This window comes from Burkholderia sp. AU31652, assembly GCF_002223155.1.
GTDB lineage: Bacteria > Pseudomonadota > Gammaproteobacteria > Burkholderiales > Burkholderiaceae > Burkholderia.
In genome coordinates, this window is record NZ_NKFG01000005.1 from 2049381 (window position 1) to 2162169 (window position 112789).

Consider the following 112789-nt stretch of genomic DNA (forward strand, 5'->3'; position numbering starts at 1 on the left):
AAGAAATTCGCAGCCGTCACCGGCGCCGGCTCCGGCATCGGTCGCGCGGCGGCCATCGCGCTCGCCCAGGCCGGTTTCACCGTCGCGCTGCTCGGACGCACCGAGGCATCGTTGCGCGACACGCAGGACGCGATCCGCACCGCCGGCGGTGACGCGCCCGTGTTTCCTGCGGACGTCACCGACGAAGCCTCGGTCGACCACGCGTTCGCCCGGATCGCGCAGCAGTTCGGCCGGCTCGACGTGCTGTTCAACAACGCCGGCCGCAACGCGCCGCCGGTTTCCCTCGACGAATACGAATTCGACGTGTGGAACAGCGTCGTCGCGACCAACCTGACCGGTGTCTTCCTGTGCGCGCGGGCCGCGTGGCGCCTGATGAAAACGCAGACGCCGCAGGGCGGCCGGATCATCAACAACGGCTCGATCTCGGCCCATGCGCCGCGCCCCGACACGATCGCGTACACGGCCACCAAGCATGCGGTGACCGGGATCACCAAATCGCTGGCGCTCGACGGCCGCCGGTACAACATCGCGTGCGGCCAGATCGACATCGGCAACGCGGCGACGTCGCTCACGGACCGAATGACGCAAGGCGTCCCGCAGGCCGACGGCAGCCTCGCAGCCGAAGCGCGCATGGACGTCACGCATGTCGCGAACGCGATCGTCCAGATGGCGAACCTGCCGCTCGACACGAACATCCTGAACATGACGATCATGGCGACGGCCATGCCGTTCGTCGGACGGGGATAAGCGAAACGCACGCGACGCCCGATCCCGTCCGGCCCGCATCGCGAGACATCGCCCGCGCCATGATCGCGGACGCCGTCACGTGTTGCCGGGCGAACGCGAGTTGCACCAAGGCTCGAGCGCCACCGGCCGCACCGGTCGATTGAGCGCGCGCGAAGATCGCAGCGATGTCGGCGGGTGCACGTGCAACCGCCCCCTGCAGACCGATCTTCCGGATGCCCGCCCAGTCTTCACGCAGGAGGTCCACTCACGCCACGGTCCGGTCAGGAGCGCTGGCTGATCGACCAACGCGTCGGCGTGAACGACACCTCGAAACGGGACAGGAAAGACTGGCCGAGCAAGCCGTCGATGCCGTCGCCGTATGGCGACTTGCCGCCCGCATCGACCGATACCGGCACGTCCGACGCTTCGACCGCACCGACCTTGACCGCGCGGGCCTGGGCCAGCAGTCCGTCACGGGCACCATTGGCTGTCTGCAGACGAATCCGCTTGGCTTGCTCCGTCGGAACCTGCGCGCGCCGGGCAAACGCTTCGCTTAGCGAAACATAGCTCGCGCCCGTGTCGACGATGAACACACCCTCGATGCCGTTGACCTTCGCCTTCACGCGAATCGTATTGCCCGATTGCCTGGCAAAACTCTCCTGTCCGGCCGCATACGTCGACGGGCAACTCGCATGCGACGCGTACTGCGCGATCATCCCCTTCGCCTGCGTGTTGTCCGCACGCTCCGGATCGGCCGACACCCACATCCGGATCGCACTGACCGAATCGCAGTAGCGGCCAGCCTTCGCATGCAGGTCGGCGATCCGGATGAACAGGTTGCTGGTGACTGTCGCCAGGTTCGTCGACAAAGCCAGCGCCTGCATGTAGTCCGACAATGCCGCATCGTCGCGCTGCCAGCCTTCGTTTGCGCGCCCGCGATCGAAGTAATACTGCGGTTCCGACGGGTTGTTTGCGATCAGCCGGTCGGAAACCTCCACGGCGCCCTTGAAATCGCTCACGGCCATCAGGTCGTTCGCGGCAGCACTCAGGAAACCGTCCGCGCGCCCGCATCGATCGACGAACCCGATCAGCGCGGACGCGCTTTCGCGACGGTAGCCGAGCGCGTCGATCTGCGCGGCCATTCGGCCCATCGCGTCCCGATTGCAAGCCTCCCGGCTCAGTTGAACCAGCGCCCGCCGGATGTCGGGCTTCGTCATGTCGGAAACGGACATGCCGGAAAGCTTGTACGTGTCGACAGCAGGCTTGATGTCGTCGGGTACCGCGATGCCGACCTGGTCGCAGGCGGTCATGGCGACCAGCACCGCGAGCCCTGTGCCCACCTTGACGGCGCGTCGAACCGACCGGCTCATGCGCCCCTTCGAAAACGCGTGCGGCCCATCTGCGTCATGCGGGTTCCTTGTCGCCCCGCTTTCTCTCTCGATCATTCTTTTCATTGCCCCGTTTAATTCTGATTTCGCGGCCCGTTCGCGCGGGCCGATCCCTCGCGTGCGCCGGACCGGCGCCGCCTCCCTGCATCAGCGGCAACCGGTCGGCCATGTTGCCATACGAGCCGTCAAACATCCGGATCCGGAATCCGCGCCGACTGAATCACGACCAGCGTATCCCCTTTCTCGATCCGGCACGGCGGGTCTTCATAGAACGAAAAAATCTTCCCGCATCGATCGAGCCCGACGACGATCGCGCCCGGCACGACGTTCGTCATGCAGCCGACCTCCTGCGGCATCGCCTCGCGCTCGAGCAGCGTCGCGCGGCCGCGCGTCGACAGCATGTCGTTCACGAACGGCACGATATAGCGGCTATGCACGGCATCCGCGAGCAGCAGCGCGCCGATCTTCGTCGACGACACGATCACGTCGGCGCCCGCCTGCCGCAGTTGCCGCTGATACAGGTTCTCCTGGATCCGCACGACGATCTTCGTATCGGGCGCGATGCTGCGCACCGACAACGTGAGCAGGATCGCGGTCGGATCATCGGTCACCGAAATGATCACGGCCTTCGCTTCGCGCACCTGTGCCTGCTGCAGCAGATCCTCATGCGCGGGATCGCCGAGCAATCCCGCCACGCCGAGCGACGTCGCGGCCTCGATCGCCTGCTGCTGCGAGTCGATCACGATGAGCGTCGCCGGATCGACGCCGCTCTCGAGCAGTTCGCGCACCGCGATCGAGCCGGACAGGCCATAACCGCAGACGACGATGTGATCGGACAATTGCTTCTGCAGGCGTTTCATGCGGAATTCCTCGATGACGCGCTGGATCACGAACTGATACGCCGTGCCCAGGAAAATGAACCAGATGACGATGCGGATCGGCACGATGAAGAACGCATCAATCAGACGCGCCCGCGCGGTGACGGGCACGATGTCGCCATAGCCGACCGTCGCGACCGTGACCATCGTGAAGTACACGAGATCGGCGACGGTCATCGGCGTGCTCTTGGTCGAATCGCGCAACCCGTCGCGATCGAGATACAGCACGAGGAACGCGAGCGTGCACAGCAGCACGACCGCGCCGATCCGGAACAGCAGTGTGCGCCGCGGCGACGTCGCGGGACGCGTGAACAGCGTGCGCGCACGCGGCGCCTGCCACGGGTTGCGGGCGCGACGCAGGCGTGAGCGCAACGAGCGGCGCTGGGCGGAGGGCGAAGCCAACGGGGAATCTCCTGAAGGATGCGGGCTCGATTCTACGATGGGTCGGCCGCGGCCGGCCGACGTCATCGCGTCGATGCGTCCGTTACAGCATGCTGCGCGGCCGCACCATCGTGCCGTCGACGAAGCGCTGCGCACGAAACGCCGACAGGTCGAGCGACGGCGCACCCGTGTCGATCCATTCGGCCAGCAGCCGCCCGACGATCGGCCCCATCGCGAAACCGTGGCCGCAGAACCCCGTCGCGATCGCGAGCCCGGACGGCGCGCCCGGCGCATCGATCACCGGAATGCCGTCGGGCAGCACGTCGATCAGGCCGGCCCAGGCCTCGACGATCTGCGCGTCCTTCAGCGCGGGAAAGATCGCCTTGAGCTTCGCGAGCGCGCGCGGCGCATGCGCGCGATTCGGCTGCGGCTGCGGATCGCGCGGCTCGATCGGCCCGGTCGCCCCGTTGATGCGGGCCAGCACGTCGCGCCACGCGGCCCCGTTCACGTGCAGCCGGAATTTGTCGCGCTGCGACCAGAACTCCGGCCAGAACAGGCTCAACCCACGCAGGTGGCCGAGCGTCAGGTCGACGTCGACCTGCATGTCGTCGGCAAGATTGATCGCGCCGTTCTTGCGCTGCCGGATACCGAGGCCGTGGCCCCACACCGTCGACGCCGACACCGGCGGCACCACGTTGGTGCGCATGCAGGTGCCGCGCACGGCCTGTTGCGGGAGCCGGATGCCGACGCCATCGAGCAGCCGGAAGCTGGTCGCACCGGCCGCGCAGATCACGCGCCGCGTGCGGATCGTGCCGCGCTCGGTCACGACACCGACCACCGCACCGCCGGCCGTCTCGATCGCAGTCACGCCGCAGCCTTCGAAGAAGCGCGCGCCCGCCTCCGCGGCACGCGCGGCGAATGCGGCGGCCGCGCGACGCGGCTCGGCCTGCCCGTCGGTCGCGGTGTACAGCCCGCCGAGCGTGCGCGCCTGCGGCGAAAGGCCGCTGACGCGCTCGTCGATCTGCGCGCGCGTCAGCGTGCGTGTATCGAGCCCGTGGTCGCGCGCGACGGCGAGCCACGCGTTGAATGACGCCCAGTCCGTTTCGTTGTCCGCAATATAAAGACAGCCGCCCTGCCACCATTCGAGATCGAAACCGAGGGTTTCCTCTAACCCCTCCCAGATCTTGATGCCGGCCATCATCAGCGGCACCTCGGCCGCTTCGCGCCCCTGCTGCCGCACGAAGCCCCATGCACGGGTCGACTGCTGTCCGGCGATGCGCGACTTGTCGAGCACGACGGCCTTCAGGCCGCGCAGGCCCAGGTAATACGCGGCTGCGCAGCCCATGATGCCGGCGCCGGCGATCACGACGTCGGCTTCGTGCGGGAATGGCGTGTCGGCGACGGTCAGGGCATCATGCAGCGGATAGGTTGTCGTCATTGTTTCCTGTCAGGCGTTAATGCATCCGAATGTGGGCGGCGGTGGTAACGTCGTGACACACCTTTCACACAAACGCACCTTTCGCCACGCTGAATAACGACCATTTTGCGGTAAAGTTATCTTTTCCGCGCGTGGCCGGTCGGCTCGCCCCTGGACGTCATGAAGACTGTCCGTCGAGACTGCCGCAAGGCGTCGTTCTGAACGTCACGATCCGTTCCCGTAGCATGACCACTGAAGCAATCACCACGGATTCCCTCGCGGTTGCCGAGCGCGTGCGCGAGCTGATGACCCGCAACGGCATCGGCAAGCGCCAGCAGACCACCGAGCTGTGCCGCATCCTCGACCTGAGTTTCTCGCAAGGCCACCGCAAACTGCGCGGCAGCAGCCCCTGGACGCTCGCGCAGATCAAGAAAGTCGCCGAAGCGTACGGCGAACCCGCCGCGCAACTGTTCGGCGCGCAAACGCTCGACCCCGGCATGGTCGGCGCCTATTCGCAGGAGGCCGTCCTTTACGCGGGCGTCGCCGAGATTCCGTGCACCGCCTGGATCGGTGCGCCGCTCGAAGCCGGCGCGCGCCCCGAATTCGTCGCGTACGAACAAAACGGCCGCTGGCGCGTGCTGCGCCACACCGGCGTGCTGTACCAGAACGCGTACGACGTGCACAAGATCGAGATCTATCCGCGCCGCGCGGAGAGCGACAAGCTCGTCGTCGCGGTGATCGACCCCGATCGCGTCAGCGCGACCGAACTGTGCCGCTATCTCGAACGCCAGGGTTTCGCGACCGCCGCATTCGACGGCCTCGCGCCGTTCGTCGACGCGCTGCAAGGCCAGGCGTTCGACGCGGTGCTGACCGAATGGCTGTTCGACGACAGCACGGCCGCCACCGCGATCAAGGCCGTGCGCACATCCGACAACCCGGGCGCACCGATCTTCGTGCTGACCGGCGACCTGCTCACCGGCCGCGCGAGCGAGGCCGACATCAGCGAAGTGATCCGCGCGTTCGACGTCGTCTGCTACGAAAAGCCCGCGCGCATGGCAATTCTCAGCGCCGATCTCGCGAAACGGCTCGCCCGCGGGTAACGTCCCCGGGCCGTTCTTCCTCCTGACGGCCAGCGTCCGCGCGGCACGGCGGTCGTGAACCGGTGCATAGCTCAGTACAATAGCCGCACCCGTTCACGCCCACGCCGGCTTCCGCCGCCCGACGCCATGGCCCGCCTCATCCCCGACGACTGGAAAAGCCTCGCCGCGACCGGCGCGGCCGAACGCGAGCGCGAAACGCTCGCCGCGCTCGAACACGCGCTGCCCGACAGCTACACCGTGTATCACGGCGTGCACTGGACCCGCGCCGACCAGGCGTTCTCGGTGTTCGGCGAGGCCGCGTTCGTCGTCGTGAGCCCGGCCGGCCGCGTGCTGCTGATCGAGCAGAAAGCCGGCTTCCTGCGCGAAACGCCGAAGGGGCTCGTGAAGGTCTATCTGCAGAAGGAACGCAATGTCCCGATCCAGCTCGCGCGCACGCAGGAAACGCTGCACCGGCGCCTGACGGCCGCGCTCGGCGCGGGTGTCTACGGCGTCGAGGCGCTGCTGTACTGCCCCGACTACTCGATCCGCGACGCGTCGATCGCCGGCGTCGCGGCCGACCGCATCGTCGATGCATCGCGCAAGGCGCAGCTCGCGCAGGTGATCCTGCAGATCCTGCCGGAGGACGACGAACACTTTCCGAACGCGCCGAAGCTCCACCACTTCCTCGCGGACGAGCTCGCGCTCACGCCCGACACGAGCGCGCTCGTCGGCCAGGCCGGCACGCTCGTCACGCGGCTGTCGGGCGGGCTCGCCGCGTGGGCGCGCCAGCTCGAATTCGCGCCGTTCCGGCTGCGCGTCACCGGCACGGCCGGCTCGGGCAAGACGCAGCTCGCGGTGCAGGCGATGCGCGATGCGGTCGCGGCCGGCAAGCGCGTGCTCTACGTGTGTTTCAACCGGCCGCTCGCCGACTACATCGCGCGCATCGCGCCGCCCGGCGCGAAAATCGCGAACTACCACCAGCTGTGCGACTGGGTCGCGCGCGACGGCGGCTATACGCCCGACTTCCAGGTACCCGGCGAATTCGAGCGGCTCGAGGCGCGCTTCGCGGCAACGCCGATTCCCGAGCGCTGGCGCTTCGACGTGCTGGTCGTCGATGAAGGACAGGATTTCCATGCGCCGTGGGCGGCCGCCCTGGCGCGCTTGCTGGCGCCGGAAGGCGCATGGTGGTGGCTGGAAGATCCGCTGCAGAACCTGTACATGCGCGAGCCCGTCGCGCTGCCGGGCTGGGTCACGCTGAAGGCGCTCACGAACTACCGCAGCCCGCGCGACCTGCTCGAATTCGTGCGCGACATCGTCGGCCGGGTCGAGCCGCTGGCGGCCGAGCTGCGCTCGGGCAGCCCGTTCGACGGTTCGGATCCGTCGGTGTCGTCGTACGGGGAAGAAGGCGCGTCGGCAGACGCACTGGCCGACGCCTGCATCGACGCGACCAAGCGGGCGATCACGCATGCGCTGTCGCTCGGCTTTCGCAAGCAGGACATCGCGGTGCTGTCGTATCGCGGCCGCGAAGGCTCGGTGCTCGCGCCGCTCGACCAGCTCGGCCCGCACCGGCTCAAGAGCTTCACCGGCAAGTACGACCTGTTCGGCAACCCGGAGTATCGCGAAGGCGACGTGCTGCTCGATTCGATCTACCGCTTCAAGGGCCAGTCGGCGCCGTGCGTGATCCTCACCGAGGTCGACTTCGACACGCTCGACGCGCGTGCCGCGCGCAAGCTGTTCGTCGGCGCGACGCGTGCGACGATGAAGCTGCTGATCGTCGCGTCGTCGCGCGCGGCCGCGCAACTCGCGGCCGTCTGATGTAACGGGCGGACGGCAGGCGGGCAAGCGCCCGCCCCGTCGCCGCCCGCGGTCGATCAGGCGACGCGGAACGCGCCGACCGCGCGGCGCAGCCCGTCGGCCTGCTCTTCCAGCGACGCGGCAGCCGCCGCAGCCTGCTCGACGAGCGCCGCGTTCTGCTGCGACACTTGATCCATCTGCGACACCGCGCGGTTCACCTGCTCGATCCCGTCGCGCTGCTCGTTCGACGCAGCCGCGATCTCGGTCATGATGCCCGTCACGCGGCCGATCGCCTGCTGGATGTCCTGCATCGTCGCGCCGGCCGTGCCGACGAGCCGCGAGCCGGTCGCGACGCGCTCCACCGATTCGCCGATCAGCGTGCGGATTTCCTTCGCCGCCGACGCCGAGCGTTGCGCGAGCGTGCGCACCTCGCCCGCGACCACCGCGAAGCCGCGGCCCTGCTCGCCCGCGCGCGCGGCTTCGACTGCCGCATTCAGCGCGAGGATGTTGGTCTGGAACGCGATGCCCTCGATCGTGCCGATGATGTCGGCGACCTTCTGCGAGCTCTGGTCGATCTCGTTCATCGTGCCGATCACTTCGCCGACCACCGTCGCGCCGCGCGTGGCGATCTCGCTCGCGGTATCCGCGCAGGCCTGCGCCTGCATCGCATTGTCCGCGTTCTGCTTCACGGTCGCGGTGAGCTGCTCCATGCTCGCGGCCGTTTCCTGCAGCGCGGACGCCTGTTCCTCGGTGCGCTGCGACAGGTCGGTGTTGCCGGCCGCGATCTGGTGCGTCGCCGTCGAGATCGCTTCGGAACCCTGGCTGACCTGGCGGACCGTATCCGCGAGGCTGCGCTGCATGCCGGTCACGCCCTTGACCAGTTCGGCCATCTCGTCACGCGACGACCAGCGCACCTCCGACGTCAGGTCGCCTTCCGACAGGCGGCGGAAATGCGACAGCAGCCGGTTCACCGGCTGGGTGATCGCGTAATGCAGGCCGATCGCGCAACCGAGGCACGCGGCCAGGCCGAACGCGATACCGGCGATCGCGCCCGCGCGCATCCAGCCGTAATAGGTCTGCGCGGTGTCGTACACGTCCTTGCCGCGTGCGACCTGGTACGCATCGAGCGCATCGGTCGCCTGCGTGAGCGCGACCGACAGCGGCGGCGCAACCGACATCAGCAGCCGGTCGGCCTCGTCGCGACGGCCGTCGCGGACCGCGTCGATCATCGGCTTCAGCGCCTGCCCGATCAGCGCCTGGCGCGCGGCGTCGAGGCGGCTCGCGAGCGGGCCTTCGTCGCCGTCGTGCGGCATCGACGCGTAGCCGCGCCAGGCGGTGTCGGCCTTCGCGAGATAGCTCTCGGCCTTCTTGACGAGATCGGGCACCTCCGGCGCTTCCGGATGCAGCATCGCGCGGTCGAGCGTCGTGCGCACGATCGTCAGGTTCAGGCTGGCCGCCGACAGCGCGGTCTTCGCAGCCAGTTGCTGCGTATAGGCCTCGTCGAGCGCGCGGTTCGAGCTCTGCATGCCGGCGAGGCCGATCAGCCCCGATACGACGAGCAGCGCGGCAACGAGGCCGAGCGTGGAGAAAATCCGCGTACGGATCGAGAAACGGGAAAACAGGGCGTTCAGGTTCATGACGGGACGAGAGCGATGAAAAGTGCCGCGGCAATCGGTCCGCAGCACTCTGGATTACGGTTTGCCTGCAAAAAACTTGAGTCCGTCCCCGCTTTCCCGTGATCCCGGTCAATTTTCCGGGCCGGCAATCTCCTGTTACGGTTGCAACACATCGAGGCTGGGCAGAAATTGACCAGTCAACTATCAATGGCTATATTCGACACAATTCCCTGCCATGGCAGATATCTCGATGACAACCGACACCCTCCTCACTCCGCCGGCCGCCGAAACGGCCCGCCGCGACGCGCCGACCGGGCTGATCGTCGCCGCGCTGCTGCTCGTCATGCTGCTGTCCGCACTCGACCAGACGATCGTGTCGACCGCGCTGCCGACGATCGTCGGCGAGCTCGGCGGGCTCGACCAGTTGTCGTGGGTCGTCACCGCGTACCTGCTCTCCTCCACCGTCGTGCTGCCGTTGTACGGCAAGCTCGGTGACCTGTACGGCCGCAAGATCGTGCTGCAGGCCGCGATCGTGCTGTTCCTCGCGGGCTCCGCGCTGTGCGGCGTCGCGCAGGACATGACGCAGCTGATCGTGCTGCGCGCGGTGCAGGGGCTGGGCGGCGGCGGCCTGATGGTCGTCACGATGGCCGCGATCGGCGATCTGGTGCCGCCCGATCGCCGCGCGCGCTACCAGGGGATGTTCGGCGGCGTGTACGGCCTCGCGACGATCATCGGCCCGTTGCTCGGCGGCTTCCTGGTCGAGCACCTGTCGTGGCGCTGGATCTTCACGATCAACCTGCCGCTCGGCTTTCTCGCGCTCGCGGTGATCGGCGTCGCGTTCCGGCCGCACACCGCGCACGTGAAGCACCGGATCGACTACATGGGCGCCGCGTTCCTCGCCACCGCCCTCACCTGCGTGATCCTGTTCACGAGCGAAGGCGGCTCGCTGCTGCCGTGGACGTCGCCGCAGCTGTGGATGACGCTCGTGCTCGGCATCGTCGCGATCGGCGGCTTCATTTACGAAGAGCGGCTCGCGGCCGAGCCGATCATGCCGCTCGAACTGTTCCGCCATCGCACCTTCGTGCTGGTCAGCCTGATCGGCTTCGTCGTCGGCATCGCGCTGTTCGGCTCGGTCACGTTCATTCCGCTCTACCTGCAGGTCGTGAAGGGCTCGACGCCGTCGCAGGCCGGGATGCAGCTGCTGCCGATGATGGGCGGGATGCTCGTGACGTCGATCGTCAGCGGCCGGCTGATCTCGCGGCTCGGCTCGTACCGGATGTTCCCGATCCTGGGCACGCTGACCGGCGGCATCGCGATGGCGCTGCTGTCGACGCTGACGCTCGATACGCCGCTGCACACGATGTACACGTACATGGCGCTGCTCGGGATCGGCCTCGGCATGGTGATGCCCGTGCTGACGCTCGCCGTGCAGAACACGGTCGAATTCCGGCACATGGGCGTCGCGACGTCGGGTGCAACGCTGTTCCGCTCGATCGGCGGCTCGCTCGGTGTCGCGGCGTTCGGCGCGCTGTTCTCGCACGGGCTGCAGTCGCGGGTGATGGCTGCGCTGCCGGCCGGCACGGCGCTGCCGCCCGCGCTCGGCCCGGCTGCCGTGCACCAGTTGCCGGATGCCGTGCGCGACGCGTACCTGCATGCGTTCGCCGGTTCGCTGCATGTCGTGTATCTGGCTGCGGCGACGGTCATCGCGATCGCGTTCGTGCTCGCGTGGTTCGTCGAGGATACGCCGCTGCGCAAGCACCACTGAGCCTCCCGTGGATCGCGATGCGAGCATCGACCCGCATCGCGATCCCCATCCCCCCGCCATCACGGCACCAGCACGACCCCACCCGTCGTCGCGCGCGACTCCAGCAACCGGTGCGCATCGGCCGCCTGTTCGAGCGGCAGCCGCGCGCCGATCTCCACGTGCGTCCCGCCCGCCAGCCGTTCGAGCGTCGCGCGCGCAGCCTCGCGATATCCGTCGACGTCACGCGCGATGAAGCCGAGCACGCTCGGCCGTGCGAGCGCGATCGACCGCGCCGGCCCCAGTTCGTCGAGATCGAACGTCTGCCGCGCACCGATCGCGGCCACCTGCCCGATGCTCGCGACCATCCCGAACGGACGGACCGCGCCGAGCGTGCGCGTCAGCACGTCGCCGCCGATCCCGTCGATCGCATAATCGACTCCCGCGCCGCCGCCGAACGCGCGGGCCGCCGCGACGAAATCCTCCTCGCGGTAATCGACGACCGCGTCGGCGCCATGCTTGCGCACGAGCGCGGCTTTCGCGGCCGACCCGACCGTGCCGATCACCCGCGCGCCGAGCGCACGCGCCCATTGCGTCGCCAGCAGCCCGACGCCGCCGGCCGCCGCATGCACGAGCACCGTGTCGCCGGCGCCGACATGACGGACGCGATGCAGCAGCATGTAAACGGTGATCCCTTTCAGCAGCCCGGCCGCGGCGGCTTCGTCGCTCAGGCCGTCGGGAATCGGCAGCACACGCTCGGCCGGCATCGTGCGCAGGCTCGCATAGCTGCCGGTCGGCATGCCCGCATACGCGACGCGCTGGCCAGGGACGAGCTCCATCACGCCCGGCCCGACCGCATCGATCACGCCGGCCGCTTCGACACCGAGCGCATCCGGCAGCGCCGGCAACGCGTGTGCGCCCGACCTGAAATAGATGTCGACGAAATTCACGCCGATCGCGGTCTGGCGAATCCGCACTTCGCCGGCACCGGGCGGCGCGACGGGCGCATCGACGCGGCGCAGCACGCCGGCGTCGCCGTAACGGTCGATCCCGATCCGGATGGCGGTGGCAGTCTGGGTCATGACGTTCCTCGTAATCGAATGAAGTGACACGATCATCCCATCGTGCATAATCGAACGGAATTCCCGCCAACCGCCCACCTACTGTGCAAAATTCGACCGATCAGGATCCCGTTTCCGCATCCGCATTGCCGATGAGCTGGGACGACGTCCGTTATTTCCTCGCGGTGATGCGCGGCGGCAGCCTGTCGGCCGCCGCGCGGGCGCTCCAGGTTCAGCACTCGACGGTCGCGCGGCGCATCGACGCGCTGGAGTCCGCACTCGGCATCCGGCTGTTCGACCGGCTGCCGCGCGGCTGGCCGCCGACCGACGAAGGGCTGCACCTTGCCGAGCACGCGGCACGCATCGAAACCGACGCGCATGCGTTCGCGCGCGCCGCCCAGGGCGCGGCGGCGCTCGACGGCGTGGTGCGCGTATCGGCGTCGCCGGTGTTCGCCAGCCACTTCCTCGCGCCGCGGCTCGCCCACGCGCAGCGCGCATGGCCGGCGCTGCGGATCGACCTGCTGGGCGAGATGCACGCGGCGAACCTGTACGCACGCGAAGCCGATCTCGCGGTGCGGCTGTCGCGGCCGACCGAGCCGGGGCTCGCCGCGCGCCGGCTCGGCACGATGCGCTTCGCGCTGTGCGCGTCGCCGGAATGGGCGGACGCACCGCCCGACACCTGGCCGTTCGTCGGCTACGACGACGCGCTCGCTCAGACGCCGCAGCATCAGTGGCTCGCCCGCTTCGCGGCCGGGCGCCGTTTCGCGTTCGTCACCAACGACCTGGCCGCGCAGCATCGCGCGTGCGCGGCCGGCGCCGGCGTCGCGCTGCTGCCACGGTTTCTCGTCGACGATCCGGCCGCGCATGCCGGCGCGCCGCTCGTCGAGCTGACGGCCGCACCGCGTTGCGACATCGAGCGCGAGATCTGGCTCGTCGTCCACCCGGACGTGCGCCGGTCGCCGCGCGTGCAGCGCGTCGCCGACGCGATCGCCGAAGCCGTTCACGCGGCGGACGGACGGCTGTAGGCAGCTGCCTCCGCACACGGCTTTGCCATGCGCGCCAGCGGCCGGCATAGTAGCGGTCTCCATTCCGAATGCACCGGACCCGCCGCCATGCCCACCGCTCCCGCCTGCGTCGTTCGCGACGCGACCGACGCCGACCTCGATGCGATCCACGCGATCTATGCGCACCACGTGCACCACAGCGTCGCGTCGTTCGAGGAAACGCCGCCCGACGTCGCCGAACTGCGCGCGCGCCGCGACGCGGTGCTGCGCGACGGGCTGCCATACCTCGTCGCCGAATGCGACGGCCGCGTGGCCGGCTACGCGTACGCGACGCCGTACCGCACGCGCAGCGCGTACCGCTTCACGATCGAGGATTCGATCTACATCGACGATGCGCAGCGCGGGCGCGGGATCGGCCGCGCGCTGCTCGCCGCGCTGATCGAACGTTGCGAGGCCGGCCCGTGGCGGCAGATGATCGCGGTGATCGCCGACGGCGGCACCGGGGGCTCGACGTCGCTGCATCGCGCGTTCGGCTTCGAGCCGGCCGGCATGCTGAAGGCGGTCGGTTTCAAGCACGGCCGCTGGATCGATACGGCGCTGCTGCAGCGCCCGCTCGGTGACGGCGCGCGCACGCTTCCCGTCTCGCCGGAGCCTCCCACGTCGCGCTAGAATGGCCGCATGTCAAAACAGACTCATTCCACACCCGACGAGGCGGCGCCGGACTCCCGCAACGAGTACACGGTCGACGAACTTGCACGCGTGTCCGACACGACCGTGCGCAATGTCCGTGCGTACCAGGATCGCGGTTTGCTCGCGCCGCCGGAAAAGCGCGGCCGCGTCGGCATCTACGACGACACGCACGTCGCACGGCTGAAGCTGATCAACCACCTGCTCGCGCGCGGCTACACGCTGTCGAACATCCAGGACCTGATCAAGGCGATCGACGAAGGCCACGACCTGCGCTCGATCCTCGGTCTCGAAAACGCGATCGGCGGCCGCTGGTCGCACGAACTGCCGAAGACCTATTCGCTTGCCGCGCTCGCGCAGATGTTCGGCCCGCAGGCCACCACGCAGCTGTCGCGCGTGACCGAACTCGGCCTGCTCGAACGGCGCGGCCTGTCGTTCGTCGCCAAGAGCCCCGCGCTGCTCGAAGCGGCCGCCGCGATGACCAAGGAAGGCATTCCGCCGCGCGAGCTGCTCGACGTGATCAGCCTCGCACGGCCGCATTTCGACGCGATCGCGCGGCTGCTCGTTGATCTCGTCGTGAAGCGGCTCGACCGCTACGACGCGGGCACGCTGCCGCCCGCCACCGACGTGCCCGAACTGGTCGATGCGATCTGGCGCCTGCGCCCGCTCGCGGCCGTGTTCGTCGAAGGCGAGACGAACCGCGCACTGGAAACCGCGGCGAGCGCGTATCTCGGCGGCCGCGTCGCGACGATCCTCGACAAGAAGCTCAGCGACGAGGCCGCGCGGCAGTCCGGCACACCTTCACCGGAAAACGGCGGCGACGAAGCATAGGCGCGCCGCAGTCATATTGATATCGGCAATGCTTCGTTTGCGGGCGTGATTGCCCATGCGACGATTCTTCCAACCGAGCGGCACCGCCGCTCGCCCGAAGACGTTTTGCATGGAGTCCGTTCGATGATTCGTTTCACCCGCTGGATCGCCCGCACCGCCGCCGTCACCACGCTCGTCGCGCTGTCCGCCGCGTCGGCTTTCGCGCAAGGCGGCGCCGACAAGGTCGTGCGCATCGGCTACCAGAAGGCCGGCCTGCTGTCGGTCATCAAGGCGCAAGGTTCGCTCGAAGCGCGGCTCAAGCCGCTCGGCTATGGCGTGCAGTGGTTCGAATTCCCGGCCGGCCCGCAACTGCTCGAAGCGCTGAACGCGAACAGCATCGACTTCGGCTACACGGGCGCGCCGCCGCCCGTGTTCGCACAGGCGGCCGGCGTGCACTTCGTCTATGTCGGCGCGGAACCGCCGGCGCCGCACAACGAGGCCGTGATCGTGAAGGCCGATTCGCCGATCGGTTCGGTCACCGGCCTGCGCGGCAAGAAGATCGCGCTGCAGAAGGGCTCGAGCGCGAACTACCTGCTGCTCGAAGCACTGAAGCAGGCCGGCGTGCGCTACGACGAAATCCGCCCCGTGTATCTTCCGCCAGCCGACGCGCGCGCCGCATTCGAGAGCGGTAACGTCGATGCGTGGGTCGTCTGGGATCCGTACTACGCGGCCGCGCAGAATGCGCTGAAGGTGCGCACGCTGTCCGACTACACGGGCCTCGCGGCGACCAACAACTTCTACGAAGCGACGCGGGATTTCGCGCAGCAGCATCCGGACGTGGTCGGCGCGATCCTGAAGCAGGCGCGCGAGACGGGCCAGTGGGTCAACACGCATCCGGCCGACACGGCGGCGCTGATCGCACCGAAGGTCGGCCTGCCGCAACCGATTGTCGAGACGTGGATCAAGCGTGTCCCGTTTGGCGCGGTGCCGCTCGACGAAAAGATCGTCGCGGCCCAGCAACGCGTCGCCGATGCGTTTTATGCGGCGAAGCTGATTCCGCAGAAGCTGAACGTGGCCGACAACGCATGGGTCGACCAAAACGCGCAGCGTGCGCTCGCGGCAAAGTAGCGGGAACCCAGCGCGCAACGTGCCGAAACGGCCGCCGGGCACACGACTCGTCGGCCTTTCTTGTTCTTGTCGAATTTTCGGGAAATGCGGGACGCACTGTCGGCGTAAGCGCCAGCGCGCGAGTCTCGCGTTTGCGTTTATCGTGGACGCCCCTGCACGCCATGCCGCGCAGCACGCTCCGCTACGCAGGGCCACATCGCTTCGTCCGCAAACAGGCCGCGCGGTGAAACAGTTACAAGTTAATGATTGACGCCACCGCCGCCCAGCGGTTAATGTCTTGGTCGAAGTTCAAGAAGTCCGATTGCTGTTCATCAATTGATCGCTCCTCAGCGGTATTCGTTGTCCTCTCCCTCCTTGACGCTTCCAGCGCTCTTTCCAGAGCAAATCTTCATATTTTTTTCTCAAGGAATCTTCATGGATACCGGTATCGTCAAGTGGTTCAACGACAGCAAAGGCTTTGGCTTCATCACGCCCGACAACGGCGGCGACGACCTCTTCGCTCACTTCTCCGAAATTCGCGCCGACGGCTTCAAGACGCTGGCTGAAAACCAGAAAGTGAGCTTCGAAACGAAGCAAGGCCCGAAGGGTCTGCAAGCGGCCAACATCAAGCCGCTGTAAAGTTTGAAGGACCCGGCGCCCCGTAACGGGCGCCGGGTTGCAGCGACATCCTCGCGGAGCCTGGTCTCCCAAAGTTGGCGCGATTGCTCTTGGCTGCATCGGTTCATTCCGCAGCTCGCCGCGCGCCACACGCCTCGTTGCACTTCATTCCCCCTCTGGCTGCCAAGCCCTTTTTCGCTTTACGACTGCGTCAGATTCAGCTCGCAATGGCTTTGAATCGGCATACCCGTGCACATCCGCACGGCACGCGCGCACTCGAACATCATTAAAATTAAAATGCATAACGAACAAATTCATCAATACAACGGCTATGCCGTCCAACCCTCGGCGCATCGTTTGCCCGACGGTAGTTTTTCGTCCAACCTGCTGCTTGAACGCGCCGGTAGCCCACGCACCGAAGGCCGCTACCAGTTCTATTCGCTCGATTACTTCACGAGCGAAGAGCAGGCGTTGCAGCATTCGGCCCGCTGGGCACGCAACTGGGTCGACACGCGCGGTTAAACACAACGCCCGGCCGTCGATCCAGCGACGCGCAGCGCGCCGGCGGTCTTCGCCGGCCGACTTGCTTCACTAGGCCGCCCCCTCTCCGCCGAACGCGTTCCGTCTGCTCAGGCACATCCTGATCGGCGGCCAAGGTGCGGTGGGGGGACATCCGTAAACACGCCGCCGATCGCTTCGGTCACGTGTTCCAGCACGTTCGCGGGCTGCCCGATGATGACGACCTGCGCATTGCGCTGAGCAACATTCATCGCCGTGGCCACGTCGTTTCCCGTCCCGTCGCCACTCACCGACACCAACCGACTCATCGCATCGCGTCACAGATCGTCGTTCGACGACAACCATTCGGGCTCGTACGCACCCAGCGCGCGCGCCGGATAAAACCATCGCAGCGGCGCACCGTCGATCCGTACGGGCGGCAGGAGCCGGGATGCCGGCCCCCACGACGTCGGTTCGACGTGTTCCGCACGATCACGTTGATCGTCGGCAACCAGCTCAATCACCTCGCTCATCGGCTCCGACCGCAACTGCAACTCAGCCGCCGTGCGCGCCAGCGAAGTGCGCACCTCGGTACCGACGCCCTCTTTCATTCGCGTCGTCAGCCCGCGGATCGCGGCGGTCGCCATCAGGTAACCCGTCGCATGGTCGATCGCCTGGACAGGCAAGTTCACCGGCTCATCACTGCCCGTCACGCGCATACCCGCGTCGGCGATTCCCGTGCTCATTTGAATGAGGCTGTCGAAGCCGCGCCGGTAACGCCATTCACCACTCCAGCCATAAGCGTCGAGCGACACGTCGATGAGCGCAGGATTCAGCTCGCGCCGATGCGCGGCATCGAGCCCGAGGCGCGCGAGCGCGTCCGACCGGTAACCGTGCACGACGATATCCGCGCTGCGCAGCAACTGCTTGAGCGTATCGAGATCCGCCGCATCCTTCAGGTTCAGCCGCGCACACCGCTTGCCGTGGACGACTTCGGGCACCGTGCCCGGCTCTTCCCAGCCGTACGGATCGATGCGCAGCACGTCGGCGCCCAGGCCCGCAAGAAACCGTGTCGCCACGGGGCCGGCGAGAATGCGCGTCAGGTCGAGCACGCGAATGCCGCGCAACGGCCGGTCTTTCGAAGGCCGCCAATCATGCGCGACGGCATCGGTCGCGGCACGGACATGCAGCAACGGCTCGGTTGCGACTGCGTTGCCCTGCGGATGCCCGGCCCACTCCTGCGCCGAGTACATCGCCGCGGCACAACCGCCGCGCTCGACGATCGCCTCTTCGAGCGCGCCGGCATCCCAGCGATTCACCGCTTGTGCGACCGACTGCGCATCGGCGGCGCAGCCGAGCACCGACAACGCGGCCAGCCGATGATGCGGCGCGTTCGTGTGCAAGCGGATCCAGCGATCGCGCGCCCGATAGTTGGCGGCCACCGGATCCCATTGCGGCGGCATCGACCAGCCTTGCGGACGCAGCGACGTGCCGAACCATAGCGACGCCATGCGCCGGTCGACCCGAACCGCCGGCAACGTCCCGGTCGCTGCATGCAGCAATTCGGCAACGGACGCCGCGGCCGCACCGATCGCCGCCGTGGCCATGTCGGTGACGCGAAATGCCGAAACCAGTTCGCCCGCCCCGCTGAAGCTGCACGACTCGAGAAAAGCCTGAGACCCACCCGCCGCGCGCCAGAACGCCCGTAGCTGACGCGACACCCGCTCGTCATCGGCCGGAGCCCGTTCCCTCGACATTTGATCGACACCCATGTTCGCCTCGCATGAATCAGGTGACGCAAAGATCGTCCCGCTCGCATTTGCTGTCAACGTTGATTATCCTGATCAACCTGTCGAACGATTCCCCCTGCGCACGATGTCGAACTACCTGAATTCGACCGCAGCCGCGGCAAGGCTCGGTGTCTCGCGGCAAACCCTCTATGCGTACGTCAGCCGCGGCCTGCTTCGCGCGGAGCCGGGCGGCAGCCACCGTGAAAGCCGCTACCTCGCGGCCGATGTCGAGCGCCTCGCGGATCAACGCGCACGCGGCCGCAAGCCGAAGGAAGTGGCGAAGGCCGCGCTGAACTGGGGGGCGCCCGTGCTCGAATCGAGCATCACGTTGATCGATGGCGGCCGGCTCTTCTATCGCGGCGTGGATGCACTCGATCTCGCTGCCCGCGCGAGTCTCGAGGAAGTCGCGGCGCTGCTGTGGCGATGCGACGAGCAGACCGCTTTCGGCCGTCACGTCCCCGCTACGCCGTCGGTACTGCGAACGCTCTTCAGGCACTACGCCGGTCAACGCACCGAGCAAGCGCTGCTGCCGCTCTTCACCGTCGCGAGCGAGGACGCGCCGACGGCGATCTGGCATCAGTCGGCCGATCGTCAGGCGCAGGGCTGCGGCGATCTCGTGCGAATTCTGGCGGCATGCCTGCTGCGCACCCGGATCGATACCGCCCCCATCCACGCGCAATGCGCGCGGGCATGGGGCGTCGGGCCGGCGGGCGCCGAGCTGATCAGGATGGCGCTCGTGCTGTGCGCGGATCACGAACTGAACGCGTCGAGCTTCACGGGGCGGTGCATCGCGTCGACGAACGCGAGCTTGCGCGCCGTCGTGGTCGGCGGCCTGGCCGGCTTGTCGGGCGAGCGGCATGGCGCCACCACCGCGCGCGGCGAAGCACTGTGGGACGAACTGGGCAAAAAGGACGTCGAGCAAAAAATGGTCGCGCGTCTCGCCCGGGGTGACGGCTTGCCGGGCTTCGGACATGCGCTCTATCCCGATGGCGACGTGCGTGCGACGTATCTGTTGTCGCGGATCCTGCCGCGTCATCCTCAATGGAAACGGATGATCGATACCGGGAGCACGCTCGTCGGCCAGAAGCCCTCGCTCGATCTCGCGCTGGTGGCGTTACGCAGACATTTGCGGCTTCCCGTCGGCGCGGCATTCGGCCTGTTCGCGCTCGGCCGCTCGATCGGCTGGATCGCGCACGGGCTGGAGCAGCGCGAGCAATCCGATCTCATCCGGCCGCGTGCGGTTTATACGGGGGCCTGGCCAGACGGTGCCGGAGCGGATCATTCTCGATCTCGCGGACGGGCGGGAAAGCAGCAAACAACGCAACCGGCAGCGCCGAAAGACGACATGCTTGCGGCTTTCTTCAGGAGTAGATAGGTTTTTGCTTGATGAAGTCGCGGCACGTCATCGGTGACATGTCAGCGCGTCGTTGACGTACGGAAGCAGCCAACCACTGACGTTTCGCGGATTTCGCCAACGGGTCGGCAACGCCCCTCCACGGGAATCCGCAAAGACTTTTCTCCCGATTCACGGGATACGAACAGCACACGGCACCTCGATCCGGCAATGCGCGCACCGCGCCAGCGGCACGCGCATGCCCGGCATGCCGACTTACTTCAGCGCTCCCGCCACCTTCTTCTGCCGCCACAGACACAGCAAGTCACACGCGACATGCGCGGCCGCGATCGCCGTGATGTCCGCGTGGTCGTACGCGGGCGCGACCTCGACCACATCCGCACCGACCAGGTTCACCGCGCCGAGCGCACGCACGATCGCGAGCGCCTGCGCCGACGACAGCCCGCCCGCGACCGGCGTGCCGGTGCCGGGCGCGAACGCCGGATCGAGACAATCGATATCGAACGTCAGGTACGCCGGCCGCGCGCCGACGATAGCGACGATCCGCTCGACCGCCGCACGCGCGCCGTGGTCATGCACCCACGCCGCATCGAGCCGCTCGATCCCGAGAAAGTCGTCGTTCCACGTGCGAATCCCGACCTGCACCGACGTCGCCGGATCGATCAGCCCTTCCTTCACGGCCTTGTAGAACATCGTCCCGTGATTGAGGCTGTCCGGATCGTCGTCGGCCCACGTATCGCAGTGCGCGTCGAAATGGATCAGCGACAGCGGCTTGCCGTAGCGCTCCGCATGCGCGACCAGCAGCGGGTACGTGATGTAGTGGTCGCCGCCGAGCGTCAGCATCTTCGCGCCGGAACCGAGGATCGTGCGCGCATGCTCGACGATCGCGGGCTTGATCGACAGCGGGTTGTGCGCGTCGAACCAGCAATCGCCGTAGTCGACGGCCGCGAGATCGTCGAACGGGTTGAAGCCCCACGGATACGGATGAAGCTCCGCGAGCTGCACGCTCGCCGCGCGGATCGCGGCCGGCCCGAGCCGCGCGCCGGAGCGGTAGGTCGTCGCGAGGTCGAGCGGCACGCCGGAGATCGCGACGTCGACGCCGTCGAGCGCGCGCGAATAGTTGCGGCGCATGAACGACAGCACGCCCGCATAAGTGTTTTCGATCGACGAGCCGTACGGCGTCGTGCGACGGATCGCGCCGTCGCCGTGGAGAAGTTCGGTCATGGTCGGACCTGTTTTCGTGGGGAAGGCCAGCCCGCCCGGTTCGCCTGAGCGCACGGGCCGGGCACGGCATGGATTCATCGGGCCCGCATCGGCTTGCGCATCCAGTCGCGCGGCCGGGCGGAACAACGACAACGACAGCAACAACCACATCGACAACGGCAATACCGCGGCGATCATAGCAAGCCGAATTGCAATCGTTGCCCCGGTTCAACCGGGGCAACGCGCGGAGAAAATCCGGCGGCGGCACCCACGCATCGGAGCTCGACATCGCCGGATTGCCGCGCCGGCGGGCAATCCTCGTGCATGGCGATCCCGGTCGCTTCCTAGAAGGATTCGCCGGTTTTGGCACGTCCTTTCTTCCGGATAATGGCCGACAGCCGCGCCCTCGACCGCGCGCCGTCCACCGCAGACGACAACAAACCGGAGACACCCGCCTTGATCGCCACGCTTCCCGCCACCTACCGCCGGCTCTGGCCGCTCGCCGTCGTCGCCGCGCTGCTATACGGACTGTCGCTCGCCGCGGCGCCCTATCCCGGCCAGGCCGTCGCGAAAGCCGCGATGGGCATCCTGCTGCTCGCGGCGGGCAGCACCTGCGCCGCACCGCGTGAACGCGCGTGGCTGTGCGCGGCGCTCGTGACGGCCGTGCTCGGCGACGTGCTGCTCGCGCTGCCCGACTGGCCGCTGTCGTTCGTCCTCGGCCTCGGCGCGTTCCTGCTCACGCACCTGGGCTACTGCGCGATCTTCATGCGCTGGCGCGCGCGGCCGCACGGCTGGCGCATCGTCGCGCTCGTCGGGCTGTGGATCGCCGCGCCGGCGTTCTACGTGGCGTTCTTCCCGCACCTCGGCGAGTTGCTGGCACCGGTCGCCGTCTACATGCTCGTGCTGTGCGCGATGGCGAGCTTCGCGCTCGCCGCCCGCACGCGCGGCCCGCTGGTGGCCATCGGCAGCCTGATCTTCGTCGGCTCCGATACGCTGATCGGCGTCGGCCGCTTCCTCGGCGGTTTTCCGGGCATCGATTACCTGATCTGGGGCCTCTACGCGCTCGCGCAGGTCACGATCGTGGCCGGGGTTTTCCATGAGACAGCCGGTCGACCGATCCGTCCCTGATACCGTTTCAAACAGCCCGCCGCGCGCCGGCGGTCTCGCCCGCACCCTCTCTCGCCCTGGCGACGGCCCTTCCCGCGCATCCCGCGATGCGGAAACCGGCCCGTTCCAAACCCCGCTCAGCCTTTTCCCGCCTGGCTTCCGGCCCTTAGAGCGCCGCTTCTAGCCTCTTGCGGTTTCCGGGTTCACCCACTATCGTTACATCAAACAATGTAACATTCCAAAATGAGCCAAATCGGAGACACCCGGATGAATGCTCGCACGTTGCCTTTCGGTCCGCCCGGCCACGACGGCCTGGACGAAACCATCGACATCGCCATCATCGGCACCGGCTTCGCCGGCCTCGGGATGGCGATCCGCCTGCGTCAAACAGGCGTGACCGACTTCGTCGTCCTCGAGAAGGCCGCGTCGGTCGGCGGCACGTGGCGCGACAATCATTACCCCGGGTGTGCATGCGACGTGCAATCGCACGTCTATTCGTTCTCGTTCGCGCCGAACCCGCGCTGGACGCGCATGTTCGCGCCGCAGCCGGAAATCCGCGCCTATCTGGAAGACTGCGTGCAGCGCTTCGGCGTCGGCCCGCACCTGCGCCTGAACCATGAACTGCAACGCGCCGAATACGACGAAGCCGCGCAACGCTGGCGCCTCACGTTCGCGAACGGCAAGCGGTTGTCCGCGCGCGTGCTGGTGTCGGGGATGGGCGGGCTGTCGCGCGCCGCGCTGCCGTCGATTCCCGGCGTCGAGAACTTCAAGGGCCGCGCGTTCCACTCGCAGCAGTGGGATCACGACTATGCGCTCGAAGGCAAGCGCGTCGCGGTAATCGGCACCGGCGCGAGTGCGATCCAGTTCGTGCCGCAGATCGCGCCGCGCGTGAAGGCGCTCGCGCTGTTCCAGCGCACGCCGCCGTGGATCATGCCGAAGCCCGACCGCAACCTGACCGGGTTCGAGAAGTGGCTGTTCCGCACGCTGCCGTTCACGCAGAAGGCCGTGCGCAGCAGCATCTACTGGATGCTCGAATCGCGCGTGCTCGGCTTCGCGATCCATCCGTCGCTGATGAAGAACGTGCAGAAGCTCGCGCTGCGCCACATCCGCAAGCAGATTCCCGATCCGGAGCTGCGCAAGATCGTCACGCCGAACTACACGCTCGGCTGCAAGCGCGTGCTGATCTCGAACGACTACTACCCGGCGCTGTCGCGCAAGAACGTCGACGTGATCACGACCGGCATCGACCACATCGAAGCCGACGCGGTCGTGACGACCGACGGCAAGCGTCATGAAGTCGACTGCCTGATCTACGGCACCGGCTTCCAGGTGGCCGATCCGTATCCGCGCGGCGCGATCATCGGCCGCGGTGGGCTCGACATCGTCGACGCATGGCGCGACGGCGCGCACGCGTATCTCGGCTCGACGCTGCCGGGCTACCCGAACTTCTTCATGATCGTCGGCCCGAACACGGGCCTCGGCCACAACTCGATGGTGTTCATGATCGAGTCGCAGATCGAGTACATCCTCGGCGCACTGCAGGCGATGCGCCGCGAACGGGCGGACGCGATCGAGGTGCGCCCGCTCGTCGAGGCGCAGTTCAACAGCGACCTGCAAGGCAAGCTCAAGAAGGCGATCTGGTCGACGGGCGGCTGCAAGAGCTGGTACCTCGATCCGCGCACCGGCAAGAACACGACGCTGTGGCCCGGCTTCACGTGGCGCTTCCGCCAGGCAACCGCGCACTTCTCGATCGCCGACTACCACGCGTATCGCGCGCCGCAACACGACACCACTGCGCGGCCTGCCGCCGCGCCCGCCGCTTCCGCTTCGACTTCCCCGTCCGCCGAAGCGGCCTGAGCCAGACAAGGAGCCACCGACATGAGAGATTTCGCCAACAAGGTCGCCGCCATCACGGGTGCCGGCTCGGGCATGGGCCGCTCGCTCGCGATCCAGCTCGCGCAGGCCGGCTGCCACGTCGCGCTCGCCGACAAGAACGGCGTCGGCCTCGCCGAAACCGAACGGATCGTCCGCGCGATCGCGCCGAACGTGCGCGTGTCGACGCGCGTGCTGGACGTCGGCGATCGCGACGCGATGTTCGCGTGGGCCGACGACACCGCGAAGGAACACGGCAAGGTCAACCTGATCTTCAACAACGCGGGCGTCGCGCTGTCGAGCACGATCGAAGGGATGGAATACAGCGATCTCGAGTGGATCGTGAACATCAACTTCTGGGGCGTCGTGCACGGCACGAAGGCGTTCCTGCCGCACCTGAAGGCCTCGGGTGACGGCCACGTGATCAACACGTCGAGCATCTTCGGGATCTTCGCGCAGCCGGGCATGAGCGGCTACAACGCGACCAAGTTCGCGGTGCGCGGCTTCACCGAATCGCTGCGCCAGGAACTCGACATGATGAAGTGCGGCGTGTCGGCGACCTGCGTGCATCCGGGCGGCATCCGCACGAACATCGCGCAATCGAGCCGCGTCGCGAAGAACATGGTCGGCTTCATCGTCGAGAGCGAACAGCAAGGCAAGGACAGCTTCGAGAAATTCTTCATCACGACCGCCGACGACGCCGCGCGCACGATCCTCGCCGGCGTGCGCAAGAACAAGCGCCGCGTGCTGATCGGCCGCGACGCGAAGGGCGCGGACTGGATGGCGCGCATCCTGCCCGCCGCGTACCAGGCGCTCGTCGTGCTCGCGACGCGCCGCGAGGCCGCGAAAGCCCGCCGCGCCGCGCGCGGCACGCCGGCGCCCGCGCCGCTGCACGCCACCTACAACAATGCAGGCAACCAGGGAGGAGAACAATCATGACGACCCCGAACATGATGCCCGTGCGGCGCGACATCCGTTTCGCGCTGCCCCCCGAACGCGCGCGCGACTGGCACGTGCAGGGTGTACCGGTCACGCACTTCATGAACGCGCTGTCGCTGCTGTTCCCGGCCGGCGAACGCTTTTTCATGGATTCGGTGCGCAACTACCGCGACCAGATCGAGGATCCCGAACTGAAGAAGCAGGTGCTCGGGTTCATCGGCCAGGAAGCGATGCACACGCGCGAGCACATCGAATACAACGACCTGCTGCAGGCGTCCGGCCTGCCCGCGCACAAGCTCGACAAGCGCCTGTGGACGATCCTCGGCTGGTTCAAGAAGGTGCTGCCGCATTCGATGCAGCTCGCGATCACGATCGCGCTCGAGCACTACACGGCGATCCTCGCGAACCAGCTGCTGTCGGGCCACGAGCACCGCATCGACGGCTCGGTCGAAGGCTACCAGCAGATGTGGATGTGGCACGCGATGGAGGAAACCGAGCACAAGGCGGTGTCGTACGACGTGTGGCGCACCGTGATGAAGCCGGGCCTCGGCAGCTACCTGCTGCGCACCGGCACGATGCTGACGACGACCGTGTTCTTCTGGGCCATCGTGTTCGACTTCCACGTGCGGCTGATGCGCGCGCACCGTCGCGAGCACGGCAAGTTCGGCGGCATCTGGCGCCTCGTGAAGTACCTGTACGGCCCCAAGCACGGCGTGTTCCCGAGCATCGCGCGCGAATGGCTCGACTACTTCCGCCCGGGCTTCCACCCGTGGGACCACGACAACCATCAGTACCTGCAGGAGCTCGACACGCTGCTCGAGAACATCGACGCGACCAACGCGCGCTACGCCGCGCAAGCCGCCCCGCGCCGCGTGCCGCTGCACCCGGTTCCGCAGGCATGACGCCATGGCGCGCGCCCACGAGATGCTGACCGTCCAGTCCGGCGACGTGAAACTCGCCGTCTACGTAAGCGGGTCGCGTCGCGCCCCGCCGCTGATCCTCGTGCACGGCTACCCCGATTCGGCGGCCGTGTGGGCGCCGATCCGGGCGCGGCTCGCGAAGCGCTACCGCGTGATCGCGTACGACGTGCGCGGCGCCGGTGCGTCCGATGCGCCGCGCCGCCGTGCCGACTACACGCTCGAGCGGCTCGCCGCCGACCTGAAGGCGGTGGCCGACGCGACCTGCGGCGGCCGGCCGTTCCATCTCGTCGGCCACGACTGGGGGTCAATCCAGTGCTGGGAGGCCGTGACCGACCCCGCGTTCCGCGGCCGAATCGCGTCGTACACGTCGATCTCGGGCCCGTGTCTCGATCACGTGTTCCGCGCGAAGATGCGGCTCAAGCAAAGCCTGAAGTCGTGGTACATCGCGTTCTTCCACCTGCCGCTCGTGCCGTCGCTGGTGTGGCGGCTCGGCGGCGCGGCACTGTGGCCGCGCTGGCTGCAGCTCACCGAGCGCGTGCGTGCGGAGCGCGATCCCGTGCAACTGAAGAACGCGCTGAACGGGCTGCAGCTGTACCGCGCGAACTTCATCGCACGGGCCCGCAAGCCGCGCGAGCGGTACGCGCAGGCGCCCGTGCAGATCCTGGTGCCGGTGCGCGACCGCTACGTGACGCCCGAGATGTCGGTCGACCTCGACCGCTGGCTCGGCGACCACGTGCGCGAGGAAATCGACGGCACGCACTGGATCGTGCTGCGCCACCCCGACATGATCGCGTCGCGGATCGACCGCTTCGCGTCCGCGCAGGAGCGGCCGGCACTCGCCCCGGTCGCGGCCCGGGTTCAGCGCACCGCAGGCGCCGGCGCCGGCAGGCGCCTGAACAGCGTCTCGTAATCGATGACGAGCCCGTCGTCGTCGATCTCCATCTCGGCCGTGAAGTCGCGGAAGATTCCTTCGTAGCGATAGCGCCGGCCCGGCTCGAGGCACGCATAGGCCTGCTTGACCGGCGTGACCTTCAGGTCCGGCGTCGAGATGTACGCGACGTCGATCGGCCGCCGCTCACCGCGCGCGAGCCCGAGGCGGCCGATCGGCAGCGAATTCGTGAACGGCGTCGCCGCGATGTCGATGTCGATGCAACCGTCGAGTTCCGGCAGTGCGCGGCCCGAGCCGTCGCGCCAGTGGCCGGCGCCGTCGCCGCGCAATTCGAGCGTGCCGCCGCCCATCACCTTGAGCACCGCATGGGTCACGCGCCAGTGCGCGTCGCACTCGACGCGATACGCGAGCCCGTACGCACGGCCGTACCGCTGGCCGACCACCGCGCTTTCGACGACGATCCCGCCGCCGCTCCGGTCGAACGTCAGATGTTCGACCCCGTCGCCTTCGAGCGACGCCCAACGCACTTCGCGCATCTTTCCACCTCCCGGTATTCCCGATGCGAGGCATCGTCGCACGAATCGCCCGACGAAAATGCCGGCCATCACCAGGATTCGAGTCCCGAGCGGGACAGCCCGCCGAAAGCGCCAACGGCGCGACGTTCGGGCACGAATCGACCTCCGGATTCACCGTTTCGGGGCATCGACCACAAATCCTGACTATCCAGAATTCCCTATTCCAGTGCATCGGATTGTGTCCTATGCTCGCGGCTCGTCCTGTTCCGCCGCCATCATGCCTACCGCCCGCCCCGTCCCGCCGTCGATCGACCTGCGTATCCTGCTGCGCGGCATCGGGCAGATCGTGCTGCAGGCGAATGCGCTCACCGGCGCGCTGCTGCTCGCCGCGCTGGCGCTGACCGACCTGCGGCTCGCGAGCGCGGCGCTGGTCGGCTCGGCCGCTGCCAGCATGACGGCGGTGCTGACGGGCGCCGAGCGCCGCGACGTCGAACAGGGGCTGCACGGCTTCAACGGCGCGCTCGCCGCGCTGATCGCCGTGCTGTTCGCGCCCCATCAACTCGCGGCCATCGTGCTGGTGCCGCTGGCCTCGATCGGCGCGGCGCTCGTGCAGCGCGCGATGCGCGTGCCGCTCGCGCGCTGGCGGCAGTGCCCGTATTCGAGCCCGTGCCTCGCCGTTACCGCGCTATGGTTTCCGTTTGTCGCATTGCAGCAGGCAGGCGGCGCGACGGCCGGCCCGGCGCTGACGTTTTCAGCCGCGGCCGACGCGCTGCTCTCGGGCGTCGCGCAGACCACTTTCGCGCAAGGCGCATGGGCCGGCGCGCTGATCGCCACCGGCCTTGCCGTCGCGTCCCGCCGCGCGGCCGCATTCGCACTCGGCGGCGCGCTGGTGTCGACCGTACTGCTGGTCGCGCTCGGCGCGAGCGGCGCATCGTTCGGCGACGGCCTGCTCGGCTTCAACGGCGCGCTCGCCGCACTCGCGCTGATGCCGCGCGGCCCGCGCGCGGCGCTCGCGGCCGCCGCACTCGCCGCGCTGATCCAGTGGCTCGCGACGCGCGCCGGCATTCCCGCGTTCACGGCCCCGTTTGCGCTCGCGTCGTGGGTCACGGTGATCGTCGCGCGCCGCCTCACTCTCGGAGAACCCGATGTCGTCATTCGCACACCGTCCTGATGCCGTGAAACCCGGCGGCCCGATCTCGGACGCCGAACGCCGGATGCGCGTCGACCTCGCCGCCGCGTACCGGCTCGTCGCGCTGAACGGCTGGGACGACCTGATCTACACGCACCTGTCCGCGACCGTGCCCGGCGAGCCCGGCCACTTCCTGATCAACCCGTTCGGCCTCACGTTCGACGAAGTCCGCGCGTCGAATCTCGTGAAGATCGACCTGGCCGGCAACCGGATCGGCGACAGCGAGCATGCGGTCAACGTGACGGGCTTCGCGCTGCACGCGGCCGTGCATGCCGCGCGCGCCGACGCCGTGTGCGTGATGCATCTGCACAATACGGCCGGCATCGCCGTGTCGATCCAGCGCGACGGGCTGCTGCCCGCGTCGCAGCACGCGCTGCGGTTTCATGGCGACCTCGCGTACCACGACTACGAAGCGCTCGCGTTCTCGCCGGCCGAAGGCACGCGGCTGACCGCGAGCCTCGGCGCGAAATCCGCGATGCTGCTGCGCAACCACGGCACGCTGACGGTCGGCCGCACCGTGGCCGAAGCCTATGTGCTGATGGATACGCTGATCAAGGCGTGCGATATCCAGGTGCGCGCGCAGGCCGGCGGCGGGCCGCTCGTGCTGCCCGCCCCGGCCGTTGCCGACCGAACCGCCGAACAGCTGCGCGACGGCGGCGCGATCGAAGGCGAACTGGAATGGCCGGCGCTGCTGCGCCGGCTCGACCGGATCGATCCGACGTATCGCGACTGACGACGCCGGCTCCCAACGCATCATTCATCCCAACCAATCGGAGCACTCCGTCATGCCGACTTTCAATATCCAGCTCTTCGAAGGCCGCACCGTCGACCAGAAGCGCGCATTCGTCGAAGCCATCACGCGCGTCACGTGCGAGACGCTCGGCTGCGAACCGGGCTCGGTCGACATCATTCTCACCGACGTGAAGAAGGAGAACTGGGCGACGGCAGGGAAGCTGTGGAGCGACGAGCGCTGAGCATCAAAGGCGGCGTCGCTTCGACGCGGCCTGCCCCACACTAATCGACACGCTGCAGCGCCCGCGACGGGCGCTGCACGCGGCCTTCTCCAGCCGCCTCTCGTTGTGCGCCCGCACATCGCTTTGTCACGCAATCGGCGCATAATGCCGGACAGACGCAGCAGCCGATGGCCACCCGACGAGGAGACCGCCATGGAAGCGAAGAACGAGGAAGTCGTCGCACACCTGCTCTCGGACGTCGTCGAATTCGCGCGCGGGCGCCTGCCCGAAGCCACGTTCCGGATCGTCGAACCCTTCCTGCGTCACTACTACGATTTCGTCGACGCCGATGATCTGCAAAGCCGCAGCATCGCCGATCTCTACGGCGCCGCGATGGCGCACTGGCAGACCGCCCAGAAATTCGTGCCCGGCAGCGAGCGGCTGCGCGTGTACAACCCGATCCTCGAACAGCACGGCTGGCATTCCGATCACACGGTCATCGAGATCGTCAACGACGACATGCCGTTCCTCGTCGATTCGGTGTCGATGGCCGTCAACCGCCTCGGGCTCGCGCTGCATTCGGCGCTGCACCCGGTATTCCGCATCTGGCGCGGTCGCGACGGCGGCATCGAGCGCGTCGACGCGGGCGGCGCGACGCCCGGCGACGGCCAGTCGCAGCTCGCGTCGTTCATCCATTTCGAAGTCGACCGCTGCGGCGATGCCGCGCTGCTCAACACGTTGCGCAACGACATCGCGCACGTGCTCGGCGACGTGCGCGCGTCGGTGGAAGACTGGCCGAAGATCGTCGAGATCGCGCGCGCGACGATCAAGGAAATGAAGGCACGCGAATCGACCGCGGAAGACATCGAGGCGCGCGCGTTCCTCGAATGGATGGCCGCCGATCACTTCACGTTCCTCGGCCAGCGCGACTACGCGCTGGTATCGGACGGCACGGGCTTCGGGCTGCGCGGCATCGAAGGCACCGGCTTCGGCATCCTGCGCGAATCGCTGCGCACGTCGGGCGCGCCCGACGTGACGCCGCTGCCGCAGGCCGCCGCCGACATCATCACCGGCTCCTGGCCGATCTTCCTGACCAAGGCGAATTCGCGCGCGACCGTGCACCGGCCCGGCTATCTCGACTACGTCGGCGTGAAGCTCGTCGGCCCCGACGGCAAGGTCGCGGGCGAGCGCCGCTTCATCGGGCTCTACACGTCGACCGCGTACATGGTGTCGAGCGCCGAGATCCCGATCGTGCGCCGCAAGTGCGCGAACATCGTGCGGCGCGCGGGCTTCCTGCCGAAGGGGCACCTCGGCAAGTCGCTCGTGACGGTGCTCGAAACCTACCCGCGCGACGAGCTGTTCCAGGCCGACGAAGACCAGCTCTACGACATCGCGCTCGGCATCCTGCGGCTGCAGGAACATCAGCGCACGCGCCTGTTCGTGCGGCGCGACCGCTTCGACCGCTTCGTGTCGTGCCTCGTGTTCGTGCCGCGCGACAAGTACAACACCGACCTGCGCCGGCGCATCGCGAAGCTGCTCATCGACGCGTACAACGGCGTGAACGTCGAGTTCACGCCGCTGCTGTCGGAATCGGCGATCGCGCGCATTCATTTCGTCGTGCACGCGGAACCGGGCACGATGCCCGACGTCGACACGCGCGAGCTCGAAACGCGGCTCGTGCAGGTCACGCGCCGCTGGCAGGACGATCTCGCCGACGCGCTGCTCGACGCCTTCGGCGAAGAGCAAGGCAACCGCCTGCTGCAGCGCTATGCCGATTCGTTCCCGGCCGGCTATCGCGACGACTATCCGGCGCGCACGGCCGTGCGCGACATCGAGCTGATCGAGCGCGTGAAGGATTCGGGGCAGCTCGCGATGAACCTGTACCGGCCGATCGAGGCCGACGCGCGCGCGTTCCGCTTCAAGGTCTATCGCGCGGGCGACCCGATCGCGCTGTCGCGCAGCCTGCCGATGCTCGAGCATCTCGGCGTGCGCGTCGACGAGGAGCGGCCGTACCGGATCCAGACGCAGGACGCCGCGCATGCGTGGGTACACGACTTCGGCCTCGAGCTCGCCGACGACACCGAATTCGACATCGAGCGCGTGAAGGGCCTGTTCGAAGATGCGTTCGACCAGATCTGGAGCGGCCGGATCGAGAACGACGATTTCAACCGCCTCGTGCTGCGCGCCCACCTGAGCGCACGCGAAGTGACGATCCTGCGCGCGTATGCGAAGTACCTGCGGCAAGTCGGCTCGACCTTCAGCGACGCGTATATCGAGCGCGCGCTGACCGGCAACCCGGCGATCGCGCGGCAGCTCGTCGAACTGTTCCTGCTGCGCTTCGACCCGGCCACCGGCGACACGCGCGACGTGCAGGCCGAGCGGCGGCTGAAGGCGATCGAAGGCGCGCTCGACCAGGTGCCGAACCTCGACGAGGACCGCATCCTGCGCCAGTTCCTCGGCGTGATCAATGCGACCGAGCGCACGAACTACTTCCTCGCCGATGCGAACGGCGAATCGAAACCGTACCTGTCGTTCAAGTTCAATCCGGCGAAGGTGCCGGGCCTGCCCGAACCGAAGCCGATGTTCGAGATCTGGGTGTATTCGCCGCGTGTCGAAGGCGTGCATCTGCGCGGCGGGCGCGTCGCGCGCGGCGGCCTGCGCTGGTCGGATCGCCGCGAGGATTTCCGCACCGAAGTGCTCGGGCTGATGAAGGCGCAGATGGTGAAGAACGTCGTGATCGTGCCGGTCGGCTCGAAAGGCGGCTTCGTCGTGAAGAACCCGCCGCCGCCGAGCGATCGCGAAGCGTGGATGCGCGAAGGCATCGCGTGCTACCAGACCTTCCTGCGCGGCCTGCTCGACCTGACCGACAACCTCGTCGGCAACGCGATCGTGCCGCCGCCCGACGTCGTGCGTCACGATCCGGATGACCCGTATCTGGTCGTCGCCGCCGACAAGGGCACGGCCACCTTCTCCGACTACGCGAACGCGATCTCGCATGAATACGGCTTCTGGCTCGACGACGCGTTCGCATCGGGCGGCTCGGTCGGCTACGACCACAAGAAGATGGCGATCACCGCGCGCGGCGCGTGGGAGTCGGTGAAGCGGCACTTCCGCGAGATGGGCATCGATACGCAGACGACCGATTTCACGGTGGTCGGCGTCGGCGACATGTCCGGCGACGTGTTCGGCAACGGGATGCTGCTGTCGCCGCATATCCGGCTGGTCGCCGCGTTCGATCACCGGCACGTGTTCCTCGATCCGAACCCCGATCCCGCGACGAGCTTCGCCGAGCGCGCGCGCATGTTCGCGCTCGAACGCTCGAGCTGGGCCGACTACGATCCGGCCGCGATTTCGGCGGGCGGCGGCGTCTACCCGCGCACCGCGAAGACGATCCCGCTGTCGCCGGCCGTGCAGGCCGCGCTCGGCATCGACGCGCATGCGCTGCCGCCGGCCGAGCTGATCCGCGCGATCCTGCAGGCGCCGGTCGACCTGCTGTACAACGGCGGCATCGGCACCTATGTGAAGGCGGCGCGCGAGACCCACCTGCAGGTCGGCGACCGTGCGAACGACGCGGTGCGCGTGAACGGCGCGGACCTGCGCTGCAAGGTGGTCGGCGAAGGCGGCAACCTCGGCTGCACGCAGTTCGGCCGGATCGAGTTCGCGCAGCGCGGCGGCCGCATCAACACCGATGCGATCGACAATTCGGCCGGCGTCGATTGTTCGGATCACGAAGTCAACATCAAGATCCTGCTCGGGCTCGTCGTGTCCGACGGCGAGATGACCGAGAAGCAGCGCAACGCGCTGCTCGCGGAGATGACCGACGAAGTCGGGCTGCTCGTGCTGCGCGACAACTATTACCAGACGCAGGCGCTGTCGATCGCCGGCCGCTATGCGGTCGAGCTGCTCGATGCCGAAGCGCGCCTGATGCGCTGGCTCGAACGCGCGGGCCGCCTGAACCGCGTGATCGAATTCCTGCCGACCGACGACGAAGTGGCCGAACGGCAGGCCGCGAAGCTCGGCCTCACGTCGCCGGAACGCGCGGTGCTGCTCGCGTACAGCAAGATGTGGCTGTACGACGCGCTGCTCGAATCCGACGTGCCCGAGGATCCGCTGGTGGCAGCGATGCTCGTCGACTACTTCCCGAAGCCGCTGCAGCAGCGCTTCAGCGAACCGATGCGCCGCCATCCGCTGCGCCGCGAGATCCTCGCGACGCACCTGACCAACGCGCTCGTGAACCGCGTCGGCTGCGCGTTCGTGCACCGGCTGATGGAGGAGACCGACGCGAAGCCCGGCGACATCGTGCGGGCGTGCATCATGGCGCGCGACGTGTTCGACCTCGATGCGGTGTGGCGCGATATCGACGCGCTCGACAACCGCGTCGCCGACGACGTGCAGGCGCGCATGTTCGTCGACGTCGCGCGGCTGCTGGAACGCGCGGCGCTGTGGTTCCTGCGGCATCTGCAGTCCGGCGCGGTGGCCGATGGTGGCGTCTCCGAGCTGATCGCGCGCTGCCGCGACGCGGCGGAGCGGCTTGCACCGCAATTGCCGTCGCTGCTGCCGGCCGCCGATCTCGAAGCGCTGTCCGAACGGCAGCGCGTGCTGGTTGAAGCCGGTGTCGACAGCGCGCTCGCGGTGCGCGTCGCGAGCGGCGACATCTCGGCCGCGCTGCTCGACATCGCCGAAGTGGCCGCGACCAGCAACCGCAGCCTCGAACTCGTCGCGGGGGTCTATTTCTCGCTCGGCACGCTGCTTAACTACAGCTGGATCGGCGAGCGCGCGGCGACGCTGCCGACGCCGACGCACTGGGACATGCTGGCGCGCGCGGCCGCGCTCGCGGAAGTCGCGCGCCTCAAGCGCACGCTGGCATCGAGCGCACTCGCGGAATCACCGGATTCGACCACACCGGAGACGATCGTCGGCGCATGGCGCGCGCGCCGCGAAGCCGCGCTCGTGCGCTACGAGCACCTGCTCGCGGACTTGCGCGCATCGGGCGGCGCGAGCCTCGCGGTGCTGCTCGTGGTCGTGCGGGAAATGGCCGTGCTCGAACGGGCGTAATGGTCGCTGTGGTTGCCGTGGTCGCTATGGTCGCAACACCTCAGACCGTCGCGACCAGCAGCTCTTCCGCGTTGTTCGGCGGCCGCAGGCCGTCGGTGCGATCGGCGAAGTAACGGCGCGTCAGTTCGGCGGCCGATACGTGCGCGGCCTCTGCGAAACCGGCCTCACGCGCGAGCGCCTGGATCTGCGCCGGCATGAAGAAGCTGATGAACGGCGTGCCGCTGGCGCGCGCGCCCTTCGCGGCCATTTCCAGCCCGGGGCGCACGTCCGGATCCGCATGCTCCAGCGGCAACAGGAACGTCATCGCGAGCGTCGAGCCCGGCGCGAGCGACGCGACTTCGCGCAATGCGGCCGCATTTGCTTCGTGCGTCAGGTACATGCTGACGCCGGTCGACACCACGACCGCCGGCTTGCCGGCATCGAAGCCCGCGCCGACCAGCGCAGCACGCCACGACTGTTTCGCCTCGAAATCGACCGGCACGAATCGCAACCAGTCGGGCACGCCGAAACCCAGCTCGACCAGGCGGCGCTGCTTCCAGGCCTGCGGCGCGGGCGGGTCGACTTCGAACACGGTCACGCGCGACGCCATCTCCGGCCGACGCTGCACGAAGCTGTCGAGGCCCGCGCCGAGGATCACGTACTGGCTCACGCCGCGCGCGGCCTGTTCGACTACGAGATCCTCGATGAAGCGCGCCCGCGCGACGATCGACGCGCGGAACGGCCGCGTGAATTGCGGATCCATGTCGCCGCGCTGCTGCCAGCCGGGTTCCGGCGCGAGCAATTGCAGCCCGACTTCATCGGCGAGCACGTGCGGTGGCGCATCGAGTTCGACGTGCAGTGCGCGCCACAGTGCGACGCGTGCGGCGGTGCTGTCGGGAGCGCTTTCTCGGGGTTCGTTCATGGCCGCCTCACGCGCCCTGCTTGCCCGGCGCCTGCAGGCGCCATACGCGGCCGTCCGGATCGCGCACGGTCATGTCGCGCGTGCCCCAGTGGGTATCTTCGAACGGCGTGACGACGTCGACGATCGGCTGCGGCTGCACCGCCTGCTCATCCGCCACCTTGAGCACGACCTGCATGCCCGGTTTCTCGCCCGGCGGCACTTCGGCAATGAACAGAAAGGGGCCGTCGCCGCTGCGCAGCTGGCCAGAGTGGTGATCGGTTTCGAACTCCAGCTTGAAGCCCAGCGCCTGGAAGAACTTCGCCGACTTGCCCCAGTTGTGCGTCGTCAGGTACACGGCTTCGATTCGCTCGGATGACATGTCACTCCTCCTTGGTGGACGGCCCCTCGCCCGGCGGCGGCGCGGCCAGGTACGCGCGCAATGCGTCGGCCACCAGCGCGGACAGCGATTGCTCCGTTTCGATGGCGCGATGCTTGACCTGCCGGATCAGGCTGAGCGGCAGGTACACGTTGAACTGCTTCACTTCTTCATCGGTCATGGTTACTAGTATGCTAGCAATCTAGTAAAAGTCAATCGCAAGCGCGACCCGTGGGTGCGGGCCGCCGTTGGAGATCGGTCGTGAATCCGGGTTACGCGGCGGCGCGCGCCGCCAGTCGCACAAACAGCGCGTCGAGATCGAATCCCGTCGTGTCGATGCCGATCGTGTCGCGCAGGCACGCGCCCCAAGCGGCCGCATCGTCGAACGTGACGGTGCGCCCGACGCCCGCCGCGTCACGGATCGTCAGCGTGGTGTTGCGCAGCGCGGCACGGCCGTCCGGCAGCACGCGGCAGGCGATCAGGTTATGCAGGAAGATCGATTCGGGATACGTCGACGTGAACCAGTTCGCGGCCTCGTAATCGATCCACTCGACCCGCTTCGGCTGGAAGCGGTAGGTGGTCTGCCAGCCGTCGGGCGTCTCGATCTGCATGTCGAATTCACCGTCGACCGGCGCGGCGACGACGCGGAACGCGCCGTGCGGCGTCAGCTGCCGCTCGTCCGGCACGAAACGCAGCGGCGCGGTGAGCGTCGCGCTGCCGAAGCCGATGTCCGCGAGCCAGGCCGCGCCGTCGAGATCGATGCGCAGCAGCATGTGCGTATGCGCGGTGGCGACTTCCGGCGGCAGCATCCAGCGCACGCGCGCGATCATCGGCGTCACGCGAAAGCCGATCGCCGTGAGCGCGGTGTAGAACAGCTTGTTGAGTTCGAAGCAGTAGCCGCCGCGGCGATGCGCGAGCACCTTGTCGACGATCGACGGCAGGTCGAGCGCGACGCGCGCGCCGGTCAGCGGATTGAGGTTTTCGAACGGAATCGCCTGCGGGTGCAGCAGATGCAGCCGGCGCAGCACGTCGAGCGTCGGCTCGACCGGGCCGTCGTAGCCGATGCGGGAGAAATAGCGCGAGAGGTCAAACGAGTCTGTCATGAACCTGCACCGAAAAAAGGGACACGCCACGATAGCATCGTGCGCAATCCCCATGTTGGGCGGGGTCATCTTCGTGTCGCGCGCGATGCCGGCACCGCATCGCGCTCGGCCCCGCGCAACGTTACGGCAGCAGCTTCAGCGCGGACGATGCGACCGACGGCACCGAAATGCCCTGGCTCGTCGCGAACTGCACCGCCTGGCTGAGCGTCGTCGCGAGCGACTGCAACTGGCCCGGCGCGCTTTGCGCGATATACGACGCAGCCTGCATGTTCTGCGGATTCAGGCCCGACTGCAACAGCGACGCCGCGCTCGTCGAACCGAGATTGCCGAGCCCCGACTGCAGTTGCGAATACTGCGTGAGCCCCTGCCCGAGCGACGCGAGGCCGTTGCTGAATGCCTGCTTGTCGATCGGGCCGTGCGTCGCACCGCCGCTCGCGAAGGCCTGGCCGAGCGCCTGCGATACCGATTGCTGCGCGCCGCCCATCTGCGACAGCGCGGCCGGCGTCAGCGCATTGCCGCCGGCGAGCTGGCTCGCGGCCTGCTGCGCCTGCCCGGCAGCACCGGTCAGGCCCATCGCCGACGCGAGCGACGACTGGCCGGTCAGCACCTGCTGGTTCGCACCGACATAGGCCTGCAGCAATTGCGCGACGCCGCCCTGCGTGGGCGCCGCCTGCTGCTGCCCGCCGCCGAGCAGCGACGCGCCGATCGACTGCAGGTCGAGCTGCGCGTGCGCGGTGCCGCTTGCGAGAATGCCGAACGCGATGCATGCCGAGGCCAGGTGCCGGCCCGTCGCGCGAATCTGCTTCATGTGTTGTCCTCGTGCCCGAATGGTTGAGCCCGATATTGTCGAAGCGCGCCGCGCGCGGCCGCAACGACTGAAACACATCGAAACGAAATCACGCCGCGCGGCCGCTTGCAATTGCGCGTGTCACGTACGTGCTCGAGGGAATTCTTCCGCGATTGTGTGCGATTTCGCGCGGGAGCTGGAATTCGTTCGCGTGCCGCATGAATGGCGATGGCGGCAGAGAGGTTGGCAAAGTGAGGCGGCCGGTGGTCGGCCACCCGCTTTCGGCTTTCGGCCAGCGCGGCGCTACGCCGCCATCCACGCCGGCAACCGCCCGCCGACCCAGTCAGCCGCCTGCTCGTAGCCGCGCGCCAACTGCAACACGGCGAGATCGGCGCGCGGACGCCCGATCAGCTGCATCCCCATCGGCAGCCCCGCGTCGTTGAAGCCGACCGGCACGCTGATCACCGGGCAGCCGGCCAGCGTCCACGGCACGACCGTTTCCATCCAGCGGTGGTAGGTATCCATCGCACGGCCCGCGATCTCCTTCGGCCAGCGCTGGTCGACGTCGAACGGGAACACCTGCGCGGTCGGCGCCGCAATGAAGTCGTAGCGGTCGAAGAAGCTGAGCACGGCCTGATGCCACGCGGTGCGCTCGACGCTCGCGTCGAACACCGCTGCGCCCTGCATCGCGAGCAGCCCCTCGACCTCGTAGATCGCCTCGGGCTTCAGCAGCGCGCGCCGCGCCGGGTCTCGATAGTGCGCAAGCAGCCCGCCGCCGGACAGCAGGTGCCGGTGCGCGAGCCACAGGCGCCAGATCCGGTCGGGCGCGAACGCCGGCAACGCGGCATCGACGTCGCAGCCGATCTCGCGCAGCGTCGCCAGCCCCTGCTCGCACAGCGCGAGCACGCCCGCCTCGGTCGCGAGATAGCCGTTCCAGTCGCCGACCCATGCAATGCGCTTGCCGCGCAGGTCGGCGTCGAGCGGCTGCGCGAACACGGCCGGATCGTCTGCGAGCGACAGCGGATCGTTGCGGTCGTAGCCCGCCTGGATCGCGAGCAGTTGCGCGACGTCGCCGACCGTACGGCCCATCGGCCCTTCGATGCCGAGCTGCTGCACGAACACGTCGACGCCCGGCCAGCGCGGCACGCGGCCCTGCGACGGGCGGAAGCCATAGATATTGCAGAACGCGGCCGGATTGCGCAGCGAGCCGCCGAAATCGCTGCCGTCCGCCACCGGCAGCATCCGCGACGCGAGCGCCGCCGCCGTGCCGCCGCTGCTGCCGCCCGCACTCTTGGTCAGGTCGTACGGATTGCGCGTCGCGCCGTAGACCTCGTTGAACGTGTGCGAGCCGAGCCCGAATTCGGGCGTGTTGGTCTTGCCGATGAAGATCGCGCCGGCCGCACGCATCCGCGCGACGCCCACGGAATCGATCTGCGGCACGTTCTCGCGGAAGATCGGCGAGCCGTAGGTCGTCCGCAGCCCCTTCGTCATCGCCAGATCCTTCGGCGCCTGCGGCATCCCGTGCATCCAGCCGTGGTACTCGCCGCGCGCCAGTGCGGCATCCTTTTCCGCGGCTTCGGCGAGCAGTGCATCGCGATCGCGCAGCGCGACGATCGCGTTGATCGCGCCGTTCACGCGCTCGACGTGATCGAGGTACGCACGCATCGTCTCGACGCACGACACGGCCTTGCCGCGGATCGCCGACGCGAGCTCGCCCGCCGACAGGCGCACGATCGGGTCGACGGGGATGGAAGCGGGAGCGAGAAGCTGCGGGGCGCCGTGCGGCATGCGGAGTCTCCTGGAATCGGAATGGAATGGCGGGCCGCATGGCGGCGGTCGCGCCCGAACCGGCCGGGAGCGGCCGCGCCGCGGCCGATGCACTACTCTACGCGACGCCGGATCGGCGACCTCCGATATTTTCCGCCGCGATTCATTGCGGTTCCGACTGAATCGGGGCGGCGGGCCACGCTTCGCGCGCGCTGCTCAGGTCGATGAAATCGTTTATGCGCATAAACTTAAATTTCTTATATTTCTATTAGGCGCAGCACGACGCGGCACGTGTTGACGACATTTTTACGCGGTCGGCCATTCTCTTTAGATCGTTCGGTCCGGCGGCACGCTACGCTGGAATCATCTCGTTTCCTGGACAACGTCCATGCTCAAGCTGCTGGTTCCGGTCGGCCACTCTCCCCGCTCGCTTCAGGCGGTTCGCCACGCGACGTTCCTGTATCGCGAACGATGCGCGTCGGAAATCGTGCTGATCAACGTCCAGGCGCCGCTCGAATCGACGCGGCTCGAGGCCTACTATCCGCTGTCGCGGCTGCGTTCGATCGAGGAGAAGTTCGCGTCCGACGATCTGGCCATGGCCGAGCGGATCCTGCGGGAAGCCGGCGTCAAGTACAGCGTCGTGATGAAGGTGGGCCCGGTGGCCGATACGATCGCGTCCGTGGCAGCCGAGATGGGTTGCGACGAGATCGTGGTCGTCGCGCCGCGGCACGATCCGTTGCATGCGCTGATGTCGGTGTTCCGCCGCAGCGTGATGAGCCGGCTGGTGCGGATTTCGAATGTGCCGGTGACGGCCGTGCAATGACGGGATGACGCGCGGCGACGCGTCGAAGGTCCGTTCGCTGACGGGCCCCGGGTTTGCAACGAGCGATGCAACACGTGTGCGCGTTACCGCTCACCCGTGTTGCATCGGCGTTCATGCAGCGCTTAGTCGATGACCTTGCGCCAAAACACGAAATAGGCAGCGGCCGAAGACGCAACGAGCAGGATGGCCCACAGCGGGGCGAGGCTGATCAGGACGGAAGAGACGTTAAGCATTTGGATTCCTCACTAATTCGATAGCGATGTTCAACACGCACCTGCTTGCCGGAACCGATGCATGCGTCCGCGATCGCGTTCCGTCAAATCATGCATTCATGCTATCGCTTTGAACGGCTGCGCGACCGCCCCCTCCCGTCCGTACCCTGACATTCGTCAAACTCCCGTGAATCGCGCGCCTGTCGCGCAGAAAACCGTCGCACGCATGTGTCGTCGCGCGTCCGGTTGCGCCTGCCACGCGCATTGAAACCGCGCCTTCCCTCCTCCCGCAAACCACGAAAACGGGACAGGATCACCCGCCGCGCCGTTATTTCAGCAGACGTTTACCGGGGGAACCCCCAAGTGCTTCGTCGAACGGGTCCGCGTTACGCTTGAGCCACGAGGAGACGAACCATGAGACGAGCCGTACATATCGCTGTTTTCGCGCTGCTGGCGTATCTCATTGGCGATCGCGCGATCCTGCACGCACAGGGCCGCGACACCAGTCCGCTCGCGTGCGAACAAGGCGCCGCGCAAGTGAAGGTCGACGCGCTCGGCCGTGGCTTCGGCGAAGCCGCTGCCAGCAGCCAGAGCGAAGCATTCATGTCGGGCTGCCTGGTGACGGGGCGCGGCAACCAGGATGTCGCGCTGGCGAACCGCTGATGGGCGTCCGATGACGCGCAGGCCGCGTTCGGGTCACGACAGCCGAGGCAGAGCCACACACGCCCGCATCCATTCCCGCTTTTCGATCGATGTCGCGACGCATGTCACGGCTGGGACGGTGGTCACACCGAACGTCTGGGCGTAACCTGCATCGCGGCGGGGAAGATGCGTCGACATCGAGTCGATCGGAGCGTCCTTGCCGTATGGCACTCACCAGACGTTCAACCGGCCGCATTCCCGGCCGCCGCGTCGAGCCCCCGCTTCATCTCCAACGACACCCCACCCAACGATGAGCCACGCACACACCGAGTTGATCCAGCGCTTCTACACGGCGTTCCAGCAGCGCGACATCGACGGGATGCTCGCCTGCTATGCCGATGACATCGTGTTCAGCGATCCCGCATTCGGCGAGTTGCGCGGCGACCTCGCACGCGACATGTGGCGCATGCTGGTCGCGCGGGCGCAGGACTTTTCATTGACGTTCGGCGAAGTCGCCGCGGATCAACAGGCCGGGCGCGCCGAGTGGATCGCCCAGTACCGCTTCACCGCGACCGGCCGGATGGTGGTCAACCGGATCGACGCGCGGTTCCGGTTTCGCGACGGACGCATCGTCGAGCATCGCGACAGCTTCGACCTGTGGCGCTGGGCGCGTCAGGCGCTTGGGCTGAAAGGCGCCCTGCTCGGCTGGACGCCTTTCGTGCAACGCGCGATCCGCGCGCAGGCGCGGAAGAACCTCGACGCGTATCGCGCCAGGCGGAAATAGCACCCACCGTCATGGCTTCATCGTCGCGTTGATCAGGTCGTGAGCCATGTCCGGCCGAACGCCGTCCGGATTCTTCAGGCCGTTCTGGCGATACCAGCTTTCGTCGGCTTCGGGATGCGGGCCGACGAGCCCGACGCGCCCCTTGCCGTAGCGATAGGTCGCCGCCGCGATGTCGCGGTTCGGATAAGTCGCCAGCACGACCGCGCCGGGGGCGGCCGGGAGCATCGCGCCGTCCTGGAAATAGATCCAGCGTTTTTTCCCGCGCCAGACCACTGGCGTCACCGTGTCCGCGATCCCGTGCAGCGTCGAGCCCGGCCGGTCGACCTCGGAGTCGAACTCGCCGGAGACCAGCCCGAAACCCGGGTCGCCTGCGAGGTAGGCGCCCATGCAGATGCCCAAATAGCGCCCGCCGTTCGATACGTAATGCCGCACGGCCTTGAGCGATTTTTTCCCGATGCTGGCCGCCGCGCCGGGAATGTCCTGCCCGCCGCCCGGCTGGACATAGAGCGCGGCGCCGGCCAGGACAGCGGGCGTGATCTTGAGTTTCTCCGCGGGCCCGACGTAGATCACCCGGAACTGGTGGTCCGATTCCCGCAGGCGCTGCGCAATCGTCTCCGGGCAGCCATCGCACGCGGCCGGGCCGCGATAGACCAGGGCGACGGGACGGCTGGCGGCGCCACGCGCGCCGTCGTCGGTCGCCGCCGCATGAGCGACCGACGCTGCGACGAGGGACAACACGAAGAAAATCGAATCTCTGGAGCGCATGTTCGTGAGCGACAGGATTTGAGGACTCGCGACCGTCCGGATCATTCCAGGACAGGGCGACCGGCACGCACCGACGCCCGCCCCCACCTATTGAAACCCGATTGAAAGTCGCGTGAAATGAAGCGTAGGCGCGCGAAAGCAGCCTGTGTGTAACATTTCTTGCGTGCTTGTCCAGATATATGCACCACCGGCAACCGGGTTCCTGGCGCGCTTCGTTACCGGTAGCGCACCTCTCCGGTCGTGGCCTCGAGCGGTTCGCGCCGGTTCACATGACTGCAGCCAAAGCCGGCGACGGAAGCACCTGATGCGAACGGACGATCCCGGGGCGCAGTCGGGCCCACCACCGCCCCACCACCCTCCACGCGTCCCGGCGGCAACCGGAACCACCCGCGACACCTGGCCCGCACGCACGCCCATCCGCGCCTCCGCCACACGTCCGAAACGACCGACTCCCCGCGCCGCCTCGCGTCCCCGCGCGCCAACCTCAACTCTTATATAAGACATAAGACATTTGACGTTAAAGGTCATTGAGATTAGAATCCCGCTGCAAAGCAGTGTCTGGAACAGCCCCGGAGTGCCGGCAAGGCCTTCCCCTCAAACGCAATATCAGCAGGTCTCCCCATGCTTGAAAACTTTCGTGCTCACGTGGCCGCCCGCGCCGCGCTCGGTATTCCTCCCCTGCCGCTGACGGCTCAGCAGACCGCCGAACTGGTGGAACTGCTGACGAACCCGCCCGCCGGCGAAGAGCAGACGCTGCTCGACCTGATCACCCATCGCGTGCCTGCCGGCGTCGACGAAGCCGCCCGCGTGAAGGCCGGCTTCCTGGCCGCCGTGGCCAAGGGCGAGACCGCCTGCCCGCTGATCTCGCGCGAACGCGCGACCGAACTGCTCGGCACGATGCTGGGCGGCTACAACATCCAGCCGCTGATCGAGCTGCTGTCCGATGAAGCCGTCGCTGCCGTGGCCGCTGACGCACTGAAGAAAACCCTGCTGATGTTCGACCAGTTCCATGACGTCAAGGAACTCGCCGACAAGGGCAACGCGCACGCGAAGGCCGTGCTGCAGAGCTGGGCCGACGCCGAATGGTTCACGAGCCGTCCGGAAGTGCCGCAAAGCCTGACCATCACCGTGTTCAAGGTGACGGGCGAAACCAACACCGACGACCTGTCGCCGGCCCCGGACGCCACCACCCGCCCGGACATCCCGATGCACGCGCTGGCGATGCTGAAGAACGCACGCCCGGGCATCACGCCGGAAGAAGACGGCAAGCGCGGCCCGGTCAAGTTCATCGAATCGCTGAAGGAAAAGGGTCACCTGGTCGCCTACGTGGGTGACGTGGTCGGCACCGGCTCCTCGCGCAAGTCGGCCACCAACTCGGTGCTGTGGTTCACCGGCGAAGACATCCCGTTCGTCCCGAACAAGCGCTTCGGCGGCGTGTGCCTCGGCGGCAAGATCGCCCCGATCTTCTACAACACGATGGAAGACGCCGGCGCGCTGCCGATCGAGCTCGACGTGTCGCAGATGGAAATGGGCGACGTGGTCGAACTGCGCCCGTACGAAGGCAAGGCGCTGAAGGACGGCAAGGTCATCGCCGAATTCCAGGTCAAGTCCGACGTGCTGTTCGACGAAGTGCGCGCCGGCGGCCGCATTCCGCTGATCATCGGCCGCGGCCTGACCGCGAAGGCACGTGAAGCGCTCGGCCTCGCGCCGTCGACGCTGTTCCGCCTGCCGCACCAGCCGGCCGACAGCGGCACGGGCTTCTCGCTCGCGCAGAAGATGGTCGGCCGCGCCTGCGGCCTGCCGGAAGGCCAGGGCGTGCGCCCGGGCACGTACTGCGAACCGAAGATGACCTCGGTCGGCTCGCAGGACACCACGGGCCCGATGACCCGCGACGAACTGAAGGATCTCGCGTGCCTCGGCTTCTCGGCCGACCTCGTGATGCAGTCGTTCTGCCACACCGCCGCTTATCCGAAGCCGGTCGACGTGAAGACGCACCAGACGCTGCCGAACTTCATCAGCACGCGCGGCGGTATCGCGCTGCGCCCGGGCGACGGCGTGATCCACTCGTGGCTGAACCGCATGCTGCTGCCCGACACCGTCGGCACCGGCGGCGATTCGCACACGCGCTTCCCGATCGGCATCAGCTTCCCGGCAGGTTCGGGCCTGGTCGCGTTCGCGGCCGCCACCGGCACGATGCCGCTGGACATGCCGGAATCGGTGCTGGTCCGCTTCAAGGGCAAGATGCAGCCGGGCGTCACGCTGCGTGACCTCGTCAACGCGATTCCGCTGTACGCGATCAAGCAAGGCATGCTGACGGTCGCCAAGCAAGGCAAGAAGAACATCTTCTCGGGCCGTATCCTCGAAATCGAAGGCCTGCCCGACCTGAAGGTCGAGCAAGCGTTCGAGCTGTCGGATGCGTCGGCCGAGCGTTCGGCAGCCGGTTGCTCGGTGCATCTGAACAAGGAACCGATCATCGAGTACCTGAACAGCAACATCACGCTGCTGAAGTGGATGATCGCGCAGGGCTACCAGGATCCGCGCAGCCTGCAGCGCCGTATCCAGGCGATGGAGCAGTGGCTGGCCGACCCGCAACTGCTGTCGCCGGATGCCGACGCGGAGTACGCGGCCGTCATCGAGATCGACCTCGCCGACATCCACGAGCCGATCGTCGCATGCCCGAACGACCCGGACGACGTGAAGACGCTGTCGGACGTCGCAGGAGCCAAGATCGACGAAGTGTTCATCGGCTCGTGCATGACCAACATCGGTCACTTCCGTGCCGCGTCGAAGCTGCTCGAAGGCAAGCGCGACATCCCGGTCAAGCTGTGGGTCGCGCCGCCGACCAAGATGGACCAGAAGCAACTGACCGAAGAAGGCCACTACGGCGTGTTCGGCACGGCCGGTGCGCGTACCGAAATGCCGGGCTGCTCGCTGTGCATGGGTAACCAGGCTCAGGTGCGCGAAGGCGCGACGGTCATGTCGACGTCGACCCGCAACTTCCCGAACCGTCTCGGCAAGAACACGAACGTGTATCTCGGCTCGGCGGAACTGGCGGCGATCTGCTCGCGTCTGGGCAAGATCCCGACCAAGGAAGAGTACATGGCCGACATGGGCGTGCTCAACGCGAACGGCGACCAGATCTACAAGTACATGAACTTCGACCAGATCGAAGACTTCAAGGAAGTGGCCGACACCGTGCAGATGTAAGCACGCGGAGCGGGCTGCGACGGGTGGTTGACGTCGCAGCCCGCCGCGCAATGGCGTCGCAGGCTGAATGCCCGCGGCGCCATTTTTTTTTGCGGTTTCGAAACAAGCCTCTCCGGAGATAGCGGGAAAGCCGCGATGACCGGCGTTTCTGCCGCTGCGTCGCGACGCTCACGCGTCCTCGCCACCCGGTTCGCGGCGGATCACCAGTTCGTTGAAGCCGGTGTGCGGATCGGGTTCGCGCGCAAAGCGATGCCCGGGCAGCACGGCCAGCAGGATCTCGGCGGTCGTGCGCACCACGCAGCCGCTGGCCACATGGCCACCCGACACGCGGCCGACCCCATCGGAAACGGCCATGTGCAAGTGGGCACCGTCCGGTGATACCGAGCCGGCCAGCGTCAGGATTTCGAGGTCACCGCGCAACTCGGTCGGCACGTCGGCCCCGGCAAAGCGCAGCTGCGCGACGCTCAGGCTGCCGATGCCCTGGATCACGAATGCCGCGTGCGCGTCGTGCTGACGCAATGCATGCTCGATCGACGCGCGCAGGTCGTCGCCGGGGGAAAGACGCAGAGGGTGGGCTTGCATGGTCGAGCACCTGCCGATGGAGGATGGTGTCGACCAAGGGTACGTTCGCGCCGTGAATCCGGCAAGTCACCCGCGCCGATCGCTCGCCAGCAACCCGTACAGCGCGCTGTCCGACACTTCGTCGCCGACGATCCAGCGTTCGCGCAGCAGCCCTTCCCGCGCGAAGCCCAGCCGTTCGAGCAGCCCCGCAGACGCGACGTTGCGCGGATCGATATCGGCTTCGAGCCGGTTCAGTCGCAGCGTGCCGAACGCGTGATCGATCACGGCCAACGCCGCTTCGCGCATGTATCCGCCGCGCCAGAACGCGCGCCGCAGGCTGAAGCCGATCTCGGCGCGCCGGCATTGCTCGTTCGCGTGGAACAGCACGCATTCGCCGAGCGCTTCGCCGGTTTCCCGCAGTTCGAGCACGCAGGTCAGGCTCTCCCCGCTCGCGGACGTCTGCACGTTGCGCGCGACGCGCGCTTCGGCCTGCTCGATCTGCGTCATCGGCGAGAACGAGAAATAGCGCATCGCTTCCGCATCGGACCAGATCTCGAAGAAAGTTGGCGCGTCGGCGTCGCGAAGCGGCCGCAGGATGAGGCGGGAGGTATTCAGCGTGACGGGTTCGAACAAAGACATGGCGACGGTCGGTCGAAAAACGGGATCGTGAATTAGAACACGCGAGCCGCAAGTCGGCCATTGCACGCGTTCACACGCCCCGCCCCGGCGCGGCGCGGCGCGGCGCCCCGATCGCCGCCAGACAAAAAGGCCCGGGCATCGCCCGGGCCTCCTCACCTCATCCGTTACCGCCGCCAGCGCTTACGCTTCGAGCGCTTCGAGCACCTTACCCTTCGTCTCGATCCCGACGAAGTGCACGGTCACCGCCGCGATCAACGGAACGACGCCGATCAGGTAGAACGCCGGCGCGAGGTTGCCGCCGATGATCGCGTGCGGCACCACCATCGGCGCGACGAACGACGCGATCTTCAGCCATGCGCTGCCGAGCCCGCAGCCCGACGCGCGGATGCTCGTCGGATACTGCTCCGGCGTATAGACGTACGCGGTAATGAACCCCGACGCCATCAACCCGAGCGACAGCGAGCAGAAGATCGACACGACATACACCGACGACGCGTGATAGAAGCCCGCGAACGCCAGCGACAGCGCGCACAGCACGAACGACCACACGATCACCGGCTTGCGGCCGAGCTTGTCGACGAGCAGCGCCGACGCCAGCGACCCGAGCACGCCCATCACCGAGCCGATCACCGCGAGGTTCAGCGCGAGCTGCAGCGGCGCGTGATAGAAGTTCTTGTAAATCGTCGGCAGCCACGTCGACAGCCCGTACTGGATGAACCCGCAGGTCGCCCACAACGTCGCCACCGCGAGCGTGCGCTTGCGATACGCGGCGCTGAACAGGTCGCTCATCTTGCGCTTCGGATGCTGGCGCACCATCTCGTCGAACGCCGCCGCCTGCGTGACCGGCGGCAGTTCGCCGCGCACCGACGCTTCGAACACGCCGACCGCCCGCCCGGCTTCCGGGAGCCGCCCGCGCGACGCGAGCCAGCGCGGCGATTCCGGCACGAGGCGCGTGAGCACCAGCGACAGGATCAGCGGCAACCCGCCGACGAAGTACATGATTTCCCAGCCGAAGCGCGGCACCAGCCACGCACCGAGCGCCATCGACACGAGCAGGCCGATCGGGAACACGATCTCGTACAGCAGCACGAAGCGGCCGCGGCCATGGGCGCGCGTGATCTCGTTGATGTACGTCGCGGCAACCGGCAACTCGCCGCCGAGACCCAGGCCCTGCAAAATCCGCAGCAGCACGAAGATCTCGAAGGTCGGCGCGAAACCGCACGCGATGCTCGTGATGCCGATCACCGCCGAGCTCCACGCGATCGCCTTCACGCGGCCGTGCTTCTCCGCCAGCGCGGGAAACAGGAACGCGCCGATCAGCTGGCCGATCGCGCCGGACGCGATCAGCATGCCGATCTGTGTCGGCGACAGCCCCCATTTGTGAATCAGCAGCGGCAGCGTCGCCGCGATCGTGATCACGTCGAAGCCGTCGAAGAACGTCGCGGTGCCGATCAGCACGCGCGCGCGGATCTGCATCGCGTTGGCGGGAAGCCGCTCGAGCCGCGCGATGATCGCGCCGGGCGTGGAGGCGGCAGCTTCCATCGTGGCGCGACCGGCCACGACGTTGTCGAAAGTGCTCATGCGGGGAGTCTCCTGTGTCTCGTCGCCCGGTCAGGCCAGTGTCCTGCTCGTGTCTGCCAGGGCTTCCGTATCCACTGCCCGGCCCTGGTTCATCCACTTGCGCGCGAGCTTCAGCTCACGTGCGTTGTTGACGGCGATGACACCTCTCACATGTCCTTCGCCCACGAAAAACAGCGTCGCGCGGCGCGCGGCAAGATCGCCGCGCACGACGAGCTGCGCATCGGCCGGCAGATCACCGAGGATCTGCAGGTTCACGTCGTACTGATCGGACCAGAACCACGGAATCTCCGCGTACGGGGCGCGCACGCCGAGCACGGCCTTCGCCGCCGCGATCGCCTGGTTCTGCGCGTTGGCCCACGATTCGAGCCGCACGCGCCGCTTCAGCCAGCCGTTGTGATGGTTCGCGACGTCGCCGCACGCGAAGATCGCCGGGTCGCTGGTCGCGCCGAATTCGTCGACGACGATGCCGTCGTCGATCGCCAGCCCCGCGTCGCTCGCGAGCGACGCGTTCAGCGCGAGGCCGATGCCGGCCACCGCGAAATCGGCGTCGATCGTCGTGCCGTCGGCGAGCGTCGCGCGCACCTTCGACGCGTCGTCCGGCTGCGCGTCGAGCGACGCAAGTGCCGCGCCGAGGCGGACGTCGACACCGTTCGCGCGGTGCAGGTCGAGCAGGAAATCCGACACGATCTGCGGCACCGAGCGGCCGCACAGCCGCGGCGCGCCTTCGACGACCACCGCGTCGACGCCGAGCTTGCGCGCGGTCGCCGCGACTTCGAGGCCGATCCAGCCGCCGCCGATCACGAGCACGCGCCGGCTCGCACGCAGCTTCTCGCCGAGCGCGGCCGCTTCGTCGAGCGTACGCAGGTAATGCAGGTTCGGGGTCCTCACGAGTGCGTCCGGCAAGCGGCGCGACGTGCCGCCGGTCGCGATCACGAGGCGGTCGTACTCGATCTCGCGGCCGCTTTCGGTTGTCACGACGCGGCGTGTGCGGTCGATCGATGCGGCGCGCTCCGGCTGCCATGCTTCCACGTTCAGCGCGTCGAATTCGTCCGGACGGACGACGCGCACGGTTTCGATGTCGGCGTCGCCGGCCAGCACGGCCTTCGACAACGGCGGCCGCTCGTACGGCAGATGCGGTTCATCCGCGATCATCACGAGACGGCCCGCAAAGCCTTCCGCGCGCAGCGTCTTCAACACCCAGCCGGCAGCGTGGCCACCGCCGATCACGACGACCGTGCCGGGCGCGGCCTGTTCCGGTGTGTTCTCTTCGCTCATGATTTGCGCTCCGTCATGAACTTCCCTTCCGGCGCCTTCGCGTTCTTCTGCCGGCGCGTGTTGCCGTCGAGGCCGCCGTCGACCGCCCATTCGGCGAACACGGTCGGGCCCGGCTCGAACTCGCGCGGCTGCCACTCGGGCGTCAGCACGTCTTCATCCGCGTAGTACTCGATCAACGCGCCGGCCGGGTTCTGGAAGTACCAGAAGTACGCGGACGACACCGGGTGGCGGCCCGGGCCGAGTTGCGTTTCCCAGCCGCAGCGGTCGATGTGCATGCCGCCGCCGAACACCTCGTGGATGTCGCGCACGGTGAAGGCGACGTGGTTCAGGCCACGTTTGCCGTTCGGCAGCGCGAGCAGGAACAGGTCGTGGTGGCCGCCGTGCGGCGCGCAGCGCATGAACGCGCCGCGCCCCGGATAACGGTCGGACGTCTCGAAGCCCAGCAGCTCGTGATAGAACTTTTCCTGCGCGTCGAGGCAGTTCGTGAAGAACACCACGTGCCCGACCTCGACCGGCTCCGCGCGCGCATAGATCGGGCTCGGCTGGTCGACGCGCAGCGTCTGGCCCCACACGTTCGACGGCGAGCCCGTGATGTCGAGTGCGCGCTTGCGCGTGACTTCGATGCGAATCGCAATCCCGTTCGGGTCGATGCAGCCGACCGCATCGTCCTGCGCGTAGTAACCGGGCTGGCCGGCGAGCTTCGTGCGCAGCGCGTCGAGTTCCTGCCGCGTCGCGACGCCCCACGTGACTTCCCGCAGCGTCGGCCCCGCTTCGAACGCGGGCGGCAGCGACGGATCGTCGGCCTTGACGGCCAGCACGGTGCAGCCGTTCAGCGTCTCGAAGCGTGCGCGCGTGTCGTCGTGCGAGACTTCCTTCATCCCCCAGTCGGCGAAAAAGCGCCGGCAGGTCGCGAGGTCGTCGACGCCGTACGTGATCTGCTCGATTCCCAAAATGCTCATTGCGTCATTCCCCTTCGCTCAGTTCGCCCACGGCAGCGGCGCGTCGTTCAAGCCCCAGTAGAGGCTCTTCTGCTGCATGTACTCGCGGATGCCGAGACGCCCCTTCTCGCGCCCCATCCCGCTCTCCTTCCAGCCCGAGAATGGCGTGGAGATCGAAAACAGCTTGTACGTGTTGATCCAGACGGTGCCCGTCTCCAGCGCACGTGCGATGCGCCATGCGCGCTTGTAGTCGCGCGTCCAGATGCCGGCCGCCAGGCCGAACACGCTGTCGTTCGCCTGCGCGATCAGCGACGCCTCGTCGTCGAACGGCATCGCGACGAGCACCGGGCCGAAGATTTCTTCCTGGCAGATGCGCGCGCTGTTCGGCAGCCCTTCGAGAATCGTCGGCTGATAGAAGAAGCCGTCCTCGCGCCCGTCGCCCGCAGGCCGCTCGCCGCCGCACAGCAGGCGGCCGCCTTCCTCGAGACCGAGCGCCACGTAGCGCTCCACCGATTCGCGATGCTTCGCGGTGATCAACGGCCCCATCTGCGTGTCGGGGCGCGTCGGATCGCCCACGCGCAGCTTGCGTGCGCCGGCCACCAAACGCTTCATGAATTCGTCGTACACCGAACGTTGCACGAACAACCGCGAGCCCGCGATGCACGCTTCGCCCGACGAGCTGAAGATGCCGTACAGCACGCCGTTGACCGCGTGGTCGAGATCGGCGTCGTCGCACACGATGGTCGGCGACTTGCCGCCGAGTTCGAGCGACACGGGCATCAGCTTCTCGGCCGCGATGCGCGCGATGCCGCGGCCCACTTCGGTGCCGCCGGTGAACGACACCTTCTTCACCAGCGGATGACGCACGAGCACGTCGCCGATCACCGAACCCTTGCCCGGCAACACGCTCAGCACGCCCTTCGGCACGCCCGCTTCCTCGCAGATGCGCGCCAGCGCGAGCGACACGAGCGGCGTGACTTCGGCCGGCTTCAGCACCACCGCGTTGCCGCCCGCCAGCGCCGGCGCGAGCTTCTGCGCATCGGACGCGATCGGCGAATTCCACGGCGTGATCGCCGCGATCACGCCGATCGGCTCGTACACGCTCATCGTCAGGTAATCGCCGCGCGACGGCGTCAGTTCCTCGTCGAGCGTTTCAAGGCACGCCGCGAAATAGCGGAACGTGTTCGCGGCGCTCGCCACCAGAACGCGCGTCTCGCCGATCGGCTTGCCGTTGTCGCGGCGCTGCAGGTTCGCCAGCGCCTCGTGGCGCTGCATGATCAGATCGGCGATGCGGTACAGCACCTGCGCGCGCTGGTGCGGCTTCAGCCCGGCCCAGTCGGCGCGGCGCCATGCGGCATCGGCGGCCACGACGGCTTCGGCCGCGTCGTCCGCATTCGCGGTCGACACTTCCATGTTCAGCGACTGGTCGGCCGGATAGATGCTCGCGTAAGGCGCGCCACGGCCGCGCCGCCATTCGCCGCCGATCAGGATGTTGCCGTCGGGTACGAGGCTCGTATCGAAAGGAGTCATGTCACAAGTCCCACAAATCTGTCTCTGCACGTCCGCCCTCGCCGTGGCGCGGGCGGGCCTTCAATGGCCCGGTCAGATCACGCAGCGGGCCGCGCGGTTGCGCAGCGCGCGGATCGCGCTGTACGCCGTCAGCGCGGACGTCTTCGGGTTGTCGGGCAACGGCTTGCCGCTCATTTCCAGCGACATCTCGCCGAATGCGCCGCGCGCGGTGATGCGGTGCACGTTGCGCTCGACCGCCGGATCGGCGATCAGGCGCACGTGCGTCGCGTCGAGGCCGAGGCCCGCGAGCGCGACGGTGGCCGCGACGTTCGCGTTCTTCGGATACAGGCGCGCTGCGTCGCGCGCGCTGCCTTCGAAAATCACCTTCTCCGCGGTCATCGCGCGCAGGTCGCACAGCTCCTCGGCGGGCGTGCCGAGCCAGCCGAGCGGCGGCTTGCGGCCCACGTACAGCACTTCGTCGAGGCCGCCCTGCTTCGCGGACGCCAGCGCGTCGATCCCGCCGATCGCGCCGGACAGCAGCGTGACCGTCGCGTCGCCCTCGTCGGCCGCCTGTGCGAGCACGTCGAGCAGCGCGAGATCGGACAGCGCGCCGATCGACGCGACCGCGCAATCGGTGCCGGCCTTCAGCAGCGGCACGACGTGATCGACGAGCGCGCTGTGGCCCGCGCATTCGAGCGCGAACTCAGGGCGGCGGGCCAGTGCGTCGACCGACGACACGACCTCCACCGCGCCGCCCAGCACGCCCTGCACCGCCGCGCGCTGGTGTTCCGGCACGATCACGTGCGCGACGCGCAGCGACGCATCGTGCTCGACCGCGTGGTACACGGCCGCGCCGATCGCACCGAAGCCGATCATCGCGACGTCGACGGGTGCGTGAGCCCGCTTGTGCCCGTTAAGCATATTGGCGCTCCGACGGCTCTTCCTTCTTGACCGGCGGGCCTGCGAAGTTCGATGCGAACGCGCCGACCGACAGCATGTCGACCTCGACCATCACCGGGCCTGCCTTCGCCATCCCTTCGCGCACGATCGCTTCCGCGTCGTCGAGCGACGTGATCCGGTAGTGCGTGAGGCCGAAGCTCGCACAGAACTGCGCGAAATCGGGCTGGTGCAGTTGCACGAAGCAGCGGCGGCCACCGTAGTGCGCGTCCTGGATGTTGCGGATCACGCCGTAGCACTGGTCGTTCATCAGCACGATCATCACGTTCGCGTTTTCCTGCACGGCCGTGACGAGCTCGCCGACGTTGACCATCAGCCCGCCGTCGCCGACGAGGCAGACCGTCTTCGCCGCCGCATCCGCCAGCGCCGCGCCGATGCCCATCTGGATGCCCTGGCCGATGCCGCCGCCGAGCGCATGCACGCCCGAGCGCGGCTCGAAGATCTTCAGCAGGCGGTTGCCCCACGTGCTGTTCGAGATCGTCACGTCGCGCACCCAGTTGTAGTCGCGACCGACCGCGCCCTGCAGCGTATCGACGAGCTGCTTGTACGGCCCGAGGCCCTTCGACACGTCGGCCACCGCCTGCTCGCGGGCGGCCGCGAGATCGGCCGCGAACTGCGGATCGACCGACAGGCGGCCTTCGAGCTGGTCGGCCAGCTCGGCCAGCACGCGCTTCGAATCGCCGTGCACGAACAACTCGTTGCGATAGCCGCGGTTGTCGGCGAGCGCGTCGGCGTCGACACGGAACAGCGGCTGCGGCAGCGCGAGCTTGTACTTCAGCGTTTCGTTGCCGCGCAGGCGCGAGCCGACCACGACGAGCGCATCGCAGGTCTTGTAGAACGCTTCGACGGACGCGTGCACGTTGAACGCGCCGAGCGTCGCCGGGTGATCTTCGGGCAGCACGCCGCGGCCCTGCACGCTCGTCACGACGCCGAAGCCGAGCTTCACGAGGCGTTCGACTTCCGCGCGTGCATGGCGCGCGCCGCCGCCGAGCCACAGCAGCGGGCGGCGCTTGGCCGCGAGGGCATCGGCCAGCTTCGCGACGCGGGCGGTGTCGTGCTCGCGCACCGCGACGTGTGCCGGCGCGAGGTCTTCCGGCCATTCGATTTCAGCGGCCTGGATGTCGATCGGAATCTCGACCGACACGGGGCCCGTCGGCGCGGTCTGCGCGATGCGCACGGCTTCGCGGATCGTCGGCAGCACGGTTTCGACGGTACGCACGCGGAACGCGGCCTTCGAGATCGAATGCAGCATCGACAGCTGGTCCGGCGCTTCGTGGATGTACGCGAGATCCTGGTCGAGGTACGGTGTCTCGATCTGCCCCGTGACGTGCAGCAGCGCGGTGCCGGCCGTCAGCGCCTCGACCATCGCGCCGGCCGCGTTGCCCGCCGCCGTGCCCGTGCTCGTGAACGCGACGCCGAGGCCGCCCGACACGCGGGCCAGGCCGTCGGCCATGTTCAAGGCGCCGGCTTCGCCACGTGCACCGACATACCGGATGTTGCCGCGCGAGTTGATCGCGTCGAGGATCGGCATGTTGTGGATCGAGATGACACCGAATGCGGTCTTCACGCCGCACTGCTCGAGAAAGGCGGCAATCAGCTCGCCAACCGTGGTTTTTTTAGACATGGCGTGCAAAGCCTCCAGAAACGTCGATATGGCTGCCCGTCGTATAGGACGACAGATGCGTTGCGAGATAAAAGAGTGCCCAGGCGGCCTCGTCAGGCTTGCCGAAGCGGTTCAGCGGAATGTTCTTCGTGCGGGCGATCGCGCCCGTCCAGTCCTCCCAGCTCTCGCCGGACTGCGCCTGCGTTTCGTACCGGCGGCGCCACTGGCCCGACTCGACGATGCCGATCAGGATCGAGTTCACGCGGATGCGCTGCGGCGCGAGTTCGGTCGCGAGCGACTTCACGAGGCTCAGCACGCCCGCGCGCGCCGACGACGTCGCGACCATGTGCGGCTCCGGCTGCAGCGCGAGCAGCGAGTTCACGCAGGTGATCGTCGGCGCCTGCGCGTCGCGCAGCAGCGGCAGGAATGCGCGCGTCGGGCGGATGATGCTGAAATACTTCAGCTCGAGTTCTTCGCGCCATGCGTCGTCGGTCGTGTCGGCGAAGGTCGACACGCGGCCCTGGCCGGCGTTGTTGACCAGCATGTCGGCACGGCCGAAGCGCGCCGATACGGCTTGCGCAAAAGCAGCCACGTCGGCTTCGTCGAGCACGTTGCAGCGCGCGGCGAGCAGTTGCGCGCCCGGATACTTTTCGACGAGCATCGCTTCGGCGCGTGCGAGGCGCTCGCTGTCGCGGCCGCAAATCGCGACCGACGCGCCCGCCTGCAGGAACCGTTCGGCGGTCGCCAGGCCGATGCCGGACGAACCGCCCGTCACCACCGCCACCTGCCCGGTCAGATCGATCTGAATCATCGGAGTCCTAATGCCTTGAGAAACGTGTGCTCGTCATCCGAGCGGTAATTGAGCCGTCGCGACAGTTCCGCCGCCGCGCGCTGCACCTTGTCGATCAGGCCGTCCGCGATCAGCGCCGCGTCGATTTCCGGCCTCGGCACCGTCACGGTGATGCACGCGACGATCTTCTGCGTCTCGTTGCGCACCGGCGCGGTGACCACCGAGATGCCGCGCTCGAACGACGAATTGCTGACGCCGTAGCCGCGCAGCGCATCCTCGCGGATCACTTCGTACAGCGCGTCGACCGTTTCCGGCGTCGCGTTCGTCATCCGGTTCAGCGCGCCTTCCGGATACAGCGCATGCAGCTCCTTCAGCGACAGGTCGCCCATCAGCACGTGGCCGTGCGTCGTCGCATGCGCGGGCAAGCGCGTGCCGACGTTCACGCGGATCGAGCTGAACACCGGCGCCTGGCTCTGCGCCTTCGCGACGAACACCACGTCACGGCCATCGCGGATCACGATGTGCGTCGTGAAGCCGGTCGCATCGCGCAGGCTTTCGATCACGGGCAGGCCGAGATCGGTCAGCTCCAGCGAGCTCAGGTATTCGAAGCCAAGCCGCAGCACGGCGATGCCGAGCTTGTAGTTGCGATCCTTGTCCGCGCGCTCGAGGAAGCCGAGCGATTCGAGCGTCTGCAGCAGACGGAATACCGTCGTGCGCGGAATGCCGAGCCGCTTCGACAATTCGGGCGCGCCGAGCACGGGCTCGCGCGGCGAGAATTCGGCGAGAATCCGCAGCCCGCGTTCAAGGCCGGGGACCACGTAGCTGGCTTCGGCCTTGCCGCTTTCGAGTTCGGGTTGTTGCAGCGGTTCGTTCATGCCAGTCCCCGCTGTTGGTCGCACTGACGGCAGAACGTGTCGATCAGTGCGGAATAGACGGCCGGTGCTTCCACGTAGCCGGCATGGCCTGCTTGCGGAATCACCTGCAGCCCGACGTGCGCGGCCGCGGCGATCCGCTCGCACGCGGCGGGCGGCGTGATCGCGTCGTTCGCGCCGACGGCCACGGCCGTGCGGCCGCGAAAGCCGGCGAGATCGGTGGCGAGATCGGCGTTCGCAAGCAGATGCGTGGCCTGCGCGTAGCCGGCCGGCACGATGCGCGCCATGTTCCAGCGCACCCACGCACGCGCATCCTCGTTCGCGAAACCGGACAGCATGTTGCCGCTGCGCTGCTCGGCGAGCCCGGCCGGGCCGAGTTCGGCGAGCATCGCGAGCCGCGCGTCGCGGCGCGATTCGCGCGTTTCAGCCGGTGCGCTGCCGTAGCCGCCCGCGGGCGACACCAGCAGCAGGCCGGCGATCCGCGCGGGCATCACGCGGACGAGACCGCCCGCGATGATCGCGCCGAGCGAATGACCGACCAGCACGCAGCGTTCGATGCCGAGTGCCTCGAGCCACGCGTTCAGCGATGCCGCGTAATCGGCGGCTGCCGGCGACGCGCCGTGCACCGGCGTCGACACGCCGTAACCGGGCGCATCCCACGCGAGCACGCGCCGCGATGCGCCGAGCGTGTCGAGCTGGCGGACCCACGATGCGGCGCCCGAGCCGATGCCGTGCAGCAGCACGACGGGCAGCGCACGGCCTGCATGCTGCGCGCCGGCCTCGCGATAACCGATCGTGCCCGCCGCGCCGGCCGCGCAACGCTGTTCCGGAAACTGCCCGAGCAGCGCGGCGAACGCCACGGTGCGGTCGCGTTCACGTTTGTCGATGACACTCATTGCTTCACCCGCTCCGTCTCAGCGCTTGATCTTCGCGAGCGGCGAATCGGGCGGATACGTCGGCGTGACCGGCTTCGGCGAACCGAGCATCACGCACATCAGCGCGTCTTCCTCGCCGATGTTGATTTCCGTGCGATACACGCCAGGCGGCACCGAGATCAGGTCGCGCTCGCCGAGGATCGCTTCCCACGTCTCGCCGTCACGCTCGCAGATCACCTTCATCTTGCCGCGCAGCACGAAGAAGATTTCCTCGACGTCCATGTGGATGTGGCTCGGGCCGATGTTGCCGGCCGGGATGACCATCGTCGAGAACGTGAAGCCGCCGGCCGGCACCGTGTTGACGTCCTTCGCGACGCCCGTGCCGCCCGTGCCGACGTAGCGCATCTGCGCACGGCGGTACTTCGGGTCGTAGTCGGCCTGGAACTTCAGTGCGTCCCAGTCGTAGCGACGGGTTGCGTAGCGCGCCACGCGCCCTTCCATCCAGTCGTTGAAGCTTGCGCCTTCCGGCTGGTCCCACGACTTGCGTTCGAGATCGGCGTCCGCCATCGTCCTCTCCTTCATCAGAGTGAAAACTTCAATTCAATCAATTCATCACGAAGCCGCCGTTCACCGGCAGCAGTTGACCCGTCACGAAGCGCGCGCCGTCCGACAGCAGGAACAGCACGGGGCCCGTCACGTCGTCGGGCACCTGCGCACGCGTCAGCGCGCGGCCCTGCAGGTAGAACGCGTGGCGCTCGGCCGGCACGTAGGCGGTCGCCTCGACTTCGGTCAGCCCCGGCGCGATCGCATTGACCGTCACGCCGTGCGCGCCGAACTCGCGTGCCTGCGCATGCGTCATCGCGATCACCGCGCCCTTGCTCGCGACGTACGCGAGCAGCTTCGGCGCGCCCCACAGTGCGGTATCCGACGCGAGGTTCACGATCGCGCCGCGGCCCGACTGCGCGAGATACGGCAGCGCCGCATTGCTGACGAGCCACACGCCGCGAACGTTTACGTTCATCACGGCGTCCCAGGTCGACACGTCGAGCTCGGTCGACAGCTTGCCGCCCGAGTTCGTGATCGCCGCGTTGTTGATCAGCGCGTCGATGCCGCCGAGCGCCGCCGCGCCCTGCGCGACGAACGCGGTGACGCTCGCCGGATCGGCGAGATCGAGCGCGAAGCAATGCACGACATGGCCGGCTTCGGCGAGTTGCGCGGCCAGCGCGCGGCCTTCGTCGGCCAGCACGTCGCCGAACGCGACCTGCGCGCCCGCTTCGACGAGCGCCTTCACGAACGCCGCGCCGAGCCCGCGCGCGCCACCCGTCACGAGCACGCGGCGCCCCGTGAGCGACACGACCGGAGCGCGCTCAGCCATTTGCCGGCTCCGAGGCGACCTGCGCCTGCGCCGCGCGATGCGCGTCCAGCACCGCAAGATGCTCCTGCGCACGGGTGCGCAGCATCCGGCGCACGCGCGTCATGCCGACGTCGTGCTGGTACAGGTATTCGTGATCGCGCGCATTCGGCGCGAGGCTTTCGAGGACGTAGCGGTCCTGCTCGAGCACGTCCCAGTGCAGGCCCTCGAGGCGGTTGCGGTACATGAAGCGCCACACGTCGCGCTGCCAGCCGCTGACCTTGCGGGTGCGCCAGAAGTAGACCTGGCAGTTGTCGCCGTCGACCGGCGTCGCGAAGCCGATGATCCCGAAGTTGCCGCCCGGGCCGAACTTCTGCTTGTACGGGATCGCGAGGCGCATCCACAGGCAGCCCGTTTCGCCAAGCTCGACCCAGTCGAAGTTCACGTCGCGCTGGCCGATCTTCTCGAACATCAGGCCCGTTTCCGTCTTGCGCACGCGCATGTCGGCCTGCTTGTCGCCTTCGGCCATCGAGTGCGAGGTGGCATGCAGGTACGCGCCGTGCATCGGGTCCATCACGTTGTCGATCGCGTACTGGTAATTGCACTTCCAGTTCGACACGCACAGGAAGTGGCCGTACGCGTCGTCGACCAGTTCCTCGGGCAGGTTCAGCGGCGCCGGCTCGCCGTGCGCTTCGTCACCGAACCACAGGAAGATCGCGCCGGCCTTCTCCTCGACCGGATACGACTTCACGCACTTCGTGCCTTCGAGCGGACAGTTCGATACGGCCGGCACGCGGTTGACCGTGCCGCCGCCGTCGACTTCGATGCCGTGATACCAGCACGCGATGTTGCCGCCGAGGTTCCAGCCGAGCGACAGGCGTGCGCCGCGGTGCGGGCAGCGATCCTCGAGCGCGTGGACCTTGCCGTCGTGATCGCGCCACAGCACGATCTGCTCGGACAGGCGCGTGAGGCCGACCGGTGCATTCGACACCTGCCAGCTCGGCGCGACGGGATACCAGTAGTTCTTGATGCCCCGGTCGAGATAGGCACGGACCGGGTCGTGTTGTGCTGCGTGTTGTTCGGGGGACGTCATCAGTGTGCTCCGGATGCGGTTGTCGTCGGGTCGGCGGTCGGCGCTTACGCGGTCATTCCGCGAGCGAGGCCATTTCGGCGCGGAAGCGCTCAGGTGTCCAAACCGTGCCGTCCGGCGCGCGGAAGCCGATGCGGTTCAGGCCCGCGACGACCTCGTCCAGCTCGGTCGCGCCGGCTTCGAACACGCGTTCGAGCGCATCGCCGAGGTCGTTTTCGTACTGGGTCGGTGCGGCCTTGCGGTTCTGCCAGACCTGGTTCTCGACCTGGCCGGGGATCTCGATCTGCCCCTTGCCCGCGACGTTGTTCGGCTGCGGCGCCACCCACGGCTTCAGGAAGGGATTGAAATTCACGGTCGCTTCTTTCATGTCACTCCACCTTTATCTGGATTTCCTCGCCGGCGAGCCGCACCGCGTACTGCTTCAGTGCGCGTCCGCCCGGACCCTTCAGGCATTCGCCCGTCTTGATGTCGAACACGGCCTCGTGCAGCGGGCATTCGACCGTGCCTTCGTCGACGAACCCCTGCGTCAGCAGCGCGTACGCATGCGGGCACACGTTCTCGAGCGCATACACGTCGTCGCCGACGCGGTAGATCCCGATTTCGACGCCGTCGGTCCGCTTGAACTCGATCGGCGTGTCTTCCGACAGCGCGCCGGCGTGCCCGGCGCAAACCCATTGTTCAGACATCTCACACCCTTCCTTCTGATCGACTCTCGGTTTGTTCCGATTTGTTCCATATCCGGAACAGCAGTTTATGGATGGTGATTATAGGAGCGACTTTCCACGAGTAAAACAAAAAGCTGCACGCCCTAGGGAAAACACTGACCGCCGGGTCGGCAATCGCATTCGCCACCCTCATCAAATGAAATTTTTTGTTGTATGACGGGGATTTACCGGGTTTACGCGGGTTTCATGCACCGACACCGGGCGGCGGCCGAAAACCCATCCGTCCCGGAAAAATTATTTTTGATACGGTGCGAGACGCCCCTATACTCCATTCCATCAGAGGCACATCGTTCCTTATATGGAACATACGAATGCCCACCCGATGGCGAACACGCGCGACGGCCGGCCGTTCCTGCGCATGCCGCCACGGCACGTATTCATCAGGTTGGAGATTCAGGAGATCAAATGGTCAAGCATGCGGTAGCAGCAGCAGTGATCGGAGTGGGCGCCGTGTCGGGCGCGTGGGCGCAGAGCAGCGTGACGCTGTACGGCAGCATGGATGCGGGCGTCGCGTACGTGAACAACGTCGGCGGCCATGCGAAGTGGGCGATGATCCAGGGCAATACGCAGCCCGACCGATGGGGCCTGAAGGGCAAGGAAGACCTCGGTGACGGCCTGTCGGCGATCTTCCAGCTCGAAAACGGCTTCTATACGAACAACGGCCAGTTCGCGACCGCGAACACGATCTGGAACCGCGCGGCCTTCGTCGGCCTCGGCTCGGAGCGCTACGGCACGCTGACGCTCGGCCGCCAGACGCCGCTGTCGTTCGACTATCTCGATCCGCTCAGCACGGCCTACCTCGCGATGAGCTGGTACGCGTTCCACCCCGGCAACATCGACGGGCTCGCCGCGACCGGCAACGTGCCGTACAACAACTCGGTCAAGTACCGCTCACCGACCTTCGCGGGCTTCTCGGCCGCGGCGACGATGGCGCTCGGCAACACGACGAACTTCTCGACCGGCAAGTCGGTCGGCGTCGCGCTGAACTATGCGAACGGGCCATTCAAGGCGTCGGCCGTGTACTCGAACGAGCACGACCGCGCGATCCTGATCAGCACGACCGGCATCACGTCGTTCCAGGGGCAGAACACCGCGAACGGCTACACCGCGAGCAAGGTCGAGAACATCGGCGCGGGCGCGTCCTACCAGTTCGGCGACTTCCTCGTGCACGGCCTGTACACGCGCACGAAGATGCAGTCGAACGGCTTTTCGGACACGTTCCAGAGCTACGACGCGGGGGTGAACTACCGCAGCAGCGCGTTCAACACGATCGCGGGCGGCGCGGCGACTACGACGCTGGCCGGCCGCCGCTGGACGCAGGTCGAGCTCGGCGACATCTATGCGCTGTCGAAGCGCACGCAGCTTTACGCGAACGTGTTGTACGAGCACGGTTCGGGCGGTGCAAAGGCCGCGTTCTTCACGGCGGGTGTATCGAGCACGGCGAACCAGGTGATCGTGCTCACCGGGATCCACCACTCGTTCTGAACGATGTCGGGCGTGCGTCGCCTGAAACGACAAAAGCGGCCCGCAGGCCGCTTTTGTCATTCGCGTATTGCATTTGCACGACCGCCGGCCGCGCATCGGAACACTCAGAACATCGCGACCTTGTGGCGCGCGTGCGCGAAGGTCGGATCGCTTTCGAGCGGACGATAGTTCAGCCGCTGTGACAGGTCGACCGCCGCGCCGCACACGGCCTCGACGAGCCGCTCCTTCTCGCGGGCCTCGCCGATCTCCGAGCGCGGCACGGTCGCGGTGATCGCCGCGACGATCGAGCCCGAATGATCGCGTACGGGCGCGGTCACGGCCGAGATGCCGCTCTCGAACGCCGCCTCGCTCACCGCGTAGCCTAGCCGCGCGTAATGGCGCACGCGCTCGTAAAGTTCGTCGACGGTGCCCGGCGTGCGCTCGGTGAACTGCTCGAGCCGCTTTTCCGGATACAGCTGGCGCAGTGCGTCGCGCGTCAGGTCGCCCATCAGCACGTGGCCATGCACGGTCGCATGCGCGGGCAGGCGCGTGCCGACGTGCACCTTCACCGAACCGAACATCGACGTGTTGCTCTGCGCCTTCGCGACGAACACGACGTCGCGCTGGTCGCGGATCAGCAGATGCGTCGACAGGCTGGTCGCGTCGCGCAGCCGTTCGAGCACGGGCGCGCCGAGATCGGTCAGTTCGAGCGAATTCAGGTATTCGAAGCCGAGCCGCAGCACGCCGACGCCGAGCCGGAAATAGCGGTCGCCGTTCACGCGCTCGAGGAAACCGAGCGCTTCGAGCGTCTGCAGCAGGCGGAACGTGGTCGTGCGCGGAATGCCGATGCGCTTCGACAACTCGGGCGCGCCGAGCACCGGCTCGCGCGCGGAGAATTCGGCGAGGATCCGCAGCCCGCGTTCGAGCCCCGGCACCAGATAGGACGACGCGCCGCCGGACGCTTCGTCGTCGCCGGTCGCCGCGGTTTCAGGTGCGTCGCTCATGGTTGTCTTGACCATGTGGACATGGACGGTAGGAAATCAGTCACGTAACAGGTCACGGATCGTCGTGGATATTCAGTCATGCTACCTCAGCGCGCACGGGGTTCACACCGCGTGCATCGCCGCACCGCAGCATGCGGATCGTGACGCCGTGGGGAGTCAATCACGGTCGAGAGGATAGCAGCGATGGACAGCGCGACGCCATGCCGGAATGGCCGGCAGCGCGGGAAGGCAGCCGCGTGCGCGGCGGCCGGCCAACGCATGGCGGCCGGCGCGGCAGGCAAGGCCGCGCGGCCTACAGGCGCGACAGGTGAACCCGGATGTTTGCGCGATCGTACGTGAAGCCGCCGGCCGCATCCGGCTCGAGCACGCGCGCCAGGTCGACCGCATACATCCATCCGCTGCCCAGGCGGCCCCCGTTGATCGCCCGGATCCGGCTGCCGCCGACGGCGATCGCCGCATGAAAGACCGTGCCGCCGCGCGAGAAGCCAACCGCGGTTCCCGCCGGAATGCTCGCGCGCCCGTCCCATTCACCGCCGGTCTCGAAGTTGAAACGGGTTCGCCAGTGCTGGCCGATCGTGTCGAGCAGCGCGCCGGGTGCGATCATCGCATCGCTGCGCAGCAGGTACCGGACATAAGCCGCGGCGTCGTAGCAGACGCCGCCGGAAACATACTCGTTGATGTCGGCCATGCCGAACATCAGCGCCTGGGCGTGCTTCTGCCGTTCGGCGAAACCGGACTGGGCGACATGCCCGCCGAGCTGGGAGAGTTGCATGGGTGGCTCCTGGTGAAGAAGCAGGACATCATCGTCCCGCCAACGCAATAACGTCATATGTTATTACGATATCGCGCCACTTCCGGGCACGGCCCCGTGCGTCACGGCATGCGCGCCGCCGACGCCGGCACGCGGCGGCCGCATCAGGATTCGGCGCGAGCCGCAGGCGCACGCGCAACGGCTGCAGCATATCGGGCGGCGGCGGCTCGCCGACGATCGCACCCGAGATCCGACAGCGCGTGCACGTCCGGCGCCAATCGCGCGCATCACGGCGCCCAGCGCCACGGCGACGATCGCCAGCGCGATCAGCACCTCGATCAGCGTGAATCCCCGTTCCGGCGCCCGCGCCGTGCGCGAGCCGCCGCGCGCATGGCGGTTGTAGTCGGTTCTGTCGTCGCACATGGCCTGCGTTCTTGTCGATGGGTCGGCGTCCGGCACTCCAATCGCAGCGCGAAGCCGCATCGCCGGCGCGACGGACCCTGTGCAGGGACGTTAAGCGCGGCGTATGGCACACACGTGTCGAATGGTACGAACTATTTGGCGCGGCGAGCTCGGGCGGACGGGCGCGCAAGCGCGCCGCACGCGCTGTCGCGCAGAGCGCGACAGGCGACGGAAAACTGAAAACGATCGGGAAAAGCCACCCGGCGGCGGGCGGCAAGCGATGAAGACGATCCTGGGGCGGCGGGATCGACGCGACGGCGTCAGGCCGTCACGGCGGCGTCATACGCGGCGCGGGCAAGCTGGCCGGCGGCGTAGGCCTCGGCTTCGCCGCGAAAGCCGTCCCGGCTGAACGCAACGACTTTCACGCCAACGCCGGTCGCCCGCTTCACCGTCAGCGCCCATTGCCATCCGCCGTCTTGTTCGAAGACGTGCAGCGAGGGTTCGAAGGAAGGGTCGAATACGGTCACGCGGTTTGCTCCTGCCCCCTTGCGCACCGCATCGGCAACGCTTGGGGCATGTCGAAAGGATCGCGCCGGGATGCGACGCGCTTTTGCCATTCGACAGTCTAGTCAAGGATTGTTGCGACGCACCATCAGAGGTTTCACTCATCTATCGGAACCGGGCGGTCGATCAAATTTCCTGAAACCCCATATGGCACGGGCCTCAGCGGCGTTTCAGCGCGCATGGTTCAGCAGTCGTGCGGCAACGTGCCGCACACGCGACCGCTTGCCTGTATCGATCGCCCATGAATCGCAAAAACGGGGCGCGCATTGCCCGGCGATCCAGTCACGTCGGTGATGGGCGGGGTTACCGGCCCGTACCCGCCGGCATCACGCGCCGAAACGTCAGGTTCACGCGCTCGCCCTGCACGCCCGGCGCCTTCGGCACGCGATGCTGCCATTCGGCCTGTGTGCGGCCTCGCATCACGAGCAGGCTACCGTGCCCGAGGCGATACGCATGCGTGACACCGGTCTTGCGATGCCGAAGGTCGAACACGCGCATCGCCCCGAGGCTCACCGATGCGATCACCGGCGCATCGCCCAGCTCGGGCTCGTTGTCCGCATGCCAGCCGAGGCTGTCCTGCCCGTTACGGTAGCGATTGAGCAGCACGCTGTTGAAACTCGCGCCGCACGTCGCCTCGACCGCGCGCTTCAGGTCGAGCACGGCCGGCGTCCACGGCGCCGGCACGTTGCGGATCCCCGAATACACGTAGACGGCGTCCGGCTCGCCCTGCCATGCGGTCAGCCGCGGCAACGGAATGCGCCCGCGCGGCGTGCGGATCGTGTCCTGCTGCCACGCGACCTCGTTGATCAACACGGCCAGCGCGCGATCGGCATCGGACGGCGCCAGCCAGTCCGGGTCCCAGTCCACATCGGGTGCGGGCGTGTCAGCGAAGAAATCGGGTGTCGACATGTCGGGAGAAACGGGCGAAGAACCGAGCGAACGGTGCATGCCTGCATACTAGCCAACGGCGTCGCACACTGCCATGCGCTGTCATTCGCGGATACAAGGTGGCCGCGCGCGCACTCGGCGTCGACGCAGGCCCGATCTCCGGCTTCGACGGCGCGAAAGTCGATGCCGCGTGCTTCGCGGGCACCGCGATCAAACGCAACTTCCTAGTGAATCTCGGCTATGGCGATCCGGCCGGCTTGTTCCCGCGCAGCCCGCGCTTCGATTTCGACGACATTGCCCGCATCGAGTGAAAGCCGCTAGCCAGGGCTGGTGCCGCTGGTGACGGGCCGGCGCCGGCCTTTTCCAAACGAGGAAACGTGCCCTACCCGCCGCGCGTCAGCCGGATCAGCGTGATCTCGGACGGCACGCCGAAACGATTCGGCGGCCCCCAGTATCCGGTGCCGCGGCTCGTATAGAGCCACAGATCGCCGAAGCGGCTCAGCCCGCCGATCACCGGCTGCTGCAGCCGCACGAACGGTGGCCATGGCAGAAACTGGCCGCCGTGCGTATGCCCCGACAACTGCACGGTAAAGCCGGCCCGGTTCGCCGCTTCCGCGCTGCGCGGCTGGTGCGCGAGCAGGATCTTCGTGCCGACGTCGCGCGGCGCCCCCGCCAGCGCCTGCACGGGGTCGCTGCGATGAGCGGGATCGAACCCGCCCGCCGTGAAATCGGTGACGCCCGCGAGCACTGCGTGCGCACCGTCATGTTCAATCAGCACGTGCTCGTTGAGCAGCACCGTGATCCCGATGCGGCGGAACTCGTCGATCCACGCATGCGCGCCCGCGTAATACTCGTGGTTGCCCGTCACCAGGAAGCTGCCGTGCCGCGACTGCATGAGGCCGAGCGGCGCCGTGTGGTCGCGCAGGCGCTTGACCGAGCCGTCGACCACGTCGCCCGTCACGACGACGAGGTCGGCATCGAGCGCGTTGACCGCGCGCACGATCCGTTCGACGTAGGGCCGCTTGATCGTCGGCCCGACGTGAATATCGGACAGCTGCACGATCGTCAGCCCGTCGAGCCCGGCCGGCAGCCCTGCGACCGGGATCGACACGCGCTTGACCGCCGCCGTGCGGCGCGCACCGACGAACCCGATCACGGTGACGAACACCGCACCGGCCAGCACGCCGATCGCCGTGTCGGTCGCCGCGCCGGGCCACGCGCCGTCGTGCCCGAGATGCCGCCATCCGGACACGCCGAGCAGCACGAATTCGCGAAGGAACGTCAGCAGGAGCAGCGACGAGAAGAAGCCCATCACGAGCGAGCCGGCCCAGCCGGCCAGCGTCGCGGCCCAACCTTCGTCGAAGCGGCGCGAGAACATGCCGACCGGGATCAGCACGACGAAGCTCGCCAGCACGAGCGCCGCGATCGTGCGCGCGACCGGCGACGTGAATGCATCGGGAATGATCCGAATCCCGACGTAGAGATGGAACAGCATGCCGATTGCAATGAACCGGACAAAGAAACTTCGCATGGAACACTCACCTTCGTTGCGATACCGATACCGCTTCCGCGTTGCGTGTTGCACGAGGCCGTGAGGCTCCGTGCCGCGCGTCGCGCCATACGTACGATGGTACACAGATCGCGGCTGTGACGACCGGTCGCCGGCCGGGCTTCGACGCCGCCCGGCGCACCGCTCGACCGCGACTTCATCGGCCCGCCCGACGCGAGCGACGTTGACGCTTTCCCGAAGCCCGTCGTTACCGACATGCAGCGCACGCTGCGCTTGTCCATCCCGGTCAGCCACTTCGAGAACGGCGGCCGGATGATCGATGCGAACTTCCGCGTCTTGCCCGAAGGCACTGCGCGTCGTCGCTCTCGCGGGCGAGCAAACGAGCAGACCGCTCAGGCCGAACGCCTGCCGCAGATCTGCGTCACCGATCGCGACACGCTGCCGCGCTTCACACGCAATCCGGTCGACCCACTCGTCAACATCGCCCCCCGATCCGCCGAATCGGCCACATTCCCCAGCGTTCGAACGGCAATCGGCCGTTTCCGCCCCGATTCCGCGCTGTCGACAGGACAAATCGGCCGCGCTTCGTTCGTCTGACGATCCTTTACAGTCCGTTAGCAACCCTACGCGAGCTTGCGCTGGCAGAATCGCGACGGTCCGACCATCATTGCAGAAACGCGGTGCCGAACGGGCGGACACGCCCCCCGACCGGTAATACCCCCCACGGTGCACGGGGCGGGTGGCTGGCGGTCCGCATCGCGCTGATTTATTATCGGCTCCGTATCCCGGAATCGTCGTCGCGGCGGCGATTCGCATTGCGCCGCGCCCGGCATCCACCCCCAACGTCGAGCTCGTCACACCATGAGAAAAACAACGCCGCGCGCGCCCTTGCGCGTCGCCGCCGTCCTGGCGCCAGCCCTGCCGCTCGCGGGCTGCGCATCGCGCGGCGCACCGTCGTACGTCCTGTTCGGCGCGTATTTCCCGCTTTGGCTCGTCAGCGCGATCGTCGGCGTCATCGGCGCGATCGTCGCGCACCGCGTATTCGTCGCGACCGGCTGGGCCGCGACGGTGCCCTACCAGCTGGCCGTCTGCACCGCGATCGGGCTCGTGGTCGCGGTGATCGTGTGGCTCACCGGCACGGGGCCGTTCGCATGAAGGCCGCCGGTATTGCTCGCCCCTCCGTCAAAGGCCGCGTGATCGCCCTGGCGATCGTCGCGCTCGGCATCGCGGCACTCGTGTACGCGTACTACCGCACGACGGCCTACCCGTCCACCGACGACGCATCGATCGACGCGGACGTCGTGCACGTTGCGTCGCCGGTCGGCGGCCGCATCGTGCAACTCGCGGTACATGAAAACCAGCGCGTCGCGAAAGGCGACCTGCTGTACGTCATCGATCCCGTGCCGTACCGGCTGACGGTTGCGCAGGCGCAGGCCGACCTCGAACTCGCGCGCGCATCGCTCGACACGCGCCGCCGTTCGCTGATCGGCGAGCGCTCGAACGCGGCCGTGGCCACCGAGCAGGTCAAGCGCGCGACCCAGAACAACGACCTTGCCACGCGCGACGTGAACCGGCTCGCGCCGCTCGCCGCCCAGGGCTACGTCAGCGCGCAGCAGTTCGACCAGGCGAAGGTCCGCCAGCGCGACGCGGCCGTGTCGCTCGCGCAGGCGCAGGAACAGCAGCGCGCGTCGTCACAGACGATCGGCGACGACGCCGACGCGATCGCGACGCTGCATGCGCGCGAGGCCGCGCTCGCCCGCGCGCAGCATGCGCTCGAAGACACCGTCGTGCGCGCGCCGCACGATGGGCTCGTCACGGGCCTGAGCGTGCTCGCCGGCGAAACCCTTGCGCCGAACCAGTCGATCTTCACGCTGATCGACGCGAGCGAATGGTTCGCCGTCGGCAACTTCCGCGAGACGTCGCTGAGCCGCATCGAGGTCGGCGACTGCGCAACCGTCTATTCGATGATCGACCGCAGCCGCCCGCTGACCGGCAAGGTCGTCGGCGTCGGCGCAGGCATTGCCGACAGCGCCCGCATCAACCTGCCGCGCACGCTGCCGATCGTGCAGAACTCGGTGAACTGGGTGCACGTCGCGCAGCGCTTCCCCGTGCGCGTGAAGCTCGACGAACCCGACGGCAAGCTCGTGCGCGTCGGCGCCAGCGCGATCGTCGAGGTCCGGCATGGCACTGCCTGCCGCTGAGGTTCGGTCGCCGGGCCCGCGCGAAGTCCTGCGACTGCTCGCGCCGTTTCCCGGGCGTACGTCGATTGCCGTGCGGGTTGCGCTGATCTGCGCGCTGACCGCGCTCGTGACGGCCGCCTACGGCACGCCCGAAGCCGCGCTGTCTGCGTACGTCGTGTTCTTCATGATCCGGGCCGACCGCGTGACGAGCGTCGTGCTCGCGGCCGCGCTGCTGGTGATCGTCACGATCGTGATCGGGCTCGTGCTCGGCATCGCGATCTTCAGCATCGACTATTCGATCCTGCGGGTCGCGTGCATGGCCGTGCTGTCGGTCGGCCTCCTCTATCTGACGTCGGCCAGCAAGCTGCGCCCGGTTGGCGCGATCCTCGCGATGATCGTCGGCTTCGGGCTCGACCAGCTCGGCCTTGCGCCGTTCGGTGAAGCTGCAACGCGCGCGCTGCTGTACATCTGGCTGACGATCGCGATCCCGGTGGGAGTCGCGATCGTCGTCAACCTGCTGATCGCGCCGTCGCCGCGCAAGCTCGCGCACGCGCAACTCGCGAAGCGCTTGCGGCTCGCCGCGCAGCGGCTGCGCGGTGACGATGCCGCGCGCGACGCATTCAATGCCAGCCTGCACGAAGGCGACAAGCAGCTGCTCACGTGGCTCAAGCTGTCGAAACTCGAAGGCTCGTCGTCCGCCGCCGACTTCGCGGCGTTGCGGCAGGCCGTGACATCGAGCACCGCGCTGCTCGTCGGCGTCGCGCTGGCCGATCGCGAACCGGATGCACGGCTGCCCGACGCATACGCCACCCCGATCGCCGCGACGCTCGACGAGATGGCCGACATCCTCGACCAGGGCGGCTACCCGGTCGACGTGACGCTCGCGCTGCCGCCGACCGACACGCTGCCGCCGCTCGCACGTGTTGCTGCGACGGATCTCCATGCGGCGATCACGCATTTCGCGGAACCGGCCGCAACGACCGATGTCGCTTCGACGGCTTCGACGGCTTCGGCAACTGCCCCCGACGCCCCCGCAGCCGCCCCGCGCAGCGGCTTCTTCCTGCCCGACGCGCGCACCAATCCCGACCACATCCGCTACGCGCTGAAGACGACCGCCGCGGCGATCTTCTGCTACCTGCTGTATTCACAGCTCGACTGGTCGGGCATCCATACCTGCGTCGTCACCTGCTACATCGTGTCGCTCGGTTCGACGGCCGAAACGGTCGAGAAGCTCACGCTGCGGATCTTCGGCTGCATCGTCGGCGCGCTGCTCGGCACGGCGGCACTCGTCTTCGTCGTGCCGTCGCTATCGTCGGTCGGCCACCTGATGGCGCTGGTGTTCGCCGGCGGGTGGCTCGCCGCGTGGGTCGCGTTCGGCTCGCCGCGCATCGCGTATGCCGGCTTCCAGATCGCGTTCGCGTTTTTCCTGTGCGTGATCCAGGGCGCCGGCCCCGGCTTCGACCTGACGATCGCGCGCGATCGCACGATCGGCATCCTGCTCGGCAACGTCGTCGTGTATCTCGTGTTCACGCGCATCTGGCCTGTCAGCATCGGCAAGCAGATCGACGCCGGGCTCACCGCGCTGATCGAACAGTGGCGGCGCCTCGTGCAGGTCGCGCAGCCGGCCGAGCGGCGCGCGCTCGCGGCCGAGGCGTTCGCCCGCCACGGCGCGATCACGCAGGAGCTCGGGCTGGTCCACTACGAACCGTCGTGGGTACGGCCGGCCGCGTCGTGGCTCGCCATGCGACGCCGCGCGCTCGCGGAGCTCGGTGCGCTCGAAGGGCCGCTGTTCCTGCTCGCCGAACGCAAGCCCGGCGACGCGGCGATCGGCGCGCAGCTCGCCCGCGTGACCGAACCGCGCGACGACGCCGCCGCGCCCGATCAAGAACCCTCCACGCCGCCGGCCATGCCTCCGCGCGCAGCCCCCACCGACCCCGCACGCGACGCGCTGCTGAACCTGATCGACGCGCGGCTCGCGCACATCGCCGATGCCGCCCGTCAAGCCACACCGAAGGAGTCTGCCCCCCATGCGCCTACCTGAACCGCCGGCCGCCTCGATCGCCGCCGCCGCCCTCGCGACCGCCGTCGCGCTGGCCGGCTGCGCGACGTCGTCGATCGATCTGGCGCCGGAGGCGTCCGACCGCCCGTGGCAGCCGCAAACGTCCGCCGCAGGCGACATCGTGCCGGGCCCGCCGCGCACGTCCGCGCCAGGTTCGCACGACTACACGCTGCCCGCGTCGCCGGCGCTCGCGTCGGTCTCGCCGCCGGCCGCGCTCGATGCCGCGCACGCGTACACGCTGCCCGAGCTGATCGATCTCGCCGAATCGGCGAACCCGTTGACCCGTATCGCATGGAACGACGCGCGCAACGCCGCGCTCGCGGTCGGCCTGGCCAAGACCGCCTACCTGCCGAAGCTGTCCGCGACGGCCATGGGCGGGTACCAGGCAAACCACGGGTCGACGTCGTCGTTCCTCGGCGACTCGTCGAGCAACTCCACCGTGCACGGCACCATCTCGGCGCTGTCGCTGCAATGGCTGCTGTTCGATTTCGGCGGCCGCGCGGCACGCGTCGAAGCGGCCGAACAGGCGTCGATCGCGTCGAACGTCGCGTTCACGGCCGTTCACCAGCAGGTGATCCACGACGTGACCGTCGCGTACTACCGCTACGAAGCCGCACGCTCGCGCGCGCTCAGCGCCCAGCAGGGCCTCGCGAACGCGGACGCGATCCTCGCGGCCTCCCGCGCGCGGCTCAAGCACGGCGTCGGCACGGTCGTCGAACTCGCACAGGCGACGCAGAACCGCGCACAGGCCAACCTCGCGCTCGTGCAGGCCAACGGCACGGAGAGCGACGGCTACCTCGCCCTCGTCTCCGCGCTCGGCATCTCGCCGCTGTCGAAGCCAACCGTCGCCGCGCTGCCGAAGCGGCCGCTGCCGCCCTCGCTCGGCTCGTCGGTCGACGCGATCGTGTCGGATGCGATCGCGCGCCGCCCCGACCTGCAGGGCGCGTTCGCGCTCGAAAAGGCCAATCGCGCGAAGATCAAGGCCGCGGAAGCCGCGTTCATGCCGAAGATCTTCCTGTCCGCGTCGACGTCGTACGCGAGCGGCGGCACGTCCATCTCCGCGCTGCCCGCGATCGGCGACCAGGCGCCGACCGTCAACCTGAACGGCAGCCGCTACGGCGGCGGCGTGTTCCTCGGCGTGACGATTCCGCTGTACGACGGCGGGCTGCGCTCGGCGGTGCTGATGCAGGCGCGCAACGACGCGGAAAGCGCCTCCGCGCGCCTCACGCGGACCAAGGAGGAAGCGGTCCGCCAGGTGGTCGCCGCGCAGAACGCAGTACAGACGAGCCTGGCGTCGCACGACGCCGCGAAGGCGCTCGTCGACGCCGCGCAGACGAGTTACGACGCGGCGCTGACCGCGTACCGGAACGGCGTCGGTTCGGTCACCGATGCGACGATCGCGCAAAGCCAGTTGCTCGCCGCCCGCAACGCGGAGGTCGACAGCTATGCCGGTGCACTGTCGGCCGCTGCCGCGCTCGCACTTGCGACGGGAACGATCGGCTCGGCGCAGTAGCGCAGCCGCCGCGAGGCGGTTGACGCCTGCGCTCGCCGCCCACTAGAATGCCGCCCATTCTTCCTTCAGGAACCATCGTGGACAGTTGCAGCACTCCGTTGCGTGCGCCGCTTGCCGCCTGAACGCCTGTCCGACGCAGTTCTCCTGCCCGGCTCGCGTTCCGCGAGCCGCACGCCTCCCGTTTCACACTGAATGACGCATTCGCGCGGTACAGTACCGCGCGATGACGGCTATCTTCGTGCCGCCTTCGGCCTTGCGCCGCAGCGACGCGAAACGGCACGCGCTTCTTGCACGGCAGGACAACCATGACTTTCGATTTCGCACTTCGTCTTTTCACCGCGTTCGCCTGCGGCGTCGCCATCGGCCTCGAACGCCAGATGCGCCAGCGCACGGCCGGCCTGCGCACGATCACGCTCGTCGCAAGCGGCGCGTGCCTGTTCGTCACGCTCGGCGTGCTGACCGGCAACGGCGTCGCGGGCGTCACGCAGATCGCCGCCTACGTCGTGTCGGGCGTCGGCTTCCTCGGCGGCGGCGTGATCATGCGCGACAAGGGCTCGATCCAGGGCATCAACACCGCCGCGACGCTGTGGTGCTCGGCCGCCGTCGGCGTGCTGTCCGGCTCCGGTCATTACGTGCCGGCGCTCGCCGGCACCGGCGTCGTGCTGGTCACCAATACGCTGTTGCGCAGCGTCAGCCAGGCGATCAACGCGACGCCGGTATCGAACGCCGATCTCGTGCGCGAATACCAGATCACCGTGATCTGCCTGGCCTCCGACGAAGTGCACATCCGCACGCTGCTGTCGAACTCGATGTATGCGAAGCCGCTGTCGTTCCAGAGCCTCACGAGCGAGGACGTGCCCGACCAGCCGGACCGGCTGAAGGTGACTGCGACACTGAAGCTGCATCCGAAGGATCAGCAGAAGCTCGAGCAGATCGCGAGCCGGATGAGCATGGAGAAGAGCATTTCCAGCGTGAGCTGGACCGCGAAGGAAGCGGAGCCGATGATGGAATGAGCGGCCCGGCGGCAGCTGCATATTGCGCTGCCGCCTTCACGCCCTGTCAGGGCGTCTCGATCAGCCCGGCCGAGATGGCCTTGACGACCGCCTGGACCTTGTTCGTCGCGCCCAGCTTCTCGAGGATGTTGTTGACGTGGAAGTTGACCGTCCGCTCCGAGATGCTGAGGATCTGGCCGATTTCGCACGCGGTCTTGCCCTCGGCCGTCCAGCACAGCACCTCGCGCTCGCGCGCGGTCAGCGTGACGGCCGCCGCAGGCGCCAGCTTCGGCACCATGAAGCGGCTCATCAGCGAATGCGACAGGTTCGCGAGCCAGTTGGTCTGCAACGTCAGCATGTTGATCTCGGCCGGCGTCAGCCGGTCGGCATGGCGGGCGATGCTCAGCAGGCCGAACGCACCGCGGGGAGCCCAGCTCGACTGCGCGACACCCACCGACAACCCGAAATCACGTGCGTCCTGCCACAGCGGACATGGTTCGATCCGGTCGACATCCGGCCAGACGATCATGTTGGTGCTGAGCGCGCCGTCGCGAACCGTCGAGTCGATCTCGATGTAGTTCTGCGCCTGGTAGTGCGCCATCCAGCCGTCCGGATAGGTATCGAAGATCGCGACCGCGGGCTTCGAAACGGGCAGCGGGACGCGAATGCCGTAACAGCAGTATTCGAACCCCAGCCGCTTGGAATAGGCGGCGATCCGCTGGAAGAGCTGCTGCTCGTCTTCCGCGGCGCTGAATTGTTGATAGGCATCCTGCCAGCGCAGTTCCATTCATTCTCCGACAACGTCACGCTGTCATACTTGTCAGGTTCCAGACCCGTTCGAGGCTGATACATTCCGCGCATGACTTCACCTTTGCTGCACTCGGTCCCCGGCCCGTCCCCGGACGGCTACGTACGCCTGTCAGAAAGCGCACTGGCCGTGCTTGCGCTCGACCATGTCGCAAGCGGCCTCGACGCATCGCTGCTCGAGGAATTGCGCGACAGCGCCATCGACGCGCGCCTCGCCGGCTACACCGAATGGCACCGCCCGGCCAGCGCCGGTGTCGCATACGTAACGATCGGCTGGGACTGGTACCTCGAACGCGCGACGGGCGCGTTCGTGATCGCGGGCGGCGACGTCCGCAGCAACGTGATGGTCACCGACGCCACGGGCGCCGACATCGGCATGGTCCGCACGGCCGCCGCGCTCGCCGCACGGCTCGCGTGCATCGACTGGCCCGCCGCGGTCGCGTCGGCCCTGCTCGGGCACAACGACGCCTATCATGCCGGTCCGACGCTCCAGTGACAACTGGCTGCGCCTCTATTCCTCTGACAATTTCCGCCATGCTGGCGCTCTTTATAAGCAAAAGCGCCACGGTTTTCAATCCCGTTGATCAAGAAACCGTTACCACGTCCTAAACAGCGTCTTTCCGACGCGATCCTGTAAGAGTTACCAGTTACAGCCCCCTCGTGCTGCGCGATGTAATGCATGCATACAAAAGCACAGATCCGAGGACACCATGCGGACCTTCGTTCACGAGGAAGGGCGGTTGCCACACGAACTTGCGGCGGATCTCGGGCGCTACCGGCGCCGTGTGTTCGTCGAGCAGCTCGGCTGGGCACTCCCGTCGGCGAACGAAAGCTTCGAGCGCGACCAGTTCGATCGCGACGATACCGTGTACGTGTTCGCGCGGAACGCCGGCGGCGACATGTGCGGATGTGCGCGCCTGCTGCCGACGACGCGCCCGTATCTGCTGAAGTCGCTGTTCGCCGACCTGATCGCCGAAGACATGCCGCTGCCGCAATCGGCCGCCGTCTGGGAGTTGTCCCGGTTTGCGGCAACCGACGACGAAGGCGGGCCGGGCAATGCCGAATGGGCCGTGCGCCCGATGCTCGCAGCCGTCGTCGAATGCGCGGCGCAGCTTGGCGCGCGGCAGTTGATCGGCGTGACGTTCGCGAGCATGGAACGGCTGTTCCGCCGGATCGGCATACACGCGCACCGCGCAGGCCCGCCGAAGCAGGTTGACGGACGTCTGGTGGTCGCGTGTTGGATCGACATCGATCCGCAAACGTTTGCCGCACTAGGAATCGAGCCGGGGCAAGCCGCCCGGCAAGCCATCGCCGCCTGAACCGGAACGCGCGTTTCTGTCCGGGCGGTATCGTAACGAAGGAGAATCAACGTGGACCAGTCTCAGGTCTTTCGCGCGATGATGCCCGGGTTGACGAGCGCCAACGGCGCCCGCATCGCGGTCGCCTACCCGTCGTTTCCCCGGCCGCTGCCGCTCGTGCGGCTCGACCGCCGCGGGCTCGTGTTCCGTGCTGCCGGCGCCGCGCCGCTCGTCTGCGGGTTGCCGCGCGCGGCGACGCTGCTGGTCGCGGACGAGCCGCTCTGCTCGCTGCGCCTCGTGATCCGCGACATCGCGCCGGCCGGCGAAGGCCGGCATGACCTGACGATGCAGCCATCCGGCGCCGCCGGCGACGAATTGCTGTGGCACGCGTTGCGTGATCGCGAGCCCTACCGCCAGATTCAGCAGCCGCTTGCGCCCGTCGACGCGTCCATCGCCACTGACGGCGACCCGCACGCGTCGGCCGGCGAAGCCGCGCCGCGCCCGTCGCGCAGCGCGGCCTTCCGGCTGCCGTGCCACAGCGACGCGCTGTTCTTTGCCGACTGGCTCGAATATCACTTCGACGAACTCCGTGCGCTGTCGCAACAGCATGGGCCGCAACTGCAGCTCAACCAGCTCGAGCGGCAGGTGGCCGACGACGAGGTCGGCGTGCGCTTCGTCTACGACATCGATGGCCATGCGACGCGGCATGCGCTGACCGACTGCGCGCGCGAGGCCTGCGCATGGATTGAGACGGAGATGCGCGACAAGTACGCGTTACCGGTCGCGCAGGAGCGTTTCAGCGCGTTTGCGGCGCACGCCCGGGCAGGCGGCATGTAAGTGCGGTGCAACAAGAAGTTGTATCGATACAACTAGGGCTTGCCATGCCTCGGGTTTTCCCTTAAATTTACGTCTGTCTCCTCCATGTCTCCAAACATGGATTCAGCCCGCTCAATGTAGCGGGCTTTTTCTTGCCTGCGCGAATTACGGGGACAGATCTCCTTCCGCCCCACCTAACCTGCCGGGCGCACACCAGACGGCCACGGCCAGTAGTGGTGCACCGCAAATATCAGCGCCACCACCCCGATCACGACCAGCAGCAGGTAGAACCAGCCCCTTTTGGTCGTTGGCAGATCCACCAGCGCACTCACGTCGCCCGTCAGGGCCGCCAGCGCGACCATGCCGAGTCCGACCAGCACCATCGTTCCCTTGGCCACCCATCCAAAGGCAACCTCCAACGCGCCCGCCCATCGCGACTGGCGATAAGGGCCGGTAACCGGCCGACGGAGATCGGGCTTACTCATTTACGCGCACTCGCCCGGGATCGGCACGTCGGCTCATCGATCGACAGACTGACCCGAAAACAGGACGTCGAAGGTTGTCCTGACAAGCACCGGCTGCAAAGGGGTGCGCGCATTTGATCGGAAGCGTCATGTTTTTTCTTTCACGAGACGAGGTTCGGCGGTTCGATTCGTTTGGCCGCAAGGAGCTCATATCGTTCGATACGATGGGCCTGCGCCGAAGCGCGCTCCGTTCGTCACACGCAATCCGGATGGGCCGGCTTATCATTGACCGGCCCGCCACTCGCCCCCGAGGCCATCTTGCACGCCCATCTGCGCATTGCCCGCCCGGTCAGCAACCTCGCCCGCACCGAGCGCATGTATCGCGACGCCCTCGAGTTGTCCGTTCTCGCGCGCTTTGAAGATCACGACGGGTTTTCCGGCGTGATGCTCGGGCGCGACTGCCTCGACTATCACTTCGAATTCACGCATTGCCCCGACCATCCGATCGCGCCGTCACCGACGCCCGAAGACCTGATCGTGTTCTACCTGCCCGATCGGCCGGAATGGGAGGCGGCATGCGCGCGCGCGACGGAACATGGCTTCATGCCGGTGACGTCGTTCAATCCGTACTGGGAAATATCCGGCCAGACCTTCGAGGATGCCGACGGCTACCGGATCGTGCTGCAGAACGGCACATGGCGCTGACAGGCGAACACGCGTGAACCGTTACGCGCCGGCCAGGCCGGCGGCGCGAGCGGCATACACGACGTGCCGACGCAGCGCGTGCCCGTCCGGCAACGCAGGATGGTCGAAATCACGCGCGGGCCGATGCTGCATGCCGAGCCGCTGCATCACGTGCCGTGATCGCAGGTTGGTGTTGGCCGTCCACGCGAAGATCTCGCCGAGCCCGATCCGGTCGAACCCGTCGGCCAATGCGGCGGCGGCCGCTTCGACAACGTAGCCATGCCCCCAGGCGTGACGCGCCTGCCGCCACATGATCTCGACGCACGGCGCCATCGGATGCGTTGCACGCGCTTCGTGCGACAGGCCGCACACCCCGATCAGCATCGCGTCGGCACGGCGCTCGATGGCCCACGGGCCGAAACCGTATGCCTCGAAATGCGCGTCGAATCGCGCGATGACGTCGCTCGCCTCGTCAACGGACATCGGGCCGCGCGCGAGCCATGCGGTCACGTCTGGATCCTCATGCATCGCCGACAGCGCGCCCGCATCCGTCGGCCGCCAGCGACGCAGCGTCAAGCGCTCGGTTTCGATCTTCGACGGTGTTGACATGGGAGATGGATCGTTCAGGTGGCATAACGCGAGCGCCGTCACAAACCTGAAAGCGGAACGGATGGAGGGAAATGAAAATCGTCGCCTTTGCCGGCGACGATCCAGGGAACAGATGACGAGAAACGGGCGCCGGTGCGCCCGCGGCGGTTACTCGTTTTCTTCGAAGTAGTGCCCAAACTTCGTCTGCTTCGTACGGATATAACGCTCGTTTTCCTCGCGCACGGGCACCGCAAGCGCCACGCGTTCGCAAACCGGAATACCGTGCTTCGCGAGCGTATCGAACTTCGCCGGGTTGTTGCTCATGAGCCGCACCGACGTCACGCCGAGGATCCGGAGAATCGCGGCGGCCGAGTCGTATTCGCGGGCGTCGTCAGGCAGGCCGAGGTCGAGGTTCGCCTCGACGGTGTCGCGCCCCTGCTCCTGCAGCGCGTAAGCGCGGATCTTGTTGCTCAGGCCGATCCCGCGCCCTTCGTGGCCGCGCAGATACAGCAGCACGCCGCGGTCTTCCGCCGCGATGTAACGCAATGCGAGATCGAGCTGCTCGCCGCAGTCGCAGCGGTACGAGCCGAATACATCGCCGGTCAGGCACTCGGAATGAAGGCGCGTCAGTACGGACTGCTCGCCGGCGACGTCGCCCATCACGAGCGCGAGATGTTCGGCATCGCTGCCCGATACGCGGAAAGCGTACGACGTGAACGTACCGTAACGCGTGGGCAGCGACGCGGTAGCGACGAGCGTCACGCACTCGTCGGCCTGGCCATTGCCCGGCGTGGGCGATTGGGGACGCGAAGACATCATGAATTCAATCGAAACGTTCAGGAATGTAGGAGTTGTGTGGATAGTGCGTGACCGGAGTTTACCGCTAATCTGGAATCGTCACGCGACTGCCGCCACCTGCGCGGCTATACTGGGCTCATCGGGTGACAAGCATCACACCCTGCCTGCCCAGCATCGACCTGCACACGGAGAAAGCGAATGAGTACGACTGTCGCGCAACTTCTCAAGGCCAAGCCGGATTCGGGCCGCACCATCTACACCGTCACGAAGAGCGACCTCGTCTACGACGCCATCAAGCTGATGGCCGAAAAAGGCATCGGCGCGCTACTGGTCGTGGACGGCGACGACATCGCGGGCATCGTCACCGAGCGCGACTACGCGCGCAAGGTGGTCCTGCAGGATCGCTCGTCGAAAGCCACCCGCGTCGAGGAAATCATGACGGCGAAGGTGCGCTACGTCGAACCGTCGCAATCCACCGACGAGTGCATGGCGCTGATGACCGAGCACCGGATGCGCCACCTGCCCGTCCTCGACGGCGGCAAGCTGGTCGGCCTCATCTCGATCGGCGACCTCGTCAAGAGCGTGATTGCCGATCAGCAGTTCACGATCAGCCAGCTCGAACACTATATCCACGGCACGCCCGCGGTCACGTCCGCCTGACCCGCCCAGCAAAAAAGGCCCAAACGCGCGAGCGTCTGGGCGGAAAGCCGCCGGAATGCGGCGACGGAGGTTCTGCTCCTGCGGGCGAATGACGCGCACAACGGGTGCGCGTCTCGTCGATTAAGCGGTGCGCTCGGGCAGACCCGGGGACGTTCAGTTGCCGAAATAGACCGAGTTCACGGGATTCGGTGCTTCGCGCGTCATGCGACGGCCGGCTTGGGCCGCACCCGTCGCCACGGCACCGTAGCCGCTCGTATCGGCTTGCGCGAGCATCGGCTGGTTCGGTTGAATGCGTTGTTCCGCGGCCTGGATGTTGTCCGGATACTGCGAATCGCTCGCCAGCGGCTTGTAGCCGTTCTGTTCGAGTTGCACAAGCTCGGCCTTGACCTGGTCGCGCGTCAGCCCCTGCTCGGACTGTGCAAACGATGCGATCGGGGCGGCAAGGACGGATGCGGCGATAGCTGCGTAGATGACCGACTTCATGATTTACCTCCGGTATATGTTCTCTTTTGGCGTCGCCTCGGCAGGGACTGTCTGAAGCGATTGAATGCAGTGTAGTTCTCGCCAACCCAAGGGGAAACCCTTAGTTTGAACATACAGCGTTGCGATTTTGACAAAAATCGCGGGCACATCACGGACGATATCGCAGCAACTTGCTTCACTCACACAACAATCGCTGACAAAATGCCGACAGCCGAATCACATATCCCGAAGGTTGTGTTGTAGAATCGTAAGGTTATATTCGTCAGTCGATCTTCCATCCACCATGTACGCGCTCACGCCCCTTTCGGTTTCGCCGTCCGGCCCGGCCGGCGTGCGCGCGCGCGCCGGTTATCCGGCGCATCCCCTCGCTCGACGCACGGCCCAGGCGCCGCTCGCCCCTGCCCGGCGCCTGATCTGACGGCTCGGTCTCCTCCCGGAGCCAGGTCAGACAGGCTCCGGGCGATCCCCATAGGCACGCCACGCCTGCCCTTGCCGATCATTTGGAGAACTGCCATGAAACAACGCCTTTACCAGTTGACCGAACTCGACGTTGCTCGCCTCGAGAAGCACGCCGAACACAACCCGCGCTTTCAGACGATGCTCGATACGCTTCTTGAGCGCGCCGACATCGTCCAGCCCGACGCCATCAAGGCGAACGTCGTCACGATGAACTCGCAGATCACGCTGCTCGACGAGGCGACCCAGGAACAGGCCACCTGGACGATTGTTTATCCGGACGCCGCCAATCTCGAGCTCGGCCGCCTGAACGTCTTCTCACCCGTCGGCATGGCATTGCTGGGCACCCAGCGCGGCCAGATGGTCAAGGTGACGCAGCCGAGCGGCGCCGAAAAGCAGATGAAGGTCGCCGCGATCGTGTTCCAGCCGGAAGCCAACGGCGAATACACGCGCTGAGCCGCTGCCGCAGGTACCGCGCCGCAGCGGCACACAGCGAAAAAGCGAGGCACTGGCCTCGCTTTTTTGCATCCGGACGACGCGAATCGCCGACATCACATTCCGCAGACGAAAAAAAAGGCGCCCGAAGGCGCCTTTTTCGATGCTGCGTAGCGGGTTACCCCGCCGTCACGCTTAGAAGCGGTGACGCAGACCAACCGTTGCTGCGGTTTGGTTGATCGACGAGCTCGGCAGGTTGTCGCTGAAGTTGCTGCCGTTGTAGATCGACGCGCCGATGCCGTTCTTCGCTGCACGCTGGTACACAGCTTGTGCGTAGACGTCCGTGCGCTTCGACAGAGCGTAGTCAGCTTGCAGGCCGAACTGGTTCCAGTGCGTGCTGCCGTTGTTGATCTTCGCGTTCGTGTACGTGTAAGCAGCGCCCAGGCCGAGAGCCGGCGTCAGGTTGTACTTTGCGTTGACTTCGTAGTTGTCGGTGCGCAGCGTGCCCAGACCGACTGCGTTGTTGTCGAGGCGAGCTTGCGTCCATGCAGCGCCGACTTGTGCCGGGCCGAATGCGTAGCCAGCAGCAGCACCGTACGTGCGGACGCGGCCTTGGCTAGCGATGCCACCGATTGCCGACGACGTTGCGCCGTTTGCGTTCGTACCGTCACCCAGGTTCGCTTGCGAGTATGCACCCGCCAGCTTCAGGCCTTGGAACTGGTATGCAACGCCTGCGCTGTACGCACGGTTGTTACCGAAGTTCGTGTTGTTCGAGAACGAGTACGTGCCGCCGAATTGCAGGCCAGCGTAGTTCGCGCTCGTGAACTTGATCGTGTTGTTCTGAGCGACATCACCGTTCGTGCTCAGACGGTCGAGGTTCAGCGGGTGCGCGAAGTACGTGCCGCCCCACGAGCCCGTTGCCGTCAGCGGCGCCAGGTAGTCTTGCGTTGCGTCATACTGCTTACCCAGCGTGACCGTGCCGTACTGGCTCGACAGGCCGACGAAAGCTTGGCGGTTGAACATGCCGTTGCTGTTCGCGAACTTGCCGTTACCGATGTTGAAGCCGCTTTCCAACGTGAAGATTGCCTTCAGGCCGCCACCCAGGTCTTCCGAGCCACGCAGGCCGAAACGGCTCTGGTCAATGCCCGAACCCATCGCCCAACGCGACTTGCCAGCTTGGCCGAGTGCCGGCTGGACGTTGCTCGTGTAGGTGATGCCTGCGTCCAGCACGCCGTACAGCGTGACGCTGCTTTGTGCGTGAGCGACGGTAGCAAACGATGCTGCAGCTGCTGCAACGATCAGAGTCTTGTTCATTCGTGGAGCTCCCTTCTAAAAAGAGGCAGGTCTCGCGACCTTGTTCATAAACGGTCTGCAACCGCCCGGGAGCGCCATCGATCCTGCTGGCCGCGCCCGGATAGTTGCCCGTTTGGGAACCGTGAGTTTAGGGGTGTACCCTAGGGGAGCGATCCGCAAATAAAGAAATAAGCTTTTCCAGAACTAGAAATAATGAAAGTGGGGACGAGTTATAAGTATTTGTTTTGACGTTTGTTTTTGACTTCTTGACGGGGGCTTTTTGGAGCCTTTCATCGCACCATTCTTACATGTCATCGTCTTGACGGTTGCATAGAAACAACAAACGGATTCGGCGCGACACCCCGGAATCGGCAAATTTTACCCAACTTGATCTCGAATTTCTGGGCTCGGACACCTAAAACGCATCCGTCGGCCAGTAAACAGGGCTCGACAGTCGTTCAGCGGGTCACCCCCCCGGCAGCCATCCATATAGAAAGGCCAGCACCCACCTGCCGTGACACACGGTAACAGCGTTAACCGCTCGCGTAACCCGGCCGGCCGACTGGCAGGCTAATGTAAGGCAGCCTCGAATACAGAACAGGACACGCCATGAGTCGACGCTCGTTGTTACGCGCCATCGGATTGACCGCCGCCTTCGTCGGCACCGGCGGCTGGCTCCGCGCCGCCTCGGCCCAGCCCGCGCCGCCCGTGTACCGGCCGTCCGGCCCGAATCGCGTGCCCGGCGGCCCGCCCTATCCGGACCGCCCGGGCTTCGCACCGCCGGCCGCCCGGCACGACCGCCGTCCGCCGCCGCCACGGCCGCATGGCTATATATGGACCGACGGCTACTGGCGCTGGCAGCGTGGCCGCTATATATGGGTGCCGGGGCGCTGGGTCGCACGGCGCCCCGGGCGTCGGTGGGTGCCCGGCTACTGGCGACGCCAGGGACAGGTGTGGATCTACGTCGACGGTACGTGGCGATAGGCAGCCACCGGGCGCCTGACCAGTAGCAGGCTCGGGGCGGGCGGCGCGAGCGAACCCGTGCCGCTCCGCCCCGACATCAACATCATGATGCCCGGCAGGCGCCCCAACGAATCCTGCCCCCGGCCCGATGCCGGCGCGCTAACCGGGGGAATGCTTCCGGTCACGCAACCTCGCCCATCGACGTGCTCGCCGGTCTACGGCGCACCATCCCGCCTCGACCGGGCCCTGCCGCACCCTTCGTACGCGATGCGGGGAAAGGCCACCGTCTCGATCGCCCCGGACCTGCCCTTGTAAGCGGAGCACCGCCAGCGCATTGCCGCATTCGGGCCGAATGGAACACACCGCTGCATCAGCGCCCTCGCTCAACTCGACGAAATCATTCGGATAACGAACTCATGCAATGGCGATGCACCGGCAACCACGCTACGCCTCGTCGCATCGCACCCGAACGCAGCACAACGCCCAGCGACAAGGCGGCGCAAGCGCCCCGCTCAGCGCCCGCCGCCTTCCATTTCCCGCGCACGACGTCGCGCAACGCAGATCGCGCGATGATGTTCGTCGGCCCACCGGATCATCGCCTGCATCGGCGTCAGGAACGAACGCCCGAGGTCGGTCAGCGCATATTCGACACGCGGCGGCACTTCTGCGTACAGCGCGCGACTGACGAAGCCGTCCTGCTCGAGCCGCTTGAGCGTGCGCGACAGCATCTGGTTCGACACATCGCCGATCGTCCGGCCGAGTTCGTTGAAACGCATCGTCCCGCCGGACAACGCTTCGAGCACGAGCAGGCTCCACTGGTCGCCGATGCGGTCGAGCACATCGCGAATGGGGCATGGCTGATCGAGTTCGACGGATTCGTCGGCGGGCGAAAACGGCATGACTGGATTCTCTTTAACGGACAACGCATGGTCAGCGCGGTGTGACCTGTTCACACCGCGCTGACTTCTTGTGACGGGTTCGCGGCAACTGTACCATTCGATCGGCCCGACAGCCGCGCGGATTCGCCAGTTCAACGAAGCATGACGACGGCGCGCGGCCGTTACCGGCCCGTGTCGTCACGATACGGGCCGGTCGGAAAACCCCTCGCGGCGCCAAGGCGCGTGTATCCGCAACCCTGCACCGCCGCCCGCCGATCGCCGCGGCAGGCTCGACCCGCCGTCGCCCATCGCGCACCCACCCACGCTTCGTCAGACAAGGAACCCGCTACATGTCATCGCTCCGCTCCCCCGTTCGCGCCGTTGCCGCGCTCGTCCTGCTGGCCGCATCGACGGCCGCGCTGGCCGCCGGCCCGGCCACGCGCGACCTGGCCGCCGAGGAAACCAACCGCCAGCTCGTGCTGACGTTCTACGACCGCTTCTTCAACAAGCACGAAGCCGTCGAGGCCGCCGCCGTCGTCGCGGACGACTACAAGCAGCACAACCCGCACGTGCCGAACGGCAAGAAGCCGTTCGTGTCGTACTTCGTCGGCGCGTTCCAGAAGAACCCGGCATCGCGCGCGCGCATCGTGCGCAGCGCAACCGACGGCGACCTCGTCTACCTGCACGTGCATGCGACCGAGCGTCCGGGCGACCGCGGCGAAGCGGTCGTCGACATCTTCCGCGTGAAAGACGGCAAGATCGTCGAACACTGGGACGTGATCCAGTCGGTACCGGAAAAGTCCGCGAACGCGAACACGATGTTCTGACGCGCGGGGCCGGCACGTGGTGCGCCACGATGCGCACCACCCGTCCAAGGGAGATCGGCCGCCCGCCGGGCAAGCGAGAATGCCCCGCGGCGGCGAACTCCCCTACAATCGAGCTTCGCCGCCGCGCCGGCCCCCGTTCCGCATGACCGCACCGCCAGCCGCCGCGCCGCCGGCGCGCCGTCGCAAGCGAAGCACGGCCGGCCCGGGCGGCCGTTCGCGAAGACGGTGTCAACGATGAGCCCCGCCCATATTTCCCTCAGCAATGCCGGCGACCTGGTCGCCAGCCTCGGCAGTCCGCAGTTTCCCGCCCGGCTCTGGGCGTGGCTGCGCGAAACCGTCGACCCGCAGTCCCACTACAGCGTCGCGACGCGCTACCGCCGCGATACGCCGTCGCAGTCGGTCGACAGTGTCGACGTGCTGTTCTTCGCGGGCGGCGACGATCCCGACGGCACTCGCCACGCGCTCGATCTGTATACCCAGGGCGACTGGCGCACCGACACGCTGCTCCCGCATATCGAGCGCGCCACCGATTCGCAGCTCGTGTTCTCGTGCAACGAGGACATCGATACGGCAACCGAATACGGCCGCCATTTCGCGCTCGGCGAACTCGGCGAAGACTGCACGCTGCTCGGCAGCGAGCGCGACTATGTCTATGCGTTCTCGTTGTTCCGCCGGCGCGGCCAGCCGTCCTATACGCTGGCCGAACTGGCGCTGCTGCGGCAGCTCGGCGATTTCGTGCTGCCGCTCCTGATCCAGCATGCACGGCTCGCCCGCCTGACGCCGCGTTCGGACGACGGCGCGTTGCTGCAGCGGTTCGAACAGCGCCTGGCGGCCAGCGGCGCGGCGCTGTCGCAGCGCGAACGGCTCGTATGCCGCGCGGTGTTGCAAGGCCAGCCTGTCCCGCAGATCGCCGACACCCTCGCACTCAAGCCCAGCAGCGTGCGCACCTATCTCGGGCGCGCGCTCGCGAAGCTCGGCGTGGCGAACCGGGCCGGGCTGTTCGCGTGGTGCGTGACCGAGGAAGAACCACCGGGGGACCGCGGTCAATAGCTGACACCTCCGCATCGCTGCACGCCCACTCGCCCCCGCCTTCTTTGTCGCGTCTTGTCCTCAAAACGATGACAGACAGCCGGCCGCCCCGCTCCTAGTATCTGACTCACCCGACGACCGGAACGCGTCGGATATCACGGAGACACGGCATGCCGAATACCGGATGGACGCCGGCCCGCACGGCCGCGCGCGCGTCGCCCATCGATTCGCCGATCCAGACCTGGCGGCGCGATCGGCGTGACGCTCCGGCGGCGGCCGGCCTTCACCACGGCGCATCGCCGCGCCTGCCACGCAACACCGGCACCTAGCCGCCCCGCATCTCATTCCAACCCGACCGGGTTCACGCGACCGGGCGAGCCACACGGCCCGCCCGCAGGACACGTGCGCCCGTCGAACCTTCCCTCATCCGGAGGAGACACATGCAACACGCCGATACCGTCTATCTGAACGGCCTGCTTTACACGGGCGATGCGCAGCGCCGCTTCGCTCAGGCGTTGGCCACCCAGGGCGGCAAGATCATCGCCGTCGGCCGCGACGACGACATCCGCCCGCTGGCCGGCCCCGCGACGCGCATCGTCGACCTGGCCGGCAGGCTGATGCTGCCGGGCCTCATCGACGGCCACGTGCACCCGCTCGAAGGCCACCAGATCCTCGGTGACTTCGACCTGTCCGGCATCAACGATCCCGACACGATCCTGCAGCGCATTCGCGCATGCGCCGATGCGACGCCGAACGAACCGTGGGTCTATCTCGGCGGCGCCAACCTGGCCGCATTCGGCGCGTATCCGACCCGCGAGCTGCTCGACCGGATCGTGCCCGACCGGCCACTGCTCGTGGTCGGCTTCGACGTGCACAGCGGCTGCCTCAACACGAAAGGGCTAGAAGCGGCCGGCATCCACGCTGACATGCCCGACCCGGCCGGCGGCGTGTACGAGCGCGATGCGTCCGGCGCGCCGAATGGCGTCGTGCACGAAGCGGCGTTCTACCGCGTGTGCCCGATCATTCCGCAACTGAGCCCGGCCGGCTACCCGAAGTCGCTCGCGAAAGCGCACGCGATGGCGCACGGTTACGGTCTCACCGGCTGGTTCGACGCGCGCGTCGAGGAGGCCGAACTCAAGGCTTACGCCGACGCGCAGCGCGCGGGCACGCTGAAGGTGTACATGAGCGCAGGCCTCTATGCGAACCCGCGCCGCGATCCGCGCGAGCAGATCGAGCGCTTCGCCAGATGGCGTCGCGAATACGAATGCGACAACCTGCGCCTGCATACGGTGAAGATCTTCGTCGACGGCGTGCCCGAATCGAAAACCGCCGCGCTGCTCGAGCCGTACGCCGGCACCGACGACTGCGGCCTCGCGCTGTGGAGCCAGGACGCGCTGAACGAGATCTGCCTGCTCGCGGATACGGCCGGCTTCGACTTGCACTTCCACACGCTCGCCGACCGCGCGGTGCGCATGACGCTCGACGCGCTCGAATACGTCCAGATCCGCAACGGCATGCGCGACCGGCGCGCGCAGCTCGCGCACCTGCAGCTCGTCGATCCGGCCGACATGAGCCGCTTCAACCGGCTCGGCGCGATCGCCAGCGTGCAGACGCTGTGGACGGCCGCGCGCGAGGAACAGCAGCAGCTCTATCGCGACCTGCTCGGCGCGGAACGCACCGCGCGCAATTATCCGTTCCGCAGCCTGCGCAATGCGGGTGCGATGCTCGCGGCCGGCTCCGACTGGTCGGTCAGCACGATGGACCCGATGCAGATCATCCAGACGGGCGTCACGCACCTGCTGATCGACCAGTCCGACAGCCCGCCGTGGAATCCGCACGAACGCCTCGACCTGCTCACGATGCTCGAGGCCTATACGGTGAACACCGCGTATGCGCTGCGCTTCGACGACTGTACAGGTTCGCTCGAAGCGGGCAAGGACGCGAGCTTCGCGATCCTCGACCGCAATCCGTTCGCACACCCGGTCGAGACGTTCGCGCAAACCCGTGTGATCGAGACGTGCTTCCGCGGCGAAGTCGTATACGCCGCGCCGGGCTGGGCGGGCTGAAGCACGCATCCGGCGGCGTGCCGTCAGGCGACGGCCAGCGCCAGCACCTGCTCGGTCGTCAGCACGTCGCCGAACGTGTCCGACAGTGCGGCCAGCGTCGCGCGGTGGAGGTCGCGGTGCGATACCGTGCCGCCATCCGCGAGATCGAGGTCGCGCGTCGCGCATGCGTCGTCGACGACGATCACCGCGTAGCCGAGCGGCACCGCATCGCGTGCCGCGCCGGCGACGCATGCATGCGTCATCAGGCCCGTGACGATCAGCGTGTCGACACCGGCCGCCTTCAGGCGCGCATCGATGTCCGTCGTCGGGAACACGCTCACCGACGTCTTCTTCACGACCGTGTGATGCGGCGCCGGCTGCAGGTCCGCGTGAAAGCGGAAGCCGTCGCTGCCGTCGGCGAAGATCGGGCCGTCGGCCGCATCGACGTGCTGGACGTGAAACACCGGCATGCCCTCGCGGTAGGCGAACGCGATCACGCGCTGCGCGTTGCCCAGCGCGCGCGGCCCCTCCGGAATCGGCAGGCGGCCGCTGAAGTATTCATTCTGGAAATCGATCACCAGCAGCGCGGTGCGGGCGGCGGCGATCGATGTCGGCGCGCTCGCACCCGCCAGGGTACGGATGGTCGGATGTTGCATGGATCGCTCTCTCGGTTGGCATGTCGAAGGAACGGCGCGCCGGGCCAGCCGGCGCCGCCGGACGCGGCCCGGATGTTCCCGGGACGCGAGGCGCCAGTGTCAGGCCGCGCGGCCACGCGCGACAGCGGTGCGCGGGACAACGTCCGACAGAATCGGGCCAACGTGCAAACCGCCTACGACAGCGCGGCTGTTCGCGCACCCGGCTGCGTACGGCCATACACAACCATCATCGCGAAGCTGAGCAGGAAGCCCGCGCCACCGATCAGCAGCAGGCCGATCTCGCCGAACACCGGCAGCAGGTTCGTGAGCGCGCCCGTCACGACCCACGCGACGGCCATCACCGAGCCCGCGACGCCGAGCGCCCAGCCTTGCCGGTCCTCGCTGACCGCGTCGGAGAACGCCGTATACATCGTCGTGTACGCGACCATGTCGAAGCAGCCGACGACCATCGCGAGCGCCCACAGCATCGGCTCGTGCGGGAACAGCGCGGACAGGACCTGGCCGACGCCCGCGACGAGCAGGCCGGTCTTCGCGATGTCGACCACGCGCCACACGCGCAGCATCCGCCGCACGACGAACAGCAGCCCGAACACGAAGCAGAGCCCGATCACGCCGCTGAACAGCCCGAGCCGCGCGCTCGTGTAGCCGAATCTCGCCTGCAGCAGCAGCATGATGGTCTGCAGGTAGAGCCCATAGCCGACCTGCATCAGGAAGAACACCACCGACAGGAACGCGACGTTGCGCTGGCGCGCGGCCTCCCCGATGATCCGCAGCGGTAGCAGCGGATCGATGCGCGTGTCGCCGCGCGGTGCGGCAGAGTCGCGATACGACGCCCAGGTCCAGCACGCGCAGGCCAGCGACAGCGCAGCGACCAGCACGAACGGCGTGCCGTAGTCGAACAGCGGCGAAATCGTGCGATCGGACGTCACGCCGCCGAGCACAGGGCCGACGATCACGCCCGCGCTGAACGCGAGCGACATGATGCTCATGTTGTACGCCTTGTTCTCCGGCGTGCTCAGGTCGGTGATCGCCGCCTGCGCGATGCCCTGGCAGCCGGCCAGCAGCCCGGTGAGCCCGCGGCCCGCCAGCAGCAGCGCGACGCTCGCGTGCCACGCGCCGGCCGCCATCATCCCGTAGCCGGCCGCGAGGCCGAGCACGCACAGCAGCAGGATCCTGCGGCGGCCGTAGCGATCGGACAGGTCGCCCATCAGCGACGAGCCGAAGAACATGCACAACGGGTAGATCCCGTAGCCGAGACCGAGGTAGAAATTGCGCGCATGCGCGCCGGCGTCGGCCGGCAGGATGCCCGCGTGCGGATCGCTGAAGATCGCGGACATCATCGGATAGACGAGCCCGAAGCCCATCGCGTCGATCGCGATGGCGAGCAGGCAGGGGCCGAGCAGCGTGTAGTCGAGTCGGGACATGGCGACCTTCCGGACAGAGTGGATGATCGCCCAAGCGTAACGATGGGGCGGCGGCCGCGGTAGGCCGCCGCCCGTGATGCTAAGCATCGGCAGGACCGCTACCCTGCCTGCCGCCTGCGCCGATGGCTCGCCGGCGCGGGCGGCAGGCCACGGCCGCTACTTGGCGCTCAACGGCTCGCCCTGAAACCGCCGGCGCGCGAGCACGCACGGCGCGCCGTCGTGCATGAACACGCTCGCAAGCAGCCCGAACGACGCCGCGAAGAGCACGTACCATGCGGGCGCGACAGACGACCCGCTCGCGTGCGTCAGCCACGTGACGATGAACGGCGCGAAGCCGCCGAACACCATCACCGCGACGTTGTACGCGAGCGCGATGCCCGTGGAGCGCGAACGCGTCGCGAACTGCTCGGCGAGCGTGGTCGGCGCGGGCCCGTAGCAGATGCCGATGATCGTGCAGATCACGAGCTGCATCACGAGCAGGCGCCCGATGCCCGGCGCGGCGGCCAGCCACGTGAACAGCGGATACGTGACCGTCAGCAGCGCCAGCGAACCGGCGATCAGCACGGGACGCCGGCCGATGCGGTCGGACACGAGCGCCGCGAACGGGATCGTCACCGTCAGCAGCGCAACCGCCGCCATCTGCACCTTGAAGACCTGGTCGAGCGGCAGCCCGAAGGTCTTGTGCACGAACGTCGGCATGTTGACGAGCATCACGTAGAACACGGCCGTGCCGGTGATCGTCTGCCCCATCGACACGAGCACGCCGCGCAGGTTGTCGCGCAGCACGCCCGACACGCTCGCCGGCGGCTCGACGGTCGACTTGCTCGCGGCGACGAACGCCTCGGTCTCCTCCATGTGCCGGCGGATCCACAGGCCGACCGGCCCGATCAGCAGCCCGAGCGCGAACGGCACGCGCCAGCCCCAGCTATGCAGCGCCGCGTCCGACAGCGATTGCGTGGCCCACGCGCCCATCGCGGCGCCCGAGAACACCGCGAGACACTGGCCGATCAGTTGCCACGATCCGTACAGCCCGCGCCGGTTCTCCGGCGCGCTTTCCACGAGAAACGCGGTCGCGCTCGCGTATTCGCCGCCCGTCGCGAAACCCTGCAGCAACCGCGCGACGACGATCAGGATGGGCGCCGCCGGGCCGATCACGGCGTACGACGGCGCGAACGTGATCAGCGCGATCGACAGCGTCATCAGGAAGATGATGAGCTGCATCGCGGCCTTGCGGCCCTTGCGGTCCGCATAGAGCCCGAGCAGGATGCCGCCCACCGGGCGCATGAAGAAGCCGACGCCGAAGGTCGCGAGCGACATCAGCAGCGACGCGTACTGGCTCTCGGCGGGAAAGAATAGCCGCGCGATGATCCCGGAGAAGAAACCGTAAACGATGAAGTCGTACCACTCGAGGGTATTGCCGACGACAGCGGCAACCACCTGCCGATGCCGCGAGTTCCGACGTGAGTCGCGCATGCTTTTCTCTCCTGCAGTCTCATGGCGCCGCGCCCATGCGTGCCGTGTTGCGTGGCACGCATGGGCGAACCGGCTGTTCGTATCGCCGGCAGGAAAGGTGCTGGCGCGGGCACAGGCCCGCGCCATCGGAACCTCACGGCCTGCCCGTACGACCAGCGTGCAACGATCATAGGGACGCCGAAAACCCGCATCAATTAATACCCGCGGCAGATGATTAGCCGGAGATTAAATGTTGCCCCGCCGGGCGCCGCCCTGCGAAAACCCCGGAAATCCGCGCATTGTTGCAGCCCCGGTTCTGCGGCAGAATCGTCGGCCGCCCTTCCCGTCGCCCGCACCATGCGCAACCGCATCAACGAAGAGATCACGTTCCGCAAGCTCGAGGTGCTGCTCGCCTTCATGGAAGCGGGCAGCCTCGCGAAGGCCGCCGAGGCGCTGGGCGTCAGCACGGTCAGCGTGCACCGGGCGCTGCACACGCTCGAGGAAGGGATGCACTGCGCGCTGTTTCGCCACGAGGGGCGGAACCTCATTCCAACCGACGCCGCGCAGGTGCTCGCCGAAGTCGCGGGCGAAGTGCTCAAGACGATGACGGACGGAATCCGCTCGACGCGCGAGGCGGCCGGCTACGGCGCCGGCCAGTTGAAGATCGGTTCGCTCTACTCGCTAACGATCCGCACCGTGCCCGAAGTCGTGATCGCGTTGAAGGAGCGCCGCCCCGAGCTGCAGGCCGAGCTCGTGCTCGGCTCGAACGCCGACCTGCTCGACAAGCTGCGGCAAGGCGCGATCGACGCGACGCTGATGGCGCTGCCCGAACCGGATGCCGAGATCGAATCGATCGCGCTGTTCGAGGACGAGATGTTCTTCGCCGCGCCGATCGACTCGCCGTACGCGCGGCACGATGCCATCGATCTGTGCTCGTGCGGCGACGCGCCGTTCGTGTCGCTCGGCGAAGGCTTCGCGACGCATCACGGCTTCACGGAAGCGTTTCGTTCGGCCGGCGTCACACCGAACGTCGTGATGCGGGTGGGCGACATCTTCTCGCTGATCAACTTCGTGTCGGGCGGCGTCGGTTGCTCGCTGCTGCCCGGGCGCGTGCGCGACCTGTTCGCGCACAAGATCGCGCTCGTGCCGCTCGCCGGGCCGACGATCCGCCAGACGATCGGCCTGAGCTTCCTGCACCGGCGCGAACGCGACCCGAACCTGCTTGCGTTGGCAACCGTGTGCCGGCTGACGGTCAAGGGGCCGAACGCGCGGTAACGCGCGGATCGCCCGGCCGGAAGCGCGTCTTCTCCGTTCCGCTTCGCATTCCGGCATCGTCGCGCCCCGGCGCACCCACTCGCCCGCCACGCCACGACGAAGCGTGCGAGGTCATCCGTTTGGACGGCACGCCGCGCGCGCTTTGTTGCGATCATGACCGTCAATCATCGCGCGGCACGCCCACGTGTGTCCGCCAAGGAGACGCCATGAACGATCCCATGCTCGGCCCCATCGACCAGATCGGCTACGTGGTCGCGGATCTCGACCGCAGTATCGCGCGCTGGCGTAAACGCCATGACGTCGGGCCGTGGACCGTATTCCGCAACGTGCGCCTTGACGGCTTCCATCTCGGCGAACCCGTCACGGTCGCGATGGACGTCGGGCTCGCGTATCGCGGCGATCTGCAGATCGAACTGATTCACGTGACGAACGAGGCGCGCTCGCCGTACCGCGATACGCACGGGCAGCCGCTCGTCGGGCTGCATCACGTCGCGTGGGTCGTCGACGATCTCGATGCCGCGCTCGCACGGCTCACATCCCGCGGCCTGCGTGTCGTGTTCGACGCACGCAACCCGGCCACGCGCGTCGCCTATCTCGACGACACCGACGATCCCGGCGTGCGCGTCGAAGTGATCGAAGGCGCCGGCATGCGCGACATGATCGCACGCGGCATCGCCGAGGCCCGCGCATGGGACGGCGCCGATCCGGTTCGCATCGTCGACGCGGCGGCCGCCTCCGCGTAAGCGGTCCCGCGCGTCCCTCTCACTCACAGGAGCAAGCAATTTGAAACGACTCGAAGGCAAGGTGGCGCTGGTCACGGGCGGTGCCCGCGGCCAGGGCGAAGCGGAAGCGCGCAGGTTCGTCGCCGAAGGCGCACGCGTGGTGATCGCCGACGTGCTGGACGAAGCCGGCCGGCGCGTCGCGGCCGAACTCGGCGACGCCGCACGTTTCCAGCATCTCGACGTGACGAACGAAGCCGACTGGCAGGCTGCCGTCGATGCGACGCTCGCGCAGTTCGGCCGGCTCGACATCCTCGTGAACAACGCGGCGATCCTGAAGCTCGTGCCGATCGAAGCGTGCTCGCTCGACGACTATCGCAAGGTGATCGACGTGAACCAGGTCGGCTGCTGGCTCGGCATGAAATCGGCGCTGGGCGCGCTGAAGGCGGCGGGTGGCGGCTCGATCGTCAATGTATCGTCGACGGCCGGGATGGAAGGCGTCGCGGGCGGCAGCGCATACGTATCGAGCAAGTTCGCGGTGCGCGGAATGACGAAGGCCGCCGCGCTCGAATTCGGCCGCTACGGCATTCGCGTGAACTCGGTGCACCCCGGTGGCATCGATACGGTGATGGCGCGCCCGCCCGAGTTCGCGGACTTCGATCCGTCGTCGATCTACAGCGGCCTGCCGATCGCGCGCATCGGCAAGCCCGATGAGGTGGCCAATCTCGTGCTGTTCCTCGCATCCGACGAATCCGCGTATTGCACCGGGTCGGAATTCATCGTCGACGGCGGGATGCTCGCGGGCAGTTCGTTCCACTGAACCGCATCCAGGTCGATGCGCGCCCACGAACCTGGTGGGCGTTTTCGTTTGCACTTTCGAGGCACTGCGTGGAGCGTAAAGCCGCCCCTCTGGCAACCACCCGCCCAAAAACGACGATGCCGCCGGCAGCTCTCCCGCGCGGCGGCATCGTCATTTGCGGCGCAACACACCACGCGCCGCGCTTACCCCTTCGGCTGGATCACCGGCGCGCCATTACCGCGCGCCGACCGCCCACCGCCCCGCACGAAGCGTCGCCCGTGCGGACCGTACACGCCATCCGGTTCCGGATACAGCATCAGCAGCACGAAATACAGCACGCCGCCCACCACCAGCGACACCGGCACGCTCAGATCGAGCCCGCCCGCGAGGTTGCCGAGCGGCCCGACGAACTGCCCCGGCAGGTTCACGAACGACAACCCGACGAACGCGGCCGGCAGCCACGCGCCCATCGCGCGCACGTTCCACCCATGCGTGAACCAGTAATGGCCGCCGCGCAGCCCGCGGTTGAACACCTGCAGGTCGTCCGCGAGATAGTAGCCGCGCCGCGTCACGTAGCCGATCACCATGATCGCCATCCATGGGCAACTGAACGTATCGATCAGCGTCGAGAACGTCGCGACGCTTTCGACGAGGTTGAACCAGAAGCGGCCGACGAAGATGAACGCGATCGCGATCGTGCCGATCAGCAGCGTCGCACGCACGCGGTTCAGCAGGCGCGGGAACATGCTCGACACGTCGAGGCCGGTGCCGTACAGCGCGGTCGTGCCGGTCGACATCCCGCCGATGATCGCGATCAGGCACATCGGCAGCAGGAACCAGCGCGGCGAGATCGCGAGCAGCCCACCGACGTAGTCGTTCGACGCGATGAACGCGGGTGCCTTCGTCGCGATGATCGTCGCGGTCGCGAGGCCGAAGAAGAACGGCACGAAGGTCGCGATCTGCGCGGCGAACACGGCCCCCATCACGCGATGCTTCGGCGTGCGCTGCGGGATGTAGCGCGCCCAGTCGCCGAGCGTCGACGCGAACGATACCGGGTTGCTCAGCGCCACCAGCACCGCGCCGACGAACGCGGCCCAGAAGCCCGCGCTGCCCTGCTGCACCGTGCCGGCATAGCTCACGTCGAACAGGCCGGCGAACGCGAACAGGCCCGCGACGAACAGCACGCTCGCGGCCCACACGGCGATCTTGTTGACCCACAGCATGAAGCGGAAGCCGTAGATGCAGACGATCAGCACGAGCACCGCGAACACCATGTACGCCGCGCCGAGCGTGAAGCCGTTGACCGGCACGCCGACCATGTTGTGCGCGCCGCCGACGAGCGCGTCGCCCGAGCTCCACACCGCGAGCGAGAAGAACGCGATCGACGTGAGCAGCGCGAGGAACGAGCCGACGATCCGGCCGTGGATGCCGAAATGCGCGCCGGACGACACCGGGTCGCTCGTCCCGTTGCGCGGGCCGAACAGGCTCATCGGCGCGAGGATGCAGGTGCCGGCGAGTACGCCGAGCACGATCGCGCAGACACCCGCCTTGAACGACAGCCCGACCAGCACGGGAAAACTGCCGAGCACCGACGTGGAAAAGGTATTGCAGCCGCCGAACAGCAACCTGAACAGATCGATCGGCCGCGCATAGCGCGATGCATCGGGAATGCGCTCGAAACCGAACGACTCGACCTGCGTAATCCTGCCTTCACTCATTTGTCTCCTGCTCCTCTGGTGCGTCTGTAGCGCCCGCAACTGCGGCGATACGACACATCGTCATCGATTCGCGGCCACTCTAAACCGGATCGCGCGGCGCAAATATCACGCATTCGAGACGTTTACGACGAAGGAGAACAATGTTTCCCGGCAGGCCGGCAACCGGCGCCCGCGCCATCCGTCCGGCGCGGGCGATGCGAGGTCAGTGCGCGCCCTCCTCCGCCGGCGCGCGGCATGCGATCAGGCCCCGCTGAACGGCTTGCCGCGCCTCGATGCCGGCGAGCCACCGCTCGACGTGCGGGTAGTCGGCCAGATCGAGATCGAGTTCGGGCGCCGTGCGCAGCCACGGAAACGCGGCGATGTCGGCGATCGAGTAGCGCGGCGACGCGAGATACGCCGATTCCGCCAAGCGGCCGTTCACGACCCCATAGAGACGCCGCGCCTCGTTCCGGTAGCGCTCGAGCGCTTGCGCATTGACCGTCTTCGATGCATGCAGGAACCACCAGAGCTGGCCGAGCATCGGCCCGATTCCGCCGATCTGGAAGTGCAGCCATTGCTGGACGGCCGTGCGCTCGGCCAGCGTGTCGGGATGCCGAACGCCCGTCTTCGCGGCGAGATAGCTGAGGATCGCGCCGGATTCGAACACGGTCAGCCCGGCGTCGTGGTCGACGATGGCCGGGATCTTGCCGTTCGGGTTGATCGCGAGAAACGCCGGGCTACGCTGCTCGCCGGCGGACAGGTTCACGTGCACGCGGTCGTAGGCGAGCCCGGCCTCTTCCAGGTAAATGGCGACCTTGTGCCCGTTCGGCGTGTTGGCCGTATAAAACGTGAGGGGATGCGTCGAGATCATGGTGGTCCTTGTCTTCCGGTTGTCGTTGCAACTACAATCGTTGCAATTGCAATCCTATGCCGGAACCGATAGCCCCGGCGACATGCCAGTACTCGAAGGAGGGACATGCAGACTGCGCGATCCGGTCCGCCCGTGCGGACACCCGACACCCGCCGCGCCGCGGCGGCCTGCCTCGACAGGCTGATCACGCAGCGGCTCGCGCCGCGTGGCCGTGCGGTGTCGCCGCTCGGCGCGATGCGCGCGGCCGCCGATTGCCTCGAACGCGATGCGGCGACAGCGGAACGCGTCTGGGTCGTCCGAGCCGATGCGCGGGAGCCGTCCGCAGATGCGGGAGCGCATCGCCGCATCAGTGCATGGCCGCTACGGTTTCTCGATGCGCGCAAGCGGTTCGAGAAGCCGCTGCTGTACCTGCTGCATGCGCGCGCGACCGACCGGCTGCGGCTGGCGTCGATCGAAACCATCGATCGCGGGATCTTCGTCAACGATGCCGAAACGGTCGCGTCGTCCTGGCCGAAAGGCGTGACGCCCGATGTCCCGCACTGGCTGGCCGCGAACCCCGCGTGCACGCCGTACGACCCGGCGTCGGGCCATGAGGCGATCGCGATCCTGCGCCACGCGCTGCGCACGCTCTATGTCGCCGGCCAGCCGGGATTCTGTTACCTCGCGAGCCACGACGACCTCGTACCCGATGCGAAACCGCTGTCGGCCACCGCGGCCCGCGATGCGTTCAGCGGCATGGTGCGGGCCGGCCGGCGCACGGCGGCCGGCGCGGCTGCGCAGATCCGGCTGTGCGGCGCGGGCAGCGCGCTCGCGCAGGTGCTGGAGGCGGCCGACCTGCTGCACGACGAATGGCGCATCGATTCGACGATCTGGAGCTGCCCGAGCTACACGCAACTCGCCCGCGACGGTCATGCAGCCGACCGGTGGAACCTGCTGCATCCGCACGACGAACCGCGGATCGCACATGTGCGCCGATGCATCGGCGACAGCCGCACGCCGGTGCTTGCGGTGACAGGCTACGCGGGGCACGTCGCCGCGCAGATCGGGGCGTTCGTCCCGGCCCGCTTCGCGGCGCTCGGCGCGGATCTGGCCGGCCCGGGCCCCGGCGCGCGCGCGCCGAATGCACGCTGGATCGCCGCGGTCGCGCTTCGGCTGCTGGCCGACGACGGCCGCGTGCCGGCCGACTGGGCCGCGCAAGCGATGCGCCGCTATGCGAGCGGCTGACGTGCGTGCCGGCTGACGCTACTTCGCGTCGGCTCCCGCGTCGCGCGCCGCGGCGGTCGCACGGTCGAGCGCGGCGGCCATCGCCGCCTGCTCCTTGCCGCCGAACTGATCGAGAAAGAGTTCCGAGACCGTCGACTGGTACACCTTCCACATCTTCTTGCGCAGCGTCCGCCCCTTGTCGGTGATGCTCGCATACGCGGCGCGGCCATCGTCCGCCGAACGGGCGCGCGTGACGAGCCCCTCCTGTTCGAGCCGGTCGACGAGCCGCGTGAGGTTGTAGCGCTCGATCGCGAGCACGTCGGCCAGCTCGTGCATGCGACGCGTGCCGTCGGGCCCGCTTTCGAGCCCCCACAACGCGTCGTACCACGCATAGGCCGGCAGGCCGGCCGCCGCAAGGCGGCGCTCGATCTCGCGAATCATCGTCCGGTGTGCGCGGACGAACGAGAACCACAGATCGGGTTCGGGTGCGCTCATGTCAGGTCGTTCCTCTCGTTGAATTGCAGTTGCAATTAAATTTTACCTCGATAACAATTGCCCTCATACGATTGCAATTGCAACCATCTGCCCGCCGATCGGCGGGCGCTCCGTCCCGCGTCGCGGCGCCACGACCGTCGCGCCGCGCAGCCTTATGCTTCTGGAGACATTGCATGACCGCACCTCTCGCGCTACCCGACATCGACCCGCAGGAAACCCGCGAATGGCTCGATGCGCTCGAATCCGTGATCGCGCTCGAAGGCCGCCCGCGCGCGCACTACCTGCTCGACCAGCTTTCCGATCTCGACGCGGCACGCCATGGCGACCTGCACGGCCGCGTGACGACCGCGTACGTGAACACGGTGCCGCGTGAACGGCAGCCGGCCTACCCGGGCGATCTCGCGCTCGAACGGCGCCTGAACGCGATGATCCGCTGGAACGCGATGGTGATGGTGTTGCGCGCCGGCCGGCTTTCGAACGTCGGCGGGCACATCGCGACCTACCAGTCGGCCGCGGTGCTGTACGACGTCGGCTTCGATCACTTCTTCCGCGGCCGCACCGATACCTTCGACGGCGACATGGTCTACATCCAGGGCCATTCGGCGCCCGGCATCTATGGCCGCGCGTACCTGGAAGGCCGCATCACGGACGCGCAACTCGACAACTTCCGCCGCGAGACCGGCCGCGAAGCGGGACGCGACGGGCTGTCGTCGTATCCGCATCCGCGGCTGATGCCGGATTTCTGGCAGTTCCCCACCGTGTCGATGGGGCTCGGGCCGCTCACCGCCGCGTATCAGGCGCGCTTCATGCGCTACCTCGAATATCGCGGGCTGAAAGCGCATCAGGGCCGCAAGGTCTGGGCCTTCCTCGGCGACGGTGAAATGGATCAGCCGGAATCGCTCGCCGCGATCTCGCTCGCCGGGCGCGAACGGCTCGACAACCTGATCTTCGTCGTCAACTGCAACCTGCAGCGCCTTGACGGCCCCGTGCGCGGCAACGGCAAGGTCATCCAGGAACTCGAAGGCACGTTCCGCGCGGCGGGCTGGAACGTCATCAAGGTGATCTGGGGCGCCGGGTGGGATCGCCTGCTCGAACGCGACACGACGGGCCTGCTGCGCCAGCGCATGATGGAATGCGTCGACGGCGACTACCAGACCTTCAAGTCGCAGAGCGGCGCGTACGTGCGCGAGCATTTCTTCGGCAAGTATCCGGAACTGCTTGAGCTCGTCGCGGACCTGTCCGACGACGACATCTGGAAACTGGCACGCGGCGGCCACGATCCGGAAAAGGTGCATGCGGCCTATGCGCAGGCGATGCGCGCGGACGGCCGGCCGACCGTCGTGCTCGCGAAGACGGTCAAGGGCTTCGGGATGGGCGAAGCCGGCGAAGGCCAGAACGTGAACCACCAGTTGAAGAAGATGAGCGCGGATGCCGTACGCGCGTTTCGCGACCGCTTCGCGTTGCCGGTGAGCGATGCGCAGCTCGACGAACTGCCCTATCTGAAGCCGGAGCCGGGCAGCGCCGAGGCACGCTACTTCTCCGAACGCCGTGCCGCACTCGGCGGCCACGTGCCGGCCCGCTTCAGCAGCGTGGCGCCGCTGCCGGTGCCGCCGCTCGCCGCGTTCGACGGTCAGCTCAAGGACAGCGGCGAGCGCGGACTGTCGACCACGATGGCGTTCGTGCGCATCCTCGGCACGCTGCTGAAGGATCCGGCACTCGGCAAGCTCGTCGTGCCGATCGTGCCGGACGAATCGCGCACGTTCGGGATGGAGGGCCTGTTCCGCCAGATCGGCATCCACTCGCATCTCGGCCAGCTCTATACGCCGCAGGACGCCGGCCAGCTCAGCTACTACAAGGAAGCGAAGGACGGGCAGATCCTGCAGGAAGGCATCAACGAATCGGGCGCGATCGCGTCGTGGATCGCGGCCGGCACCGCGTACAGCAACCACGGCCTGCCGGCGATCCCGTTCTACATCTTCTATTCGATGTTCGGGCTGCAACGCGTCGGCGACCTCGCGTGGGCAGCCGGCGATGCACGTACGCGCGGCTTCCTGCTCGGCGCGACGTCGGGCCGCACGACGCTGATGGGCGAAGGGTTGCAGCACGACGACGGGCACAGCCACGTGCTGTCGTCGGTGATTCCGAACTGCGTGTCGTATGACCCGACCTATGCGTACGAACTCGCGGTGATCGTGCGCGACGGCCTGCGGCGGATGTTCGCGGAACAGGAGGATGTGTACTACTACATCACGCTGCTCAACGAGAACTATCCGCACCCGGCACTGCCGGACGGCGCGGAAGCCGGCATTCTCAAGGGGCTTTACCTGCTGCGCGAAGGCACGTCGCACACGGTCGAAGCGCCGCATGTGCAGTTGATGGGCAGCGGTGCGATCCTGCGCGAAGTGATCGCCGCGAGCGACCTGCTCGCGCAGGACTTCGGCGTGTCGAGCGACGTGTGGAGCGCGACGAGCCTGAACGAGTTGCGCCGCGACGGGCTTGCCGCGGAACGCTGGAACCTGCTGCATCCCGAGCAGGCGCCGCGCGTGCCGTACGTGCAGCAATGCCTCGACGGCCGCACGGGGCCGGTGGTGGTGGCGACCGACTACATGAAGATCGTCGGCGACCAGATCCGCGGGTTCGTCGACGGCCGGCGCTTCGTGTCGCTCGGCACCGACGGCTTCGGCCGCTCGGATACGCGCGACGCGCTGCGCACGTTCTTCGAGGTCGACCGGCACTTCATCGTGATCGCAGCGTTGAAGGCGCTCGCCGACGACGGCGCGATTCCGCGTGCACGCGTCGGCGAAGCCATCCGGCGCTACGGCATCGACATCGACAAGGTCGATCCGGCCAGCGTGTAATCAAGCGGCGGCGCGGCAGGCGGGATTGCCCGGCCTGCCGCGCCGCCGCCCTGTCCACGCTACTGCGCTGACTGCTCCGCCTGCGCGAGCGGGCCTTGCTGCGGGCCCTGCCCCGTTCCCTGCGGCCAGCCGCCCGCCAGCGCCTTGTACAACGCCACCGTCGACGCCGCGCTGCGCATCTGCCCGTCGGCCGCCGCATCCTGCGCCTGCAGCAGCGTGCGTTGCGCGTCGAGCACTTCGTAGTAGTCGATCGCGCCCGCCGAAAACCGCGCCTGCGCCAACTGTGCGGCGCGCGCGCTGTCGGTCGCGGCCCGTACGAGATGATTCGTCTCGTCACGCGTGCGGGCGGTGCGCAGCAGCGCGTTCTCCGTTTCCTCCAGCGCCCCGAGCACGGTCTGCCGGTACTGCGCGAGCTGCCCGGCCGCTTCCGCGTCGCTCGCGGCGATCCGCGCACGCACGCGGCCGACGTCGAGGAACGACCAGTCGATGCCGAGCGCGATCAGGTTCGTGTCGCTGCCCGCGCGGAAGAACCCGTAGCTGCTCGTCGCACTGCCGAGCAGCCCCGACAGCGTGAAGCGCGGAAACAGGTCGGCCGTCGCGACGCCGACGCGTGCGGTCGCCGCGTGCAGCCGTGCCTCGGCGGCCGCGACGTCGGGCCGCCGCCGCAGCAGGTCGCCCGGCGTGCCGGGATCGATGTCGGCGGCCAGCGCCGGCAGCGGCACGGGCGTGCCCGCCGACGCGGCTGCCTTCGGGAGATCGAAGCGGCCGATCAGCGCGTCCGGCGTCTGTCCGGTCAGCACCGCGAGCCGGTGCTCGTCGACGCCGATCGCCGCTTCGTACACGGCGATCCGCGACGTCGTCGATTCGTATTGCGCGCGCGCCCGCGCCGCATCGAGTTCAGAGCCTCTCCCCGCGCCGACGCGCGCATTGATCAGCGCGAGCGTCTGCTTCTGGTTGTCGGCGTTCTCGCGTGCAATCCGCAGCCGCTCCTGCGAGCCGCGCAGATCGACGTATGTGCTCGCCACCTCGCCGGCGATCGCGACGCGCACCGCACGCACGTCCGCCGCGCTGGCGGCCGTTTCCGCACGCTGCGACTCGATCGAACGACGCACGCGGCCGAACAGGTCGAGCTCCCACGCCGCATTGATCCCGACGCTGGACGTCGGCGTATCGCGCTGGCTACGCGGCGCGCCGAATGCCTGGTCCTTGCTCATCAGCTGATGGCCGATCTGCCCGCTCGCGGTGATCGTCGGGTAACGATCGAACGTCGCCTGTGACAGCAGCGCATTCGATGCGTCGTAGCGCGACACGGCGACCTGCAGGTCCTGGTTAGCCGCGAGCGCCGTGTCGATCAGCTGCGTCAGCACCGGATCGCCGAAGCCCCGCCAGAACGCGGCATCGGCATCGGCCGATGCGTCGGGCGGCATCTCCGGCGTCGTACCGGACGGCGCCGCCGGATGCGCATCGCGCGCGAATCGCGCGGCCGTGGCCGTGTCGGGCCGCTTGAAATCGGGGCCGACCGCGCACGCGGCGAGCGTCACCGACATCGCGAGCGCGGAAAGACGGAAAGCGGCGCTCATCGGTTTTCTCCTTCGAGGGTGCCGTGGTGTTCGCTCCACACGGCCGGCGTGCCGCCCGCGAGCTTGCGGATCGCCACATAGAACACTGGCGTCAGGAACAGCCCGAACAGCGTGACGCCCAGCATCCCCGCAAACACGGTGATGCCGGTGGCCGCGCGCACTTCGCTGCCCGCGCCGCCGCCGATCAGCAGCGGCACCGAGCCCGCGATGAACGCGACCGACGTCATCACGATCGGGCGCAGCCGCAGCTTGCACGCTTCGAGCGCGGCGTCGATCACGCCCTTGCCCTGGATTTCGAGCTCGCGCGCGAACTCGACGATCAGGATCGCGTTCTTGCACGCCAGCCCCATCAGCACGACGAGACCGACCTGCACGAACACGTTGTTGTCGCCCCCCGACAGCCACACGCCGAACAGCGCGGCGCAGATGCACACGGGCACGATCAGGATCACCGCGAGCGGCAGCGTCCAGCTCTCGTACAGCGACGCGAGCACGAGGAACACGAGCATCACCGCAAGCGGGAACACGACGATCGCAGCGTTGCTCTGCGTGACCTGCTGATAGCTGAGGTCGGTCCATTCGAGCGTGATGCCCGGCGGCAGCACGTCCTTCGCGATCTGCTGCAGCTTCTCGATCGCCTGCGACGACGACATCACCTTCGGATCGGCATCGCCGATCAGGTTCGCGGCCGGATAGCCGTTGTAGCGAACGACCGGGTCGGGCCCATACGCGGGCGCCACCGTCACCATCGAGCCGATCGGCACCATCTCGCCCTTCGCGTTGCGCGTGCGCAGGTTCGCGATGTCGGCGGCCGTCTGCCGGTGCCCGGCATCCGCCTGCGCCATCACGCGGTACACGCGGCCGAACAGGTTGAAGTCGTTCACGTACATCGAGCCGAGATAGACCTGCAGCGTGCTGAACAGGTCGGTCAACGCGACGCCCTGCGCCTTCGCCTTCAACCGGTCGACCTTCACCTCGAGCTGCGGGATGTTCGCCTGGTACGAACTGACCGGATAGCTCATCCCTGGCGTCTTCGCGACCGCGCCCTGGAACGCGTTGAGCGCGTTCTGCAAGGCCCCGTAGCCGAGCCCGCCGCGATCCTCCAGGTACAGCGAATAGCCCGAGCCGTTCCCGAGGCCCTGGATCGGCGGCGGCATCAGCGCGTAGGTAATACCACCGCCGATGGCCGCGAAGCGCGCGTTCAGGTCCGCGTTGATCTGCGCGGCGCTGCGGTGGCGCTGGTCGAACGGCTTCAGGATCACGTACGAGTTCGTGATGTTCGGCGTGTTCACGCCCTGCAGCGCATTCAGCCCGGCAAACGCCGGCATCATCTCGACACCGTCGGTGCCGAGCGCGATCTTCGTCATCTGCTCGGTCACCTCGCTGGTGCGCGCGAGCGACGCGCCTTCCGGCAGCTTCGCGCCCGCGAACAGGTACAGCTTGTCCTGCACCGGGATGAAGCCGCCCGGCACCGCGTTGAGCAGCAGCGCGGTGGCCGCGAGCAGCGCCGCATAGACCGCGAACACCACGCCGCGCCGCTTCAGCGTGCGGCCGACGAAGCCGTGATAGCGATCGGAGCTGCGGTCGAAGAAGCGGTTGAACGGCTGGAACAGCCAGCCGAACGCGCGGTCGAGCCCGCGCGTGAGCGCATCCTTCGGCGCATCGTGCGGACGCAGCAGCTTCGCGGCGAGCGCGGGCGACAGCGTCAGCGAGTTGATCGCGGAGATCACCGTCGAGATCGCGATCGTCACCGCGAACTGCCGGTAGAACTGGCCCGTGACGCCGGACATGAACGCCATCGGCACGAACACCGCGCACAGCACGAGCGCGATCGCGACGATCGGCCCCGACACCTCGCGCATCGCCTGGTGCGCGGCGTCGCGCGGGCTCAGGCCCTGCGCGATGTTGCGCTCGACGTTCTCGACGACCACGATCGCATCGTCGACGACGATCCCGATCGCCAGTACCAGCCCGAACAGCGTCAGCGTGTTGATCGAATAACCGAGCAGATAGAGCCACGCGAACGTGCCGACCACCGACACGGGCACCGCGACGAGCGGGATGATCGACGCGCGCCACGTCTGCAGGAACAGGATCACGACGAGCACGACCAGCACCACGGCCTCGATCAGCGTGTGCTGCACCGCGCGGATCGATTCGCGCACGAACACCGTCGGATCCCACACGGGCCGGTACGCGACGCCGGGCGGGAAGCGCTTAGACAGTTCGTCGAACTTCGCATACACGGCCTTCGCGACCTCGAGCGCGTTCGCACCCGGCGACAGGAAGATGCCGACCACCGCCGATGGCTTGTCGTTGAAATACGAGCGCAGCGTGTAGTCGCCCGCGCCGAGTTCGACGCGCGCGACGTCGGACAGCTTCACGACCTGCCCGTCGTCGCCGGTGCGCAGCACGATGTCGCCGAACTCCTGCACCGTGCGCAGCCGGCCGCGCACGTTGATCGACAGCAGGAAGTCGTTCTTCTTCGGCGACGGCTCCGCGCCGAGCTGGCCGGCCGACACCTGCACGTTCTGCTCGCGCACGGCGGCAATCACGTCGCTCGCGGTCAGCCCGCGCGACGCGAGCCGGTTCGGGTCGAGCCACAGCCGCATCGCGTAGTCGCCGGAACCGGACAGGCCGACGTCGCCGACACCCGTGAGCCGCGACAGCTCGTCCTTCACGTGCAGCGTCAGGTAGTTGCGCAGGTACAGCGAATCGCGGCTGTTGTCCGGCGAATAGAGGCTCACGTACATCAGCGGCGTGGGCGACTGCTTCTGCGTGGTCACGCCGTACTGGCGCACCTCGTCGGGCAGGCGCGACAGCGCCTGGCTCACGCGGTTCTGCACGCGCACGGCGGCCGTGTCGGGATCGACGCCCTGCAGGAACGTGACGACCACCTGCAGGCTGCCGTCGGAACCGGCGACCGACTTCATGTACATGATGCCTTCGACACCGTTGATCGCCTCTTCCAGCGGTTCGGCAACCGATTCGGCGATTTCCTTCGGGTTCGCGCCCGGGTACGTCGCGCGCACGACGACGCTCGGCGGCACGACTTCCGGGTATTCGCCGGCGGGCAGCATCGGGATCGAGATCAGGCCGATCGCGAAGATGACGATCGACAGCACGACCGCGAAGATCGGCCGGTCGATGAAGAATCGGGAGAAATCCATTGGCTGTCTCCCGTTACTGCGCGGCCGGCGCGCCGGCATCGGCGACGGCCTGCGTGCCGTTGACCGGCCCGTTGCCCGCGCCATTGCCTGCACCGGCATCGGCGCGTGCGGGCAGCGTCTTCGGCTTCACCTGCGCGCCCGGATAGTAGATCCGCTGCATGCCGTCGACAACCACGCGGTCGCCCGCCTGGATCCCCTTCTCGATGATCCGCTCGCCCTCCACCCCGCGGCCGATCGTCACGTCGCGGCGCAGCGCCTTGTCGCCGGGCCCGATCACATACACGTACTTGCGATCCTGGTCGGTGAGCACGGCCTTGTCGTCGACGAGCAGCGCATCCTGGTCGCGGCCGCTGACGAGCTGCACGCGCGCATACAGGCCCGGCGTAAACGTATGGTCCTCATTCGGCAGCCGCACGCGCGCGCGGATCGTGCCCGTTTGCGGGTCGAGCCGGTTGTCGAGGAAGTCGACGGTGCCCGCATGCGGGAAGCCCGTCTCGTTCGCGAGGCCCACGCGCACCGGATCGGCGCCGATCGCGCGATGTTTCGGATCGGCGCGCCGCGCGTTGTAGCGCAGGTAGCTCTGTTCGTCGCAGTCGAAATACACGTAGACGGGGTTCTGCGACACGACGGTCGTCAGCAGCGTGTCGTCCGCGCGCGCCAGGTTGCCGACGGTGGCGACTGCGCGGCCGACGCGGCCCGCGATCGGCGCACGCACTTCGGTGAAACCGAGATTGAGCTTCGCATCCGCGACGGCCGCGTCGGCCGCCTGCAGGTCCGCACGCGCCTGCTCGGCCGTGGCGCGCGCGTTGTCGAGTTCTTCCTGCGACGTCGCATGCGCATCGATCAGCGTCTGCACGCGCTTGAGCTGCACGTTCGCGAGGCTCGCGGCCGCACGGGCCCGCTGCAGCTGCGCATTGGCGCGATCGAGCGCGATCCGGTAAGGGCGCGGGTCGATCTCGAACAGCAGCGCGCCCTGCGCGACCAGGTCGCCTTCCTTGTAAGCGACGCGCTGCAGATAGCCGCTTACGCGCGGCCGCAGTTCGACCGCGTCGACCGCTTCGACGCGTCCGTTGAATTCGTCCGCGAGGCGGATCGTGCGGGGTGCGATGGTGGCGACGCCGACTTCGGGAAGGGATTGGGCCGACGATGCGCCTTTGCCGTCGTGACAGCCCGACAACGCCAGCAGCAGTGCACAGGCCGCGCCCAAAGGCGACGTCCTGCGTAGGGATAAGGAGAGCATGATGCCTCGCGACGGGTTAAACTGCCGCGTAGCATAAAAGTTGAAGTTAACTTCAAGTCAAGTTTTCCCGGAGGGGCAACATGGGTATCCAGGAAACACCGCAATGGCCGCTGATGTCGATCCGCGAAGTGGCCGCGCGCAGCGGCGTGCCGGCGTCGACACTACGGTTCTACGAGACGCGCGGGCTCATCAAGTCGCATCGCAACGGCTCGAGCCATCGCCACTATTCGCGCGCGGTGCTGCGGCTGATCGCGTTCATCGTGTTCGCGCAGAAGATCGGCTATTCGCTCGACGAGATCGCCGAGCAGCTCGTCAGCCTCCCCGAGGACACCGCGCCGAGCAACAAGGACTGGCAGCGGCTGTCGCGCGGCTGGAAGCAGCGCGTCGCGAGCCGGATCGAGGAGTTGCAGCGCCTGTACATCAACCTCGACGAATGCATCGGCTGCGGCTGCCTGTCGCTGAAGCGTTGCAAGCTGACGAACCCGGAAGACCGCGCGGGCCGCAACGGGCCCGGCGCGCGGCGCTGGCTCGGCGACAAGCCGCCCACGGATATCGCATGACCGGCGGGCCGGATGTGGCGCGCGATGCCGCCGCATCCGGCCACCTGGGTAGATTGCGTCACCCGACCCGCCAGCCGCCGTTCACCGCGATCGTCGCACCGGTGACGAACGACGCACGCGGCCCGGCGAGCCACGCAACCGCGTCCGCGATATCGTCCGGATGCCCGGCGCGGCCAGCCGGCGTCTGTTCGCGGATCGTCGCCGCAATGGCCGGCGCGACGCCGCTTTCGCCGAAGAAGCGCGTGTCGGCGATATAGCCGGGCGCGACCGTATTGACCGTGGCGCCGCGCGGCCCGAGTTCGCGCGCGAGCGCGACGGTGAACCCTTCGACGCCGGCCTTCGCCGCCGCGTACGCCAGGCCACCCGGCAGCAGGCTGCCGGCGCGCGCCGCGATCGAACCGATGTTGACGATCCTCGCGGCGCGCTCGGCCAGGTGCGGCAGCACCGCCATGGTCGTCACGAACAGGCTTTTCAGGTTCGCGTCGAGCACGGCGTCCCACACGCGCTCGGCCTCGCCTGCCTCCGTATCCGCGCCGACGCGGCCGGTCGCCCCCGCGTTGTTGACCAGTACGTCGATGCAACGGCACTGCGCGACGATCGCGGCAACCGCCGCCTCCGCTTCGCACCGCACGCTCAGATCGGCCGCCCGCCCGATCGCCATGCCGCCGAGACGCGCAACTGCCGCTTCCAGCCGCGCCGCGTCGCGCCCGACGATCGCGACCCGATACCCGTCCTCCACCAGCCGGCGCGCGATTGCGAAGCCGATCCCGCTCGACCCGCCCGTGACGATTGCCGTTCGCTGCTGTTCGATCCCTGTCATGACCTGCCCTCCCGAATGTCGACCGTTGATGACAAGGCCATTCTGGGCAGCACAGTGTGATAGGTAAAATACGAATTCGATGATCCACTGATACGCAAAAGGTATCGCATGATCGATCTACGCCAGTTCAGGCAATTCATCGCGGTCGCCGAGACGCTCAGTTTCCGGCGTGCGGCCGAGCGGCTGCACATGGCGCAACCGCCGCTCAGCGCGGCGATCCGCAAGCTCGAGGACGAGCTGGGCGTCGTGCTGTTCGAGCGCGACAACCGCGGCACGGCGCTCACGCCGGCCGGCGACGCGTTCCTGCTCGAAGCACGGCGCGCGCTCGAACAGGTCGAGCGCGCGGTGGCCGTGGCCCGCCGCGCGGGCGCCGGCCTCGGCGGCACGCTACGGTTGCGTTTCGTCGACAGCACGGTCAACGCGCTGCTGCCGCTGATCCTCCGCGCGTTCCAGGAGCGCCATCCGGACGTCGATTTCCAGCTCGAGGAAGGCACGACCGCCGAGCAGGTGCTCGCGCTGCGCCAGGACCGCACGGACGTCGGCCTCGTCGTGCTGCCGGTAGCCGATGCGGGCGACGTGCGCGTCGAGCCGCTGCTGCGCGACCGGATGGTCGCCGCGCTGCCCGACGGTCACCGGCTCGCACACCGCCGGCGCATTGCGCTTGCCGAACTGGCTGACGAACCGTGGGTCATGTTTGCCGCGCACCACGGGCCCGGCATGCACGCGCTGATCGTGACCGCATGCGCGCAGGCCGGCTTCGCGCCGCGCATCGTCCAGCAGCCGCGCCAGATGCAGACGACGGCCGGGCTCGTCGCGGGCGGCATCGGCGTCGCGCTGATGCCGCGCCTGTTCGTGCCGATGCAACCGCCAGGCATCACGTTCTGCGAACTGACGGGTGCGGGAAGCCCGCTCGCATACGAGCTGGCGATCGCGTACCGGACGCCCTCGCCGCTCGTCGATGCGTTGCGCGAGACCGCGCGAAGCGCGGTGCGCGAACTGGGGTGGGTGCTGGCGGCGTGACCGCGCACGTCACGCGCGGCGCTCAGCCGCCGACGACGTTGAACGCAATGTCCACCACGGCCTGCCGGAACGCGTCCTGCCGCGTGGGCAGCGACGTGTACTCCAGCATCATGTGACTGTATGACACAGTCGTGCCGATCGCGCTCGCGATCATGAAGAACAGCACCGCCGGATCGACCGGGCGGATCACACCGGCCTCTACCGCCTCCGACAGCAGCGGAAACATCACGTCGTAATACGGGCGCACGAGCCGCGCCTGCAGCCGGTCGAGCCGCGCGCCCACTTCGGTCGCCGCCGTCGAGAAGAACATGCCCAGGTCGGGCTCGTCGAACTCGTGGTCGACACACAGCTCGATCGCGCGCCGTACACGGTCGCGTTGCGGCAGCGGCGACGTGCGCAACGCGCGCAGCGCGTCGAACATCGGCTCGGCCAGCTCGGCGATCTGCTCGACGACCGCCAGCCACAACGTTTCCTTCGTCCCGAAATGGTGCGCGATCAGCGCCGCATCGACACCCAGCTCGCGCGCGACTTCGCGCACGCTCGTGGCATCGTAGCCACGCTTCGCGAACGTGCGGCGCGCGGCGCGCGGCCCGCAATATCACGTCCGGCCCCACGGACGCCCCGGCCAGCGGCCGCCCTCGCATACGCCGCTTGGCCGGCGCGCGCTCAGTGACTTCAGCCACGTCTTCCTGCTCTCCTTGAATGATTCGAATACCCGTGTTCCGGCCCCGCTCGAACGACGCCGAACACCGGGTGACCTGCCCCGCTCCGTTGACACGCGAAGCCGGGAAGCGCTAGGATCATACCTTATTCATCACGTGATGATTTATCCATGACAACCCCTACACGCATCGTCATCGTCGGCGGCGGGATCGCCGGCCTGCAGCTCGCCACCCGCCTGGGCGAGCGCCTCGGCCGGTCCGGGCGCGCCCAGGTGACCGTCGTCGACCGCAGCCCGACCCACATCTGGAAGCCGATGCTGCACACGATCGCGGCCGGTACGCGCGATGTGCAGCAGCAGCAGGTGATCTTCCTCGCCCATGCACGTGATCACGGTTACACATACCAGCCCGGCGAACTGACGGGGCTCGATCGCGCGCGCCGCCGCGTGCAGCTCGGCGAGATCCGCTCGCAGGACGGCGAACTCGTGCTCGACGCACGCGAACTCGAATACGACGTGCTGATCTTCGCGCTTGGCAGCCAGGCCAACGATTTCGGCGTGCCGGGCGTGCGCGAGCACTGCTATTTCATCGACAGCCAGAAGCAGGCCGAGACTTTCAACGAAGCGTTGCGGATGCGCGTATTTCGCAGCATCGCGCGCGAAGCATCGCGCGCGACGAGCCGTTTCGCGTCGCGATCGTCGGCGCGGGCGCGACCGGCGTGGAACTCGCGGCGGAGCTGAGCCGCTTGCTGGAAGTGGCACAGGCGTACGGTGACGCGACGGTGCGCGAGCGGCTGCAGCTCACGCTGCTCGAGAGCGGCCCGCGCATCCTCACCGCGTTTCCGCCGCGGATTTCCGCGTCGGCGCAGCGGCGGCTCGAACAGATCGGCTTTCATGTGCTGACGTCCACCCGCGTCACGTCGGCCGACGCAAACGGCTTTCACTACGGCGACGGTTCGTTCGCGAAAGCGGACCTGATGGTGTGGGCGGCCGGCGTGAAGGCGCCCGATTTCATGCAGGCGCTCGACGGGCTCGACACGAATCGCGCGAACCAGATCGTCGTCGGGCCGACGCTGCAGGCCACCGGCGACGAGCACGTGTTCGCGATCGGCGACTGCGCGAGCCTGCTGCCCGACGGCCAGGAACGGCCGCTGCCGCCCACCGCGCAAGTCGCGACGCAGCAGGCCGAGCATCTCGCGAAGCACCTGCCCGCGTGGCTCGACGGCACGCCGATTCCGCCGTTCGCGTTCCACGATTTCGGCGCGCTCGTGTCGATCAGCGACTACGACGCGTTCGGCACGCTCGGGCAGTTCGGGTTCTTTCGCGGCGGCTTCATCCAGGGGCGTTTCGCGCAATTCAGCCACCTGATGCTCTACCGGAGGCACCAGCAGGCGCTGCACGGCTTCTCCAAGGCGACCCTGCTGTGGATCGCCGAACGGATCAACGGCTGCGTGCAGCCGCGCATCCGCCTGTCGTGATACCGCACGTGGCGGTGTTGCATAACGTTTCGAGGAAAACCGACATGAACAACCGTTTAGCGCCCTGGCTCATGACCGTTGCCGCGATCAGCAGCTTCGACATGCCGTCCGTCTCGTGGGGCACGCCGCGGCGGCGCAGCGTCACGCGCGACCGGCTGCCGTCGTGGGACGCGACGAGCAAGCCGTCCATCAGCGTGCTCGAGCGGCCCACGGCCGACACCGTGATGATTTCATGGCGCGACGCATGCACCGGGCAC

105 protein-coding genes and 3 pseudogenes (2 of these 108 only partly in view) are annotated in these 112789 nt (G+C 67.6%); 52 read left to right on the forward strand and 56 right to left on the reverse strand.

What is annotated here, in order from left to right; translation table 11 throughout:
• Nucleotides 1-747, forward strand: partial view of an SDR family oxidoreductase gene (locus CFB40_RS26720; protein WP_089432878.1) — the 3' portion only. The gene continues 12 nt to the left of window position 1, outside the view; 747 of the gene's 759 nt are visible here — the last part of the coding sequence; its start codon lies beyond the left edge, outside the window; the stop codon is at nt 745-747.
• A gap of 260 nt (nt 748-1007) precedes the next feature.
• Here the strand turns inward: CFB40_RS26720 and CFB40_RS26725 are convergent, their stop codons facing one another.
• From CFB40_RS26725 to CFB40_RS26735, 3 genes are all read right to left on the reverse strand, one after another.
• Complete coding sequence (locus tag CFB40_RS26725) at nt 1008-2096, reverse strand: retroviral-like aspartic protease family protein (protein WP_174972360.1); 1089 nt, start codon at nt 2094-2096, stop codon at nt 1008-1010.
• Between the two features lie 203 nt (nt 2097-2299).
• Nucleotides 2300-3394: a potassium channel family protein gene (locus CFB40_RS26730; protein ID WP_069251854.1), complete on the reverse strand. Its 1095-nt coding sequence runs from the start codon at nt 3392-3394 to the stop codon at nt 2300-2302.
• Between the two features lie 82 nt (nt 3395-3476).
• Entirely contained in the window at nt 3477-4811 is a 1335-nt protein-coding gene (locus CFB40_RS26735) for an NAD(P)/FAD-dependent oxidoreductase (RefSeq protein WP_089432880.1), read from the reverse strand.
• A gap of 224 nt (nt 4812-5035) precedes the next feature.
• Here CFB40_RS26735 and CFB40_RS26740 point away from each other — a divergent pair, with 224 nt between their 5' ends.
• Both CFB40_RS26740 and CFB40_RS26745 read left to right on the forward strand, forming a co-directional pair.
• Nucleotides 5036-5890 carry a helix-turn-helix domain-containing protein gene (locus CFB40_RS26740; RefSeq protein ID WP_006485970.1) on the forward strand — a complete coding sequence of 285 codons (855 nt, stop codon included), beginning with the start codon at nt 5036-5038 and terminating at the stop codon, nt 5888-5890.
• 126 nt (nt 5891-6016) lie between these two features.
• A complete protein-coding gene (locus tag CFB40_RS26745) occupies nt 6017-7684 on the forward strand; it encodes an ATP-binding domain-containing protein (protein ID WP_089432881.1) in 1668 nt (555 codons plus the stop codon).
• Between the two features lie 56 nt (nt 7685-7740).
• Here the strand turns inward: CFB40_RS26745 and CFB40_RS26750 are convergent, their stop codons facing one another.
• The gene (locus CFB40_RS26750) at nt 7741-9300 is read right to left on the reverse strand and encodes a methyl-accepting chemotaxis protein (protein ID WP_089427209.1); all 1560 of its coding nucleotides are present in this window, start codon (nt 9298-9300) and stop codon (nt 7741-7743) included.
• A 229-nt stretch (nt 9301-9529) separates the two neighbouring features.
• On the opposite strand from CFB40_RS26750, the gene CFB40_RS26755 reads away from it, so the two are divergent.
• A complete protein-coding gene (locus CFB40_RS26755; RefSeq protein WP_089433326.1) occupies nt 9530-11044 on the forward strand; it encodes an MDR family MFS transporter in 1515 nt (504 codons plus the stop codon).
• A gap of 59 nt (nt 11045-11103) precedes the next feature.
• On the opposite strand, the gene CFB40_RS26760 is transcribed toward CFB40_RS26755, so the two are convergent.
• Complete coding sequence (locus tag CFB40_RS26760) at nt 11104-12102, reverse strand: quinone oxidoreductase family protein (RefSeq protein WP_089432882.1); 999 nt, start codon at nt 12100-12102, stop codon at nt 11104-11106.
• A gap of 131 nt (nt 12103-12233) precedes the next feature.
• Between CFB40_RS26760 and CFB40_RS26765 the strand changes: the two genes are divergently transcribed.
• From CFB40_RS26765 to CFB40_RS26790, 6 genes are all read left to right on the forward strand, one after another.
• Nucleotides 12234-13106 (forward strand): LysR family transcriptional regulator, encoded by an 873-nt coding sequence (locus CFB40_RS26765; RefSeq protein WP_089433327.1) that lies wholly within the window; start codon nt 12234-12236, stop codon nt 13104-13106.
• Nucleotides 13107-13193: 87 nt separating this feature from the next.
• Nucleotides 13194-13754: a GNAT family N-acetyltransferase gene (locus CFB40_RS26770; protein ID WP_089432883.1), complete on the forward strand. Its 561-nt coding sequence runs from the start codon at nt 13194-13196 to the stop codon at nt 13752-13754.
• Between the two features lie 9 nt (nt 13755-13763).
• Complete coding sequence (locus CFB40_RS26775; protein WP_089427206.1) at nt 13764-14603, forward strand: MerR family transcriptional regulator; 840 nt, start codon at nt 13764-13766, stop codon at nt 14601-14603.
• A 123-nt stretch (nt 14604-14726) separates the two neighbouring features.
• Entirely contained in the window at nt 14727-15710 is a 984-nt protein-coding gene (locus CFB40_RS26780) for a sulfonate ABC transporter substrate-binding protein (protein WP_089427205.1), read from the forward strand.
• Between the two features lie 414 nt (nt 15711-16124).
• Entirely contained in the window at nt 16125-16328 is a 204-nt protein-coding gene (locus tag CFB40_RS26785; RefSeq protein WP_006485974.1) for a cold-shock protein, read from the forward strand.
• 276 nt (nt 16329-16604) lie between these two features.
• A complete protein-coding gene (locus CFB40_RS26790) occupies nt 16605-16829 on the forward strand; it encodes a hypothetical protein (RefSeq protein ID WP_089427204.1) in 225 nt (74 codons plus the stop codon).
• A gap of 107 nt (nt 16830-16936) precedes the next feature.
• Here the strand turns inward: CFB40_RS26790 and CFB40_RS38200 are convergent, their stop codons facing one another.
• Together CFB40_RS38200 and CFB40_RS26795 are read right to left on the reverse strand one after the other, a co-directional pair.
• Nucleotides 16937-17134 (reverse strand): hypothetical protein, encoded by a 198-nt coding sequence (locus CFB40_RS38200; RefSeq protein WP_143329889.1) that lies wholly within the window; start codon nt 17132-17134, stop codon nt 16937-16939.
• 9 nt (nt 17135-17143) lie between these two features.
• Nucleotides 17144-18577, reverse strand: a complete 1434-nt coding sequence (locus CFB40_RS26795; RefSeq protein WP_089432884.1) for a CoA transferase — start codon at nt 18575-18577, stop codon at nt 17144-17146.
• A gap of 103 nt (nt 18578-18680) precedes the next feature.
• Here CFB40_RS26795 and CFB40_RS26800 point away from each other — a divergent pair, with 103 nt between their 5' ends.
• A complete protein-coding gene (locus tag CFB40_RS26800) occupies nt 18681-19970 on the forward strand; it encodes a citrate synthase family protein (protein ID WP_089432885.1) in 1290 nt (429 codons plus the stop codon).
• Nucleotides 19971-20204: 234 nt separating this feature from the next.
• Here CFB40_RS26800 and speB read toward each other — a convergent pair whose 3' ends face one another.
• Nucleotides 20205-21173: an agmatinase gene (gene speB, locus CFB40_RS26805; protein ID WP_089433328.1), complete on the reverse strand. Its 969-nt coding sequence runs from the start codon at nt 21171-21173 to the stop codon at nt 20205-20207.
• Between the two features lie 435 nt (nt 21174-21608).
• Between speB and CFB40_RS26810 the strand changes: the two genes are divergently transcribed.
• The 5 genes from CFB40_RS26810 (at nt 21609) to CFB40_RS26830 (ending at nt 26900) form a co-directional block, all read left to right on the forward strand.
• A complete protein-coding gene (locus tag CFB40_RS26810; RefSeq protein ID WP_089429069.1) occupies nt 21609-22280 on the forward strand; it encodes a lysoplasmalogenase in 672 nt (223 codons plus the stop codon).
• A gap of 246 nt (nt 22281-22526) precedes the next feature.
• Nucleotides 22527-24116: a flavin-containing monooxygenase gene (locus CFB40_RS26815; protein WP_089427200.1), complete on the forward strand. Its 1590-nt coding sequence runs from the start codon at nt 22527-22529 to the stop codon at nt 24114-24116.
• A gap of 21 nt (nt 24117-24137) precedes the next feature.
• Nucleotides 24138-25070 (forward strand): SDR family NAD(P)-dependent oxidoreductase, encoded by a 933-nt coding sequence (locus tag CFB40_RS26820; RefSeq protein ID WP_089432886.1) that lies wholly within the window; start codon nt 24138-24140, stop codon nt 25068-25070.
• Complete coding sequence (locus CFB40_RS26825) at nt 25067-25972, forward strand: metal-dependent hydrolase (RefSeq protein ID WP_089432887.1); 906 nt, start codon at nt 25067-25069, stop codon at nt 25970-25972. Before CFB40_RS26820 ends, CFB40_RS26825 begins: the two co-directional genes overlap by 4 nt.
• Before the next feature lie 4 nt (nt 25973-25976).
• A complete protein-coding gene (locus CFB40_RS26830; RefSeq protein WP_089432888.1) occupies nt 25977-26900 on the forward strand; it encodes an alpha/beta fold hydrolase in 924 nt (307 codons plus the stop codon).
• Here CFB40_RS26830 and CFB40_RS26835 read toward each other — a convergent pair.
• Nucleotides 26849-27415, reverse strand: coding sequence for a putative glycolipid-binding domain-containing protein (locus CFB40_RS26835; protein WP_089432889.1), 567 nt, complete (start codon nt 27413-27415; stop codon nt 26849-26851). The genes CFB40_RS26830 and CFB40_RS26835 overlap by 52 nt on opposite strands.
• Nucleotides 27416-27671: 256 nt before the next feature.
• Here CFB40_RS26835 and CFB40_RS26840 point away from each other — a divergent pair, with 256 nt between their 5' ends.
• The 4 genes from CFB40_RS26840 to CFB40_RS26855 all read left to right on the forward strand — a co-directional run bounded on the left by CFB40_RS26840 (nt 27672) and on the right by CFB40_RS26855 (nt 34591).
• Nucleotides 27672-28565, forward strand: a complete 894-nt coding sequence (locus CFB40_RS26840; RefSeq protein ID WP_089432890.1) for an urea transporter — start codon at nt 27672-27674, stop codon at nt 28563-28565.
• Nucleotides 28540-29316 carry a class II aldolase/adducin family protein gene (locus tag CFB40_RS26845; protein WP_089427194.1) on the forward strand — a complete coding sequence of 259 codons (777 nt, stop codon included), beginning with the start codon at nt 28540-28542 and terminating at the stop codon, nt 29314-29316. Before CFB40_RS26840 ends, CFB40_RS26845 begins: the two co-directional genes overlap by 26 nt.
• 52 nt (nt 29317-29368) lie before the next feature.
• Entirely contained in the window at nt 29369-29557 is a 189-nt protein-coding gene (locus CFB40_RS26850) for a 4-oxalocrotonate tautomerase (RefSeq protein WP_039344138.1), read from the forward strand.
• Between the two features lie 192 nt (nt 29558-29749).
• Nucleotides 29750-34591 carry an NAD-glutamate dehydrogenase gene (locus CFB40_RS26855; protein ID WP_089432891.1) on the forward strand — a complete coding sequence of 1614 codons (4842 nt, stop codon included), beginning with the start codon at nt 29750-29752 and terminating at the stop codon, nt 34589-34591.
• 40 nt (nt 34592-34631) lie between these two features.
• On the opposite strand, the gene CFB40_RS26860 is transcribed toward CFB40_RS26855, so the two are convergent.
• From CFB40_RS26860 to CFB40_RS26885, 6 genes are all read right to left on the reverse strand, one after another.
• Entirely contained in the window at nt 34632-35492 is an 861-nt protein-coding gene (locus CFB40_RS26860; protein WP_089427192.1) for a class I SAM-dependent methyltransferase, read from the reverse strand.
• A gap of 7 nt (nt 35493-35499) precedes the next feature.
• Nucleotides 35500-35850 (reverse strand): VOC family protein, encoded by a 351-nt coding sequence (locus tag CFB40_RS26865; RefSeq protein WP_089427191.1) that lies wholly within the window; start codon nt 35848-35850, stop codon nt 35500-35502.
• Nucleotide 35851: 1 nt separating this feature from the next.
• Nucleotides 35852-36028 (reverse strand): ribbon-helix-helix domain-containing protein, encoded by a 177-nt coding sequence (locus CFB40_RS26870; protein ID WP_069251879.1) that lies wholly within the window; start codon nt 36026-36028, stop codon nt 35852-35854.
• Between the two features lie 91 nt (nt 36029-36119).
• Nucleotides 36120-36950 carry an arylamine N-acetyltransferase family protein gene (locus tag CFB40_RS26875; protein WP_089427190.1) on the reverse strand — a complete coding sequence of 277 codons (831 nt, stop codon included), beginning with the start codon at nt 36948-36950 and terminating at the stop codon, nt 36120-36122.
• A 121-nt stretch (nt 36951-37071) separates the two neighbouring features.
• Nucleotides 37072-37758, reverse strand: coding sequence for a hypothetical protein (locus CFB40_RS26880; RefSeq protein WP_089432892.1), 687 nt, complete (start codon nt 37756-37758; stop codon nt 37072-37074).
• A 282-nt stretch (nt 37759-38040) separates the two neighbouring features.
• Entirely contained in the window at nt 38041-39525 is a 1485-nt protein-coding gene (locus CFB40_RS26885; RefSeq protein ID WP_089432893.1) for an amidase, read from the reverse strand.
• A gap of 367 nt (nt 39526-39892) precedes the next feature.
• Between CFB40_RS26885 and CFB40_RS26890 the strand changes: the two genes are divergently transcribed.
• The 3 genes from CFB40_RS26890 (at nt 39893) to CFB40_RS26900 (ending at nt 41965) form a co-directional block, all read left to right on the forward strand.
• On the forward strand, nt 39893-40327 hold the full coding sequence (locus tag CFB40_RS26890; protein ID WP_089432894.1) for a universal stress protein: 435 nt from the start codon (nt 39893-39895) through the stop codon (nt 40325-40327).
• A gap of 626 nt (nt 40328-40953) precedes the next feature.
• The gene (locus tag CFB40_RS26895; RefSeq protein ID WP_039344123.1) at nt 40954-41202 is read left to right on the forward strand and encodes a hypothetical protein; all 249 of its coding nucleotides are present in this window, start codon (nt 40954-40956) and stop codon (nt 41200-41202) included.
• Nucleotides 41203-41491: 289 nt separating this feature from the next.
• On the forward strand, nt 41492-41965 hold the full coding sequence (locus CFB40_RS26900; protein WP_089427185.1) for a nuclear transport factor 2 family protein: 474 nt from the start codon (nt 41492-41494) through the stop codon (nt 41963-41965).
• Nucleotides 41966-41974: 9 nt separating this feature from the next.
• Here CFB40_RS26900 and CFB40_RS26905 read toward each other — a convergent pair whose 3' ends face one another.
• On the reverse strand, nt 41975-42817 hold the full coding sequence (locus tag CFB40_RS26905) for a BPL-N domain-containing protein (RefSeq protein ID WP_256976902.1): 843 nt from the start codon (nt 42815-42817) through the stop codon (nt 41975-41977).
• 534 nt (nt 42818-43351) lie between these two features.
• Here CFB40_RS26905 and acnB point away from each other — a divergent pair.
• On the forward strand, nt 43352-45937 hold the full coding sequence (gene acnB / locus CFB40_RS26910; RefSeq protein WP_089432895.1) for a bifunctional aconitate hydratase 2/2-methylisocitrate dehydratase: 2586 nt from the start codon (nt 43352-43354) through the stop codon (nt 45935-45937).
• A gap of 168 nt (nt 45938-46105) precedes the next feature.
• On the opposite strand, the gene CFB40_RS26915 is transcribed toward acnB, so the two are convergent.
• The 16 genes from CFB40_RS26915 to CFB40_RS26990 form a co-directional block, all read right to left on the reverse strand.
• Nucleotides 46106-46519 carry a PPC domain-containing DNA-binding protein gene (locus CFB40_RS26915; RefSeq protein WP_089432896.1) on the reverse strand — a complete coding sequence of 138 codons (414 nt, stop codon included), beginning with the start codon at nt 46517-46519 and terminating at the stop codon, nt 46106-46108.
• A gap of 66 nt (nt 46520-46585) precedes the next feature.
• The gene (locus CFB40_RS26920) at nt 46586-47137 is read right to left on the reverse strand and encodes a GNAT family N-acetyltransferase (protein ID WP_089432897.1); all 552 of its coding nucleotides are present in this window, start codon (nt 47135-47137) and stop codon (nt 46586-46588) included.
• A gap of 180 nt (nt 47138-47317) precedes the next feature.
• Nucleotides 47318-48718: an MFS transporter gene (locus tag CFB40_RS26925; protein WP_089427180.1), complete on the reverse strand. Its 1401-nt coding sequence runs from the start codon at nt 48716-48718 to the stop codon at nt 47318-47320.
• A 30-nt stretch (nt 48719-48748) separates the two neighbouring features.
• Nucleotides 48749-49993, reverse strand: a complete 1245-nt coding sequence (locus tag CFB40_RS26930; RefSeq protein ID WP_089432898.1) for an NAD(P)/FAD-dependent oxidoreductase — start codon at nt 49991-49993, stop codon at nt 48749-48751.
• On the reverse strand, nt 49990-50952 hold the full coding sequence (locus tag CFB40_RS26935) for a VOC family protein (RefSeq protein WP_089432899.1): 963 nt from the start codon (nt 50950-50952) through the stop codon (nt 49990-49992). Before CFB40_RS26935 ends, CFB40_RS26930 begins: the two co-directional genes overlap by 4 nt.
• A gap of 18 nt (nt 50953-50970) precedes the next feature.
• The gene (locus CFB40_RS26940) at nt 50971-52461 is read right to left on the reverse strand and encodes an aldehyde dehydrogenase (RefSeq protein ID WP_089427177.1); all 1491 of its coding nucleotides are present in this window, start codon (nt 52459-52461) and stop codon (nt 50971-50973) included.
• 72 nt (nt 52462-52533) lie between these two features.
• On the reverse strand, nt 52534-53361 hold the full coding sequence (locus CFB40_RS26945) for an aspartate dehydrogenase (protein WP_089427176.1): 828 nt from the start codon (nt 53359-53361) through the stop codon (nt 52534-52536).
• On the reverse strand, nt 53354-55021 hold the full coding sequence (locus tag CFB40_RS26950; protein ID WP_089432900.1) for a thiamine pyrophosphate-binding protein: 1668 nt from the start codon (nt 55019-55021) through the stop codon (nt 53354-53356). The genes CFB40_RS26945 and CFB40_RS26950 overlap by 8 nt, the downstream gene beginning before the upstream one ends.
• Nucleotides 55014-55811 (reverse strand): SDR family oxidoreductase, encoded by a 798-nt coding sequence (locus CFB40_RS26955; RefSeq protein WP_089427174.1) that lies wholly within the window; start codon nt 55809-55811, stop codon nt 55014-55016. The genes CFB40_RS26950 and CFB40_RS26955 overlap by 8 nt, the downstream gene beginning before the upstream one ends.
• A complete protein-coding gene (locus CFB40_RS26960) occupies nt 55808-56665 on the reverse strand; it encodes an IclR family transcriptional regulator (RefSeq protein WP_089427173.1) in 858 nt (285 codons plus the stop codon). The genes CFB40_RS26955 and CFB40_RS26960 overlap by 4 nt, the downstream gene beginning before the upstream one ends.
• The gene (locus CFB40_RS26965) at nt 56662-57558 is read right to left on the reverse strand and encodes an alpha/beta fold hydrolase (protein WP_089432901.1); all 897 of its coding nucleotides are present in this window, start codon (nt 57556-57558) and stop codon (nt 56662-56664) included. The genes CFB40_RS26960 and CFB40_RS26965 overlap by 4 nt, the downstream gene beginning before the upstream one ends.
• 18 nt (nt 57559-57576) lie before the next feature.
• Nucleotides 57577-58104: a cupin domain-containing protein gene (locus CFB40_RS26970; protein WP_039344094.1), complete on the reverse strand. Its 528-nt coding sequence runs from the start codon at nt 58102-58104 to the stop codon at nt 57577-57579.
• A 37-nt stretch (nt 58105-58141) separates the two neighbouring features.
• A complete protein-coding gene (locus CFB40_RS26975) occupies nt 58142-58912 on the reverse strand; it encodes an SDR family oxidoreductase (protein ID WP_089427171.1) in 771 nt (256 codons plus the stop codon).
• Nucleotides 58905-59981, reverse strand: a complete 1077-nt coding sequence (locus tag CFB40_RS26980) for an aromatic ring-hydroxylating dioxygenase subunit alpha (protein WP_089432902.1) — start codon at nt 59979-59981, stop codon at nt 58905-58907. The genes CFB40_RS26975 and CFB40_RS26980 overlap by 8 nt, the downstream gene beginning before the upstream one ends.
• 52 nt (nt 59982-60033) lie before the next feature.
• Complete coding sequence (locus tag CFB40_RS26985) at nt 60034-60345, reverse strand: recombinase-like helix-turn-helix domain-containing protein (RefSeq protein ID WP_069251900.1); 312 nt, start codon at nt 60343-60345, stop codon at nt 60034-60036.
• Nucleotide 60346: 1 nt separating this feature from the next.
• Nucleotides 60347-60664 carry a non-heme iron oxygenase ferredoxin subunit gene (locus CFB40_RS26990; protein WP_011354710.1) on the reverse strand — a complete coding sequence of 106 codons (318 nt, stop codon included), beginning with the start codon at nt 60662-60664 and terminating at the stop codon, nt 60347-60349.
• Between the two features lie 444 nt (nt 60665-61108).
• On the opposite strand from CFB40_RS26990, the gene CFB40_RS26995 reads away from it, so the two are divergent.
• On the forward strand, nt 61109-62188 hold the full coding sequence (locus CFB40_RS26995) for a porin (RefSeq protein WP_089427168.1): 1080 nt from the start codon (nt 61109-61111) through the stop codon (nt 62186-62188).
• A 104-nt stretch (nt 62189-62292) separates the two neighbouring features.
• Here the strand turns inward: CFB40_RS26995 and CFB40_RS27000 are convergent, their stop codons facing one another.
• The 5 genes from CFB40_RS27000 to CFB40_RS27020 all read right to left on the reverse strand — a co-directional run bounded on the left by CFB40_RS27000 (nt 62293) and on the right by CFB40_RS27020 (nt 65797).
• Nucleotides 62293-63186, reverse strand: a complete 894-nt coding sequence (locus tag CFB40_RS27000; RefSeq protein WP_089432903.1) for an IclR family transcriptional regulator — start codon at nt 63184-63186, stop codon at nt 62293-62295.
• A gap of 277 nt (nt 63187-63463) precedes the next feature.
• A complete protein-coding gene (gene tecA, locus CFB40_RS27005; RefSeq protein ID WP_226202780.1) occupies nt 63464-64000 on the reverse strand; it encodes a type 6 secretion system effector deamidase TecA in 537 nt (178 codons plus the stop codon).
• Nucleotides 64001-64006: 6 nt separating this feature from the next.
• Nucleotides 64007-64381 (reverse strand): type II secretion system protein, encoded by a 375-nt coding sequence (locus tag CFB40_RS39230; RefSeq protein ID WP_373452688.1) that lies wholly within the window; start codon nt 64379-64381, stop codon nt 64007-64009.
• A 263-nt stretch (nt 64382-64644) separates the two neighbouring features.
• Nucleotides 64645-64851, reverse strand: a complete 207-nt coding sequence (locus tag CFB40_RS27015) for a hypothetical protein (RefSeq protein WP_089429068.1) — start codon at nt 64849-64851, stop codon at nt 64645-64647.
• 340 nt (nt 64852-65191) lie between these two features.
• The gene (locus tag CFB40_RS27020; protein WP_256976903.1) at nt 65192-65797 is read right to left on the reverse strand and encodes an alpha-ketoglutarate-dependent dioxygenase AlkB family protein; all 606 of its coding nucleotides are present in this window, start codon (nt 65795-65797) and stop codon (nt 65192-65194) included.
• 98 nt (nt 65798-65895) lie between these two features.
• Here CFB40_RS27020 and CFB40_RS27025 point away from each other — a divergent pair.
• Nucleotides 65896-66087 (forward strand): annotated as a pseudogene (locus CFB40_RS27025) (malonic semialdehyde reductase); the annotation flags it as partial.
• Nucleotides 66088-66158: 71 nt separating this feature from the next.
• On the opposite strand, the gene CFB40_RS27030 reads toward CFB40_RS27025, so the two are convergent.
• On the reverse strand, nt 66159-67307 hold the full coding sequence (locus CFB40_RS27030; RefSeq protein WP_089432905.1) for a metallophosphoesterase: 1149 nt from the start codon (nt 67305-67307) through the stop codon (nt 66159-66161).
• Nucleotides 67308-67541: 234 nt separating this feature from the next.
• Between CFB40_RS27030 and CFB40_RS27035 the strand changes: the two genes are divergently transcribed.
• The 6 genes from CFB40_RS27035 to CFB40_RS27065 all read left to right on the forward strand — a co-directional run bounded on the left by CFB40_RS27035 (nt 67542) and on the right by CFB40_RS27065 (nt 74051).
• Entirely contained in the window at nt 67542-67883 is a 342-nt protein-coding gene (locus CFB40_RS27035; protein WP_089432906.1) for a hypothetical protein, read from the forward strand.
• A 264-nt stretch (nt 67884-68147) separates the two neighbouring features.
• Nucleotides 68148-68441 (forward strand): hypothetical protein, encoded by a 294-nt coding sequence (locus tag CFB40_RS27040; RefSeq protein ID WP_011354664.1) that lies wholly within the window; start codon nt 68148-68150, stop codon nt 68439-68441.
• Nucleotides 68438-69487, forward strand: a complete 1050-nt coding sequence (gene mdtN / locus CFB40_RS27045) for a multidrug transporter subunit MdtN (RefSeq protein ID WP_089432907.1) — start codon at nt 68438-68440, stop codon at nt 69485-69487. Before CFB40_RS27040 ends, mdtN begins: the two co-directional genes overlap by 4 nt.
• Nucleotides 69468-71507, forward strand: coding sequence for an FUSC family protein (locus CFB40_RS27050; protein ID WP_089432908.1), 2040 nt, complete (start codon nt 69468-69470; stop codon nt 71505-71507). Before mdtN ends, CFB40_RS27050 begins: the two co-directional genes overlap by 20 nt.
• Nucleotides 71494-73038, forward strand: coding sequence for a TolC family protein (locus CFB40_RS27055; RefSeq protein ID WP_089432909.1), 1545 nt, complete (start codon nt 71494-71496; stop codon nt 73036-73038). Before CFB40_RS27050 ends, CFB40_RS27055 begins: the two co-directional genes overlap by 14 nt.
• A 305-nt stretch (nt 73039-73343) precedes the next feature.
• Nucleotides 73344-74051: an MgtC/SapB family protein gene (locus tag CFB40_RS27065; RefSeq protein WP_089427160.1), complete on the forward strand. Its 708-nt coding sequence runs from the start codon at nt 73344-73346 to the stop codon at nt 74049-74051.
• Between the two features lie 46 nt (nt 74052-74097).
• On the opposite strand, the gene CFB40_RS27070 is transcribed toward CFB40_RS27065, so the two are convergent.
• Nucleotides 74098-74817 (reverse strand): autoinducer binding domain-containing protein, encoded by a 720-nt coding sequence (locus CFB40_RS27070; protein ID WP_089432910.1) that lies wholly within the window; start codon nt 74815-74817, stop codon nt 74098-74100.
• Nucleotides 74818-74889: 72 nt separating this feature from the next.
• On the opposite strand from CFB40_RS27070, the gene CFB40_RS27075 reads away from it, so the two are divergent.
• From CFB40_RS27075 to CFB40_RS27085, 3 genes are all read left to right on the forward strand, one after another.
• Complete coding sequence (locus tag CFB40_RS27075; RefSeq protein WP_089432911.1) at nt 74890-75333, forward strand: DUF4902 domain-containing protein; 444 nt, start codon at nt 74890-74892, stop codon at nt 75331-75333.
• 214 nt (nt 75334-75547) lie between these two features.
• Entirely contained in the window at nt 75548-76156 is a 609-nt protein-coding gene (locus CFB40_RS27080; RefSeq protein WP_027789397.1) for an acyl-homoserine-lactone synthase, read from the forward strand.
• Nucleotides 76157-76207: 51 nt separating this feature from the next.
• A complete protein-coding gene (locus CFB40_RS27085; RefSeq protein ID WP_174972310.1) occupies nt 76208-76972 on the forward strand; it encodes a hypothetical protein in 765 nt (254 codons plus the stop codon).
• Nucleotides 76973-77145: 173 nt separating this feature from the next.
• Here the strand turns inward: CFB40_RS27085 and CFB40_RS27090 are convergent, their stop codons facing one another.
• Entirely contained in the window at nt 77146-77436 is a 291-nt protein-coding gene (locus tag CFB40_RS27090) for a hypothetical protein (protein WP_089432912.1), read from the reverse strand.
• Between the two features lie 297 nt (nt 77437-77733).
• Between CFB40_RS27090 and CFB40_RS27095 the strand changes: the two genes are divergently transcribed.
• Nucleotides 77734-78120: a VOC family protein gene (locus tag CFB40_RS27095; RefSeq protein ID WP_089432913.1), complete on the forward strand. Its 387-nt coding sequence runs from the start codon at nt 77734-77736 to the stop codon at nt 78118-78120.
• A 21-nt stretch (nt 78121-78141) separates the two neighbouring features.
• On the opposite strand, the gene CFB40_RS27100 is transcribed toward CFB40_RS27095, so the two are convergent.
• A complete protein-coding gene (locus tag CFB40_RS27100) occupies nt 78142-78708 on the reverse strand; it encodes a GNAT family N-acetyltransferase (RefSeq protein ID WP_089432914.1) in 567 nt (188 codons plus the stop codon).
• Between the two features lie 147 nt (nt 78709-78855).
• Nucleotides 78856-79506: a GTP cyclohydrolase II gene (gene ribA / locus CFB40_RS27105; RefSeq protein ID WP_069260282.1), complete on the reverse strand. Its 651-nt coding sequence runs from the start codon at nt 79504-79506 to the stop codon at nt 78856-78858.
• A gap of 177 nt (nt 79507-79683) precedes the next feature.
• On the opposite strand from ribA, the gene CFB40_RS27110 reads away from it, so the two are divergent.
• Complete coding sequence (locus CFB40_RS27110; RefSeq protein WP_069252006.1) at nt 79684-80145, forward strand: CBS domain-containing protein; 462 nt, start codon at nt 79684-79686, stop codon at nt 80143-80145.
• A 153-nt stretch (nt 80146-80298) separates the two neighbouring features.
• Here the strand turns inward: CFB40_RS27110 and CFB40_RS27115 are convergent, their stop codons facing one another.
• On the reverse strand, nt 80299-80628 hold the full coding sequence (locus CFB40_RS27115) for a DUF4148 domain-containing protein (RefSeq protein WP_089432915.1): 330 nt from the start codon (nt 80626-80628) through the stop codon (nt 80299-80301).
• Between the two features lie 513 nt (nt 80629-81141).
• On the opposite strand from CFB40_RS27115, the gene CFB40_RS27120 reads away from it, so the two are divergent.
• A complete protein-coding gene (locus tag CFB40_RS27120) occupies nt 81142-81540 on the forward strand; it encodes a GreA/GreB family elongation factor (RefSeq protein WP_059239999.1) in 399 nt (132 codons plus the stop codon).
• A gap of 174 nt (nt 81541-81714) precedes the next feature.
• Here CFB40_RS27120 and CFB40_RS27125 read toward each other — a convergent pair whose 3' ends face one another.
• The gene (locus CFB40_RS27125; protein ID WP_089427151.1) at nt 81715-82833 is read right to left on the reverse strand and encodes a porin; all 1119 of its coding nucleotides are present in this window, start codon (nt 82831-82833) and stop codon (nt 81715-81717) included.
• Between the two features lie 588 nt (nt 82834-83421).
• On the opposite strand from CFB40_RS27125, the gene CFB40_RS27130 reads away from it, so the two are divergent.
• Nucleotides 83422-83796, forward strand: coding sequence for a YXWGXW repeat-containing protein (locus CFB40_RS27130; RefSeq protein WP_089432916.1), 375 nt, complete (start codon nt 83422-83424; stop codon nt 83794-83796).
• Nucleotides 83797-84287: 491 nt separating this feature from the next.
• Here the strand turns inward: CFB40_RS27130 and CFB40_RS27135 are convergent, their stop codons facing one another.
• On the reverse strand, nt 84288-84674 hold the full coding sequence (locus tag CFB40_RS27135; protein WP_089432917.1) for a winged helix-turn-helix transcriptional regulator: 387 nt from the start codon (nt 84672-84674) through the stop codon (nt 84288-84290).
• A 329-nt stretch (nt 84675-85003) separates the two neighbouring features.
• On the opposite strand from CFB40_RS27135, the gene CFB40_RS27140 reads away from it, so the two are divergent.
• The 4 genes from CFB40_RS27140 (at nt 85004) to CFB40_RS27150 (ending at nt 88575) form a co-directional block, all read left to right on the forward strand.
• Complete coding sequence (locus tag CFB40_RS27140) at nt 85004-85480, forward strand: nuclear transport factor 2 family protein (RefSeq protein ID WP_089432918.1); 477 nt, start codon at nt 85004-85006, stop codon at nt 85478-85480.
• 234 nt (nt 85481-85714) lie between these two features.
• On the forward strand, nt 85715-86530 hold the full coding sequence (locus CFB40_RS27145) for a helix-turn-helix transcriptional regulator (protein ID WP_089432919.1): 816 nt from the start codon (nt 85715-85717) through the stop codon (nt 86528-86530).
• 149 nt (nt 86531-86679) lie between these two features.
• Nucleotides 86680-86838 carry a hypothetical protein gene (locus tag CFB40_RS38805; protein ID WP_174972291.1) on the forward strand — a complete coding sequence of 53 codons (159 nt, stop codon included), beginning with the start codon at nt 86680-86682 and terminating at the stop codon, nt 86836-86838.
• Between the two features lie 111 nt (nt 86839-86949).
• A complete protein-coding gene (locus CFB40_RS27150) occupies nt 86950-88575 on the forward strand; it encodes an amidohydrolase (protein ID WP_089432920.1) in 1626 nt (541 codons plus the stop codon).
• 23 nt (nt 88576-88598) lie between these two features.
• On the opposite strand, the gene CFB40_RS27155 is transcribed toward CFB40_RS27150, so the two are convergent.
• From CFB40_RS27155 to CFB40_RS27165, 3 genes are all read right to left on the reverse strand, one after another.
• Nucleotides 88599-89210, reverse strand: a complete 612-nt coding sequence (locus tag CFB40_RS27155) for a cysteine hydrolase family protein (protein WP_089432921.1) — start codon at nt 89208-89210, stop codon at nt 88599-88601.
• A gap of 173 nt (nt 89211-89383) precedes the next feature.
• Nucleotides 89384-90634: an MFS transporter gene (locus CFB40_RS27160; protein WP_089432922.1), complete on the reverse strand. Its 1251-nt coding sequence runs from the start codon at nt 90632-90634 to the stop codon at nt 89384-89386.
• A 156-nt stretch (nt 90635-90790) separates the two neighbouring features.
• On the reverse strand, nt 90791-92107 hold the full coding sequence (locus CFB40_RS27165) for an MFS transporter (protein WP_089432923.1): 1317 nt from the start codon (nt 92105-92107) through the stop codon (nt 90791-90793).
• Nucleotides 92108-92443: 336 nt separating this feature from the next.
• Here CFB40_RS27165 and CFB40_RS27170 point away from each other — a divergent pair, with 336 nt between their 5' ends.
• From CFB40_RS27170 to CFB40_RS27180, 3 genes are all read left to right on the forward strand, one after another.
• Nucleotides 92444-93361, forward strand: a complete 918-nt coding sequence (locus CFB40_RS27170; RefSeq protein ID WP_089432924.1) for a LysR family transcriptional regulator — start codon at nt 92444-92446, stop codon at nt 93359-93361.
• 206 nt (nt 93362-93567) lie between these two features.
• The gene (locus CFB40_RS27175; protein ID WP_089432925.1) at nt 93568-94104 is read left to right on the forward strand and encodes a VOC family protein; all 537 of its coding nucleotides are present in this window, start codon (nt 93568-93570) and stop codon (nt 94102-94104) included.
• 40 nt (nt 94105-94144) lie between these two features.
• Nucleotides 94145-94900 carry a glucose 1-dehydrogenase gene (locus CFB40_RS27180; RefSeq protein WP_089432926.1) on the forward strand — a complete coding sequence of 252 codons (756 nt, stop codon included), beginning with the start codon at nt 94145-94147 and terminating at the stop codon, nt 94898-94900.
• Between the two features lie 182 nt (nt 94901-95082).
• Here CFB40_RS27180 and CFB40_RS27185 read toward each other — a convergent pair whose 3' ends face one another.
• Complete coding sequence (locus CFB40_RS27185; RefSeq protein WP_089432927.1) at nt 95083-96597, reverse strand: purine-cytosine permease family protein; 1515 nt, start codon at nt 96595-96597, stop codon at nt 95083-95085.
• A 202-nt stretch (nt 96598-96799) separates the two neighbouring features.
• On the reverse strand, nt 96800-97447 hold the full coding sequence (locus CFB40_RS27190; protein ID WP_089432928.1) for a glutathione S-transferase family protein: 648 nt from the start codon (nt 97445-97447) through the stop codon (nt 96800-96802).
• Between the two features lie 105 nt (nt 97448-97552).
• Here CFB40_RS27190 and CFB40_RS27195 point away from each other — a divergent pair, with 105 nt between their 5' ends.
• Nucleotides 97553-98671 carry a transketolase-like TK C-terminal-containing protein gene (locus CFB40_RS27195; protein ID WP_089432929.1) on the forward strand — a complete coding sequence of 373 codons (1119 nt, stop codon included), beginning with the start codon at nt 97553-97555 and terminating at the stop codon, nt 98669-98671.
• Between the two features lie 18 nt (nt 98672-98689).
• Here CFB40_RS27195 and CFB40_RS27200 read toward each other — a convergent pair whose 3' ends face one another.
• The gene (locus CFB40_RS27200) at nt 98690-99145 is read right to left on the reverse strand and encodes a MarR family winged helix-turn-helix transcriptional regulator (protein ID WP_089432930.1); all 456 of its coding nucleotides are present in this window, start codon (nt 99143-99145) and stop codon (nt 98690-98692) included.
• 173 nt (nt 99146-99318) lie between these two features.
• Between CFB40_RS27200 and aceE the strand changes: the two genes are divergently transcribed.
• Nucleotides 99319-102003 carry a pyruvate dehydrogenase (acetyl-transferring), homodimeric type gene (gene aceE, locus CFB40_RS27205; protein WP_089432931.1) on the forward strand — a complete coding sequence of 895 codons (2685 nt, stop codon included), beginning with the start codon at nt 99319-99321 and terminating at the stop codon, nt 102001-102003.
• Nucleotides 102004-102062: 59 nt separating this feature from the next.
• Here the strand turns inward: aceE and CFB40_RS27210 are convergent, their stop codons facing one another.
• From CFB40_RS27210 to CFB40_RS27220, 3 genes are read right to left on the reverse strand one after another with little or no spacing between them, the layout of a single operon-like run.
• The gene (locus CFB40_RS27210) at nt 102063-103583 is read right to left on the reverse strand and encodes an efflux transporter outer membrane subunit (protein ID WP_089427136.1); all 1521 of its coding nucleotides are present in this window, start codon (nt 103581-103583) and stop codon (nt 102063-102065) included.
• On the reverse strand, nt 103580-106753 hold the full coding sequence (locus CFB40_RS27215; RefSeq protein WP_089432932.1) for an efflux RND transporter permease subunit: 3174 nt from the start codon (nt 106751-106753) through the stop codon (nt 103580-103582). Before CFB40_RS27215 ends, CFB40_RS27210 begins: the two co-directional genes overlap by 4 nt.
• A gap of 13 nt (nt 106754-106766) precedes the next feature.
• On the reverse strand, nt 106767-107993 hold the full coding sequence (locus CFB40_RS27220) for an efflux RND transporter periplasmic adaptor subunit (protein WP_089427134.1): 1227 nt from the start codon (nt 107991-107993) through the stop codon (nt 106767-106769).
• Between the two features lie 80 nt (nt 107994-108073).
• On the opposite strand from CFB40_RS27220, the gene soxR reads away from it, so the two are divergent.
• Nucleotides 108074-108553, forward strand: coding sequence for a redox-sensitive transcriptional activator SoxR (gene soxR, locus CFB40_RS27225; protein WP_089427133.1), 480 nt, complete (start codon nt 108074-108076; stop codon nt 108551-108553).
• 58 nt (nt 108554-108611) lie between these two features.
• Here the strand turns inward: soxR and CFB40_RS27230 are convergent, their stop codons facing one another.
• The gene (locus tag CFB40_RS27230) at nt 108612-109373 is read right to left on the reverse strand and encodes an SDR family NAD(P)-dependent oxidoreductase (RefSeq protein WP_089427132.1); all 762 of its coding nucleotides are present in this window, start codon (nt 109371-109373) and stop codon (nt 108612-108614) included.
• Nucleotides 109374-109481: 108 nt separating this feature from the next.
• On the opposite strand from CFB40_RS27230, the gene CFB40_RS27235 reads away from it, so the two are divergent.
• Nucleotides 109482-110393: a LysR family transcriptional regulator gene (locus tag CFB40_RS27235; protein WP_089432933.1), complete on the forward strand. Its 912-nt coding sequence runs from the start codon at nt 109482-109484 to the stop codon at nt 110391-110393.
• 22 nt (nt 110394-110415) lie between these two features.
• On the opposite strand, the pseudogene CFB40_RS27240 reads toward CFB40_RS27235, so the two are convergent.
• Nucleotides 110416-111076 (reverse strand): annotated as a pseudogene (locus CFB40_RS27240) (TetR/AcrR family transcriptional regulator).
• 149 nt (nt 111077-111225) lie between these two features.
• On the opposite strand from CFB40_RS27240, the pseudogene CFB40_RS27245 reads away from it, so the two are divergent.
• Both CFB40_RS27245 and CFB40_RS27250 read left to right on the forward strand, forming a co-directional pair.
• A pseudogene (locus CFB40_RS27245) lies at nt 111226-112532 on the forward strand (NAD(P)/FAD-dependent oxidoreductase).
• Nucleotides 112533-112576: 44 nt separating this feature from the next.
• Nucleotides 112577-112789 carry the 5' portion of a DUF3331 domain-containing protein gene (locus CFB40_RS27250; RefSeq protein WP_089432934.1) on the forward strand. It continues 186 nt past the right edge of the window, so only the first 213 of its 399 coding nucleotides appear in the window; it begins with the start codon at nt 112577-112579; its stop codon lies beyond the right edge, outside the window.

What these genes read in the sequence shown, in the direction of transcription:
- CFB40_RS27080 (WP_027789397.1), top strand. Translation starts at nt 75,548, where the DNA reads ATGCGGACCTTCGTTCACGAGGAAGGGCGGTTGCCACACGAACTTGCG.
- CFB40_RS26835 (WP_089432889.1), bottom strand. Translation starts at nt 27,415, where the DNA reads ATGCGCGAAGTGCGTTGGGCGTCGCTCGAAGGCGACGGGGTCGAACAT.
- CFB40_RS27210 (WP_089427136.1), bottom strand. Translation starts at nt 103,583, where the DNA reads ATGAGCGCCGCTTTCCGTCTTTCCGCGCTCGCGATGTCGGTGACGCTC.
- CFB40_RS27160 (WP_089432922.1), bottom strand. Translation starts at nt 90,634, where the DNA reads ATGTCCCGACTCGACTACACGCTGCTCGGCCCCTGCCTGCTCGCCATC.
- CFB40_RS26770 (WP_089432883.1), top strand. Translation starts at nt 13,194, where the DNA reads ATGCCCACCGCTCCCGCCTGCGTCGTTCGCGACGCGACCGACGCCGAC.
- CFB40_RS27090 (WP_089432912.1), bottom strand. Translation starts at nt 77,436, where the DNA reads ATGAGTAAGCCCGATCTCCGTCGGCCGGTTACCGGCCCTTATCGCCAG.
- CFB40_RS26960 (WP_089427173.1), bottom strand. Translation starts at nt 56,665, where the DNA reads ATGAACGAACCGCTGCAACAACCCGAACTCGAAAGCGGCAAGGCCGAA.
- CFB40_RS27070 (WP_089432910.1), bottom strand. Translation starts at nt 74,817, where the DNA reads ATGGAACTGCGCTGGCAGGATGCCTATCAACAATTCAGCGCCGCGGAA.
- CFB40_RS26820 (WP_089432886.1), top strand. Translation starts at nt 24,138, where the DNA reads ATGAGAGATTTCGCCAACAAGGTCGCCGCCATCACGGGTGCCGGCTCG.
- CFB40_RS27030 (WP_089432905.1), bottom strand. Translation starts at nt 67,307, where the DNA reads ATGCGAAGTTTCTTTGTCCGGTTCATTGCAATCGGCATGCTGTTCCAT.
- CFB40_RS26850 (WP_039344138.1), top strand. Translation starts at nt 29,369, where the DNA reads ATGCCGACTTTCAATATCCAGCTCTTCGAAGGCCGCACCGTCGACCAG.
- acnB (WP_089432895.1), top strand. Translation starts at nt 43,352, where the DNA reads ATGCTTGAAAACTTTCGTGCTCACGTGGCCGCCCGCGCCGCGCTCGGT.
- CFB40_RS26855 (WP_089432891.1), top strand. Translation starts at nt 29,750, where the DNA reads ATGGAAGCGAAGAACGAGGAAGTCGTCGCACACCTGCTCTCGGACGTC.
- CFB40_RS27195 (WP_089432929.1), top strand. Translation starts at nt 97,553, where the DNA reads ATGCAGACTGCGCGATCCGGTCCGCCCGTGCGGACACCCGACACCCGC.
- CFB40_RS27050 (WP_089432908.1), top strand. Translation starts at nt 69,468, where the DNA reads ATGGCACTGCCTGCCGCTGAGGTTCGGTCGCCGGGCCCGCGCGAAGTC.
- ribA (WP_069260282.1), bottom strand. Translation starts at nt 79,506, where the DNA reads ATGATGTCTTCGCGTCCCCAATCGCCCACGCCGGGCAATGGCCAGGCC.
- CFB40_RS27220 (WP_089427134.1), bottom strand. Translation starts at nt 107,993, where the DNA reads ATGCTCTCCTTATCCCTACGCAGGACGTCGCCTTTGGGCGCGGCCTGT.
- CFB40_RS26990 (WP_011354710.1), bottom strand. Translation starts at nt 60,664, where the DNA reads ATGTCTGAACAATGGGTTTGCGCCGGGCACGCCGGCGCGCTGTCGGAA.
- CFB40_RS27230 (WP_089427132.1), bottom strand. Translation starts at nt 109,373, where the DNA reads ATGACAGGGATCGAACAGCAGCGAACGGCAATCGTCACGGGCGGGTCG.
- aceE (WP_089432931.1), top strand. Translation starts at nt 99,319, where the DNA reads ATGACCGCACCTCTCGCGCTACCCGACATCGACCCGCAGGAAACCCGC.
- CFB40_RS38200 (WP_143329889.1), bottom strand. Translation starts at nt 17,134, where the DNA reads ATGAGTCGGTTGGTGTCGGTGAGTGGCGACGGGACGGGAAACGACGTG.
- CFB40_RS26980 (WP_089432902.1), bottom strand. Translation starts at nt 59,981, where the DNA reads ATGACGTCCCCCGAACAACACGCAGCACAACACGACCCGGTCCGTGCC.
- CFB40_RS27020 (WP_256976903.1), bottom strand. Translation starts at nt 65,797, where the DNA reads ATGTCGACACCCGATTTCTTCGCTGACACGCCCGCACCCGATGTGGAC.
- CFB40_RS27215 (WP_089432932.1), bottom strand. Translation starts at nt 106,753, where the DNA reads ATGGATTTCTCCCGATTCTTCATCGACCGGCCGATCTTCGCGGTCGTG.
- speB (WP_089433328.1), bottom strand. Translation starts at nt 21,173, where the DNA reads ATGACCGAACTTCTCCACGGCGACGGCGCGATCCGTCGCACGACGCCG.
- mdtN (WP_089432907.1), top strand. Translation starts at nt 68,438, where the DNA reads ATGAAGGCCGCCGGTATTGCTCGCCCCTCCGTCAAAGGCCGCGTGATC.
- CFB40_RS26790 (WP_089427204.1), top strand. Translation starts at nt 16,605, where the DNA reads ATGCATAACGAACAAATTCATCAATACAACGGCTATGCCGTCCAACCC.
- CFB40_RS26930 (WP_089432898.1), bottom strand. Translation starts at nt 49,993, where the DNA reads ATGAGCGAAGAGAACACACCGGAACAGGCCGCGCCCGGCACGGTCGTC.
- soxR (WP_089427133.1), top strand. Translation starts at nt 108,074, where the DNA reads ATGGGTATCCAGGAAACACCGCAATGGCCGCTGATGTCGATCCGCGAA.
- CFB40_RS27175 (WP_089432925.1), top strand. Translation starts at nt 93,568, where the DNA reads ATGAACGATCCCATGCTCGGCCCCATCGACCAGATCGGCTACGTGGTC.
- CFB40_RS26750 (WP_089427209.1), bottom strand. Translation starts at nt 9,300, where the DNA reads ATGAACCTGAACGCCCTGTTTTCCCGTTTCTCGATCCGTACGCGGATT.
- CFB40_RS27130 (WP_089432916.1), top strand. Translation starts at nt 83,422, where the DNA reads ATGAGTCGACGCTCGTTGTTACGCGCCATCGGATTGACCGCCGCCTTC.
- CFB40_RS26890 (WP_089432894.1), top strand. Translation starts at nt 39,893, where the DNA reads ATGCTCAAGCTGCTGGTTCCGGTCGGCCACTCTCCCCGCTCGCTTCAG.
- CFB40_RS26785 (WP_006485974.1), top strand. Translation starts at nt 16,125, where the DNA reads ATGGATACCGGTATCGTCAAGTGGTTCAACGACAGCAAAGGCTTTGGC.
- CFB40_RS27000 (WP_089432903.1), bottom strand. Translation starts at nt 63,186, where the DNA reads ATGGTCAAGACAACCATGAGCGACGCACCTGAAACCGCGGCGACCGGC.
- CFB40_RS27075 (WP_089432911.1), top strand. Translation starts at nt 74,890, where the DNA reads ATGACTTCACCTTTGCTGCACTCGGTCCCCGGCCCGTCCCCGGACGGC.
- CFB40_RS27170 (WP_089432924.1), top strand. Translation starts at nt 92,444, where the DNA reads ATGCGCAACCGCATCAACGAAGAGATCACGTTCCGCAAGCTCGAGGTG.
- CFB40_RS26995 (WP_089427168.1), top strand. Translation starts at nt 61,109, where the DNA reads ATGGTCAAGCATGCGGTAGCAGCAGCAGTGATCGGAGTGGGCGCCGTG.
- CFB40_RS26865 (WP_089427191.1), bottom strand. Translation starts at nt 35,850, where the DNA reads ATGTCATCCGAGCGAATCGAAGCCGTGTACCTGACGACGCACAACTGG.
- CFB40_RS26780 (WP_089427205.1), top strand. Translation starts at nt 14,727, where the DNA reads ATGATTCGTTTCACCCGCTGGATCGCCCGCACCGCCGCCGTCACCACG.
- CFB40_RS27055 (WP_089432909.1), top strand. Translation starts at nt 71,494, where the DNA reads ATGCGCCTACCTGAACCGCCGGCCGCCTCGATCGCCGCCGCCGCCCTC.
- CFB40_RS26875 (WP_089427190.1), bottom strand. Translation starts at nt 36,950, where the DNA reads ATGACAGACTCGTTTGACCTCTCGCGCTATTTCTCCCGCATCGGCTAC.
- CFB40_RS26795 (WP_089432884.1), bottom strand. Translation starts at nt 18,577, where the DNA reads ATGGGTGTCGATCAAATGTCGAGGGAACGGGCTCCGGCCGATGACGAG.
- CFB40_RS26860 (WP_089427192.1), bottom strand. Translation starts at nt 35,492, where the DNA reads ATGAACGAACCCCGAGAAAGCGCTCCCGACAGCACCGCCGCACGCGTC.
- CFB40_RS26800 (WP_089432885.1), top strand. Translation starts at nt 18,681, where the DNA reads ATGTCGAACTACCTGAATTCGACCGCAGCCGCGGCAAGGCTCGGTGTC.
- CFB40_RS26940 (WP_089427177.1), bottom strand. Translation starts at nt 52,461, where the DNA reads ATGACTCCTTTCGATACGAGCCTCGTACCCGACGGCAACATCCTGATC.
- CFB40_RS26950 (WP_089432900.1), bottom strand. Translation starts at nt 55,021, where the DNA reads ATGTCTAAAAAAACCACGGTTGGCGAGCTGATTGCCGCCTTTCTCGAG.
- CFB40_RS27145 (WP_089432919.1), top strand. Translation starts at nt 85,715, where the DNA reads ATGAGCCCCGCCCATATTTCCCTCAGCAATGCCGGCGACCTGGTCGCC.
- CFB40_RS26735 (WP_089432880.1), bottom strand. Translation starts at nt 4,811, where the DNA reads ATGACGACAACCTATCCGCTGCATGATGCCCTGACCGTCGCCGACACG.
- CFB40_RS27200 (WP_089432930.1), bottom strand. Translation starts at nt 99,145, where the DNA reads ATGAGCGCACCCGAACCCGATCTGTGGTTCTCGTTCGTCCGCGCACAC.
- CFB40_RS27185 (WP_089432927.1), bottom strand. Translation starts at nt 96,597, where the DNA reads ATGAGTGAAGGCAGGATTACGCAGGTCGAGTCGTTCGGTTTCGAGCGC.
- CFB40_RS26825 (WP_089432887.1), top strand. Translation starts at nt 25,067, where the DNA reads ATGACGACCCCGAACATGATGCCCGTGCGGCGCGACATCCGTTTCGCG.
- CFB40_RS27110 (WP_069252006.1), top strand. Translation starts at nt 79,684, where the DNA reads ATGAGTACGACTGTCGCGCAACTTCTCAAGGCCAAGCCGGATTCGGGC.
- CFB40_RS26755 (WP_089433326.1), top strand. Translation starts at nt 9,530, where the DNA reads ATGACAACCGACACCCTCCTCACTCCGCCGGCCGCCGAAACGGCCCGC.
- CFB40_RS26975 (WP_089427171.1), bottom strand. Translation starts at nt 58,912, where the DNA reads ATGGCTGAGCGCGCTCCGGTCGTGTCGCTCACGGGGCGCCGCGTGCTC.
- CFB40_RS27150 (WP_089432920.1), top strand. Translation starts at nt 86,950, where the DNA reads ATGCAACACGCCGATACCGTCTATCTGAACGGCCTGCTTTACACGGGC.
- CFB40_RS26830 (WP_089432888.1), top strand. Translation starts at nt 25,977, where the DNA reads ATGGCGCGCGCCCACGAGATGCTGACCGTCCAGTCCGGCGACGTGAAA.
- CFB40_RS26895 (WP_039344123.1), top strand. Translation starts at nt 40,954, where the DNA reads ATGAGACGAGCCGTACATATCGCTGTTTTCGCGCTGCTGGCGTATCTC.
- CFB40_RS26965 (WP_089432901.1), bottom strand. Translation starts at nt 57,558, where the DNA reads ATGAGTGTCATCGACAAACGTGAACGCGACCGCACCGTGGCGTTCGCC.
- CFB40_RS27035 (WP_089432906.1), top strand. Translation starts at nt 67,542, where the DNA reads ATGCAGCGCACGCTGCGCTTGTCCATCCCGGTCAGCCACTTCGAGAAC.
- CFB40_RS26935 (WP_089432899.1), bottom strand. Translation starts at nt 50,952, where the DNA reads ATGAGCATTTTGGGAATCGAGCAGATCACGTACGGCGTCGACGACCTC.
- tecA (WP_226202780.1), bottom strand. Translation starts at nt 64,000, where the DNA reads ATGACGTTATTGCGTTGGCGGGACGATGATGTCCTGCTTCTTCACCAG.
- CFB40_RS27155 (WP_089432921.1), bottom strand. Translation starts at nt 89,210, where the DNA reads ATGCAACATCCGACCATCCGTACCCTGGCGGGTGCGAGCGCGCCGACA.
- CFB40_RS26775 (WP_089427206.1), top strand. Translation starts at nt 13,764, where the DNA reads ATGTCAAAACAGACTCATTCCACACCCGACGAGGCGGCGCCGGACTCC.
- CFB40_RS26955 (WP_089427174.1), bottom strand. Translation starts at nt 55,811, where the DNA reads ATGATTCAGATCGATCTGACCGGGCAGGTGGCGGTGGTGACGGGCGGT.
- CFB40_RS27125 (WP_089427151.1), bottom strand. Translation starts at nt 82,833, where the DNA reads ATGAACAAGACTCTGATCGTTGCAGCAGCTGCAGCATCGTTTGCTACC.
- CFB40_RS26945 (WP_089427176.1), bottom strand. Translation starts at nt 53,361, where the DNA reads ATGCTTAACGGGCACAAGCGGGCTCACGCACCCGTCGACGTCGCGATG.
- CFB40_RS27100 (WP_089432914.1), bottom strand. Translation starts at nt 78,708, where the DNA reads ATGTCAACACCGTCGAAGATCGAAACCGAGCGCTTGACGCTGCGTCGC.
- CFB40_RS26915 (WP_089432896.1), bottom strand. Translation starts at nt 46,519, where the DNA reads ATGCAAGCCCACCCTCTGCGTCTTTCCCCCGGCGACGACCTGCGCGCG.
- CFB40_RS27040 (WP_011354664.1), top strand. Translation starts at nt 68,148, where the DNA reads ATGAGAAAAACAACGCCGCGCGCGCCCTTGCGCGTCGCCGCCGTCCTG.
- CFB40_RS26845 (WP_089427194.1), top strand. Translation starts at nt 28,540, where the DNA reads ATGTCGTCATTCGCACACCGTCCTGATGCCGTGAAACCCGGCGGCCCG.
- CFB40_RS27065 (WP_089427160.1), top strand. Translation starts at nt 73,344, where the DNA reads ATGACTTTCGATTTCGCACTTCGTCTTTTCACCGCGTTCGCCTGCGGC.
- CFB40_RS27235 (WP_089432933.1), top strand. Translation starts at nt 109,482, where the DNA reads ATGATCGATCTACGCCAGTTCAGGCAATTCATCGCGGTCGCCGAGACG.
- CFB40_RS26745 (WP_089432881.1), top strand. Translation starts at nt 6,017, where the DNA reads ATGGCCCGCCTCATCCCCGACGACTGGAAAAGCCTCGCCGCGACCGGC.
- CFB40_RS27165 (WP_089432923.1), bottom strand. Translation starts at nt 92,107, where the DNA reads ATGCGCGACTCACGTCGGAACTCGCGGCATCGGCAGGTGGTTGCCGCT.
- CFB40_RS26925 (WP_089427180.1), bottom strand. Translation starts at nt 48,718, where the DNA reads ATGAGCACTTTCGACAACGTCGTGGCCGGTCGCGCCACGATGGAAGCT.
- CFB40_RS38805 (WP_174972291.1), top strand. Translation starts at nt 86,680, where the DNA reads ATGCCGAATACCGGATGGACGCCGGCCCGCACGGCCGCGCGCGCGTCG.
- CFB40_RS27140 (WP_089432918.1), top strand. Translation starts at nt 85,004, where the DNA reads ATGTCATCGCTCCGCTCCCCCGTTCGCGCCGTTGCCGCGCTCGTCCTG.
- CFB40_RS26815 (WP_089427200.1), top strand. Translation starts at nt 22,527, where the DNA reads ATGAATGCTCGCACGTTGCCTTTCGGTCCGCCCGGCCACGACGGCCTG.
- CFB40_RS26920 (WP_089432897.1), bottom strand. Translation starts at nt 47,137, where the DNA reads ATGTCTTTGTTCGAACCCGTCACGCTGAATACCTCCCGCCTCATCCTG.
- CFB40_RS26725 (WP_174972360.1), bottom strand. Translation starts at nt 2,096, where the DNA reads ATGAGCCGGTCGGTTCGACGCGCCGTCAAGGTGGGCACAGGGCTCGCG.
- CFB40_RS26740 (WP_006485970.1), top strand. Translation starts at nt 5,036, where the DNA reads ATGACCACTGAAGCAATCACCACGGATTCCCTCGCGGTTGCCGAGCGC.
- CFB40_RS26970 (WP_039344094.1), bottom strand. Translation starts at nt 58,104, where the DNA reads ATGGCGGACGCCGATCTCGAACGCAAGTCGTGGGACCAGCCGGAAGGC.
- CFB40_RS26985 (WP_069251900.1), bottom strand. Translation starts at nt 60,345, where the DNA reads ATGAAAGAAGCGACCGTGAATTTCAATCCCTTCCTGAAGCCGTGGGTG.
- CFB40_RS26840 (WP_089432890.1), top strand. Translation starts at nt 27,672, where the DNA reads ATGCCTACCGCCCGCCCCGTCCCGCCGTCGATCGACCTGCGTATCCTG.
- CFB40_RS27115 (WP_089432915.1), bottom strand. Translation starts at nt 80,628, where the DNA reads ATGAAGTCGGTCATCTACGCAGCTATCGCCGCATCCGTCCTTGCCGCC.
- CFB40_RS26870 (WP_069251879.1), bottom strand. Translation starts at nt 36,028, where the DNA reads ATGACCGATGAAGAAGTGAAGCAGTTCAACGTGTACCTGCCGCTCAGC.
- CFB40_RS26765 (WP_089433327.1), top strand. Translation starts at nt 12,234, where the DNA reads ATGAGCTGGGACGACGTCCGTTATTTCCTCGCGGTGATGCGCGGCGGC.
- CFB40_RS27120 (WP_059239999.1), top strand. Translation starts at nt 81,142, where the DNA reads ATGAAACAACGCCTTTACCAGTTGACCGAACTCGACGTTGCTCGCCTC.
- CFB40_RS26885 (WP_089432893.1), bottom strand. Translation starts at nt 39,525, where the DNA reads ATGCCGCACGGCGCCCCGCAGCTTCTCGCTCCCGCTTCCATCCCCGTC.
- CFB40_RS26760 (WP_089432882.1), bottom strand. Translation starts at nt 12,102, where the DNA reads ATGACCCAGACTGCCACCGCCATCCGGATCGGGATCGACCGTTACGGC.
- CFB40_RS27190 (WP_089432928.1), bottom strand. Translation starts at nt 97,447, where the DNA reads ATGATCTCGACGCATCCCCTCACGTTTTATACGGCCAACACGCCGAAC.
- CFB40_RS26900 (WP_089427185.1), top strand. Translation starts at nt 41,492, where the DNA reads ATGAGCCACGCACACACCGAGTTGATCCAGCGCTTCTACACGGCGTTC.
- CFB40_RS26880 (WP_089432892.1), bottom strand. Translation starts at nt 37,758, where the DNA reads ATGAAGCAGATTCGCGCGACGGGCCGGCACCTGGCCTCGGCATGCATC.
- CFB40_RS27135 (WP_089432917.1), bottom strand. Translation starts at nt 84,674, where the DNA reads ATGCCGTTTTCGCCCGCCGACGAATCCGTCGAACTCGATCAGCCATGC.